The following is an 81,715-nucleotide window of genomic DNA, read 5'->3' as shown; positions in this document are numbered from 1 at the left end:
AAAATCAGTATAACCCTTGATGAATTGGGCATACTGATAATACATAAACAGATGATGATTAGACATGATTCGTCATCTACTATCTAAACCTGTCGATTTTTACTTACACATAATTCTTCACATTCCCAAAGATAATTAGTATTAACCAATTGGATATAACTTCTAAATAAAATAGCAAGACTCAAGGGAGTCTTGCTATTTTAAGTTTATCTTTCTAAATCTTTTTCTTCATTTAAAATCAATTTTTCCTGATGTATATTTGCATAATCATCTATTTCTTCCTGCCACATTTCAATTAATCCAATCGTTATATTTTTTTCTTTACCATTTTTTATTAAAAATGCTTTCCTTTCTTCTACACTTTCAATATAACCTATTTTTTTACTTTTACACTTACTTGTGAAAGTAGAAAAATTTTCTGCTAGTTCTATATATTTTTTAGGTCTATCATGATAGCAAAAATAAATTTTTCCATTATTTTCATTATTGACTCCTATTAAAATGTAATCCCCAAAAGAATTATACCCAATAATTAGATATCCTTCTTCAATAAACTCTTTAAAACTACTTCTAGTTATAATTTTACTATAATCATAATATTCTTCAGTATTGCCTAAACCATAAAAACATACTAAATCAGAAGATACTTTATTTATTTTAAAAGTTGTTTCTGGCGTTCTTCCACCATTATATTTAATGAGAAAGTCCTTATATTGTCTTGGAATTTTTACTATCTCTTTTTCAAATTGATTTATTGCTTGTTTTATTCCATCGTTATTAAATTTTGATATTAACATTTTTTTCCTTCCTCGCTATTTGTTAAAATAATATCCTCCATAGTGAGTAAACTGTCTATGAATACTTTCTTTTACTTTGAAATACACCGTTATCTATATCATGATGCAATATAAATCCCTTAGGAATCTTATCTATTGCTTCGCTCAATGCTCTATGAAAGTCATTTTCCTTATCAGATAATATTCCATGAATAGTACTTGCATAATTCCATACTTTTTCATTCTTTTCCTTATAGCATTCTATTCTTCCTGATATTCTACTATAGTATGATCTGGGCATATACCTAACTTAAAAATCAGTTTATTAAAAAAGAGAACATTATATTGAAAAATATCTCAGCAATATAATGCTAAATATTCATCAATATAATGTTGTATCATTCTATATAAAATTTAATTGTTACCTAATAAAATATTTACCCTTTCTTTATATTCATCATCAATAATTTCAATATTTTTTTTCTTTAACTTATTATCGATATAAGCCTTATCATTTATGAATTCAGGAATTTCTTTATATTTATAAAGTTTAATCATATCATCTGATAAAATAGTAAATCTTTCTAAGATATAATTAGGTATTATATTACTTTCTAGACTAATTTTTGCTAAAATGACTATTACAGAAATATAATTATTAATATCTTCATTCATCATAATTACACTATCTTCTAATAACGCTGCAATAGCTTGCTTAATTGAATATGATTCAATTTCAATAAAATCATTGTAATCTTCAATAAGCATCTCTTTTATAATTTCATATGACATATTATTCATATTCATGTCCTCCTATTTTGTAAATATATTTAATTCTATATTAGGGAATCGTCTTCTAAATTCAAATATAATGTTAGTACAACTTTGGCAGGCAGGCAATTCTGTAAAAAGATTAATTCTTCCCGATATATTAGGATCTTTTATTTTAGAGGCAATATCTTCTAATATTTTTGCTTCTGTATCATTATATCTAGGAAATCCATCATCAACATATGTTTCAAAAAATTTATTCTCACGCGTAAATGAAAAATTATCTACATTAGCACCTTTACTGGCAAGATTATGAATTTTACTATGAGCAACAAATTCATTGGGCAATCCTTCAACTGCAACATCTGCAATTGCCATATTACCTCTAATTTTTAAATTTTGATTTGGCATCCTACTTCTGATTTCATTTAATTTTTGTTGTGCAATGTCTATATCAAATTTAGGTCTACTCTCCTTATCTAATTTCTTCAAAATCTCATCAACATTCAATCCATTTATCTTATCTATGTCTATATTTTGCTTCTTGAGTTCTGTTAGTATATCTACTTCACTCATGTTTGTTTTATTCATGAGATAATCTAGATTTTTCTTATCTATTCCTAGTATACTCTCTATACTGCTATTTTCAAGTCGTTTTGCTAAATCTTTAGATGATAAACCTGTATACTTCATTAAATCTTTTGCCTGATCGATATTATCTAGTCCTGCATTCTTCATGATATCACTAAGATTTTTTTTATAATTCTTATAGCTTGAATATCCTCCTACTGCTAGGCTTGTTACCATATGTGTCATCATAACTTGCTCAGGACTCATTCCTAGATTTCTCATCACTTCACTTGTGTATTTTGTTCCATATCCTGCAATAACAATATCTGCAAATGCCACTTTTCCTACTTCTTTGGCCAAGGCTTTTGCTCCTTGTGTTGTGGCTGATAACGCTCCTAATGTTGCTACATCTACTGCAAGTGACAGTGTCCCAAATACTCCCATAGAGATACGTTCAGAATTGGTTAACTTTTCTCCCGTCATGGTGTAGCCTGTACAACCCTCAATCACATTTTTATCTCCTCCAACAACTGGTATGAAGTCTAATGTGGTGGATAAGCCTTTAAAGAAATCATCAGTATATACTTCATGCTCAAATGATGTGTATTTAGTATTCCTTTATAAAAATTCTCTTTTGCTTCTTTTATTTCTTTATCACTTAGTTTTTCTCCATTTGTATCTAGGTAGGCTTTAAACTGTTCTTCAATACGAACATATCACATTTCATTTGGATATCATATATATTAATATTTCCTTTTAATACACCTCTTGTTTCATAAGGAGTTGCTGTTCCTGATTGATATGCCATACTTCCTGAATAATACGATATTGATATTGTTTTCTTTTCAGTGATATTCAATGTGTTTTTTGTTGTATATTCCTTTATATCTAATAAAGATAATTCTTCGTATGCTTTATTCAATTCTTTAAAGAACTGAAAGTCTTTATCTGCTACTATGCCATGAATAGATTTAGAATAATTATATAATATACTATTCTTTTTATCACATTGTTGTATTTTTGTTCTTCTACTTGAATACGAATTTCTTGTCATAAGCCCATACTTATCATATTCTAATTGGCTAAAAGCTTTATCTAGACATCTATCTATATCATACAATACATCTATTCCTTGTCCCATCTTCACTTTTTTTTGTTAGCCATGAATTTTCATTTCAAATATAATATTTTGCTATATTTTATTCCTAACTAAAAATGAAAAGAAAAGTCTTATTTTATGCGTTTAACATAATCTAAAATAAGACTTTTAATTTTATTGACTATCTTTCAATTTAGCGATTTCTTTCTTGTATTTCGTATTTGGTAGAAACTTTTTTATACAATTTTAATACAGCTTCTAGCTCATCGTTAGTTTCTAAATAAACACATGGACTTGTACGTTCAATAGTTTCAAACACTATCCACTTTTTTTATTTTCATCAAAAAAATCCTAAAGCTGGCCACATAAAACCCTCTTGATTATAATAAATCTTATATTTTTAAGTTTCATGCCCATTTTTTATTTCATTCAATAATTCTTGTTTTGATTTATCTAGCATAACAAACTCCATATACTATGAATTTATCCTCCACATCAAAAATAATTTATACAAGTGCATACAATAATAAGATTATTATCGTTCAGATAGACTATTTCTTTTTCTTAATTTTATAATGACTTGTTGTGCATCATACTCCACTTCCAGGACTTTCAATAATTTATCTATAACCTCATCTTCTGTCTCTGCAATATAAGAATAAGTCAACTCTCCTTTTTCATGGGTATCGAAAATTTTCCACTTTGAGTCATTTTTATCAAAAAAATATCCAATACCAGGCCATGCATATCCTTTTTTATTAAGATAAACTGTATAATTATTCAATTTGTTTTCTAACAATTTTATTTTTTCAATTTTTTGATTATTAATTTTCATGTCTTTTTTCCTCAACCTATCTTTTATTAATTAGTATTCCTAATCTCTCAAACTGCACTCCATTTAGAGGAGTTACAATTTGATCTGCTCCGCCTGACAGCTTATCCCATGCGTTAGCTTTACCAAAAATCCCATAATCAGAGTCTATAAGATTATTACAACTCATTTTATAGTTTCTAAAATTTTCTTGCAACCTCTCAAAATATTCACTATTTACTGGTGGGATATCTTCTATCGATAGTATGGAGTTTAAAGCATTTAAATCGTTATTTTTTATTGCATCAATTTTATCAAAATATGTTTCTGTAACAAATTTTCCACTATGATATGCATCTTGATTAAATACATACGGAAGTGCTCTTTCACTATATGTATAAGGTGGATTACTGTTTGTCGCAAAATTTGTGCCATATAATGAGCCGTATCTATCCCATTTAAGTGGCAAAGAATTCTCTTTGCTTATTCCTTGTATGGTAGATATATCAAATCCTAAATTATCAGGCCAATCATATATTGGTACTCCCTCCTTAGAGAAACCTTTTAAATAGCGGACATGTTCTGGAATGTTAATATCTGTTTTATCTCCCACATGTTTAAATAATTTCTTAATTTTATTTACTTTTTGCTTATCTGTTAAATCTGTTCTCTTTCCTACATCATACATAACTTCTTTAAAATCATCCCAGTTATCGTACAATTTTCTTGTTTGATACTTACTTACACCAACTGTTGATACACCTACAAGTACATGGATTGCAAAGATTTCTTCTGAACTTAATCCCATATCTCTTAACTTCTCGCTTGCAAACTGTGATGTCCATCCCATTACAACTGATCCTGTTGTTTCTAGTATTGCCACCTTTGTTGCTTGCTTTATAGATGCTTTTGCTACTTCTTTTCCTACAAACTTTCCACTTTGTATTAACCCTGAAGCTGTTCCAAACATTACTAAATCAAGTGTGGTTGATAATGTTCCTAATACTGCATAGGTTGCTCTTTCGCTATCTCTCAGTTTTTCTCCTGTCATCGTATAGCCTGTACAACCCTCAATCACATTTTTAACTCCTCCAACAACTGGTATGAAGTCTAATGTGGTGGATAAGCCTTTAAAGAAATCATCAGCATATACTTCATGCTCAAAAGATGTATTTAGTATTTCTTTATAAAAATTCTCTTTTGCTTCTTTTATTTCTTTATCACTTAATTTTTCCCCACTTGTATCTAAGTAGGCTTTTAACTGTTCTTCAATATGAAACATATCACATTTCATTTGGATATCATATATATTAATATTTCCTTTTAATACATCTCTTGTTTCATAAGAAGTCGCTGTTCCTGATTGATATGCCATACTTCCTGAATAATAAGATATTGGTATTGTTTTCTTTTCGGTGATATTCAATGTGTTTTTTGTTGTATATTCCTTTATATCTAATAAAGATAATTCTTCATATGCTTTATTCAATTCTTTAAAGAACTGAAAGTCTTTATCTGCTACTATGCCATGAATAGATTTAGAATAATTATATAATATACTATTCTTTTTATCACATTGTTGTATTTTTGTTCTTCTACTTGAATACGAATTTCTTGTCATAAGCCCATATTTATCATATTCTAGTTGACTAAAAGCTCTATCCAACCATCTATCTATATCATACAATACATCTATTCCTTGTCCCATCTTCTCTTGTTTGTTTTTTTGTGTTTGCCATGAATTTTCATTTGAAATATAATATTTTGCCATATTTTATTCCTCTATCTTCATTCCACTCTTAGTAATAATAGTAGAATAAAATTGTCTTAATTTTTCTTCGTTATCCTTATCAAACTCTAAAAACGCTTCAACAAGAGAAAATAAATTATTTGATAGACAAGTATAATTTTGACTTAAAACAGCTATTTGTTGAAGCATAGATGAACTATATGTAGAGATTTCCTTATTTGCTTCTCCATTATATGCACGCAGTTCATCAGAATAAAGTGAACTTAATTCATTCAAAAAATTATTAATTTTAAGAGCATTAGGGATAAAATCTTCAGCATATGATTGAATCTGCGTATTTATTTTTATTTCATTACCCATTATCCTACCTCCTTATGAAAGATTGACTCTATTCCTTGTTGTACATATTCTTTTGGATAAATAGTCAATTCTTCCAATGTCCCATTATAGTGTTGTAATTTATTGTCAGCATAAAACAACACCGCATCCCTGTTTTCTTTTTTATCTAAATCAATATAATAATAGAAAATTGCAGGTATGTCAGGATTCTCATCCATAAATTCTTTAAATCTTCTTTTTGTCATCAATTTATTTCTTACTTTTCCATCTTCAATATTTTCCATTTTATCAGAAAATTTTGAAAGTAAAGTAACAACGATTTCATCTTGATTTAAAGGAACAATTGTATAAGTCATATCATTTTTACTAATCATAATATATTCATCATCTTGATAATTAGCAAACATACTATCACCAATCTTAAGATAGATTTTCGATTCTGCATATAATTTAATAAATTGAATTAAAGCTAATCCTGTTTTAGACAGTAAATCACCTTCAATAATATTCTTTTCAGTAAATTGTTGTACAACTTCTTCACTATCTTTTTTAGATAACATAGAGAAAGTATCAAAGCCTGCTAATCTACCATAGCCTATTAACCTACATAAAAAATTTATTTCATTTTCACTGTATCTCATCTTAATCTAACTCCTTATAAACAGATGTAGACTTGACCTCATCTAATGATTCTTCATAATTTTCAAAAGCTTTAAAAAAATCAGGTAATTCCTCTATTAAATCTTTATGATATTGTAATAGAATATCAAATAATTCAATAAAGCCTTCACATGCCTTTCCTTGAAATCCTTTATCATTAGACATTTTATCATACAGACTTTTCATTTCTTTATAACTGTCTTTAAAATCATTCTTAAAAGCCTTTTTTACTTCTTTTGCCTTATCAAACATTTCTTCTTGAACATAAATTTTTGTACTCATATCAACTACTCCTTAATAGCTTTTCTATAATATGTTTGATATAAATTATATACATTATTTTTCTGCGTACTTATTATATCCCTGCAATTTTCTAAATCAGTTATGACATTAGATAATTTATTGTATAGATTAGCTTCTGTATCATAATAACGTCGATTAATTACATCATCATTAACGTAAGTAATTCCCGTTCCTATTAATTTATAATTCTGTTTTGCATCGGATAACAAACGATTAATTGTTGTTAACGAACTTGAAAGTGAATTGTATTTTTCTTCATAATAATTAGATTTGCGTCGATATGATTTAATTTTCTTGGTTTTTGGATCATCTGTCCAATAATCCCATGTATCCCAAAACATATTTTCCCTCTCCTCCTTTTTATAAAAAAAGTATCCCATCACAAAAATTTAGTGAGGGATACCTTAACATAACTTGCTAGTTTATCCTAATTTTGAAGCAATATTAGCATCCAACTCTTGTGCTGCAGCTAAAGTTTGATCAATTTGAGTAGCGATTGTTTCAATCAACTCTCTTGTTTGAATTAAACTTGGTTTTAATTGGTTAAACTGTTCTGCATATGCCTCAGCAGCTGCACCTTCCCATGATTCAGGTAAAGAATTAATTAATGCTTGAACTTCATTTATCCATGATTCAAATTCATTTCCTTTTCCTTTAAGTTGTGTAGAAGAATTAGTTAATCCTTCTGCATTTAAGCGAATTACTCCTGCCATATATTAATTTCCTCCTTGTGTAATTTCTATCTTTTCTATTACATTATACATAAAATAATTAGTAATGTCTACCAATATCATTTCCATTAAATGTAAAATACATTATAAATAAAAGCGATATACATGTTAAATCATTTGCTAATAATACTATACTATTTTTTAGTTTTCTTTCTTATGTCGTTTTGAAACAGCATACATAATAATCCAAGATAAAATAAGAATACTGCTGATTCCTATTAAAATGAATTGGTAGTTAAATGAACTAGAAATTAATGAATTATTTGCTTTTAAACCCTCCATATCAGTTGGGGCAGTTACAAAATCATAGACAACAGTATTTTCAACAGTACCATTTCTCGTATAAGGTAACTTATTGACATAGCTATTCATAAGTGATGCATTTGATGAGGAAGTTGCCTCTTTCTTCTGTTTGGCAGTTTCTAATCCAGTTGTTACTTTTTCATCAGATTCTTGTTGATATTTTGTTACATCTTCACGTAAACTTCTTACTTGCTCATCTGCATTTCTATATGAATCATCAACAAAATTCACATACTCACGATTTTTATCTTCAATTTTTCTTTGCGTTTGTGTGTTATTCTTATCAAAGTCATTAACATAATCTTCAATTTCTTCATCATCTATTTTAGATAATGGATCATAAGAAAGAAGGTTTTGTGTTAATTGTTCCATCAGTGATTGATGTGTATGAACCGTATTCAATAAATTTGCTTTTTGTGTAGCTTGCTTATCATTTAACGCTGTTAAATCATTTTTTACTAAATCATTAACAACATCAAAGGACATTGTATTAGATACATTCATTAACCCATTTACACCACTTTTAAGTTCTGTACCATCAAAACCTGTTAGATTGCCTAACTGTGCTTTTATATCGCTAATTTGCTTTGACATATCATCACTTAACGTATCGTCCAAATTTATTTCGCTTACTTGTGTAGAAGCTGTATTCCATTTGTTTGTTAAATCAGTTTGCAATGCATTTTGCATATCGACTTTAAGTGATGGAGAACCATTTAATACGTTTTCAATTGGAACTGCTTCATTTTCATCATAATAGCGATTTAAATAATCCATTAATGAGAATTTATCAGCATTCTCATATTTCATAAATTTTGCTATTGTTTTGATATCTGTCTGCATCTGTTTATCGTTCACATATAGAATAATTAAGTGATCTTTCAAACTTTCATTCACGCCAACAGGAGGATTACTTATATAATTATTGCATCCTTCCAAAATCTTTTTCATCACTCTATCTTGCGATACTATATAATCAGATATTTCTTTATCATAATTTTCTGCTAATTTATTCAACTCAGTATAACTTTTTAAGTTCTCTGATGCTGATATATTTGAGATAAAGTTATTTTGATAAATACTAGTAATTAAACTAGCTTGTTTTTCTAAAACATCATTATGATTTTTAATAATTTCATTATTTAATGTATCTAATTTAGTTGAAACTTTATCTTTTAAAGTAGATGTACTAGTTGCTGAACTAGATTCTGCATTTTTTATTAAGCCATCTATATTATTGATGTTTGTTCCTAATAATGTTTTAAATAAAGTCATTTGAGTTTCTGTACTATCTAAAGAATAATTCGGATTATCATCTTCTTTAAAAACACCTTCAATAGCTGTTGCATTGTTTAATACATTTGCTATATCACCATTAACACTATTACCTTCCTCTTTCAAAGTAGATAATTCAGAAGCAGTTTCATTTAAATATCCTTTATATGCATTGTCAATTGCAGAAATAATGGCTTTATTCGTTTCAAAATCAGGACTTACATCTAAATCCTCAATATTATTTTGTAAGCGTTCAACTTCAGTTATATCTAAAGTAGCAATCAAATCCAAATTTGAAATGGCCATTATGACTTCCTTATCTTCAGAATCATTCGATAATACTTTTAAAGCGTTATTTTGTCCGTCATGGAACTCACTTAATATGGAACTGATATAAACATAACCAACATCATCATTTAATTGTTCCTTAAGCTTCATGACATTTTGCCAAGCCTTATCAGTTGCTTCTTGTGATAAATCACCACTTACTTCGTATTTTAACAAACTCTTTTGAGGAGTTGTATTAATAGAAACAACATTTGATGAGAAATCTGAAGGAAGAATGACATAAGCTGCATATCTTCCATCAGTAAGTCCTGTCTTTGCGTCATCTAAACCTGTCATTGAAAAATCTTCTGAATAATTTTCTAATAATTCTTTTGCAAAATTTCTTTGTTCATTTTGATATTGCACACCTGCATCTAAATTAACAATAGCTATTTTTGTGCTGTTATATAAATTACCATTGATTTGATTATTTTTAGATTCTTCTAATAATCCACCTAAATATATTCCAATAGCAAGAGTTACAACAATAAGAGTCAGTCCACCAAAATATTTTACATATTTTTTCATTGCTATTCACCTAACTTTCGATGAACTTAGGAAGTTTAATCTTTCTAAGTTCTCCGTTGTTACATAAAATAGCATAGCCAAAAGTAGGGATATCTCTCATGTTGATAGGGAACATACTTAATGCACCCATTTGTCCAAGTACTGCACCACTTGTCGAATTCTTAAAGAATTTTGATACTTCATCAAAACCTTTCAATTTTGCAGAATTAACTCCAGCAATAATATGAATACCTGCACTAGCAGATTGTTCTAATATTTTTACTATGTTTGGTATATTTTGAACTTTTTGAATAAATTGATCAACGTCATCAATATAGATACTAATACTTGGCAAAGACTTATAAAACTCTTTTGGATTGCCATATTCGCCTGAGTTTAGAGCATCCTCAAGTTTATCTTTGCGATCTTCAATTTCATCAGTAAGTTCTTCTATAAAGGTTTGAATTTCTTCATCATTATTTATGTAATCAAATTTCTCTCTATACTTATATAATGCCATTGAGTCTGAGTCAAATACATAAGCTTTTTCATTATTTTGACTCATTAGAATTTCAAGGAAGTTTGTCTTACCTGATTTAGATGGACCAACAACTAAGTAAGGAGAGTCTGATAAATCTGCACTTACGCTTTCGACATTATCAAGACTTAATCCAATAAGGTTTTCATTTGTTGATTCATACTTGTAATTTGCAAAGTCCTTAGTAGTAAATATATCTGGAAGTACAGGTATACCTATTAATTTCTCACCAGTATACTTATCTGCTACATTTTGAATTGTTGATTTAAGGTTAGTAATAAATTCAACATCATCTTCAAATTTGACTGGTGCATATACCTGCATTAAACTAATATATTTATGTTTAATTAATGCACGACCTTTTACCTCATCATTTAATTTGTATTTACTTCTTCCCAATAATCCCATAACATCGCCTTCATCAAATAAATACTGAACAACTTTGTTTTTAAAGTTATTGAGGATAGAAAATCTTACAGCATTTGATCTGGTAGCAGTTATGATTGTATAAATCCCTAATCCAAAACCATCTCTTGTTGTTTTAGTGATAAAATCTTCAAAATCCATAGATATTTCTTTAACAACGTCAAAGTTATCTATAACCATAAAAATAGCTTTTAATGGCTTATCTTTATGCATTTGATTATACATATCGAAATTTTGTACCATTTCCTTTCCAAATAATTGTTTACGAGCTTTAATTTCTGCTGTAATAATTTTTTGGAACTTATTTAGTTTTTCTTCACTATCGAATGTCATATAATCAGCAACATGTGGTAGTGTCTTATATGGAATCAATGATGAGTTACCAAAGTCAAGTACATAATAATTTAATAATTGAGGATTATTTTTAACTGCTAATGATAACATGATTGTTCCTGCCGTTGTTGATTTACCAAAACCACTTGAACTGAAAATGGCAAGATTTCCATCTTTTATAAAATTAATAGAGTAATCAATTTGCTTTTGTTCCTCAGGAATATCAATTAGTCCAATATGTGCGGTTAAATCAATTTCATTTGTTGATGATATATCTTTAATATCATCGATATAAGGACTTGCTATATTTTTAGCTAATGATGGTAACCAAGGTTTAGTAACTTCTTGATGTTCTATACCATGGTAGTAATCATCAATAAAATCTACTATAGCATCTAGTTGAGATTTTGTAGTGTCTTTTCCAGTGTTATCAGAACTTAAATCCTTGTTAATAAGCTCACCTTGTCCAAGAAGATTAATCTTATAAATACGATCATCGATTTTTTCACTTTCTGCTTCTGTTAAATAATTAGCACCACTCCACGCTGTTTGGAATAATTCATAAATTTCGTTATTCCCAACTTGAAGATATCCTCTACCTGTTTGAGTAATAAAAGCTGCATCTGGAGTCTTAATGATTTCTTTACTATCACTTTCATCTTGAACTTTTAATGCTAACTTAAATTTAGAGTTGGACCATATTTGGTCATCCACAACTCCTGTTGGCTTTTGTGTAGCTAAAATCAAATGGACACCTAATGTACGACCGATACGTGCTACTGATACTAATTCACTCATAAATTCAGGTTGTTCTTTCTTTAACTCTGCAAATTCATCAGAAATAATGAATAAGTGGGGTAGTGGTTCTTTCGCATTTCCATTCTTAAATAACTTGTTATATTTATTAATGTTATTAACTTCATGATCATTAAAAATACGCTGTCTTCTTGATAATTCTGCTTTTATAGACTCTAATGCTCTCATACTTTCAGCACCATCTAGGTTAGTGATTGTCCCAAGAAGATGAGGTAGCTTTTTAAATAGATTAGCCATTCCTCCACCTTTATAGTCAATTAATAGAAAGCCAACTTCATATGGGCTAAAATTAACAGCTAATGAAAGAATATACGTTTGAATGGTTTCAGATTTTCCTGATCCTGTTGTACCAGCAACAAGGCCATGTGGTCCATGAGCCTTTTCATGAAGATTTAATTCTACAATATCGTCTTCAGCACGTAATCCAAGAGGAACAGCTAAAGATTTATGGGATTCACCTTTTTCCCAACGCTGAGGAATATTTAGTTCTTCAAGAGTTTTCGCTTTATACATATCTAAGAAAGTAATCGACTCTGGAATATGAGAACTCATCCCTTGTATATGATTTAAAGCACTTAAATCTCTAGCCATTAATTCTAAATTAACATTACCAATTCGTTGTTCCGCTAATAGCTTGTTGACTTCTTCGCCTTCATTTATTAATAAAGTTGCAGTATCAATATCTTCCATCATTAAAACTGTTTTTATGTTCTCGGGTAAGTTCGCACGTTTTTGTGCTGTATAAATTAATGAAAATCCTAATTCAGAAGTTTCTTCTTGTAGATACTCCATAATAGAATGATTCATTATCATATGATAATCATCAATAATGATTACAAAGTGAGGTAAGAAACTCATTTCTTTTTTGTTTTCATCTCGTTTGTTCTTTCTATCTTTTAATATCTGATGCAAACTACCTAATACCTGATCTCTTACTCGTTCAGAATATATATTTCCTGTTAAATTGTTTGCTTGAATCTTCACATGTGGATACCACTTAATATAATCGAAGTCCTCTTTAAACTGTTCGTTATATATTGTAATAACTTGTACATCGTGGTAAGAATGAAAAAATGTAATTTGTGACAAAATCCATTTTAATTGTTCATGTACCTCATGTTTTTCACCAACTATTCCTAAGTGTGCTTTCTTTAAATCAATAGTTACAGGCTTATTCTCGATTTTTTGATATTCATTATAGATTTCTTTTGCTTCATCTAATAATTCATCTTTTTCTGTTTCAAGCACATCATAATCTAAACTAACAGAATACTCACTTTTATCAGTTGTTGTTCCAACAGACAAAGTAAGAAAGTCATCATCATTAATATCACGCTCATAAATTCTAGGATTGTACTCATGAATCATATTAGCTATTTCGTTCATTGTAGGATGATTATAATGCAAAGCTTCTATTTCACTTTGCTTATATGTATCTAATTTCTTACGTATTCCAAGTAGATACTGATTGTAAACTTCTTCTCGTTTAATTTTCTTTTCTTTTATTTCTTTCTTCTCAGAAAAGAATGCAGTTATTGAGAATACTAAGCTGACTGTTGTCCCAGCAAGACCAATAAGCATATACATTCCTCTACCCATCATCAAAGACATAGCCACTGTTCCTAATGCCATCACTGTTGGTGGAACAATTACTTTTACTAAACTATTCTTTTTACGCGTGATTTTAGTGGGTGGTTTTTGAATTGTTATCTTATCATTCTTTAATCGCTTTATCACACGAGGGGAACGGTGATATTCAGGAAATCTCTCACTATCATTGATTTTCATATGATAGAAAGGAAGATCAGTGCGATAATCATCTTTATTAGCAATTATTCTAATATATCCATCATAGATAACAATAAGTATTGTATCTATTAAAATTTGATCACCATACTCGAACTCGATTTTTTTATCTTTTTGCAATATACCATTTAAATAAACTTCACAGTTGCAATCACAAATTAATAAATGATTGTCAATAATGAAACGTCCTGTTTTAATTTCAATATCACAATTCTTCTGTCCTAATAGTAAAGCATTAATATCTTTTTCATATGTAATACTATCTTCGCTTAAAAGCATAAATTCTATATTTTCAACACGCTGTTTTTCTTGAGGAAGTAATTTTACATTTGCTTTATTCGCATAGCTGTAATATACTTCATTATTTAAAAGATTAAAAACAATATTCTCTATTTCCAATTTTTCATCAAACGGATATTCAAGGTATTGTTTATCTTTGAAAAGCAAAATTCTTTTCATTTATATGTACCTCCTAATTTGATGATGAAACATCGCTTTCACCATTATTAATATCCAGTTCTTTTAAACTATTTTCTATTTGTTTTAATTTTTCTTCACGATCTGCACCAGAAAGATTTTTATCATTTTCTACTTTTGACTTTTCTTTCATATATGCATAAGCAGTATATTCAGTATTTCCTAACTGTTTTGCAAGATCAATCGCTTTATCCATATTTGATTTACCTAAATAAATCCAAAACTCAAGAATTCTTTCATCCGCATTAAGTGTTACGCTTGCTAAGATGTTATTTTTTTGTTCATCACTCAATGACTCTGTTTTGATGTTTGATACCGCTAATATATATTTAGTGTTTACACTCATGCGATCAACATTAATATTTTCTAGCGTTTCTCTAACAGAAATATAATCTTGTTTAATGTATTCTTCATTTGCTGTTTTAAAAGTTGTTTCTTCATTTAATCTAAAGAAGCCAAAATACCCTAAACCAGTAATCGATAACACTAATAATAGAATAACAATCTTATTCAAAATGTTTAACCTTTTATATTTACGTTTATCTACTTCAATTAGCGAATGCTGTAACTTTTCTTGAATATTAGCATACTCTTTGTTTAATACTTCTAATAGCCCATTTAAAGTTGTAACCTCAGCAAATGCATTGGTTGCCTTGTTTTTGCTTAGCAATTGATTTCCACCTTGGTAGTAATCATTAAAAGTATATTTATTTTGTAAAACATAACCAATTAGTGATTTATATTGTTTTACAAAGTCATTTTCATCATATGTATCAGTTGTATAAACATCTCTCATAATTGCTTTTGGCATCATATTTGTATCAAACACCAAATTGTTTGGGTTTAATGAGATTTTAATACGCTTAGAATCTTTAAGTAAATACTGTATGTTTATTAAAGCCTGATACTTGAAAGTTAATGATAAATTTCTAATTTCTTCAAATGGCTTTTCGTGGTTGTGCTGAAATTCAAAATTAACTTCATCTAACGTTCTAAAAACTTTGCAATCTAATAAATGCTCACTTTTTCTTTCTATTTGATAAAAATCAAAATCACTTGTAGCATTTATCTTTGATTTCTTAAATTCCTGTTTAATTATTTCATTCATGAGTCCTCTCCTCCACTCTTAACTACCTTAATGATATCTCCTGAATAAATATTTGCTTGTTTAAACGAAAGATTTACACTAATATTCTCATTTCTTCTTTCTGAATAAACATAACGTACCTCAGAAGGAATACTAAATTGGTCATTCCTTGCAATAATATCTAATGCCATCTTAATCGTTAATTCTTCATTTAGCACATAATCAATGCTTTTAATACCATTAGTAAATGTAATTGTTATCTTCACTTTGTATACTCTCCCTTCTGCTATAATATTTACGTGTTAAAGCAAACGCTACTATACTAAAAAGCACAGTTCCTATAATCAATAATGGAGTTATTGAAAAACTTGTCTTTTCATTAGTTGCAGTTTTATCAAAAACAACGATTTTATTAAACAAACTATTTTTGGAAGATTTTTTTTCTGATTTTGTTTGAAAATCATTAGTAAATAGAACTTCTTTAGTTTTTATATTTTCTAATGATTTTGATTCTTCTTTTTCTTTCAACAAAGACCCCATATCATTAGTGAAAATGTTTAAACCATTAATATCAGTAAGTGAAGAATAATCTTCTTTCTTATTTTTCACTTCTTCTGTATTTAAATCTAATGTGTCTTCTTCATCAGCGTATACTGCATTAGTTACAAATGAGCATGATAAAAATAATGCTAGCATAGCAAAAACAACTTTTTTCATTTGATAATTCACCCCTTTCCCAAAGATAGTTTATTCTTACATATTTTACCAAATTTTTCCAATTTTTTCATTACAAAAATAATTTAATGTTTTTTCTTACAATTTTATAGGTGTATATGATATTTTGTTACATGAATTAATTAAATAACAACAGAATAAAAAATTTATTGTTTATAATTGAAAAATTTGAGATAATTGTATTAAATTAGATAACTATTATTTATTTAAAGGAGAGGGATAATAATATGAGTAGGGAGTCTTATTATATAAGTCAAATCCATGATATCAATTTAGAAATACGCAATATTGAAAAAAGAATTTTTCAATTAAATAAAGATTTAGATAATCTATATGAGTTTCAGACAAGACATAATCAAATGATTATTAAATATAATAATCAAATAGGCGAACATAGAAATCGTCTTAATGTAGCAGTAATCAAAAGTCAAGAAGTGAAATTCTTTTCTCAATATAAAGATTTTATGCAGTCTATGTTAAATGGATCTCAGAGCCAAAAAATTCTTTCTCAAAAAGAATATGAAAAACATATGATTATGTCAAAAATTAGAGAAGTAGAAAATGATATAGAAGATTTAAGGCATCGTAAATATCATTTAGAGCAAGAACTATCTAATTATAACTATTTATTGAGAAAGGAAAGAATGAATAATGGGTAATTTAAAAATAAGTGATCAAGAATTTATATTTGCAGAGAAAATTATAGATGCATATTTAGAAAAACTGATTGAGATATCTAATTCTTATATAAAAATAGTTTCAACTATTCCAAATGAGTCTTTATTTGATGAATTAATTAACTCAGAGTTAATACTCTTATGTGATGGTATGAAAGATATTTTAATGGAATTACAAAATATACAATCAACATTAGATGGAAAATCAAAAAAATTTATTAATGAAATAGATGAGATAGATAAATTTATTTATTAGAAAAAGGGGAAATGAAAAATGGATAAAATCAATGGAGTGGCTGGTACACTTTTAATAAATTCAGGTTCATTGGATAGTAAAAAACAAAAAATTGATAGTTTAAGTGATGAATTATCATCTTTTATAGATGGATATATTAAGGAGGAAATTTTTTCAACAAGTAGTGGTGAGTCAACTAAAGCGTTTGAAGATCTTTTATCTAGTTTAAATACATCAGCTAATACAATTTCTTCTATACTTAAGCAGACAAGCGCATATATAAATATGATCGATGAAGATTTCAAGGAAATTGATCAAAACCAAGCTACTAATTTTAATTTAACTTAAAATGGAAATAAAGTTTATAGTTTAAAGGTACTTTGTAAGATTTCGATATTTTAAAAATATTATCAAGATTTTCTAAATCCAATATATAACAAAAGAAATGAGGCACTGATATGAAAAAAACAAAAATCAAGATATTATTGATTTTCAGTTTAAGTCTACTATTAGGAGGATGCAAAAATATGGAAGAAGAAAAAGTAATGACAAGAGAAGAAGTAAAACAAGAAATGTTAGATTATATTGAAAATAAATATAATGAAGAATTTGAGATATATGACATTGAATATGGTTCATGGGATAATGGTGGAAAAGAAATTATGCGTGCTTACCCTAAAGGTAAAGAATCATATAATTATTTTTTTGTAGAACGTAAAAGTAAAGGTGATATCACTGATGATTATGTACGCTTTATAATGCAAAAAAAGTATGAAGAAAAAGTTTTTAATGCTGTTAATCACTATTTCCCAGATGCAGTGGTTAATTTGGGAATAATGAATAGTGGACCTATTCCAGAATGTTTTAGACCAAATATGGATATTAATGAGTTTAAAAAGTTTGCAAATAAGCAAATAACAATGTCAGTATCTATATATTTAGTAGCTGAAAAGGAAGAAGATATTGATCTAGAAAAAAGAAATTTATTAAAAAAAGATTTACAAAAGATTAATTCTATTGGAAATCTTCATTTTCTAGGTTATTCGGCAAAAGAATTTGAAACATATGTTATTAATGATCCTTATAATTCAATAGAAACACATTCATCTTATTCTACTAATGGATTAAAAGTTGAAATTGATGATGATTGGGGAGAAATTGATTTCAATTATGAGTATAAGGAGAATGATTAATTATGGCTACACCAACAGAAGAAGAATTACTTATACTAAACTCTATTATTTATGATGCCTCGTTTACTAACTATTATCAAACTAATAAAGGGGATAATATATACAATTGGGCAAAGCAATTTAATAAAAATTCAATAGATGATTCTAATAAACCTGCTGAAATTTCAAGGGAAGAATTTTCCAATATTATTGATACAATAAAAAAGAACCCCTCAGTATATAAAGCTATGAAAGTCAGAAATGTTGAGAACGAACCAGCAAATAAAAAAGGAACTCAGCATGTAACAAATGCAACCATTTCCTATGGAAATAACACAATTATTGTATATAAAGGAACTGGTGGTGATTTAGAATGGCGTGATAATGGAGAAGGTGCTTATTCTGATATTACAGATACTAACCAGCAGAAAAAAGCATTAGATTATTATGAAAAAATGACAAAAGAATTTGCAAGCAATGGGCAAAAAATTTATGTTACTGGTCATTCAAAAGGTGGTAATAAAGCACAATATGTAGGTGTTTTAAAAGGTGATGAAATTGAGCACATCTATGCTTTTGATGGACAAGGATTTGGGCAAGCATTTTTAACAAAATATAAAAATTTGATTGATAAAAATAAAAATAAAATCACCAATATCAGTAATGAATTTGATTTTGTAAATATTTTACTTTTTCCTGTTGCAGGAGATCGAAGATATATTAGATCATCTACGACACTAGGAATATTGGATGGGAGTTCATTTGCTTTTGATAAAGGTAAAATGCCAAAAAATTTCAAAGACCTTGTACTTGGTATTGGTGGAAATGCAATTATGCATAAATTTGGTGGTTGGCATTCTCCATACTCTATGTTTACATTAAAAAATGGAAATCTAAAATTAAATGACTATGTAGAACAAAGTGATTTAATGAAAGAAATACATGATTTATTTGGATATTATGCAACATATATGGAAGAAGAAGACTTTAGGTTTGTAATTTACAGTATTATGAATATAATGATTAATGATGATAATGCATATGGGGATAAATATACAATGCCCAATGGATTTATTGAAAGAATGCTTTCACTTACAAAAGGGTACGCTGAAAAGAATAAAGGTTTTGATTTTATTGAGGTATTCGGTATATTAAGTCTAATTTTTGGCATGAATAATTCATTAAAGATATGGTTTATGTATCATAAGATAGAAAGTGAAAGTTATGCTTTACAAATCAGAGACTTTTCAGATGATGTGAAAAAGAATTTATTATCTATTGTTGAAGAAGTTGATGATGAAGATTGGTATGATATATCTAAATGGGATGTATTTTATCGTGTAGAAGGTTTATTCGGAAGGCTTGATTTTCCATCAAACGCAAATGAATTAAACCAATATTATAGAAAATTGATTGATGTTCAGGGTGTCAGCAAAAACCAAATAAACAAGATTTTTTCAAGTGTTTATGAAAAGGATATCCAATTTGCTAATGAATTAAAGAAAATAAATGAATCTATAAACACTATCAATTCTTCTTTAAATAAAATGAATCAAGCGTTTAAGCTTTAAAATATTGTAATCAAAAAATACTATGACAGGATATTTATTAATCAATGTCATTAAGTTAAGGAAATGATATTGAGGATATCGATATAAAAATATTGGTATCCTCTTTTTTTTATAAAAAAGTGTTGACATTTAAATGAGTTTGTGAGGCTTATTATTCATATTTTTTATGAATAATAAGCCTATTGTTTATAGGTATGAACTTTTGGAGGTATGACTTATGAACAATTTTAACTCTCTTAGAAAAAATTTGAATCACTGCATTAAGATTTTGAATAATTCTCGTTCTCTTTTCGTTGAGAATCCTAATACTGATTTTATCCGTAATCGTAAACTTGATTTCTCTACTGTCATTAATAATATCATTTGTTTGGAAGCTGGTTCTTTGAAAGATGAATTATTGAAGCTTAATGACTATTCTATTGATACTCCTACTGCTTCTGCTTTTGTACAGGCCAGAAATAAAATTAAGATTGATGCTTTTAAATCTCTTTTTGATAATTTTAATAAAAAGACTTCAAAACTGAAAACTTATAAAGGTTATCGTCTTTTAGCTGTTGATGGCAGTGAAGAATCTATTGACAATACTTTTTATGACAAGGAAACAACTCTTCTGAAAAAAGGTATAAAGGATTTGACATATTCAGCTTTTCATATCAATGCAGGCTATGATCTTTTAGAATGCACTTATGATGATATTATTATTCAGGGTGAAGCAGTCTTTAACGAAAATAGTGCTTTCAATGAACTTGTGGATAGATACAAAGGTCATAAAGCCATATTCATAGCTGACAGAGGTTATGAATCCTATAATAATTTTGAACATGTCGTCAATTCTGGAAATAAATATCTTATACGAGTTAGAGATATAACTTCCAGCAAGAGTATAATGAAGAGTTTTGGTCCATATCCCGATACTGATGAATTTGATATAGATGTTTCAAGAATACTAACAATCAAACAAACAAATGAAATCAAGGCAAATCCACAAATATATAGATTTATACCATCTAATCACACTTTTGATTATCTAAGCAAAGAAAAACCATTCTATGATTTTCGATGTAGAACAGTAAGAATAAAAATAACTGAAGATACATATGAATGCATCATAACTAATCTTGACAGAGATGAGTTTTCTATTGAGGATATAAAGGAACTCTATAATAAAAGATGGGGAATAGAAACTTCATTCAGGCAGGTCAAATATGCGATAGGACTGCATGCATTACATTCAAAGAAAAGAAAACTTATCAAACAGGAGATATATGCAAGATTATTACTTTATAACTTTTGTCAAAGAATTGTACAGGATATAAAGATAATAAAAAAGAAGACAAAGTATACATATCAAATTAATTTTACAAGGGCATCGCATATCATAAGAAGGTTTCTAAACAAAAAAACGGGTAAAAAATCACCCGTTGAGAACCTGATAGCCAAAGAAATACTTCCTGTCCGACCAGGAAGAACAAGCACACGTCATGTTTCTGCCAAAAAAGTCGTATGTTTCAACTATAGGTTTGACTAACACACGACTATTATATACCTTTGGAAAAGCAGTTTCAAGACTGTACTTTTTTGTGTACATAAAATAAAGCCATTAGCATAGATTTTTTATATTCTATACTTATGACTTCTTTCTTATCTTCTTAACTTAATGACATTGATTTATTAATATCTTGTTTTTTTTTACTCTTAATCAATAGTTATATAATTATATCCATCTAAAAATATATAAAACAATATTTATATAATATTCATTACAAATATCAAAATATCTACATTATCAAGAAAATTCGTTTATTTTCACATTTATTTGATAAACTCTAACACACATCGACATTCTTCTCTTAATAAATGTGTAAAAATTTATTTAGGGAAAGGGTTTGATTATTATGATTACAATAAGAGCACCTCCTCCTAATATTTTGCATTAAAAAATATTAGGAGGAGAAAAATGATAAATTTTAAATATGATTATGGAAAAAATAGTTTCTTTGTTAAAGAAGATTCTAAGGGATTTAAAAAGTATTATTTAAAAGTTGATAGAGAATATATTGAGGTAAACGAGAAAGTATATAAAGTATGTAAAAGCAGTTATGACAAAATAAGAAATACAGAAAAAAATAAAGTAGCTAGATCTATATTAAATTTTGAAGATATTGATCAAGCTACTTTTTTTGTTGTGAATAAAGAAATTCATTTTGATGTTGTTGAACACATCTATTTAAAAGATATAGCAAAAGCAATTAAGCATGAAATTCTTTTGCTACCTGAAAAAGATAAAAAAATAGCAATCTGTATTTTTATAAAAGAACTATCAGATAAAGAAACTGCAAGGACACTTAGATTACCACAAACTACTGTTACATATCGGAAAAAAGTGATTAGAAAAATAATTCAAGAAAAAATTAAAAATCTTTGCTCACTATCTCAATAACTTTCCCCTATATGGATGAAGAACAAGTGTTCTTCCAAGGAGGAAAAGAAATGAAGAAACAAAGAGTATGGATTCACTGTAGAGTATTAGCTGAATCATCAAGAAATTTATTGAATTATCAGGAAGAAGTATTAACTGAACTTGCTGATGACAACGATCTCTCGATTGTTGGAGTGACCAAGAGTATATCTAACGGTAAAAACTTTAATTCATATGATATGAAGTCATTAATCACACATATCAAGAGAAATGATATTGATCTTATTCTTGTTACAAGCAAGAAAAGAATATCTATTTATGATGACTTGTATGAAGAATTTGAAATGCTTTGCAAAGTACACAATGTTTTAATTATCAGTCTAAAGGATATTGAAAATACAATATCCAACTTGTTTTCTAATTGCTGATAGTTATTGTCTTTATCCAATTAGAGCCCCACCTGTTCTTTTCTTAAAAAACAAGAAAGGAGCAAAATATGGGTTTTAATTATCAAAAAGAATTAATCAAATGGAATAAATGGAAATCGCAAGAAGAAGAGCTGCTTAGATCTTTGAATGTTGATGAAAACATCATCAGGCAGTTGCATGATTACGATTGGGAAATGTTTAAATCAGAACGTAGATTTAGAGGGCGACAAAACACAACTATAAATACTGTTTTAAATAATATTCCTTTTTATGATCAAAAAGAAATTAATACAATTGATGATTTATTAAGCCAATTAGAAAATGAAGCATTATTTAATTATGTATCCACAATAGATAAAGAAACATCGACTATCATTCTCTTAAAAATATTTGGGTATTCAACTCATGAAATATCTAAAATATTAGGCTTAAGTCTTTCATCAATTTATAAGAAAATTCATCGTTTAAGAAAAAAACTAAAATAATTTTAAAAAAGTGTCCAAAATCGGCTGTTCAAACTGCCTATATTGTGTAGGGGCAAATAAAGACTCCCTAAATATAGTTCTTTGACAACTGAATAACAGCCATTATTACGTTCCTGTTAAATGAGCCAGCCAGTCAATACGCCATGACAATAATATCTATTATTTGAGCGATCCCTATTGAGATGGAGAAAATAGTTAGCAACTATTTGCGATGATATTTAACAGGGGGATACTTCTGTCAATTCATAGTCCGAGCGAGATAATAACCGTCGCAGGCATTGATGGCAGTTGCGTGAGTTCCACGCAAGGGTGAAATTCCCATGAGAACATTGCTAATGTTCGTTTAATGGCATCCCTATGTTTTCGGGTACAAGGAAAAATAGAAAACAAATAAATTAACGATTTAAAAAAGCTGGGTAGTTTTATCCAGCTTTTACATACCTATTTAGGATGTGGAAGGAGGTAAACATGTGTATAACCAGATATATAGAGGACAAATCTATTATGCAGATTTAGAACCTAGTTTTGGCTCAGAACAAGGTGGAATACGACCTGTACTAATTATCCAAAACGATATGGGTAATAAGTATAGCCCTACTACGATTATAGTAGCTATTACAGCACGAATTCATAGTAAACAGAATCTTCCTACTCATCATAGAATACCTGCCTCAGTGGGCTTAAAAAACGATTCTATTGTGCTTCTTGAACAAATCAGAACAATAGATAAGGCTCGTTTAAGAGACTATGTTGGCAGTATCAGCCATCATGATTTGAAACAAATTGAAAGTAAACTGATTATTAGTCTTGGTATTAACAAATATAATTTGTAGGAGGTTTAGCGATAGTGAAAAATGACTTATTAACATATTATGAAAAAATGTTTAGCGAATATCCAGATGTTGTTGATGTAAAAACTATGTGCAAGATGCTTGGTGGTATTAGCACAAAGACAGGGTATAAACTTCTTAAAGAGAACAAAATTAAATTCTTTAAGATTGGTAGAGCATTTTATGTTACTAAATTTCATCTTCTTTCCTATTTACAAATTAATAACGAAAATAATTAAATCGTACATTTGTAAATATACTTTACTCTTGTTAAACTACTGTTGACCAGTGGAACACAAGAACAAGGAGGAAACAATGAAAGAGAAAAAAGTATCTGGTCATCTTAAAGAAGTAAAGGGCATTTATCATTTAGTATTAAATTATTATGATGAGAATGGGAAAAGAAAAACTCCCTCAATCACGACTAAATTACCAGTTAGAGGAAACAAGAAACAAGCCAATGCTATGCTTAAATATCTTATCAATGCATTTGAAGTACCGACTGGAAGTAAAAAAGCAAATCTTAAATCTTACTTCACAAAAGATATGCTTCAAAAAAAATTGCAAGTTAAAGATGCTACATCTAAAAAAGTTGTAAAAATTAATAAAAATTCAAATAATAAAAGAATTAAAGTTCATAAGAATATGCTGTTTTCAGATTTCATGATTTACTGGATCAATGCAACTCAATATAATTATGAAAGAAGCACATATGGAACATATTTAATGCAAATCAATTCAAGTATTGCACCATATTTTAAAGAACAAGAGATTTTATTAAGTGATTTAACTTCATTTGATATTCAGGACTTCTATTCATATGCTTTTGAAACAAAAAAAGTTTCGGCAAATACTGTACTAAAATGGCATGCAAATATTCATAAAGCACTTGATTATGCAGTACAAAATAAACTTATCAGTGAAAACCCATCTAAAAAAGTATCTAAACCAAAGAAGGTTCAATTCACTGGCAGTGCCTATTCACAAGATGAATTAGATAAGTTATTTCAAGTTGCAAAGAATGATCCTCTTGAATTAGGAATCTATTTAGCAGCATTCTTTGGTTTACGACGTGAAGAAGTGGTGGGCATAAAATGGAATGCTATTGATTTTGATGCAAAGACAATTAAGATTGGTACGACAGTAACGATAACTAATATCAATGGTAAACTTGAAGAAGTGGAAAAAGATAGAGCAAAAAACAAAGCTAGTTTTAGAGTTTATCCACTTCCACAGTTATTTGAGGAACTACTTCTTAAATTAAAAAACGATCAAGCCACAAATAAGCGATTAGCTGGAAGATCGTATAACTACAAATATCAAGATTATATTTATGTTGACAAGTTAGGAAATCGTATAAAACCAGGATATATAACACAACATTTTGCATTAGTATTAAAAAAGAACAACCTTAGACATATCCGTTTCCATGATTTAAGGCACCCGTATGTCAAGCCCACGACAAAAAAATTTGCATCTTTTTTGAAGTTTTTTCGGGCAGCTGCAATAGCTGCCCGTAGCTGTTCCATACGGTATTCATGGCTCATGCTTCCTTTCCAGATTTCTCCGTTCCTAAAAAGTCCTGCGTAACATATTCTATCTCAATCCGATCCCCAGGAAAAACATATACCCTGTTGATAAGCCGGTCTATCAGCGATTGCGTCAGGACATCGGTGCTGCCTACTTCCTGAACAATTTCCCGCTGTTTCAGCCTCGCCTCATAATCACTCTGTATCTGTTTGGTCTGCGCTGTGATAGCGGCATGGACATTCTTGGCCTGTACCAGTTCCGCGTCATATACTGCTTTCTGTGACCGGTAGGTTTCCAGATCGATCTCGCCAAGCGCATACCGTTCATAAAGCTGCCGTTTGCTGTCCTGTATAGCCCGCAACTTATCTTCATGCTCGGCCTGCTGGACCGTCTGTAAATCCAGCTTATCTTTACTGCCGTCGATTCCCAACGCCGGACACATCTGCGCCCGGATCGTCTCAAAGACTACCTGCTCCAGATCAGCCATCTTTACCCGCACGCCATGACAGGGAAAACTTTCTGACACTTCGGAATGACGGCAATAAAACCATGCTCCATTTCTGAGTGACATAGCATGATCGCAGCATCCACAAAACACCTTTCCCCGAAGCAGATAGTCACGCCTTTTTTTATTGGGGAGGGAAAAACGCTTAATAGAAGTATTGGCCTGCTCAAACAATTCCTTGCTGACAATCGCGGAATGATGGTCGGGGATTTTGAACCACTCGCTTTCATCTTTGAGCTTCATGCAGCGGCTGCCGATTTCCTGCACCTTGCGTTTGCCGATTATGTAGGTGCCGATATACCGCTGATCCTCCAGCATCCGCAGGACTGTTGAACTGCTCCATACGCCGTGTGTCCTTGACACATTATAATGGTCTTTTCCGTTATCCCTCCGATACTCTCCAGGCGTGGGAATATGGAGGGCGTACAACTTGCGGGTGATCTCTGCTGCGGTATTGCCTTCAGCCGCCCATTCAAATATCAGACGGACATTTCCCGCAACATTTTCGTCCGGCTCCATACGCCCGTCTGCGCTTTTGCGGTAGCCGTAAGGACAGATAACGCTCTGGTACTCGCCCCGGCGCATCTTCGCATATTTGGCGCTTTTTGTTTTCATGGACATATCACGGCTGTAGCACTCGCTGATAAGATACTTAAAGGCAACATCAATCCCTCCGGTATCTCCTTTGAAATTGACGGTGTCAAAATCGTCGCTGACAGAGATAAACCGGGTGTGATAGAGCGGAAACACCCGCTCGATGAAATAACCGGTCTCAATGCTGTTGCGTCCAAACCGGGATAGGTCTTTGACAATGATACAGTCGATACTTCCTGCCTGCACCATCGTCAAAAGCTCCTGCACTGCGGGACGTTCAAAATTCGTACCCGTATGGCCATTATCGACAAACTCCAAAACCTCGCCATTATCCCATTCCGGCAGCGACATGGCTTTTTCCCGCAGGATAAGGCGCTGGTTCGGAATACTCAAACTTTCTGTCTTAATATCCTCCACGGATAACCGAATATAAAGGGCAATTACATATTTGCGCATGACTCCACTTCCTTTCCCTGAAATTCACTCTTAAAGCGGAAGGTCACATGAATATCCCGTTTGTGGTCTATCTCGATCCGCTCAATCAGCCGGTCAATCAGTTCTGCCGTAAGCAGGTGATCCTTTGCCAGTGACTTTGCATCCTTTTCCATAGTCCGGTAGCGTACAAACTGTTCGTCGAGAGCATCCATATCCCTTTCAAGCTCGGTGATCTCACCGGACAGTGTATTGATGGATTCCTCATAATCCGCTTTCAGTTCAAAGTATTCCTCGCTTGTCAAAACACCCTGTACAAAGTTCTCATATAGGCCGCGGATCAACCGGCGTTTCTTTTCAATTTCCTGCCGTTTGGATGACATCTGGCCCCTGAGTTTATCCTTTTCCTGTTTTTGCCTTGCCTCCAACTGAAAGAGGGGGAGAGACATTCCCAGGGCAACCGTCAGCTCTTTCTCCAAAACAGATGTGACCGTAGCGATCAGCTCCGTTTCCTGTATCATCACACCCTTGCAGCTATCTTTTTCTACCCGGCTGTTGGTAAGGCAATGAAACCAGTAAATATCCGGCCCTTTTTTGCGCTCCGCCCGCTGCCGGTGGAGACTCCTGCCGCAATCCGCACAGAATACCTTTCCCTTAAAGATATTGGGGGTATATGGTTTTTTTGGCACAGCCTTGCTTTGCTCGCAGACCTGTTTCCGATAGTCCTGTACCGCCTCAAAAACCGCATGGCTGATAATAGGCTCATGGGTATGCCTTGCAACGATCAGATTATCGTCTCCGGCCTGTACCTGCTGGTGGTCTACAATTTTGGTCTTGCCCTGTACCAGATCACCGGTATAAACCTCACTTTCCAGTATCTTCATTACAGTACGGGTCTGCCATTTCCCGCTCCCGATCAGCCCAGGGCTGGTAATTTCACCGGTAGTCTTTTTATAATGGCTTGGGGCAGGAATCCCCATTTCATTCAGATTACGCACAATACGGTTTAACGCTACACGCTCATAAGCCCACTGGAAAATCTGCTGCACAACAGGAGCGGCGGCCTCGTCAATCAGCAGTTTATGACAGTTCTCCGGGTCTTTCCGGTAGCCGTATGGAGCCCGTGCGCCAATATAGTCACCGTCTTTCATGGCCTGCCTTGCCTGGGCCTTGATCTTCCGGCCAATATCCAGCGAATAGGCTTCATTTATCATGTTTTTCAGCGGAAGCATAATGCCTCCGTGAAGATTGCCGGGGTCTGCCGTATCAAACTGATCTGTAACCGCAATAAAACGGACATTGTGCGTGTAGAAATACTGTTCGATATAATAGCCGGTATCAATGGAATTACGCCCCAGGCGGGATAGGTCCTTAACAATCACACAGTTGATATAGCCTGCCTCAATATCCGAAAGCATCTGTTGAAAGCCCGGACGATGGAAATTCGTGCCCGTCATGCCGTTGTCGATATAGGTATCATAGACGACAAAATCCGGTTTATCAGCAAGAAAATCATTCAGGACCAGCTTTTGGTTTTCCACCGAACATCCCCGTTTCTTGTTATCCTCCACGGAAAGCCGGATATACAGTGCTACATGAACATATAAAGATGGTACTGGCTCAGCCGTGATTACTGTTTCTTTTCTGCTCTTTCTTGCCATTTAACCCACCTTCCTTTCCGCGGCCTGTTCTACGATCTGCTCTGCCAGGGCAACCGCTTTTTTGTATTCGTCCTGATAATTAAATTCAATATGCAGCTCGTCCTTGCTAATCACGCGAATACTGCGGATAAGCTGCATGACTGCGCGGCGGTCAATTTCCTCCATCGTGGAAAACTGCATGAAGTGATTGATCCAGCGGTTCCGCTCGCTGCGGTTTTCCAATACATCTGTCAGCCGTTCCTCCCATTCCGCAACTGCCTTTTGCAGCAATTCAATGTCCGCATTGTATTTCCGCTTGTAGGATAGATATTCTTCTTTGGTAAGAATCCCGCTCACCAGATTTTCATAGAGCTTCGTCTTGAAACCCTCAATCTGTGCCAACTGTTTTTCATTGGCTCTGATCTGTCCGGCGTATTCCTGGGCCAGTTCCCGGTTGATCCGTTCCTGACTGATACTGGACAACAGCGAATCCAGAGAAGCCACATTTTCAATATGGCCCTTTAAGCTGTCCTGCACACACTCGATCAAGTCGTCCTCTTTCAGCATCACAGAGGAAGCGCAGCCATTCTTTTTGCCCGTAGGGCAATAGTAGTAGTGGTATTCCTTGTCTTTGTAGCGGTTTGTCTTACGGGTCATGCGGCAGCCGCAGCATCCACAGATCAAAATACCGGAGAACAGATATACCTTATCCGATTTAGGAGAGGTCCGGGTGTCAATCCGGCGAAGTCGCTGAATCAGGTCAAAATCGTGTTTCTGGATAATCGCCTCATGGGTGCCCTCTACACGAATCCACTCGGATGAAGGCTTATCCTCACGCTCCTTCAATTTGAAGTGGGGCGTTGTCTGTTTTCCCTGCACCAGTGTCCCGGTATAGGTTTCGTCCTTCAAAATGCGGATGATGGTAGTGGCAGACCATTTACAATCCTTACGGTCCGTATAGCCGCCTTTGGCATGGGGCATCCCGTGATTCCTCTTATAAGCCAGCGGAGAGAGAATACCCATGCGGTTCAGTTCATCAGCAATATGGGAAGCACTGAATCCTTCCAGACGCTTTCTGAAAATATCCCGTACCACACCCGCTGCATACTCGTCAACTTCCAAACTCTTATGCTTGTCGCCAGTTTTTACATAACCGTAAATAGTAAAAGCTCCAACAAAATCACCGCTGCGTCGTTTCACATCCAGGGCACTCCGGGTCTTTACGGAAATATCCCGGCAGTATGCCTCGTTCATAATGTTTTTTACCGATACGGTGAGATCATCTGCAGCGTCATTTTCCGTGTCTACATTGTCATTGATGGCGATAAAACGGACGCCGTAGGCCGGAAATACCCGACGCATATAACGGCCCGTCTCTATGTACTCACGCCCCAGGCGGGAAAGGTCTTTTACAATGACACAGTTAGCCTCGCCCTGTTCGATCATCCGCATCATTTCCTGAAATGCTGGACGGTCAAAGAGGACACCGCTGTAACCGTCGTCAATCTTTTCTGCCACAACCTCAATCTCCGGGTGCCGGGCAATGAAATCATCAATGAGCCGCCGCTGATTGGCAACGCTGTCACTTTCCACCGACTTGTCATCCGTATAGGAAAGACGGATATACTTAATAGCTTTATAAACCTGCATAAAAAAACACTCCTTTCGTTGCGCAGAAAAATCCCCGCAATTCAAGAAGTGTGGTTATGCCGTATTCAATTCCTTTTCCGACTCTTATTGTACCACGCTCTTACGGGAAAGTCAGCCCTTTTCTGGAAGAAATTTTGCTTCACCGTAAAATACCCTTGATACATTCCTCCAGGGTGGCACCGCCAGGGGCAAAGCTGGCCCGGACGGTAAAACGTCCGCACTTAAAACGGTAAGGGTTTTTGATCTGGCGCACAAATTCAGTGATTCGTTCCTCGCGGGGAAGCTCCTTATCCACGGTGACATCCCGAATGTCTACCAATGAACCGCTTCCGCCAGCAGTAATATTCTCCATAATACCAACTCCTTCCTGAAATTACTGGTCTATCAAAACCACATGAATAAGCCGGACCCGCCCTATAAATAGAAACAGGTCCGGCCCATTGTATCTGATTTCGATTTTGCTTGCCGTATTTGCCACGCCCCCCGGCAGCTCTGTCTACACAAAGCGGGGTTGCCATAGGCTGCGGCCAGCTTTACCGCATCATAGCCCCGCAGATGCCGCCGCTTTGCCAGAGCAAGCGCACACCGCAGGGACTTCCCTTCAAGTCCGTGAGAGATTGTGAAAAAGTACCATTATGATCTGCGCCGTCGTCGCGCCCGGCCTGCCACAGCCGGGTCAATGGATTGCGTGGATCGCTCGGACAGCCGGATTCATCACCTCCCTGGCTGCCTGTCTTTGCGCCGCTCCATTTGCCGCTCGGAACACAGAATGACGTACCCATAGCAACGTATATTCGGTTGTCAAAGTGCAACGAGGGCACGGCCATTATGACATTTTATAGTTGGGGTGGACCAGAGCATGTGCTGTATGGCCGCACCCATTGGACTTGTCTGCCGAATATGTCCCTCTATTATTCATTTCATTTTCGGGGGCAAAGTTGCCGTCTGTCAGGAAAGTTCTTTCAAAAACTTTTCCAAACTTCGCAGGCCGGCATTGATAGAGCGAGTAATTCGGCTCTTATGGGTGCCCTCCGCTTTTGCAATATCCGATTTGCTCATGCCAAGAAAATAGTGCGCATAAATCCGATTCCGCTGTTTCTCCGGCAAAGAGGCAAGTGCCTGATACAGCCTGGCATTTTCTTCTTTCCGTTCCAAAATATCCGCAGGTGTCAGGACAATTACCAGAGCGTCACGCTCGACATTGGCATCATAGTCCAGCGAAAAATATGCTTTGTGCCGGTATGTACGCAAAATATAAGCCGCCTCATTCAGCTTATACTCATGGAGCAAATCAGCCACTTCGTCCGGCACTTCCACAATGGTATCAGTTGTATAAAACGGGTAATAATCCCGCAGATTGATCTTTTTCATTAGATTATCCTCCAATTTCAATTTTTGAGTTGATAGGCAAAATCGAAATCAGAGGGCGGGGAGCGACAGCCAGGAGTTCCGCCTACAAGAAAAAAATCAGATAGGCTTGTCCGCCTTTCAGATATGAAAAAAGCGCGTACCTGTTTTATTTCAGGAACGCGCTCATAGGAATATTTTGTTGAGTATTGGGGAAAAGGATAAAAATATGTCGATACAAAAAGCGCCGCAGCGTTTTGAGCTGCGGCACTAAAAGATTTTCGGCTATATCGTTGTCGGTTTCTGTAGAAATATTGGACCTTCCAAATGTGCATGTCTGCCCCCATACCTGGGGGAGCACAAACAGATTAGAACGGTATTGCTTTTATACTTCCCCCAATCTGTTACTTTGGGGACATTATATAGGGTATAGTAATCAGCCTCCGTTCACCTTTTTCTCAGAAGTTAATCAAGATGTTGTAATTTCACTTCTTTTGCTGCGTTGTGTCAAATTTATATCCAACACCGCGCACACTGATAATATAATCTGGAATGTCCGGGGATATTTTGAGTTTTTGCCGCAGCCGACTCATTATGTTATGAATCGCAGTTAGTTCGTTCTCAACATATTCCTCACTCCATACATGGTAGGCTATGGTTTCAAAGGTCATTACTCGTCTTCGATTCATAAGCAATAAGTAAAGGGCATTAAACTCTCTGACCGACAAATCTACCTTTTTCCCTTGGACAGCGACCTCTCTTTCTTCCAGACAAAAATACAGATCACCTTCCCGAATTTCTGTTAAAGGTTGAGACGTATCTATCCGTGCGCCAAAAGAATCCGGGTTAGTACATGGGATGGCCGAAAAGCCCTGCTGTTGTTCTGTTTCAAGGACAAACTGTATCATTTCGCGTTTCTGCTCAACATCAAGCAAAACAAAAAGTTTCTCACCAATCTGCCGGCCATTCTCCGATAAATCAAGTACCGCTAGTTTCCCATGTCATCACCTTCCTTCCTTAAAGCGTCTTTCAATTTCTGAAAGGATTCCTCGCTGATTGCGTGTTCTATCCGGCAGGCGTCTTGCTCTGCCGTTTCCTGATCGACACCGGCAGCGACAAGCTGCTCCGTAAAGAATCGGTGCCGTTCATAAATTTTCTCGGCAATCTCCCGGCCTATGTCTGTCAGATGGAGAAAACCATCTTTATCCACGGTCAGAAAGCCACCGTCCCGCAGGACACCTACTGCATGGCTGATACTCGGTTTGCTAAAGCCCATGTGTCGGGCAAGATCAACAGAGCGTACCATGCCGGATTTCTTTTGCAGCATTAGTATGGCCTCTAAGTAGTCCTCGCCTGACGCATGAAGTTTCATCCGTTCCTCCCTTATGTAAGGCTCCATCCAGCAGATTTTTTTCGGATATTGACAAATTCCTGATAAATTCCGGCTTTTGCCATAAGCTCATCATGGGTTCCCTGTTCGCTAATCTGTCCATTAGAGATTACCAAAATCTGATCTGCCTGCCGGATGGTATTCAGCCGATGTGCAATTACAAGTAATGTCTTACCCTTGACCAGCTCATTGATTGCCTCCTGAATGTAACTTTCATTATCAGTATCGACACTGGCTGTTGCTTCGTCTAAAATTACAATCGGGGCATCTTTCAGAATACAGCGGGCAATAGAAATACGCTGTTTCTCGCCGCCGGACAAAGTAGCGCCGCCCTCGCCAACAACAGTCTGAAATCCATCCGGCAGAGCCATGATAAAGTCATAACACCGAGCTTTCTTAGCTGCCTCATAGACTTCCTGTTCAGTGGCGTCAGGTTTGCCCATGCTGATATTGTTATAAATTGTGTCTTGGAATAAGTACACGCGCTGGAATACCATGCTGATTTGTTCCATCAACTCAGCCAGCGGCACATCCCGAATATCCGTCCCGCGAACCGTTACCGTTCCAGATTTCACATCCCACAGCCGCGCCAGAAGGTTCGCAATCGTGGATTTGCCACCGCCAGACGGTCCCACAAGTGCGGTCATGGTATTCTTCTGCATAGAGAAGCTGATGTTGTGCAGGACTTCCTTGTCCTGATAGGCGAAGGCCACATCGCTAAATTGTACTTCTGGCTGATCCGGCTGTGCCTGTGACAGAATATGTTGATTTCCGTTATCGGGAAGTTCGGGCTCGTCCAAAACAGCTTCAATGCGGTCTAATGCGGCATTCATCACGGTCAGTCGGGTTGCTTCTCCATAAAGAGCTTTCAGAGGCCCAAAGAGATCAAAGACAAACAGCAGCACGCCCAAAAGATAAGCCAGGGAGAGTACGCCTTCCTGATGTAAAAAAACGGATAAACCGAAGATAGCGGCAATACCCACGCCATAGAGAATGTTTAAGCCAGTGGTCCACGGTGTCATTTTCTGCTCAAACTTCGTATTGACATCCCTTGATTTTTTGAAGTTTTCCGTTAATTCGTCAGATTTTTCTCCGAGCAGATTGTAACTTTTGATAACCCCAATTCCTTCAGCAAAAGACAAGACCGCATCCGTCAAATTCTCGCTTTGGTTTTGACGCCCGACAGCCTCCTTGAAGGAAACCTTATTCATATATTTTGCAACCAGCGATGCCAGCAAGGTAATGATTACCGCAATCAGCCCAAGTCTCCAATCCAGTACGAACATAAAAACAGCTAAAACCAAAGTAGACAGCATATAGCTCATCATGTTGCCAATGGTACTCATAGAAACTTCCTCAATGAAAACCATATCCGTACTGAGAACAGAGCTGATTTTGCCAATATTCCCCGATGTAAAGTAACCCATCGGCATTTTTCTTAAATGATTTCCCAACTCCATCCGTTTATCAGCAAAGATCATAAATCCAGCGGCACTTTGCAGACGGTCGCTCAAATAGTGAACCACTGTCTGAACCACTACAACAGCTAATAATCCAAGTCCGACAAACAGACAGGTCTTTCCAGTCAGCGTATTATCAGCAAACCCGGCAAAGACAATAAACGCCATGAAGATCGGCATTTTGGAGAGAATGGACTCGACAAATGCACATAGAAATGCAGCCTGAATACGGCTTTTATACCTCCCGGAGAGGTTCAGGATTCTTGAAATCAATGCAAACATTTATCTTCCCTCCTTTGCAGTAGATACTTTCCACTCGGCGCTGTCCTGAGCCGCTTTCCACAACTTTTGGTATTCTGGGCAAGCTTGAATCAGCTCCTGATGTTTTCCGGTTGCCACCATCTTTCCGTGATCCATAACGCATATTTGATCTGCGTTCATTATAGCGGGAAGTTTGTGAGCGATAACTACCAAGGTTTTTCCCTTCACCAGCTCCGCAATAGCAGCCTCCATTTTTTCCTCATTTTCTGGATCAGCATAGGCCGTGGCCTCGTCAAGCACTACAATCGGGGCATCCTTCAATATTGCTCGCGCCAGGGAAATTCGCTGGCGCTGCCCCCCGGAAAGCATTTTCCCCGCATCGCCCGCCATGGAGTGAATACCTTGCGGCAGCTTTTCCAGAAACTCCATACACTGGGCTTTCTTCGCCGCCTCCATTACTTCCTCATCGGTAGCATCCAAACGTCCAAGACGGATATTTTCCAGCAGGGAGGTGTTAAACAGGTACTGATCCTGAGCCACATAGGAAATGCGGCTGTTCAATGCCTCCAGGCTCATATCACAAAGTTTCTGCCCGCCAATGGAAATGCTCCCTTTCTGCGGGTCATAGTAGTGGATCAACAGTTTTGCAAGGGTGCTCTTGCCAGAACCGGATTCACCAACCAGGGCAGTTTTTTGTCCTGCTTTTGCCACAAGGGTAATATCGTGGAGGACTTCGTTTTCCGCTATTATCGGTTTCCCATCTGGGCCAGGCTGTGTCGTTTGATACGCAAAGGAAACATGATCGTAAGAAATGTTAAAATCCTGTCCGTGGAAATCATCCTCAGCAGCTTGCAGCGGTGCCGCATTTAACATCTGTTCAAGTGCCGTGATCTTATAATTCAGATTCGGAATCGTCTCCATAAAGCCCAGTGCTTTCAGGAGAGGAATCCCAATGCTGAGGGAAAGGCAGAGGACTAAAATCAAATCAGGTAAAGTGCTTATGCCACAGAGAACAAACCATGCCCCAAGAGGCAAAGTCAGAATAACAGTGCAGGGCAGCAGACTTCCGTATATCGCCATCCAGGGCCAGGCGGCCTTATACCATGCCAAGGTATAATCCCGATAGTCCGTTACATCCTTGCGGAAGTTCTCGTAAGATTCACTCTCCCGGTTGAAAACCTTGACAACCTCCATACCATTGATGTACTCAATGATCGTGTTGTTCATTTTCTGTGCAGACTGATAGTAGGGACCCATGCGCTTCATTCCAACAGAGTACATAATGACCATGGAGAGCAGGCTGATCGGGATAGAGGCCAAAGACATAAGAGCCAGTTTCCAGTCCGCACAAAACATAGCAACATAAATCACCAGCGGGATCAGCAAATTTGCGATACCCTCCGGGACTGAATGAGCAAGGAGCAATTCCAAGCTGTCCACATCATCGACAAACAGCTTTTTGATTGTCCCTGTCCCTTTTTCCTCCACAATGCCAAGGGGAAGTTTCTCAAACTTCTCTTGCAGAGATACCCGCAGCCGGAACAATGTGTTATATGCTGCTTTATGAGAAATTGATAATCCCCATCCATATAAAACCGCCTGCAAAACAAGACAGATCAAAACCCCTATAACACGCAATAAAACAAATTCTGTCTCAACAGAATCGCCCATAACCAATGGCGAAATGACCTGATAGGCCAGCACAAAAGGCAGGACGCCCATAAGAACGCTGACCAGTACGACAACCGTGGCCACATACATATTTTTCTTATATGGCCCTGCGTACTCAAAGATTTTTTTGAACATAAGCCCTCCTTATATTGAGCCGTACTGTCTGTGCTTCAAAAACAAGAGGCCGCCAAAGTAAAGCGGCCTCTTATCATTATCTTTCTGTCCAGTCAAAGCGGCCCTGACATTCATAATTTCTAAAATTCACTGGCGGATTCGGAAAAAATCCAAAACCTTTTTACTGCCGGATTCGTCCAATGGATAGCTTTCTTTTATTTGCCCTTTTTCCATATGGACTACATACGAACATCCCGCCATCACCAACTCCGGATCATGCGTAATAACAAGAAGCGTTTTGCCCTGATCCGCGAGTGACTTCAAACTCCGCGCAACTTCCCACATATGTTTGAGATCAAGCCCGCTGGTTGGTTCGTCAAACACAATGATCTCCCGGTTACTCACAATGGCAGATGCGATCGCTACCCGCTGTTTTTGCCCGCCGGAAAGAGAAAGCGGGTGCCTGTCTTTATATTCCAGCAGATCAAACTGTTTAAGGATTTCATCTGCAACAGTTTCATCCTCGTTGTCCATGCTCAGAAGCACTTCATCCATCACGCTTTCGGTAAATAGCTGATGGCTGGTATCCTGCATTACCATGTAGCAATGTTTGAGCCGGGCTTTCCAATCAAGGGTTTTCCCGTCAACCTGCAAAAGGCCACACTTCTTTTCCAGTCCGCAAATACAGCGGGCCAAAGTAGATTTTCCAGCGCCATTCAGGCCGATAATGGCAATCGTTTCTCCAACAGGCAGTTCAGCACTCGGAATATGGAGGCTTTCCGGTTCCCGCTTTTTATACGCAAAGCAGAAATTTTGAAATTCCATCAGTTTAGCTGTATGCGCCTGATACTGATTCGCGGGTTTCAACTTCGAGAGAGAAAACGGCCGCAGCCCCATTTCTTTTCGAGTGCTATCCGATAAACTGTCAAATTCAGCAGGCGTGTATTCCCGTTCAATCTCCCCATCTTTTACATACAGCACACGATCTGCAAGATCGTGAAGGTAGTAAAGGCGGTGTTCTGCAATCAGAATTGTTTTGCCCTGCTTTTTCCAGAGGCTCAAGACCTGCCGCAGGTCATCAATAGCAGCCATATCCAGATTAGAAGATGGTTCGTCAAGGACCATAATTCCCGGTAGCAATACACTTGATGAAGCACAGGCTATTTTTTGCTTTTCGCCCCCGGACAGAGCAAACACGCTTCGCCCCATCAAATCTTCAATATGATAATCGGAAACTGTACGGTCAATCCTTTTCAGGATATCTTCCTGGGGATAGCCTAAATTTTCACAGGCAAAGGCTAATTCACTATCCGTATCCACGTTGAAAAACTGACTTTTGGGATTCTGGAATACAGATCCCACCATAGCAGCCAAGTCATAAAGCGGCGTATCTGATACGCTTTTTCCGTCCAGAAGGACATCACCCTCTAAATTGCCCTCGTAATAATGAGGCACCAGCCCGTTTACCAAACGGGTAATCGTTGTTTTCCCACAGCCGGATTCTCCCGTGAGTAAAACAAATTCCCCTGTGTTTATGGTGAGATTGACATTTCTAATCCCTCCGCCGCTGGATTCTTCACCATAAGAAAAAGAAACATTTTGAAAATCTATCATGGCAAAATCCCTCCTGCGGAAATTATCGGGGAAGCAATCGCCCAAAATACTACAAAGCAGCAGAACAAAATCAGCACCACATCAGCGAAATTGAATTTAAGCTGACAAATATTTGTCCGTTTAACGGGAGCGCCAAGGCCACGGGTAATCGCAGAAGCGGAAAGTTCCTCCCCAATTTTCACGGAACAGGTAATCATTGGAATCAACTTATACTCCAGTATTTTTGAAGATTTTTTCCCACCGAGTTTAATCCCCCGCATTTTCATGGCATCACTGATTGCTTCCGACTCTTGAAAGACAGTTGGAAAAAAGCGGAACATGACAGTTAAGGGGATTGTCACTTCTTTAGGCATGTGGATTCTTTCCATGCCCGAAATCAATTCACTAACCGTTGTTGTTTTGACTGCATACGCAGCGATTGCAACGCTGGGAAGGATACGGCAGAAAAATCCTGTTGTAAACAGCACGAGAAAATTCAATATTCCTGTAAGGTGTGGTAAAACATAAACTTGAACAGCGTAAAAAACAGAGAACACAGCAATATAGCTTACGGCTTTTACAAATTGTTTTGAAGTAAGCAACAACAGTGCCGGAACCGCACAAAGAACAAGGCGGATCAGCCCCATAGCCTCTCCGCCTGTTCCTCCCATGACAAAAATACTTATGATGAAGATGAGCAACAGCTTTGTACGCGGATCAAGCCGCAACCCTTGTTCTGTTTTTTTGCTGAGCAGAATTTCCCGCGCCATTACGCAATACCTGCACGCTGGAAGTGCTTTTTACAAATTGCTTTGCCAAGCAGACCGCCGACAAGTCCGAACACAAAGCAGGCAACCAGCAGAACAGGAGCAATCCACATCGGCATATAGCTATTAAGCGTAGCAGCATATTCCGCACCATAGCCTTCAGTCAGCATAACCATATAGCTTTCGCGGTTCAGGAAAATGGGAGCAAAGTTGCCAAACACCCAAATGCTGAACACGCCGCAGGATAGAACGCTGCTCTTTGCGCTTTTATATCCGCCGTTTTTCAAAATTACATCAGCAATCAGACCGCCAACCAGCCCTGTTACCATCGTAAGATAGCCGTTACCAAAGAACACCATGACCAGGCCGATCAGGAAACCCATGATTGCGGTCATCCCGAATTTTTTAGCCTTTGTAACATACAGCATATAGGGGATGCCACCAATCAAAGGGCACAGCACCGCCATCAGCGGAATAAAAATGGGGATGAAGCCAAGCATCGCCACCAGCATGACAATAACAACATAGATAACCGTGTAAATGCCAATCGTGATTAAGTCCTTTCCCTCAAGTCGGGAAGCACTTTTTTTCTTTGCATCCATAAACAATATCCTCCTATCCTTGTACGGAAAAATAAAATGTGGCGTAGTTAGCATAATCTAACCACACCACATATTGTAACTGTTACCGACAATGAATCCAACCCAAACCCGATTTCATTCTACCCAAAAACGGTATTTTTTTAGGTTTAGCCAATCGTATTTTCATCTTTATAGTTCTTAGGTATTACTCCATATTTCTTTTTGAACGCAGCCGCAAAATTGCTTGGTTTTGAATATCCAACCAGCGTTGCGATCTGGCTTACATTCAAGTCGCTTTCCAAAAGCAGCCCTGCCGCTTTTTCCAGTCTTTGATCTATGATGTATGCGTGAACCGATGTCCCAAATAAAGAATTAAATCCCTTTGTCAGCTTGGAAACACTGATATTGACCTTTTTCGCCAGTTTCTCACAACTCGGTGCAAAAGCAAGCTGGCTGTCGATAATCCGCTTTGCCTCGGTAATTGAGTCCCTGTCACTTTTAGAAATGCTGATATAACTCGATGAAAGAATACTGAGTTCCAATACTTCACTCAAATACACGGACAGCAATTCAAAGACCTTGCTTTCCAGAAATAAATACCCTAAACCGCCCCGGTATTGCGTAAAATCTTTTAACTCCGCAAAAATATGTTCCATATACGGGGTGATACTCACTTTTGAAATGCCAGTCAATAATTTTTTCTCATAAGCATCTATCTCACTATCTTCAAAGTAGTCACTCAAAATTTTATGAAAATAGGGCATGGGAATTTTTATATTTTTGAAAAGAAAGTTTGTCTTTCCGGAATAACACAGATATTCCATCTTACCATGTCCTCGATAAATACAGGATTCGCCTTTCTGTATGCTGACACATTGACGTGCATCTGCAATATTCCACGATACGCCATCATTAAAGCAAAATAAAAGTTGAATATAATCTTCGCAGCTTACACCCTGCACATTCATATCTGAAAAATAATTCATTTTCCAGTCTGATACAACAGCTCCTTGCTTTGTAACAACCTGTGAAATCTGACCTGTTCCCATATCAGCCGGAATATCTATTGTCACTGTCTGCGGAGAGTTGGAGAGCAGATCATGGTACAGCTTTGTCATGTATTGATTTGTCATTGTGCGCCCTCCTTTTGGTTAGTTTTAGCTAATCACAGTCTACACCACTTGCCTTGAAAAGTCAATTTATCTCTGTGGAATATGCAAAGATTAGAGAACAAAACTGGTTATCAGTAATTCACGATACTACCGGCAAGCAATGCAATCTTCCGTAAGATTGCGTATTTTAGAGGATTTCCCGTTGCCGTGAAACCCTCTAAAATGCTTGTTGGTGACATATCCCCAAACCCCTGAGATCGTCACCTGCGGTGACGGCTGCGCGTTCCTTCGGAACGCTGAAAACTGGGAGCAACATAAAACTATTGTCGGGATTTTTGCTTGTCTTTCTGCTGCTCCTGAGACGCAGGAATGTCCAGCAGATAGTCCACATTGGCCTTGATATTGTGAAGCTCCTTCATATCAGACCGGGCCTGCTTATAGGCGGCATAGGCTTTCCGTTTCTGTTCCAGCAGACCGGCGTATTCCTCTCGGAGCGATTTGACGGAGGGCAGTTTTGTGATTCCTATGCTGTCAAAATATTTCTTCGCCGCCTGGTGTAATAGAATATCCGCCTCATGCTCCGCCCGGAACTTTTTACTATAACCAGCCTTGCGGTATTCCACATAGACCGCCCGCGTCTTGGCATAGTTCACGATCTGTTTCTGCAATTCTCCATTGGCGGTCATCTGCGATTCCAGTTCCTTGATCTTTGCCGACAGTGCATTAAAGCTGATGGTAGCCGCAGCAGCTTTTTCCAGCAAATCTTCATAGCTCATATCTCCATGCTCTTTCAGGTAGATCACCGCCTGGGAGAGCTGTTTTAAGTTAAATACCTTCGCCCAGCGTTCATAGCCCGGTCCCTTGCCGGCCCGGACCGCTGCCTCAATATCCACCAGCAGCCCAGCCTTTGGAACGGGCTTTTGCGAAAAAGTACGGCGGGGTTTTGCCGTGCGGGTGCCCTCGATCCGTTCCTGTATCGCCTGCTCGGTATAGTCGCCTTTCAGCGTATTGCACCGGGTATAGTTTTTCTGCCCCGGCCCCCGGAGCCGGAGGTTCTTGCGTTCCCGGTTGACTTCGATTCCGGCAGCCTCCAGCTTCTTCAGGAAGTCCTCAAAGTCTTTCGGCCTTTCTTCCAGGGCCGCGTCGATTGCCCGGCGTAGCTGCTCCTGGAAGGAGGGCTGTTTCGTATTTCCCAGCCATGTGCCATAGTGGTCCCTGCTGGGTTTTGGATTTTCCACGATAGACAGACCGTGCTCCAGACACAGCTTGTCATTCATGCGCCGGATCGCCCAGGTAGAGCCCCAGAAGTTGCGGAATTTCCGGGTGCAGTCAAGGGCGGTGGAATTGATGATGATGTGATTATGAACATGGTGCTTATCCACATGGGTACACACCACAAAGGCATGATTGCCCTTTGTCAGTTTCAGTGCGAGCTCCCGCCCGATCTGGTTCGCTTCTTCCGGCGTGACTTCGCCGGGCTTGAAGGCTTGCCGGAGGTGGTAGGCGATCACATCATCCGCGCCCCGGTCCCGCCCGGTCAGGTTCAAATACTGCCGCTTGGAAAGAAGGAACTCCGCATCCGCGATTCGGGTATCACACTCATAGCCATAAATGAATTTTCCAAAATCCGTTTTCCGCGGATTCTCCACATAGTCAATGATGTCCGCAATGGCCGTAGACACATCCCGCCCTTTTCCCACATGCAGCGGCATTAGTCTTGTGGTTGCTATCAGGATCACCCCCTTGCCAAAATGAAAGAGCTGCCCGGAAGGACAGCCCTTGGTATGTATTCGTTATAGTGCCGGTGTATCTTTTTACTTTGGCATCCGCCCGCCGCATTTCCATAGTGCCATCGGGTGATGTTCAACACGCGAGAGAATATCAGCATCGTCAAACAAAAGGCCCGGCTGATAGTTTCCCTCTGCAAAAGCCTGCCAGAAGGACAGCTCCGTATCTTCCGGTTTTAGAATCGCGGCTAAATAATCCTTTACCTGTTTCTGCGCACAGGCCAGGTCAAAGCGTTCTCCACGGCGCAGCACCGGTGTAAGGTCCGTCCTGATTTTCCGTGCGGATATGCTGCCGATACCATTGAGGTCAAAGTATTCCGGCACGGTTTCCGAAGCAATCGCCGCGTAGAACATGATACACTTTCTGAAAAGCGGTTCCTGCGTCTCGTCAAACAATCCATACTTTTGCATATTGAACATATCATATAAATCCCGCGGGGCCGCCCGGTTTAAGAGGGCGACCGTCTTTGCGGAGAAGATTTCCAGAGGATCAACGTTTAATACTGTAAGCTCCTGATCGTTCCATGGCAAATAAACCGGTCTGCGGGAAACAGGCAGCACATGGCAGCGGAGCATATAGTTGATCTCAATTTTCAGGTTGTCTTTCATTCCTCCGGCATTCACATACTCGTACACGAAGGAATCCAGCGCGTGGTATTGCTTTGATTTCAAACTCAGCGTATAGCCGGAAGCCGCCATGTATTTTTGTATGTGTTCATTGATCTGCTCCCGCTCCGCTAGCATAGCTTCCCTTGATACATCCTTTGAGAAATCCAGGTCTATATCAACCGACAGGCGGGGCAGATCAAAAATCGTCAGATTGATCGCCGTGCCGCCTTTCAGGGCAAGGCTGTCCGCAAGCAACCCATCGCTTTCCATAAAAGAAAGAACATCCGCGAGGCGGCAGACTTTCTCAAAGGTGTCACGGACAAAGCCGAGTTCTTTGGCCTGCCTGCCAAGCGTAATACGGTCAAAGCGCATCATAATCAGTTACCCCCTTATTTATGATCGTTTTCAAATCTTTTGGAGCAAACAGTTTCCATCTGTTATGAAGGACAAAATCGCCCTGCTTTTCAAAGAGATAGGTTTTACTGGCAGAAGACCGTTTTTCACATTCCACAAAAAACGGTTCCGGTAAAGACAGTTCCTCTTTCCATGCTTCAAGAATAAATCCGGCCTTTTGATATAGCTGCGCCCGGCCATACAGTTCCAGCGCGTCAAGCAGTTTGCTGTAATCAAGCGAAGGAATCAGGAGAAGGCAGCGCAACAATTCTTCCAGGCCTCCGATTTTTTCAAAATCCGCTATACTGTCTATCACGGTCCGCTCTAAAGAAGTCACGCGGATGCCGGTGTCTGTTTTTATGATGTCCGTATTTCCCCGGCAGGCCATCGGACAGTAATTTACGCCGTCATAAGAGAACGGGCGGACGCGCTTTTGGGTGGTGAAGTACACATCATAAAAAACCTGGTTCGCATATCCGTAGTATTCAAAGGCGCTGTGGTGGGACACACAGGCATCGTCTGTCACGCGGGAAGCTATCTGGTAGCGGTTCGGGATCGCCTGTCCGGTTTCCATGCTGATGACCGCATATAGATTGCGGCGCACACGCTCGATATATCCTTTTTGCAGATAACTCTTTATCTGCCATACAGCGGAACTTTCTGATCCGGCGAGCTGCACCATATCATCATGTGTAAAACAGCGCAAAGCGGCAAGCTCTTTGTATCGTTCCATTGCACAGCCTCCTTTTTTGTTTTCATTATAACGCAAAGCAAGAGAAAATACAATGGTTTTGAACGGATTTAGAAATAATCGTTTTTTGAACTGCACGAAGCAATAGGGAAAGTATCTGTTTTGTGCGAATTTGAAAATGTATTAACGTTCCGGCTCTTTCCGTTTTGTTGGTGCATGTACGGCTGCCGTCCGCTCTGTACTCTGTTTTATGCCTTCGCGGATCGAGACTTTCTTCCCATGTTCCTTTGTATAATCGAGCCGGGCCTGCGTAAGAAAGAGATCGACAAGTCCGGGGTGGCTACGATCCACCACAAAGTAAACATTCCGATCTTGGCCGAAGCCGTCCGGGTTCTCGTAGACCGGAATGGTTTTCGCCCAGGCTTTGTTATCGCGGGAAATACGCCCATCCCAATCCTTTTGCCGGACCGTGCCCGCAAGCACATAAAACATCCGGTCATAACCGAATTGTTCCAAAACCTGATGTACTGCCTCCGTTCCGAGGCGGTTATCCCGGTAGTGATCGGCAATGGCCTGTTCGATTGCCTCCTTACAGGCGATATTTGCCTTATAGGAAGCACGGTATTGTTCCAGTTCTCCATGCTCACGCACATAGGAAGCCGGATAGATATATAGCTGTGTTGTGTCTTTCATGTGATCCCTCCAAATAGAAAAAGCTGCCTTGTGAGACAGCCCCGAATAGTGAAAAAGAGGGCGGGACACCGAAAATGCCCCGCCCATAAGTTTATCCAAATACAAAATCTTTGAGTGCGTGGTTTGCGCCGCCGATCATCCCGACCAGCCAGGCCGCCGCCATTGGCAGACCGTAGGGGCTTATCAGAAACGCGATCACCAGCCATGCAAGCCCGGCCCACACTCCGGCAGTAAAGAACAGCACCAGCGACGCCAGAAATACAATGCCTGATAAAATCCCCAGCACCGCGCCGGATGCGATCACCAGGAACTTGCACACCAGATAAAGAAGCCCCGTAACCAGGACAAAGGGAAACGCCAACAGTTTGAATATCAGACGCATAGGTCAAGCCTCCTTCCACGGGAAAATATCATGTCCCTCTGCCAAAATTCTACCGTGCCGGTTCCCGGAAAGCAACGGCTATTTTCTCCGTTTACGAAATGTTTGCAAATCCCCGGAGCAGCTTATCCATACCATTCCACAGGTCATCCAGCCGGGTACGCAGATCTTCCACATCCGCAGCATAAACGCTGCCGGTTTCATTGGCACGCCGGGTGTACTGGTTTAAGTTGTTGGAGCAGATACGAAGGAGGCGTATCATTTCCTGAATGTCGCCCATATCCAGGTGAATGATGTAACCGTCCACCGCCATTTTGCGGAGATAAGCGGAAAGGTTGGTGATCCCCAGCTCTGCCATGCGCTCTTTTATCAAAGCAGCCTCCGCCTCGGTCAGAACAAACTCCACACGGACAGACCGCTTATCCCGTCCGCCCTTCATCGGTCCAGCCCGCCTTTATGGGGTGCGCCTCTACCGGGAGCAGCGACGGCGGCCTGGGCCTCTTTGAGCCTGCCGCGCATGGACGCCTTTTTTAATTTTTCCATGTATTCCTGAACATTGCCCGGCTTTGCATGGTAATCCCGTTTCAGCCGTTCCCGGCGCAGGATCACCGCCAGCTCCCGCTCGCTTTCCGGCGCGTACTGCATGGATTTTGGCGTGCCGTGCTCCGGCATAAGCTCATTGATCTGCCGTCTCCGGGACTGATAGGGCAAGGTAAACTGTACGCCGTCCTCGAATGTCACCGTTACCCGGTCAATGGGACAGGACAGTGATTTCACCCGCTCCACATGGGAAGGGTAATCCAGAGGGTAGATGGTGCCGGTCACTTTTCCATCCTGCAAACCATCCAATGTAAGGGCATAAGCTAAAATCGGGTCATTCGTCTGCTCATGGTAGAACATCCACACTTTATTTTCATTGCTTTCCTGTAGATACACCTCCCGCTCGCTCAAACAATAGGTGCCGCAGGGCCGTGACATCCAGAGAAGGCGCCGCTCCTCCGGTTCTCCTGATAAGGCCACCTTTTGGATCAGTTCTTTATCCACGTCAAAATCTTCTTTATAATGCTGTGTATGCAGTTCTACGACCTGCCCCAGAAAGTCCAGTATGTCTACGCCTTCAAATTTGGTCCCCATACTCAAAGCCCCCTTTCCGGGACAGGCGGTGTGATCTGCCTTGCCTCATGCTCCGGGCGCTCGGATTTCAGGCGGTCCAGGACAGAGGGCTTTTCTTCCGGCAAGGTCTCCGGGGCAAGCTCCCGGATTTCCTCGTGGGTCTGGCCGTCCGTCAGGTCCGGCTTCACCGGGGGCTCGTTGTTCAGCCTGCCGTCCAGCATATTATAATTGCCGGTCTGTCCTTCCTCGTAAAGCTCCGCGTTCCGCAGATAGCTTTCAGGCGGCTGGAAGGGCTGCCCGGCGAACAGGATTTCCCGCTGTGCTTCAAACTGCCGGAGAACGCCGTTTTGTAGCCGGGCAAACTCCGCATACTGATCCGATGTAAGCCCACGCTCCAGCATTTCCGCCTGAGAATGGGCCCAGCCCTCACCGTAGAGGAAATAATACATATCCGCCCGGTCTGTGACAAAGCATAGGGAGCCGTCGCCGTTATCGTAATAGGAGGTAAGCCCGTCCTGATAGTGATAGTGTTCCTCGCGGCCCAGATAGACCCGGTTGTCTGCCGCAAGCATGGCGACCATGCCGGCATAATTGCTGTGTACCGCGGAACGGATTTCCACCAAAGGGTCCGGATCTTTGGAAAGCTGCCTGCCGGGAATCTCATTCAGTTTTTCCATCGCCGCGTTTCGGGGCGTCTGTTCCTCATGGGCGCGGGCAGCTCTGTCCGGCTGTGTTCCGTCCTTTCGGACAGCACCCGGTTCCGGTTCCTTTTCCTTTACAAAATAGTGGACGTTGGCAGTCGTGCGGCTGTTACACTCCTTCGCGTAAGCCTCGGCTGTCTCCTGGGAGGCAAATTCAAGGGGCCTGCCGGCCTCCTTGCACCAGCTTTCCGCCCGCCCAAAGATTGAAGCGGCGCTGCGCACCGCCCATACACCGTAAGTCTTTTCTTTTTCCATCGGCACCTCCTGTTATCGTTCCTGCTGCTTTTCCGGTTTTAGCCGGGCAGACGGTTCCGCTGTTTTCGTTTCTTTAAGCTGCTGCCGGAGGGAGGGCCTTTGTTCCGGCTCCGTATCTGTGATATTCACATACTCGCCGATGATACAAAGCGCCTCGCCATAGCTGCCGGAAGCAAATACCCGGTCCTTCATTTCCTTTGCCTGGTCTGTAAGCCCATGCTCCCGCAAAGTGCGCTCAGCGATCCCCACCAGGTTAAAAATATTGCCGTCCTGCCCGATCAGCGCGCAGTCCGGCTTTTCCGGCTCCGGCGCCGGTTCCCCGATAAACCCGCCCAGACGGTTGGGGACAAAATCAGAGAGCCATGTGCCACCGAAAGTCTCATGGGTCTGCAAACGCCACATGGCAAGTTTCCCAATCTCCAGGTCCACACCCTCAAAGGGATAGAGCAGACAGGGAGAATCATTATACTCAAAAGCAAAAATATCCTGGAACTTCGCGCCGTTTTTCAGAATACCGGCCTCGGTGAACATTTCATTGATCCCGTCAAGCCATTCCTGCAGCTCGCCGCCGCAGCCCTGCAAAATCAGGCCGCCTTTTCCCTCCATACGGCGAAGGTCCTCTGTTTCAATATGGTTGATACTCAAAAAATCGCCTCCTATCGTTGTTGTTGGTTTTCTTTCCTGTGCCGGACAGCTTTGCCCTCCGGCGTTTTCCTTAGCTGCTGCCGGAGGGAGGGCTTTTGTTCCTCTTTCTGTAAATCCGTAAGGATCGCAGATAAGGGCTGTTCCCACCGGCTCCCGAAGCCCCGTACCACCGTTCCGGCCAGAGCACCGTTTTCCCTGAACATTTCCAGCGTGTCAAAAGCCCGGTCAAAAAGAGAAATGTTTCCGGAATCTACACATGGGGCAAAGTGGATCACCCCTTTGGGATAGTTCCTGCCGGTCCCGATCCAGCCCCGCACAAAATCGTCAAAATCTTTTGTGATTCCCGCATCTGCCAGCTCCACGGCATGGCTGGCATTTACAAGACTTGTTTCCTGATACTGGCGGCCCAGGACCAGCACGCCGGTCTTTGGATTGAACAGGAAGCGCCGGTTGCCGATCTGCTGCATGTCAATGGCCTGCGTCCTGGTATCGATCCGCATGATCTCCGGCACAATCGGTATTTTTTCTATAAGCATCCCTCCAAACTGTCATAAAAATAGAGCACTAAAATGCGCCCTTTGTCCGCAACTTAGCCCCATTTCAGAGGCCGGGAGTATTCTAATATAGGCGCCCCGTAAACAGGGCCTTAAAACCCTTGAAAACACTGGCCTGATTGGGCTAAGTTGCGGACACATCACCCTCTGTTTTGCCGCCTGCGCCGTTTCCGTTCCCGCTCGGATTTCCGTCTGGCAAAGCTACGGCAAAAATCCGAACAATACGCCTGGCTTGTGACCGGAAGGTAAGCCTTTCCGCAGACCGGGCATATCTTCTGCCTGAGAGAAGTATCTTCACCGGTCAGGGCAGATTCCAGCTTTGGCTCCGTAGGCAGCACCGCCGCCCGGAAATAACGGCAGAACGCGCCGGTCCACCATTTATTCAGCATGTAGCAGGGACAGTCCAGGGGGAGGCAGAGCTTATCCTGGCAGTCATAGTTGGCGCACAAACTCGTCACCAGCCTTCGGATTGCCGCCCGCTCGGATCGTGTCAGTTCTCTTTCCGGTGGGGCGCTCATTTGCGCCCACCTTTCCTCGCCGGAAATTCCAGCTTGAAATTCACATACTTGCCGCCCGTATCATCCAGCACCACAACCGCGTCATAGGTCCGGCCCGTTTTTTCACTGTAAAGCCCGGACATAGAAACGCGGCCCTCTTTCAGAAGGGCCGCCGCAACGGTTTTTGTCAGGGTTTTCTTCTTACCTGTAAAGAATTTGTTATCTTTCCAGAGGGCAAAGGAGCAGTCTCGCTTTTCACAGAAAAATCCCTTTTTGCCCTCATACACAGTGCCGCCGCAGCGGGGACAGGTGCCGACAGCCTCGCGCCGGGTTCCTTTTGCGTAAGGGAACAGGCCGGCAAACCGTTCCTCCGGTGCGGTATGTTCTTTGACAAGCCCCCTGTTCATATCGGCGATCCCTTCCATGAAAGCCTCCGCACTGATCTCGCCGCGCTCCACCTGTTTTAGTCTGGATTCCCATTCCGCGGTAAGCAGCGGGGATTTAATATTATCCGGCAGGACCGTAATCAGGTTGGTTCCCTTTTCCGTGGGAATGAGCTGTTTTTTCTTTCTCTGCACAAAGCCGGTTGTTACCAGCTTTTCCAGTGTAGCCGCACGGGTAGCCGGGGTGCCTAAACCCTTGCGCTCTGCATCCTCCGGTGCGTCTGCCGCGCCTGCCGTTTCCATAGCTGCCAACAGGGAATCCTCCGTATAGTGCTTTGGCGGGGAGGTCTTGCCTTCCCGGACGCCTGCTGCCACCGGTTCAAAGGTCTGGCCCTGGGTAAGCTCCGGCAAGGCCGCGTCTGCGGGGTCCTCCTTTTCCAGTTCCGCCTGTTTCAGCCCCATGCGGTAGAGCCGTTCAATTTCCTTCCAACCTGCCTGCAAGACGGTCTTTCCTTTCGCTGTGAAGGAATGGCCTGCACAATCCAGTACCACCGTGACCGCCTCAAAGCGGTGCGTCTGGCCGGTGGCGCAAAGGAGCCTCATGGCGATCAGCGCCAAAACATCCCGTTCCCCGGAAGGGAGAGCAGACAGGTCCGTCCGGGCGATCTCCACGGTGGGAATAATGGCATGGTGGTCGGTGACTTTACTGCCATCCGTTACCCGGTCAATATCCGGTTCTTCCAGGCATCCTTTCCCGAAAGGCATGTTGTCCCGCAGCCACAGGATCAGGGAGGCGGCGGTTGCCTGCATATCCTCGGTCAAATACTGGCTGTCGGTACGGGGATAGGTCGCCAGCTTTTTCTCATAGAGGGATTGCAGGTAGTCAAGGGTCTGCTGGGCGGTGTAGCCGTAGATACGGTTACATTCCCGCTGCAAGGTCGTCAGATCATAGAGGCGGGGAGGCTGTACGGTCTTTACCTGCTTTTCCACTGAAAGGACAGAAGCCGTCTGCCCGTCACATTCCCTGCGGATTGTCTCTGCTGCCTGTTTTTCCGCCAGCTTATCACCGGAAGCAGTAAGACCGCCGCAAGTGATCTCTGGGACATAGAAGGGCCTGCTGGTAAATGCCTGAATCTCTGCCTCACGCTGCACCAAAAGCGCCAGCGTTGGGGACATGACGCGCCCGACATTCAGGGTGACGCCGTACAAGACAGAAAACAGCCTGGTCGCATTGATCCCAACCAGCCAGTCCGCACCGGCCCGGCAAACCGCGGCCTCATAGAGACGGTCATAATCCTTACCGGGGCGCAGGTGTTCAAAACCGTCCCGGATCGCCGCGTCCTCCATACTGGAAATCCAGAGGCGTTCCATCGGTTTCCTGCACCCGGCATACTCATAGACCAGACGGAAGATCAGCTCACCCTCGCGTCCGGCGTCAGTGGCGCACACCACGGAATCCACCCGTTTGTCCTTCATCAGCCGGCACAGGAGGTCAAGCTGTTTCTTCTTGTCCTTCGGCACCTCATATTTCCATTCGTCCGGCAGGATCGGCAGATCGCCATAGCGCCATCTGGCATACTGTTCCCCGTAGGCTTCAGGCTGTGCCAGCTCCAGAAGGTGGCCGACGCACCAGCTCACCAGGTAGCCGCCGCCTTCCAGATAGCCGTCCTTTTTCTCATCTGCGCCCAATACCGCCGCCAAAGCCATAGCGACAGAGGGCTTTTCTGCAATCACTAATTTCACTTGTCATCCTCCATTTCTTTGAATATAGAAAAGGCAGCCGCATAGCTGCCCTTATAAACTCGGTTCCTGTTTTGCCGCTGTTTTTTCCTTTGGTGCTTTTTCTGCCTGTTCTTTTACCTGCGCCTTATTTTCTGCCAGCCGTTCCAGGAGCCCCTTTTCCTGTTTCCGGCCAAGAGTTTTTGCCGCCCGGTCATAATACTGTACCTTATCGGAAAGAAGGTCAGCCGGAGCCACCTGGGTCGCATTAACTTCCTTAACCATGCTTTCCAGTTCCTTTGCCTGCATATCGCCATTATCCGGTACGATCAGCACCTCATGTATAGACGAGGGGAGAACATAGAAATTCTTTCCAAGCAGCTCACCGATTTTATCCAGAACCCCGTCCCGCGCAAGAATCCCGGAACCGTTTACTTTGCTGGCATTTGTCAGAACATACATTGGCATAGTAGCTGCATCCAACGGTTCTGTGCACTCAAACAGATTTTCAGGTTTTGACGAGAACATGATTTCGTCCATCATATCTTCCATACTGTAAAAACAGACCGGGCTTCTTTCTGTTTCTGCCGCAACTGCATCCTGATGAAGCTGCTCTTTAGTAACACCCCACAATTCCATCATACGATCTGTAACAACAGCAGAGGCAACACCCTCTTTGCTCTCCATGACCTGAATCCGGTAGACCGCAGCCAACTCTCCGCACGGGGTAAACGGTTTATCTTTCAAATACTCCCGGTTTTGTTCAGGATCGCATAGACGGATAGCAAGCATGGGCTTTACTTGTCTGTAATCCATTAAGTCCGATACTTCAAAGGGAACCCTGGTATCTTGTTCCGTCCTGATCTGTACGATTTCCCGTATGATTTCATCCATTGGCCGCCCCTGCGCAAGCTGCTTGGCATAGGGTTCCAAATAGATTGTCGGGACAGTAATTTCTCCGTCGTTTCGGATCATAAGGCCGGTAAGCCTCCGGTCATTTCCTTTTGTCACTTCTTCCAGAGTGATATGAGCCTCCTGATACTCCGGCGGTAAATACTCCCGGATATGGTTTTTGATATATTCCGCAATTTCAGTATTCATCTATTATTCCTCCGTTCCATATTTTCGTAACCTTCATCCGCCATTTTTCCTGCCTGCATCAGACAGAGCAGCACAACGCCGGCTACCGTACCGGCTGTAAATGCGATAAGGTGTGTTATGATACTCCACATAAAAATGCCTCCTTTCGGGCAAAAGAAAACGCCCACTGTCCAAGTGAGCGCTGTGCCAAGTTGTCTTATTCTGTTTTACTTTTTCGGGAAATAGATTTCTCCCACGGGTATTTCCCGCAGTTCTTTTTTCATTTGATGTGCGAAGCGGATCGTCCTTACGGTTCCGCCTTTTTCCCGCCCGTCATACACCGCGATTACCCGGTCAGAGTGTTCCACCATATAGCGGTTGCGGTGGGAATAGACGCTGGGCTGGTATTCCTCCTGTATCACAACCACATCACGGCAAGCCTCCAGCATTTCATAGGTCCGCCTCTTTGCCCTGAGACTGTCCAGCCGTTTCTGATATGGGATTACGGCAATCAATTCCAATGAAGGATCATCTTTCTGCTTTTCCATAACTATTTCCACAAAATACTGATCCACGCCCTCCGCGACCCCACTCATGAAGCAGGTAAAGCCGTCCGCAACCGATTTTTCAATTTCACGCAGCAGGGCAGCCTTTACATAGTTGATCTGATTCTGCGGTAAATCCCTGTGTCCCGTGACACAGCATGTTTTCTTTTTCATCTGGCACCTCCGATAATAGATTAAAACTACCGCCTTGCTATAGTGTAGTAGGTTTATTTTAGCAAGTCAACGCAAATACCCTTTTTCATCTACCGAATATTTACCTCCTGTAAGGTACAATCTATTATGCAGAAGGAGGTGACTATGATGTATGAAGATTTTGTCCCGGAACGGCTGGCAAAGCTAAGGGCGCTAAAGGGAGTATCTGCCCGTGACATGTCTTTGTCGCTGGGTCAGGCGAACAATTACATCAATAACATTGAGAATAAGAAGTCACTTCCCGCCATGCAGTCCTTTTTCTACATCTGCGAATATCTCGGCGTAACACCCCAGGAATTCTTTGATGAAGGAAATGCCTGCCCGCAGACACTACAGGAATTTATGACTGAGGCCAAAAAACTGGACTCAAAATCAATGGAATATATTCTCGGCATTATGAAAGAACTCAATAGCAAACGGTAGAGCGGCCAGCAGTTGGCCGCTTTTCTTAATATTGTATCCGGTAATGTCCTGATAATGTCCCATCCCTATACCGGCGATAATCCCTGTTTTGTCCTAAAATGAGCCGCCTTTTGTCTGGCGGCTCATTTTCCTGCTGCACTCTTTATCATTTCCCTGTACTGCCAAAGGCGCCGGTGCCCCGCTGCTCCCCAAGCTCTGTCACAAAATCCGCGATCACCACCGGCGTAATGACGAGCTGGCCGATCCTTGAACCTTTGGGAATGTGCCGCGTCTGGCTGCTCACATTGCTAAGAATTGCATGGATTTCCCCACGGTAGCCGGAATCTACAGGCGGCAGCTCGCAGACCAGCCCTTTGACAGCCATGCTGCTGCGGGGGAACACATATCCGGCAAACCCATCCGGCACCTCGATCCCAAATCCCAGGGGAATTTTCGTAATCTCGCCGGGCTGTAGGGTGCAGTCATAGGGCATATACACATCCGCGCCGGCATCGTTCCCATGTGGCCGGTAGGGTCTCTGATCCTCCGGCACGCCAAAATCGATCAGCTTAATCTTCATGGGCGCCGCCTTCCATAAGCAGCGGGTAATCCGCCGCCAAAATCCCGCCGGGCGTCATGCTGCCCGCGATCTTTCTTTTGCAGCTCATTTTCCCCTCCAGACATTGATCTCTCTGGCAGAAAGGGCCGGTAAGATCGGGAGCAAAGAGTACCTGGCTCAATGAAAAAAGCTCCTGCCAGATTTTCAGGAGCACGATCCGGGTCTCGTCCGTATTGCGCCGGCATACCCGCTGGCCGATGATATGTTTCCACTGGTAAGGTGTTGCGCTGATAATCAGCACATTCCTAAGGCCCTGGGGCGTGACATAGCCCGCCGCGTCGTGCCCGATCCCTGCCGCGCACAGTTCTTCGTAACAATCCATATCGGATTTACAGCTTTCCAGATACATTTCCTGAATTGCCTTCGGCGCAGTCAAAATCTCATAGGGTACAGCAAAATCCGCCTGTCCCGCATAGTTGCTGTACTGTAAGGACGCACTCATAAACTTTACCTCGTTCTGGTGCCTGGTGATCTGCGCAAGGAAACGCCTGCTTGCGCCTACAATGGCAACGGTGATAACCGCGAATTTCTGGATCGTGGGGTGCGGGAGCTTGCTGATCGCCGTTACGGTATCATTGCTGAACGACTTTTCATAAAGCGCCGTCAGATCCTCCATTGTATTGATCTTATGCCCGCGCTGGGTAAGCCTGGCCGCAAACACCATGTTTTTCTCGGCCTCCGCCACCGCCTGGCAGTTCAAAACCTTTACTTCAATTCTGTTGATTGGTCTGTCCCTCCTTTACAATCGCTTTCAGTAAAAACAGATAGTTAAGACTGTCTGTGATCTTCTCGTCCCATGTGCCGGCGTCAAAGCTCATGCCGTCGGCAAAGCACATGTCATACAGGGAAACGATATGCTTTGCCAGCATCCCGGCAAGGGCACGCTCCGGTGTCGTGTGCTGTAAAGCAGCGGCAGCCTTGAAAGCCCCCAGCCGGTCCGTATCGCCCCCTGTGTATTCCTTTGTTTTCTTTTGCAGGATTTCCCTGCATAGAGCCACCTGACCGTCAAAAACGGCATTGACCTCTTTCTGCGTGATAAGGCATCCCTCCTTTGAAAATGGTTTTGTCCCGAATCCTGTATAGAATCCGTGACAGTTTACGCGCTTGGCAGATAAATCCAGTCGTGCATCAGGCACACGCTCGGCTCGTCCTCCCTGGGGACCAGCCGGTAGGTACATTCCCCGTACACGGTCCGCTTGTCCTCGATCTCCATTTCATAAGCCTTGTAAAAGCGGTATTCGATATTGGAGATAATACATTTAAGCGTCTGCAATGCCTCCCGCTGGGAAGTCACGATCAGGTCACGGTCCACGCTGCGCTGTAGGAACAGTAGCGACTTGTAAAGCTGTACCTCCGTGCGGTAGGGCCGGCAGTCCATCGTCTCCAACCAGTGGCAGAAAGCTACCGGGCCGCTCAGGGCCAGTTCCCGCTCGGGGTGGTAATACTCGTAGCAGTCCAGGTTGGCCGTGTTCAGCAGGTACAGCATTTCCCTGATCTCATTTTCCGGCATGTCGTAAAACCTAAGAAGGGAGCGGTACAAATGCACATAGCCGGGTATTGAAACAATGGTATTCACCATAGAAAAAATCCTCCTTGTAAATGACTGGTGCGGGAGCACATGCCCCCGCACCGGTTTTCAGTCTGCTTCGTTGTTTACTTCCACCAGCTTTGCCATGACGATGAAGCGGCTCGCGCCTCCGGGCGTGCAGGTGGAAAGGGTCAGCACCTTATCGCTGCTTGTCACCGTGACGTCCGTTTCCACAACAGAACGCTCCGCCATAGCGGTAAGCCAGGTCGTATAAGCGCCGTCATCCTTCCAGCTAAGACGCCAGGGAGAGGTATCGCTGCCGGATTCGGAAGGCTTTGCCACAAACGCCGCGAAAACCTCACAGAGATAACCGCCCTCCGGGGTCACAAGGTACATCTGCTTATGGGTATCAAAGTAGCTCTGTTCGTCATACTCATTCAGGGCGGCGAACATGGAGCCGTCCCGCATGTTATGTCCGTAAATAATGGTGTTCCGGTCAGAAAAATCCGCCTTGTTCTCATAATCCGCGAACAGGCATCCCACCTTATTGTAGGTGCCGTCATACAGGTGGTGCAGGTAATACTCGTTGTCATCCGCCTGCGTTACCGGGTAGTTGATCACCGTATCGGGAAGGGTAAGCCACCCGATGATGTCCGGCCCGCTTTCCCGCAAAGATTCAAAATCCACCATAGGAAGAACCACGGAAGGGGCTGACCCAGCAGGTTCCGTTTCAATGGGTGCGGTCCCGGTCTCCATATCCTCCGGTGTTTCGGTCCGCTCCGGCAGCTCCACCAGTCCTGCGAGGTCATCATAAGCCCCGGCGCTTTCACTGTACTGGCAGAGGTCACGGACCATCAGGAAGCCGCTGCCTAACGCCAGTGCCGCGCAGAGGGAGAGGGCCGCAATGCCCGCAGCCTTTGTCTTAGGGGTCTGTCTGCTGTATTTCCCCTTCTTGAAATAGAGGGCAGCAAACATCCCACCGCCGATCAGAGCCAGCGCCAGAAGGCCGCCGTACAGGAAAATGAAATTGTCATCACCGGTCTGCGGTACTGCCTTATCAGGATTAGACGGTGTGGAAGGCTTGGACGGTGTTTTCGGATTATCAGGAGTTTCCGGTTTTTCTGGTTTCTCATTAAAGAACTGGACCGTTGCGGTCTGGTCCGCCTTGATCTCCACCGTGGCCGCGTCAGGAATGATATAATCCTTGCTTGCACGGTTGGAAAGCTCGGTTACGGTATAAATGCCGACGCGCAGCCCCTTGACCTCGATCACGCCGGATTTCGGTGTGGTGAAGGTCTCACAGTAAGAACCGTCTGCGCTCTTGACCTCAATGGCAAATCCGTCCTTGCGTCCGTCACTGGAATCTTTGGTGATTTTCAGGTTGCCGCGGTATGCCTCATTGGTAAATCCCCGGCCTGCCTCGCCGTTTTCGATCACAACGGTCTGGCCGTCCTCGGTGATCGCAAAGTAATAAGCCTTTTCGTCAGGCTGGTAGCCCTCCGGCGCTTTCTTTTCTTTTACGAAATAGCCCTTAGCCAGAAGATCCTCCGCCATGTGGAATCCGCCGTCTGTCTCTTTCAGGGCGCCGACCAGCGTATCTTCGGCATCCAGCTCCTTGTTGCCGTTGGCGTCCTCATACAGTTCAAACACCGCGCCGGAGAGGAAGCGCAGGAAAGTATTCTCCTTATCGCTCTCCACAGAGGAAGGTTCATCCACCGCCTCGGTCTTATGGAGCTGCACCCGTCCGCGGATCAGGGTATTATCCACGCGGAATTCGATTGTCTGGCCGTCCGCACCGATATAAATGTGGTGTTCCTCCGGGCTCACCGTATAGAGCGCGGGAGCGGAAATTTCCTTTACAATCCAGTGACCGTAAGGGATATTCTCAAAGGCAAAGCTGCCATCCTCACCGGTGGTTACGGTAAGCAGCGCGTTTTCCTCGGTAAATTCTTCGGTGTCAGGCTTAAACAGGCCCATCACCGCGCCGGCCAGCTTCACATCTTCGCCAACCTCCGTGCTCTCGCCATATTTCACACCGTCAATGCGTCCGCGGAGCAGGTCATTGGGAACAGCCTCGCCCTCATTTATCAGGATAGAGACAAGAGCAGCCTCCTGACCCGCATATTCAAAAACTACCGGGTATTTGGTATCGGAAAGCACATAGGCGCTGTTGGTGGTGCGCTCCTGCACATAATAGCTGCCAAACGGAAGGTCGGAATCAAAGCAAGCGTCATAGCCGCCCGCCTCATTTGCGGAAACGGAGACCACTTCCAGAAGCCCGCCTGCCGGGATCACGCTGCCATCCGCCGCCGTCAAGTCAGCGGAAGCATACAGACCAAAGGAAATGTCCTTGTATTCCTCATTCATGCCAAGCCCGAAAAGCTCGTCTGTTTCCAGAGCTTTGAACAGGGCAACATCCACTTTCTGGCGCTCGTCATACAACCCTACTGCGGTCTGCGTGACCTCCACGGTCTCGCCCGCGTAGGTCAGCTCCGCATATTCCGGGACAGCATTTACGACCATGCCAGCCGGCGCCTGCCGTTCTTCCAGACGGTAGCGGCCCAGGTACAGAAGTACGCTTGTGGCGGTTCCATCTTCCCCGGTGGTAAGGGTCTCTACAACTGTGTCCTTTGCTACTCGGAGGGTCCCGTCGCCGGTGTAAATATCCTCGTCAGCGATCACATCATAAACTGCGCCGGGAAGCCCGGCCACTTCATATACCGGCTGATACAGGCCGTCGTTTTCCTGGACGGAAGCGAACACCTCGCCGGTCTTTGTGATGGTGAGCTGGCCCTTCTGGGGCATGTTGTACTGTGTGACGGTCACAACCGCCTCGCTGCCGTCAATGGTGAACGGTACGGGCTCACTGGAAAGGACATAACCGTAAGGAGCCGCCACCTCATAAAGCTCATAATCCCCGGTATGCAGAGGTTCCGGCAGCATGAGCCAGCCTTCGTCCGAAACATAGAAGGTATCAAGGGTCTCCGGGTTTGGGTAGAAGATTTCCTGGGTGACAAATTCCCCGGTGGAAAGGTCCTTGATCTGGAAGCCCGTGCCGGTCATCGGGATAATGCTCCCGGTCTCGGCGTCGCATTTCTCCACCTTGAGCCTTGCGGTAATGGTGCGGTTATTCAGAATATAGCTGTAGGTCTGGCCGTCTGCGGAAATAAAGACGGTAAAATCAGGAATGAACGCCTTGCCTTCCTCACCGGCTGTCTGGTGGACCGTATAATGGCCGTAAGGCAGCATTTTGGAGGAAGTAAAGCCGTCGCTGTCCGTGGTGAGCAGGTCGCGCTCGCTTTCCTTCGCCGCATCATAGCTACCCGCCGCCTTCAAGTAGATTTCAAAGACGGCGCCGGCCTCCGGGTGCTCGATCACACCCTCATTCGGTTCTTCCGTATTTTCATCTTCGGACACATCCGGGTCCGGGTCGTCCGTATGCTTGACAAGCTGGATATTGCCATAGATCACGGTTTCCGTGACCTGGTTCTCCGTAGTGTTCAGCTCCACCTCGTACAGCGCCGGGGAAGCGCCCACCTCATAGACCGTATCATTCAGAAGATAACCGGTGCTGGGCTCGATTTCCCGTACCGTCCAGCTATCGCCGCAGACATAGTAACGGGTCATAAAGCTGCCGTCCGGCCCGGTGGTATAGGTATCTACCAGCTCGCCATTGTTATAAATCCCATAGGTCGCCCCGGCAAGGGTGGCGTCGCCCTGGGCGGTCCCGGTGTCCGCGTCGCTCTTTACCACATGCACGCGGAATTTCTTCAAAATATTGCTGAAATGGACGGAAGCAGTCTGGCCGCTCTCAATAGTGATGTACTGTGCGGAAGGGGTCACATAGCGGTCAACCGGGATTTCCGTCACCAGGTAAGTGCCGGGCAGGAATTTCTTTTCCACCTGGCCGTTATCCCCGGTAGTAACAGTCTCATTGACTTCATTTCCCAAAATATCCGTGCCGGAAATGCGGAAGGAAATGCCGGACACAATGCCGTCCTCACTGGTCTTGACGATCTTCGCGGTGCCGTAGGTCTCCGTTTTGATGTTCATAAAGAAGGAAACCGGGTCGCTGGCGCCGGTCATCATGGTCTGATAACCAGGGCGGCCCCAGATCAGCATGTCGTTGGCAACCGGAATGTCTTTTCTGAACTCAAAGCTCACCGGCTCCATAATCATGTTTTTGCTGGTGAAGGTGTACTGGTTGCCGTTCCTGCTCACGGTCACGCCGCTGCCGGAAAGCATTTGCAGGTCGATATTCAGGTTGTTGGTGTCGGTAACAGTCAGGGTATAGACCTTTCTGCTGGTGTCCCATTTCAGTTCCAGAACAGGGGCATCCCCCTTATTCGCCGCGGTAAAGGAAGGGACGGTGGAGTGGGACGCCACCTGTTCCAGAATCCAGTTGTATGCCTTTTCCGCAGGACGCCCGGCAACCACGCTGTAATACTGGTCCGCCGAAGCGTGGCCGTTGCTGTGCCGGCTGTAGGGGTCGCTGCGAAGCTGCTGCTGGTATTCCCAGAGGATGATCTGCGTCGCCATTTTATAATCGTCCTCATTGATTCCGGAAACAGGAAGGGAGGCGCCGGGTTTCCAGCCATAGATCGCAGTCAGGGTAATGCCGCGCCTGGCAGCGGACGGGAGCATATTCAGGTAATCGCTGTTGGTCCCGTTCTCCGAAGTATAGGTATTTTCGGAAGTGTTGTAGGGAATCCCGCTCTCCACGCAGTAGACCGAATGGGTCACGCCGTCCGAATCTGTCAGCATGTAGTGCCGGTAGGCGCTGCCGCCGGAGCCGGAACGTTTATCCGTGGTTCCGTCTGAATTGTAAGCAAGGAAATTGGTAGGCACCGGGGAATAATAATGCTGCCCGTCAGACCCTACATACTGGTCGCCCAGCCAGGAGCTTGCTTTCTGGCCCACGCCTGCCGCAAACGCCTGGGCGGGAAGCAGGCTAAAGACGCATACCGCGCAGAGTAAAAATGCCACGATCCTGTGCAGACCGCGGCGGTGTGTATTCGTTTTCATATTCACGATAGAAAGACCTCACTTTCATAAAATAGGTAAGGACGGCGCATTACTCGCCGTCCTCATGGGTGCTATCCTCAAAGTCATCCTCGGAGAGATATTCCGGTTCGCCGTAAGCCTCGTCCGGGTCAAAGCCCTCCCCGTAGCCGTCGTCCTCGTCAAATTCGTCCTCGTCCGCCGCCTGCTGTTTCGGGCGCACGATCTTCACATAATAGCCGACGCCTCCGACTGCAAGCAGGGCGACGATGATAAAGATGATCGTGCCGACGCTGCCGGTATCTTTCTTTGGCTGTTCCGATTCAGCCGGTTCCTCCGGCTCTGCCGGCTTTTCCTTTCCGATGCAGCCGTTTAAGTCATTTTTGCAGACCGGGCAGCCGGTATTGACTTTTCCGGCCTCGCATTTCTCCTTACAGGTGCAGACATCCGCAGCGGGGATCACGCTCACGCTGCCATCATTCTTTTCCGCAAGGGCCATCAGGTCCGCCTCGGTGACGCCATTCAGAAAGTAAACGTTGTTGTCGTCACGCTTGCCGTCAATGATAAGGTAGAACACATTCCCGGCCTCGGTGGTAATGGTGTAAAACTGTTTATCCCCATCCTCGCCGGTGGCGCTGTCCAGCACGGTCCCGGTCCCCTCCGGGGTGAAAGCGCCCTCCGGGACGGAGGAAGTGGTGGGCTCCGGTGTGCCGGAATTTCCTGTACTGCCGGAGCTGCCGTCCTGGGAGCTTGTGCCGCCCGAATCCGTTCCCGTATTGGAACTGCTGCTTTGGGTGCCCGTGCTGCCGGAAGAAGCTGCCTGGGTCTGTACCGGTTTTGTTGCCGGGGTGCTGCTCTGGCTCGGCTGCGTGGGGGCAGCCGGCTTTTCCGTGGACACCGGTTCCTTGTAATAGGGGTTGTCAAATTGCACGGCATCAGAACGGTTGCCGGCATAATCCACCGCGTAGACGCTCACTTTTTTATCTGTGCCGGCATAATCCTTCAGCGCGACAGAGGCTTTCCCGTCCACAAGGGAATTTACACGGGTCTTGTCGATATAGACCGCCTCCACGCCGGAATTGTCGTCGCTGCTTACGATCTTTACGGTTTCCCCATCCAGCACCGCCGTAAGCGTGGGCGGCGTGGTGTCCTTGCCCCCGGCGGCAAAAGCCGTCATGGGCAAGGTCATGGCGCCTATGAGAAAGACAAGCGCCACAAGGAGAGAGATTCGTTTAGTCCTCATGCACTTCCTCCTGTTCCTGCGGCGAAGACTCCTGTGCGGACGCCATCTGCCGCGTTTTTAAGAATTCGGCCAGTTCCTGGGGCGTCAGGTGGTAGCTGCGGGCCACCGCCACAAAGTCGGTGTTCTCCAGCTCCGTTTTCTGTTTCTCCAAATCCTGGAGCCTGGCCTGCTGCTCCGCGATCTTCGCCTTGGTCTTTTCAATGTCTTTTGCCAGTTTTTCAATTTTAGGGTTCAAGTTGTTACCTCCATTCTGTTAAGGCAGCCGCGCAAAGGTGTAAAAATGCTGCTGCCAGTAACTTGTATTGATATTTGCGTAAGAGATCGGGTCCCCGCAGTGGATCATCATTCCGTTACCCACATAGATTCCCACATGGCTTGCGCCGCTGGTGTTATAGGTCCCCTGGAAGAAAATCAGGTCGCCGGGTCTTGCGTCCGCACTCGATACAGGCGTACACACGCCTAAAAGCCCGTCCGCGGTAAGCCGCCCGAAGTTCCAGCCGGTATGGTTGACTACCCAGGAAACGAAGCCTGAACAGTCAAAGGAAGTGGAAGGGCTTGCGCCGCCCCACACATACGGATAGCCTAAGTATTTCTCCGCCTCCGCGATCATGGCCGCGAACTGTTCATCCGCAAGGGCCTCCGGCGGAATATCGTAATCAAAGTAGCTGCCGCCTCCGCCTGCGCCAATGGCTGGCAGCCCGGTACTGCCGGTGTCACCGGTATCTGCAAAATACAGCGGATTCAAATACTGCCCGTCCACCAATACCTCCAGGTGCAGGTGCGGCCCGGTGGAATTGCCGGTGCTGCCGACCTTCGCGATTACATCCCCGGCCTTTACTTCCTGGCCCACGGACACAAGAAGCTGTGAACAGTGGCCGTATTTCGTGGTAAGGGTATGCCCCTCGTAAGCCTCGCCTTCAATGGCGACACACAGGCCGTAGCCGCCCGCGTTTCCTGCCAGCGTAACCGTACCGTCATGGCCGGCTAAGATTTCCGTGCCCTGGGCCATGCCGATGTCAACGCCGGTATGGTAGTTCTTTTCCCCGCTGATGGGGTGTACCCGGTAGCCGTAGTAGCTGGTGACATAGGGCAGCCAGTTTATCCCAAAGACATTTTTCACATACTGCCGGTTGCCCTTGGTCTGCAATAGAATCTCACAGATTTCTTTCTGCTCGGTGCTCATGCGCTGCACCACCAGGTTTGCAAGAGGCGTGGCCGTGAGCTTTACATTCAGAATGTGCCACTCATACGGTACTTCTTCCTCGGTTTCCTCGCCGGTCTCCGGGTCAACATGGGTCTCTGTCCGGTAGCGGATTTCCGTTTCCTCCGTAAAGGTAAGGGAATACTGCTCATTAAAAAGCTGCCGCAGGACGCCCTCGATCTGCTCATAGGTGAAATTCTGATAGGCAGAAGTGAGATAGCCCATCAGGATATAGGGGTCATGCTCGATTGCGCCGATGTTATAGCGGTACTCGTCATAACCGGGCCGGTCTGTCTCCACACGGTCTATTTCCATTTGCAGGTCTGTTTCCCACTCGGTATAGATAAGCTCCGCGTTGTTGATGTCCTGGTCCTCCGCCAGATAGGTAGAGGCGGCGATACTTCCCAGGCCCCCGGTCCCGATATTGGAAAACGAGGAAAACAGCGAAGAAATGAGAAATACCACCAAAAGCAGAAGGACGAGAATGCTGCAGATAACCGGGTGACGCTTGACGGTGTTTACCACCGAAGCAGCGATCTTTTCCGTTGTAACGGCTGCGTTCTTTGCCCGCTTTCCGGTTTTCTGTGCCTCCCTTGCGGCTTTGGCATACTGCCGTTTCAGCTTTTGCTTCTGCCACATCCGGGCAAGGAAATTTTTCTTTAGCTCCGGGTGTTCCGAAAGGGTCTGCCGGTAGGCAAGCTTCGCGTTAGCCCTCGCTGATTTCTGCTGTAACTTTGTCACCCGGCGGTATGGCGCTGTTTTATGGCGGTGGTACAGGGTGCGCGCCCAGGCCTCACCCACAAGCTCGGTGCGGTGGGCGGCTTTCACGCCGACATTTTCTTCCTCCGCCTGGTAGATTTTCTTATGGGCGTAGCCGACAGCCGTATTCGCTGCCGCCTTTACCGGGCGCATGGGAAGGGAGCCCTTTACATGCGCCCGCTGGGATTTTACTTCCTGCTCAAATTTCAGCCGTTTTTTTGCTTTGCCGGTCTCCGGGTCGGAAGCCGTCTCCATCCGCAGTTTTTTCCGGGAAGGCAGACGCGCCTCGGCGTCCTCCAGCTTCTTTTCCACACGCTCGGCCCTGCGCCTCGCCTGGGTCAGCTTTTTATCCGCCGCCTCCGGTGGCAGCTCGTCAGCGGTAAATTCCAGCTTGGAAGGCCGTTTCGGTTCTCCCTCGGCTGAACCCGGCTGTTTCTCCTGGGGTTCCTCGGCTTTTGCCGCCTCCTGGAAACGCTGCTGGTACTTGTTGCCATGCTGGTGCATCCGGCGTCTGCCCGATGTTTCCCCGGCATTTGTGCTGCCGGCCTCCGAAGCAGCGGAAGCCTCCGAACTGCCGGAACCGGGCAACTCCTGGCCGCCGCGCCGGGAAAAGTCTGCATCCCGGCGCTGGAGCCTGCCGGAATCACTGTGCCTGGAATCCTGCTGCCTGCTTTCGCGGAAGCTGTCACGCCCGGAAAAATCCGGCCCGTTTTGCTGCGGAACGCTGCGGCTGTCCTGAATGAAGCTGTCAGAATCCCCGGACGACTGCCGGGAAAAAGCCTCCGCATGTGTTCCATAGTCCGCAGATTCATAAGCCGCCATTTCATCCACTGGCTGCCGGGAAGCAGCAGCATACGTATTGGAATCCGTTGCTGGAACTGCGCCGTCCTCCGAAGCCCCTTGATACAGGTTCCACCCTCTATGGCGGTTATCTTCCTGCACAGGAGCGTCACGGGCCCGGCGCAGATCAAAATCCTGCCCGCGCATCTCGCCGGTCCGGACGTCGGTTTCTGTTTTTCCCGCCGGCTGCCGCACCGCGTCTTTGGGCCGTCTGAACTCTTTATCACGGGACATATCCATCACCTCCAGTCTGAATTATCGTTGCTGGTCTGCCGGCGCTCATGCGCCTGCCACTTCATCCGGCCTTGTGGTAAGGACCGAATACAGAAGGGTGTCCTTCGGGAAGTGATCGACGAAAGGAATAATCACATTGCCGAAAAACAAAAGACCCTCGCCGGGGCCGGAATGGGTCACATAGGAAAGCTGGTGGGGCGAAATGCCTAACTGCTTCGCCAAAATCTGCCGGTCTCCCTGGGCCTGGTTGAGCATGTAGATAAAATCCGAGTTCTCAAAGATGTTCTCGATCTCCCTGGAAGCCAGCAGGTCCTTCACATTCTGCGTTAAACCGCTGGGAATCCCGCCCCATTTTCTGAACCGTTTCCATATCTCTACACTGAAACTTCCGGTCTGTCCTTTCAGCAGGAGGTGGAATTCGTCGATATAGAACCAGGTCGTCTTATGCTTGGAGCGGTTGGCCGTAACACGGTTCCAGACCGCGTCCTGCATGATAAGAAGGCCGATCTCTTTCAGGGCCTTTCCCAATGACTTCAACTGGAAGCACAGTACCCGGTGGTGATCCATCTGGATATTGGAACGGTGGTTAAACACATTCAAGGAACCATTGACGTAGATTTCCAGCGCCGTGGCGATATTCTGCGCCTCCGGTTCGCTCTGTTTGCGAAGGAGGTCGTACAAATCCCCCAGGATTGGCATGTTTTCCGGGCGCGGGTCCTGCAAATAGTCCCGGTACACAAGCCTTGTGCAGCGGTCAATGATCGTCTTTTCAATAGGGGAAAGCCCCTCCTTGCCGCCGATGATAAGGTCACACAGAGACAGGATAAAATCACTTTTCAGGGTGATCGGGTTTTCATCATCCGAATAGTCCAGGTTTATATCCATCGGATTGATGTAGTTAGTGGAGTTAGGGGAAATGTCAATGACCTGCCCCTGAGCTCCAAACTGCTTTACCAAAGGCCCGTACTCATTTTCCGGGTCTGCTATGATAATGTCGTCCTCCGTCAGAAGGAACACATTGACGATCTCACGCTTGGCAGAGAAAGATTTGCCACTGCCGGGCGTACCCAGGAACAGGCCGTTGGGGTTTTTCAGGTTCTTGCGGTTCGCCATAATCAGGTTGTTGCTAAGGGCATTGAGACCGTAATACAAAGCCTCGCCCTCCTGAAACAGCTCGCAGGTGGTAAACGGCACGAAAATGGCCGTGCTGCTGGTGGTAAGACCCCGCTCGATCTCGATCTGGTTCTGCCCCAGGCATAGAGAGGACATAAGGCCCTGCTCCTGCTGGAAGTCCAGGCGTTTCAGGGCACAGTTGTATTTCTGCGCCACACCGGAAGCGGAAAAAATATCCGTAAACAGCTTTTTGCGCTTCGGGGCGATATTCTCCACCAGAACCGTCACAAGGAACATCCTTTCATTCCGGCTCTGCAAATCCTGCAGGAGATTTTTCGCTTCTTCCCCATAAGTGGCAAGGTCGGTAGGTATGATGTCCATGTCATAGCCGGAGCGGACCGCTTTCTTCTGTTCCTCAATCGTCATCTTCTGCAAATCAGACATCTTGCGTTTGATGTTCTTGATCGCCTGGGCCTGGTCGATAGACTGGATATGCAGGTTGATTGTCACGGCGTCATCCAGGTCAAGCAGTTCCGCCAGCAGCCGATCCGTCAGCTCCGGGGCCAAAATCTGCAAGAAGGACACCGCGCCGGAATGGTCGCCCACCCGGAAGGTCTTGCCGTCCTGGGAGAAGGAGAGACCGGAAGGGGCGATATAGTCCTTTGTGGAGAGCCCGGTTTTCGGCAAATCCGACCAGTTAAAATGAAGTTTCTCCTGGCCGTCCGGGTGGAGCTGGCTGTGCAGAAGCTCCAGACGTTCCAGCCCGTTTAAGGGCCTTGCCTGCACGCCCAGGGCTTTGAAGTTCCCCAGCACGTCCGTTTCGATCCGTTCCAGACGCATTTTCGCCGTGCGAAGGTCCTCCGCTTCAATCCCGAAGGTGATGTATTTCCGCTTGGTAAGGCCGTTGTTGCCCTTTTGGAGCTGGTTCTTTAACATATCCGCGTACTCCCTGCGGATTCCGTCGTACTCGTCGCCACGGGCAGGAATCTCTATGCTGTGAACAAAGTCCTGCATATTGGCCCGCTGGTTGATGAAGGTGAGCTGCACATGGATCGAGGCGTCAAAGTAATTGAGAAAATCGCAGTAGCCCTCAAAAATCTGCGCCTTGTCGTCCGCCTGCGCGAGCTGGTAGTTAATATCAAAGAACTGCACCGTCTTGGTGTAATAATTGCCGCTCACACGGCAGATACCGTCCCGGTACATTTCCTTATAGGGAATACTCTGCTGGACCGTCTGCGGGGCGTCCGCTTTCAGCCCGGAAAAAAAGCCGGGCTTTTTCTTCGGCCCGGCAGGAGAGGCAGTTTTACTTCCTGCCTTTCTTGCTTCGGTGCGGGTCTTTTTTGCCTGCTTTACGTTTCTTTGCAGACGTTTTTCCTGCGCCTCCTGCTGTCTGGTTTTTGGCAATCTGTGATACCTCCTTTTTGGATATGGATTTGTAGAAGTTTTCTGTCCGGTAAGGGCGGTCCTTCGGCCAGAGCTTATAGCGGAGCCGGTTCCTTAACAGCTTTTCCGCCGGCTGCCCGTCCTTCTCATACATGGCAAAGAAGAAAAAGGGCATCATCAGGCCGATCATAAGGAGCACCGCCGCCGAATTGCCGATGGCGCCGCGGGTAAGGAAATATACCGGCAGCCCCACCAGCGCGGCCAGACTGAAACAAATAAGCTGGCGCTTTGTCAGGCCAGCGGCTACTTTGGTCTTGACTTTGGTTAAGTCTTTGGGTACGGGTACATAAGGCATTTCGTTGTCACCTCCGATCTGCGAGAATCTTTTTTATCCGTTTTGCGGCATTGTAATACTGCAATCCACTTCATTGCCCCATACATCCCAGCCGGGGGTCTGCTGCCTGGCAAAAAGCTCCACCCTGGGCTGATCTCCCATGAGCTTTATGATCTTGTCCCGCACTTCATCGGGTTTCTTGCTGTGCTGCTCGATATGGGAGATCACAAACTGGTGGATTCCCGCACACTGGCGTTTCGGGTGCCCGCGTGTTGCCAGCAGACATACCTCCGCGTTGGAGCGGGTCCAGAAGCCCATCCCATAAAACCAGCTATCGGCTTTCCGGTTCTGCTTCAGCCACAGAAACGCCAGGGTCTTATAGTGGAAGCCCCATGCCTCAATCACCCGGAACGCCTCATTAAGCTGCGGGAAGGTGGCCCATAGAAAAAGCGCACTGTCTTTGGCCGCAAGGTCTGCAACCGGCAGTGCGCATATTTCATCCATGCTCATGGTGGGGTAATGGTTTTCTGCCACGCCTTTGCCGCGCTTCATGTCATAGCGCCAGGGCGGGTCCGCGTACACAATGCCATATTTCTTAGCCTCCGCCATCAGCGGGCCTGCTCACTCTTGGCAGGCGCGGGCTTTGCCGGCTGCGTCTTGACCTTTCCGGCATTTTCTTTCAGGGCGCCGGTCAGGGAAGGCTTTTCTGCGTCCCTGGTCGCTTCAAGGGTGGCCTGCAAATTTTCAATCGCCTGGCCGTACCCTTCGATCAGGGCGTCGTTGAGCTGCCTGCGAAAGTCCGCCGTCACCGGCCAGCACACATCCCTCCATTTTCCCTGCTTATCCTGGGTGGAAGGCATGTTGACATACAGGCCGTTCTCGCCGGAGCAGATACGGAAGCCGTCGATCTTGAAACAGTCGCCAATCGTCACGTTGGCAAAGGCCAAGAGGTTCCCCATCGGGGCAATCGGGCGCACGGTTACATCCAGCTTCAAGCTTTCGGACGCCTGAGTGTCCGGCTGCATGGGTTCGGTATTGGTTTTACTCATAATGAAAGTTCCTCCTTGTTAAAATGTAGTTGTTACCCGCTAATGCGAGTTGAATATACTTTTAGATAACGAGCCTGTCTTAAAGAGGGCGAAGGCCAGCAGTACGGTATATCCCGCCGTGCCCCAGATCGCACCGTGAATATCGCCGGACGAGGGGATCGACTGGACCAGCACCGCGTAGATCGCGACGCATACCAGAATTAAGAACCCCTGGAATCCCAGAGCGAACAGGGAACGAAGGTAATTCGTCCCCATCTGTCCCCATTCACGGTTTGCCATTGTGGAAAACGGTATGGGTGCCAGGCTGACCGTGAGATATATTTCAATCATGCGGCCATAGACAATGACAAAGATCACAATAGACAGTACCCACATACACAGGTTGATGATGTTGGTTTCCAGCCATAAGCCGATCAGCTCCCACATCCCCATTGCTTCAAGCTGCGTTTCCAGGTCAGCCAGCGCCGCCGTGACATCCAGGTTCCCGTTTATCACGCCGGCGCTCCGCGATACCACATTTTGGGCGACATCAAACACCGCCATGACAATCGTAAAACAGTTGGTAAGCAGGTAGGTGGCTACAAAGGTCTTGAAGATCCACTTGAAGATGTTGAACGTATCAAAATCGTGCATGTTGTTCTTTTCCAAAATCATCTGAATCAGCTCATATACCAGCACAAAGGTCAGGATCATGCCCGCAATGGGAATGACGACGGTTTCAGAAAGATTCTGGATCATACTGAACACGCCGCCATTCCAGCCCTGCGGGGTCTGTCCGACCTGCCCGGCCACATCCGCGACCTGGCTGTTTACCGATTCAAAAATACTGGTGTACTGCCCGGTGATCGCTTCGATCAGGCCCTCTTTGATCCAGTCTGTTATCCAATCAAACAGACTGCCCATCGGCTATTAACTGAACAGACCGGACAGGAGCGGAATCAGCGTGGCACCCACCAGGGCGATACCGCCGCCCGCCATAAGCTGCTTGATCCCCTGGGATTTTGCACCGGGGTTGTCGTTGCCGTAACCTTCCAAAAGGTTGATGACACCCCATGCGCCGAGACCCGCGCCCAGGGCGATCACGAGAATTTTCAGCGTGTCAATCGCGCTTGTAAAAAAAGCCATAAAGTTAATCCTCCTTAATGTTCATAGAATTTATTGTTGTGGCCGCATTGGGCCGGAAACGAAAAAAGCCGCCGCCATGTTCAAATAGAAAACCTACAAAAACATGACGGCAGCATAAGGGGCAGGACAAGACCTGCGGGGGATATTCAGTTGTCAGGGAGAATCACGAATCCGCAATAGGCGCCTCCTTTCCAAAGGGTATAGAAAAACCCGCCATACAATAAGGAAATGATACGGCGGGTTTTACGCGCTTGTCTGCGCTGCCAGTTCTTCCGGCGTGATCTCATAGTTGGGGTACAGCTCTCTGGGACGTACAGGCAGTCTTGTAGACAGGTATTTCTCTATGTCAAAGGCGTTCTTTTCGTCAAAATCCGAAAGATATTTGTAATTCGGGTGTTTGGTAATGTCATACTTCCGGGACAGGAAGGGACGCACGCCCCTGATCTGCAGGAGGCATTTTCCGCCGTCCATCACCGCAAGCTCGTCAACGGACATCAAATCTTTTCCCAGCTTTTGAAAGTTCTGCCCGTGGGATTCCTGGGTGCCCTTCGTGACGCTGGTGTTATATAGATCAATGGTTTCTTTCCCCAGCAGGGAGTTCCAGCTTTTCAAGGTGGTTTCCTCCTTACCTCCCAGGAAAAGAGAAGAATCACAGTTGCCGATGATCGTGTCCATGTTGTCCTTATAAAGCGCTTTGAGCTGACTCTGGGCCTGCAATACCAGGCAGGCGGATATTTCCCTGGAACGGATCGTTGCCATCAGCTTTTCCAGGTTCGGGATTTGGCCTATATTGGCCGCCTCGTCGATCAGGCACCGCACATGGACCGGGAGCCTGCCACCAAATTTATCATCCGCCCGCTCACAGAGCAGGTTGAATAGCTGGGTATAAGCCATACTGACAAGGAAATTAAAGGTCGCGTCCGTATCACTGATAATAAAGAACAGCGCCGTTTTCCTGTCGCCCACCAGGTCAAGTTCCAGCTCGTCATACATGGTGATCTCCCGGACTTCCTTAATGTCAAACGGGGCAAGCCTGGCGCCGCAGCTAATTAAGATCGACTTAGCCGTCTTGCCTGCGGCCAGCTTGTATTTTTTATACTGCCGGAGGGCAAAGTGATCCGGGTCTTTCTGCTCCAGTGCGTCAAACAGCAAATCTACCGCGTTCTTGAAAGTCTCGTCATCCTCCCGGACCTCCATAGCGTTTATCATTTCCACCAGCGTGGAAAAGTTCTGCTCATTGGAGGGCGCTTCATAATAGATGTAGCCGATCAGCGCCGTATAGAGCAGTGTTTCGGCCTTGACCCAGAAATCGTCTCCCGATTTCCCTTCGCCTTTCGTGTTGGCGATCAGCACCGTTACCAGTTTGAGAATGTCCTTCTCATTGTGGATATACGCAAAAGGGTTATAGTGCATACTCTTTGAGAAATTGATGGTGTTGAATACCTTGATTTTATACGGCTCATACACGATCTTACCATTCTTGCCACGGACCGGCTTTCCGTCCTTATCCAGCTTCGGTGTGCCCCGGCTTAACAGCTTTCCAACCTCAATCAAGACCGTGCCCTTCGGATCGGTAACGACATAGGAGCTGTGCATCTGCATGAGATTGGGCTTGATAAAAAACCTCGTTTTGCCGGAGCCGGAACCGCCGACCACCAGCACATTTTTATTCCGGGCGTTGGCCGGGTTCTTCGGCCTGCCGGACATCATAAGCCCCTCGCTCTGCGTCAGAATGATGTTGTTTTCCGGTTTTTGGTCCATAAACGGTGCAATATCCGTTTTGCTGCCCCAGCGGGCAGAACCGTATTCCACATTTTTACGGTACTTTTTTGCGTCCTTTCCTTTGAGATACACCGCCAGCCTCATAATGACCGCACCGCAGAGCCCCACCAGCCAATCCAGCGCCGCACCGGGCCACATGCTCTGAAAGGCCAAAGTGAAGCCTTCACTTAGCCCCAGCAGTTTTTGCGAAGCATCCGCTCCGGGAGCCAGCCGTACCGTCTGGCCCAGCTTTGCGAATACCAAAAGGAACAGAAGGTAAGGCAGGTGGAGGATCACCTGCTTTTTCAGGGTGACCGTATCTATCTTCAACGCTCCGGCCCTCCATGCTCCTTATTCTTTACCTTGTCACGGCCAAGCGCCTGTGCCAGCTCTTTGAATTTGGCAAGCTGGGAAAGCAGCGACGGCCTGGTGCTACGGGCAAGGTCTTTTCTTGTATATTCCTTAAATGCCGCGGTCAGGGCGTCCGCCTGGTTTGCCTTGAAATACACCGTCCATTTGGGCGGATCCGTGCCGGGGTCTTTTTCAATGTGATAGCGGACCTCATGCTTTTTGGCGATCCGTTCAAAAGAGCGAATCCGTCCGGTCACTTCAATGGTACTGGCGCCGGGGTCCCTGGCGGTCAGCCGCTTCATGCTGTTGCGGCCAACTTTCGGGGTATTGCGGCTATGCTCCATCTTTTGAAGCGCGGCGGCAATGGCCGCTTTCAGCACCCGCCCGGACAGCTTTGCCGCCTGGACCGTGACCGACATGGTTCTTTGTTCAATATCTTCCTGCACCTACATCCTCCTTCCTGAAAAAATATAGTCTGTTCATTACCGTGCCTCACTTAGTACCTGCTGGCGCGGGGCGTGTTCGTGGGCTTTTTCCGCCTGTTCGATCTGAATCCGGGCGTGCCGAAGGAGCGTCTTAATCATGGAAGCCGGTTCTTTCACTTCCGAAAGGTGCTCCGTCATGCCTTTGCACTCGTCTGGCAGATAATCCGCCATTGCTTTACAGGCATCTTCCAGACTTCCGATGAATCCCCAGCAGCTATCCGACAGCTCGCCGTTTTTATACAGCTCAAAGCCATAACACTCACCCCGGAGATAGGCGTCATACTCAGCAACCTCGCCCCTAAGCAAATCCTCGGCTTTTTTTCGGAGGGCGCCGGTCATTTTCTCCCCGCCGAACTCTTTCAGCACATCCTCTTTGGAAACATACACCCAACCTACCTGCCCGCTGTCCCAGGGATCGTGGAAACTCTCTGTCTGCATGGCAAGGCCGCTGTGGTCCAGAAGGTACAGGGGCATCACAACGTATTTTTCAGAGATCACCCGGAGCATGGCATCATCCACGGCACGGGGGTCGGGGTGGTCGCCAGTCATTTTCCGGCTCCAGACCATATTTACCATGCGCTCATAGCGTTCCGTGCCGCGCTCATTGTTGCCAACGGTGTTTAAGTACATTTCCCGCAGAAAATCGTCCTTGTCAATATAGTTGTGGTGGTCGCCCAGGGCATAGCGGGGGTGGAAGCATACCATTGTCCCGAAGTTGTCATTAACTTCACGAGGGCTGATCAGCATATCGTCCGGCTGCACCATTAAGGCATAGGGTTCCTGTTCTGCCATCAGCATAAGCCATCAGCTCCTTTCCGGTTCTTTCTTTTTCTCCGGCGTCTTAGGTTCTGCCTTTGCCGCCTGTTTCTTAGCGTCGTCAAGCAGCTCCCGCAGCGACACATCCCGCTTTGCCTCCGGCTGCCGGGCGCCGCCCAAAAAATCCGGCACTTCCTTAAACCCAATGCTGTCCACATAGTAGGCGGTGTCGCTGCCTTTTTCGTGGAGCACTACTACATCAGAGACAGAAAGGGAATGCCCCTTAAAATCCTCCGGGTGGTCGATGTTAAAGCGGGTATAAATATCTTCCAGTGTTTCGCCGGGCGAAAGCTCCGCCGCATAGACCATCTGGTAATTGTCCCTGTCTACCGGGAGCCCTTTCTTTTCCAGCCAATCAAGGGACATAAAGCGCAGGTCATCGGTGCTGTCCGATAAGTCAAGCTGGTAAATGGAGTAGGCGCTGATCCCGTATTCTTTTTCATAGGCGGCAATGCGATCCAGCAGCGGCCCGGCCTCGCCGTTCAGGTGTTCCTCCTGAATGACAGTTGCCATCCTCATGCGTATCTTTCCGGTCTGCCCGGAAAGGAGTTCGTCCGCCATGCGTTCTTTTTCCTCATGGAAAACGGGGTGCATATCCGCATAAGCGTCACTGTACTGCCGCAGGAACACATCCAGGTCAAAGGCCAGGTCCGTGGACTCGTCCAGCCGCATTTCTTCCCGCTGTGCCTCCTGTGCGGCCATCTGCGCCCGCTGTGCCTCCTGTTCTTCAGGGGAAGGGACCGGCTGCTTGACTGCCAGGATTTTCCCGGCAATGCGGACAAACTGCTCCGGGTGCTCAAACTGCTGCCGGTATTTCTCCATAAGGTCTGCTGGAAGGTCTGTAAAATCTTCCTCGCCAAGCCCGCAGAGAAAGAAATTCCCTGCAACAATGTCATAGATATTGCCCTCGTCATCATGGAGAGCACGGTTCAGGGGAAGCCCCATGTATTTGCCTTCCTCGTTACAGATCAAGGCAACCGGGTCATCGTAAGGGTAAACAGCCTGAATGTCCCCGCCGACAGCGGCCTGCAATGGCTCCAGACCTTCGCCAATTTCTGCCGCATAGGGGACTTTCCCAGGCTCCACCATTAAAACTTTCATAACTGCATATCCTCCTTCTTTTTATTCGGCTTTGCCTGCCGCCTGCCTTCTTCCCGTTCTTTCCCTGGCTGCGTTTTGGAAGCGGTAAGCCTGCTTACGACAGAACCCTTCGCCGCATTCTCCGCCTCAATCTCTTTTGCGGACAGCCTGCGAAAACTGTCTGTGTCCGGGATAAGGGCAAGCCCGCTGCCATTGTCCCATTTCACATGAATCTGAGACTGGTCATCCACATAGTTAACCGTTCCCCTCATTCCTGCCGGAATCGGTGCAAACGGATCATCCATCCCAATCAGTTCCAGCCTTGTACCGGGAGGGTATGACTGCCGGTAAGATTCTGCCATGCGGCGGTTCTTTTCCCACTCATTCATAAGCTGCTCCTTTCTTCTGACTGATATTTTTCTCCCTGTCGGACCGGCTGCCCGGATTCTTTTGCGTCCAGCTTCGCCGCCGCCAGTTTCCCCAGCACGGAAGGCTTTTCCGCCTTTTCGGGCAAAGAAATATCGCCCTCCGAAACCTCGGCGGCGGTGTGCTCTGCCTTGACCGGTTCCTGGCCCTCCACGGTATAACCGGGAAGGAGGGTACCGTGAACGGTAAAGTGGTGCTCATATTCTTTTGGAATCTGCGGAGAGATTTCTGTAAACAGGTGGGAGTAGGCTTTCTTGCGCCCATCCAGGTATTTCATAGCGGCGGCTTTGTCGGTATAGCGTTTCTGGTTCTGCCCGGCGATCTTTTCCCCATATCCCTCCTTCGGGGAATTCACATACACATCCCATGTCACATACCAGGCAACCGGGACGCTTTGCTTCGTTTCCCGGTCATATTTGGTATCTTCCCAAACGCTGCATGTCATCTTATAGACACGGTTGCTGATTTCCTCGGCGTCCCGCCAGTTGCCGGTTTTGCGCCATTCATTTCCCGTATGTGCAACCTCCGGGGTCCGCAGGTATTCCAGCGAGCGGTTCAATTTCTGTGTGACTGCCGCCTGCTGTTCCCATTGTTTTGCCGCCGCCTGCACGATTGCAAGGGCTTTCTGCTCGCCGTCTATGCTGTCCTGACGCAATGCCTCCAGTGCATCCGCACCCTGCGTAATCAGGGAAGATATATCCACATCCTCACAATATACGTTGTGCTCCAATTTGAGCTGGCTGCCTTCCGTTAGATAGTCAAACCGGTAAACCTGATAATCCTTGTTTTCTTCCAATGTTTCACCTCCTTAAATCTCCGGCGCGTGGGACTTTTTAGGAGCCGCCTGCGCCGGGGTACTTTTTTCTGCCGATCTTGCCGCCGCAAGTTGCCCGATCACCGAAGGGCGTTCCATCGTAAATATGGTAATCTGCTCATTTTCAGCCAACGGTACAGCCTGCACCGCAAGGGGCAGCGTTGTTTCCGCATGGGTAAGGGTGTGCTGCAATTTCAAATCTGCCACGATCTCGTCAAACACCGCGTTGATCGCCCTGCGTTCCTCACCCTGGGGATAGGCTTTCAAAACCTCTGTTTCCCCGGATTTATCCATGACAAGGGCTACCGCGCAATCCGCATGGCCGGCCAGATAATCAGAAGCATAGGGCAGCTTATCCTTGATATAACAGGCAAAAGCCCTGGCCGTCATTTCCGTGTTGCTGTCCCAATAGCCGCCGTCTTTCTCGCATTCTTTTCCCATTTTTACGGAATTGCGGTAGTAGTCGGTCTCTGTCCGCCCGATCTGCGGGGTTTCCTGTTCCTGCATCCTGTGAAGCATCCGCTCGAACATTTCCAAACGTTCACGATCACTTTTGGGAATCACATGGCCGCTGACGGATTTCTTTAAGGCGCTGATCTGATCCACAGAACCGACCTCCCCGGAAAGGAAAGCGTCTTTTAATGCCACATACTGTTCCAGCGTACTTTCATTGCCGTACCGCTTCAAGGAGCCAAGCACCGCCGAATCCAGCCAGCTTGCCGCGTTTTTCTTTGTCCGGCTGTTCTGTGCCTCGGTGCGTTTGGCCGCCTGCTCCGGCGTCTCCGGTTTGTACTTCATGGTATCAATGAGCTTTTGGAACAATGGGTAAAGGCGGGGCTGTTCTGAGAGCATCCCTTTCGCGCCCATCTTTGCCCCCAAATAGTCGTCAAAGCCGTGCCACCATTCATGCGCCAGGGAACCGGCCCCGTGCATCTTCGTAAGGTTGATGACCTTGCGGAGCGGTTCATAATGGGCCGCGGCGTTGCCGCTGCCCCTGGCACCGAAAGCGATAGCAAGCGTGCCGCCAAAGGCAATATCCTGATCGCTGATCTGTAAGGCAGCCGCCAGGTCTTTCAGTGCTTCAAATCCCATGTTCAGGGACGCCTGCCGGTCATTCTGGTTCATCCAGTTTCCAAATTCGCCGCCCCGGAAGCCGAAAGTGTCAAGATAATGCTGTCCGGTGATCTCCTGACCGCTCCGGTAGTCCGGCCCGGTCCGTCTCACATGCGCAAGCTGCGGAGGGGTAAACCGGACCTTTCCGCCTTTGCTCCGCTGCCGGGCAAAATCCTGTACCCATTTCAGGGCTGCCTCACGGGATTCCAAATTTGTCTGCAAAATGGAATAGCCTTTCGTCACATAATAGGTGCCGGGTTTCCAGTCGTTATTTCTGGAATAGGTGTTTTTCCCGTCATTGAAGTGGATCGCATAGCCCTTTGGCATCTTCTGGTCTTTGGAAACGCCAAACTGTTCCTGCTGCGCCTTTTGCGTGAAATCCCGGTCAAAGTGAGAAGCGGAGCGGATATGTAAGGCCTGCACCAGCTTATTGGTAATGACCGGGTTATCCAGGGATTTCTTCGTAGCGCGGTAATGGGTTCCGCTGGCCCAGCCCTGCACCTGCTCCACATATCCATTTTGTATCAGAAAGCGGTCATAGGCTTGCATAGCGTCATCCAGTGTGCGCACATCCTCGATCACGGCCTGTAGCTGCCGGACGGTCTCAATATATTCCTCCTGCCTGGCACGCCTGAGCTCCGGGGTTTTGTCACTGTACCGGTATTGGGGAGAAGCCCCCAGGCTGTCCCGTGCCTTTTTGATGAAATAGACAACGCCGAGGGGAACGCCATCGTCAAGCATGGCCTGATAGTCCGGTTTCTTCCAGACATTATCCTTCTTGACGAATTTCTCCGCCTCCCGCTCATTCATGGCGCCCAGGTCGTCTACATACAGGCCGCGGTCTTTCCAGAGGTCTTTTTTCGCACCTCCGATCTTTTCCCCAAAATCCTCATGCTGTAAATTTTCTGCCAAACATTATCACCTCCAGTCTGTGCGAAAACTTAACGCAATCATTTATAAGCATTTCCATCCTCCGGGTGCTGTCCGCCGGCAATCTTGCTCACGATTTCCGGCCCGGTTTCATAAATTTGCATCAGGCGCTTGGCCGTGCCGCTGGGCTGAACGGCGCCGCTGGTCCAGAGCCGGACAGTGGAGGGCGTAACGTTCATCAGAAGCGCAAAGCCCTTTTCGTTCATATCCAATTTTTCCATCAAAGCCTTAACCATATCGGGGCCATATTCCGGGCACCGGGCGGCTTCGGCGATCATTTGCAAAGCGGTATTTTCTGTCTTCGTCATGTTAAAATCCTCCTGTTAAATTGAAATAGCCGCCTGTTTCTGGCGGCATTGTAGTTGACGGCCTTTAATTTGTTCCCTGATATGTTGCAGCTTTTCGTTATAGTCCTTTCCGACGCGGGGCGGGTTGACGCTCACCCGGATATGCTTAAACCGCTGATCCTCATGGAGCATGGCTTTGATTTTCCGGGCATTGGTAAGGCCGCCAAGATCATTGTCCATGTAAAGCGTGACCCGCTTTATTTCCGGGTGGCGTTCCAGAAACGCGGTCAGCGCCACATGGGAGGTGCCTCCCAGGGATAAGCGGTAGCCATTCCATTTCCAGCCTTCGAGCTCTTGCAGCGTGGCATGGGAAAGTGCGTCAATGGGAGCCTCAAAAACGGCCACATGGCGGCTGCCCGGATTCTGCGGTGGGTAGCAGAAGCTAAATTCCTTGTCACTGCCATAAACATCCTTTTTGAGATTGCCGGTGATACCGCGCATACAGGCAAACTTCGCTTTCCCCGCGTTGTCTTTTCCGACAAACACGCAGACCGGTTCGCCATGATACCGGGCCTCATAGAAAAGCCCGTTCCGAAAGCACCGGCTGATCACATCCGAACTGATCCCGCGCCGCTGCAAATACGAAACAGCGGCGGTAGCACACCGTCTGGCCCAGGGCAGCGTAAACGGTTTCTTTTCCGGCTCTCTCTGTGCCTGCTTTGCCGCCGCGCTTTGGTAAGCCGGCGTCTGCCGTATTTCTCCGCCTGCCAGTGCTTGAACCGCATCCACCAGACCATAGCCCCGAATCTGGATCAGGTAATCCAGGGCGTTAATACTGCGGCCCCGGCTGTTCCAGTACCAGTACCGTTTCCCGGTCACATAGACCAGGCTGTCATGCTCCTTGTGCCGGTAATTGGGGCCGTCCCGTTTGAGCACGCCGGGCTCATGGGATTGCAGCCAGGCGAACAGGTCCGCCTCCCGTGCCGCCTGAATCTGCTCTTTGGTTACACCGGGCATGGTGTCGGCACAGATTTTCGTTTCATCGTGCTTCGCCTCCTTCCTGTGATGATATGAAAAAAGACGCCTGAAAGCGCCTAACAGCCGTACAGGTCATGGTTGACCTCCGCACGGTAATAGCTATCCATTGTTGCCGGCGCGTTATACAGCGCTGCCAGCAGATAAGCCTTGATGTTGTTGACCTTCGTAACGTTCTTGTCGATACAGTCAAAAACATACTCCAGGTGGTCGGAATTGATCTTTAAGAACCGGCTCCTGACAACCTCCCGTGGGAAGTCGTCTCCGGCAATGCGGATATAGGGCCGTCTTGACAGCACCGTTTCCAGCATAAGCTCCACAGTCTCGTCCATGCGTTCCTGCCCATAGCGGGGAACCAGAAAGTCATACTCAATATTCTCTTTGATAATTCCACGGTATGCCTCTGCCATATCCATCCTATCAATCCCATCCTGACAGCCTGCCGTTTCCGGCTCTTCCGGATAGATTGATTGATGTGTCCTTGATATATCCGTTTTTGATTTTTTAGTTTTTTGTGGATTAGTATTTAATTGTGCGGGATTTTCCTGTTCAGGTTCCGCCTGTTCAGGTTTTGCCTGTCTTGGATTTACCTGTCTTGGATTTTCCCGTTTAGGTGAAACACCTTGTTTTACGCCGGTTACAGGCTTTTCGTGGATCGTGTACTCAATATCGCCGAGCTGTCCGTTCTCATTGCGGAGGCGCTGCCTGGTGAGATACCCGTGCCGTTCCAGCTCCTTCAGGGCGGTGGTAATGGAATCCACGCCATCCCTGCAAATGTGGGCCAGCCCCTTTGTGGTATAATCCCAATCTTCCGGCAGCGACAGCATAAGGGAAAGAAGCCCCTTCGCCTTTAAGGACAGTTCCGTATTGCGCAGGTGGTGATTGCTCATAACCGTAAAGTCCTTCGTTTTCTCTACACGGAATACAGCCATTTCACAGCCTCCTTTCTTCGGTTATTCCGTTACAAAGCGCGGTCCCTGCGGTCATAATGGAGATGGCCGCCTGAGACCTTCGCATGATTTTTCAGTTTGACTTCGCCCCGTTCCTGGCTCTCTAAGAATTTCTGATAGCCGGCCTCCGTAAGAAACAGGCGCATTTTATCGCCCTTATCCCCAACAGGGGAATCATAGGACAGCACATCAAAGACGATCATGTGCTTAACCTCCGGGTCAAAGCGTTCCAGCCCCATGATGTCATGCCCCTTTAATTTCTCCGCGCCGGACTGCTGCCTGGCCTCGGCGATCCTTTCCCCGATAGTCCGGGGCGGGTGGGGCAGCCGGTAATTCTTCTGAATGTCCCGCACCAAATCCATGCACTCACGGTCCGACAGAACACGCACCTTTGCCATAAGGCTTTCCGCCGCCTCCCGCAGCTCGGAATTGTTTGAATATCGCACGGTCATGTAAAGCTCATTCAGAACCTTTGCCTGACAGTCTCCTTCGGCCTGAAAGAGCATCTTTTTTTCCATTTCGTTCAGTTCCATGTGTGGCTCCTTTCTTCTAAAAATCTGCATGAAAAAAGGGCGTCCACCTAAAAAGATGAAACGCCCACGGCAATCAGCGGCCAGGCAAAATGCCGGACCGCTGGCACTATTCGGTTTTGTCGTTAATGTAACAGCCTCCTTTTTTCGTCAATTTTCTCGCCATATTTCAACTTGGGAAAAGGAATTGAATAGACGGCGACAAACGCTGAAACCCCTTGAAAATCAAGGCTTTTTCCGTTTGTCGTTATTATACCGTAATGGCATACTTGTGCAACAAGAATGTGTATCAAAGGAGAAAATCTAGTTAAAGTTCAAAAATGGTTGGGACACTCTAGTATTACTACGACTGCAAATACTTATGCACATTTAGATGTTTTATCAAAAGTAGAATCAGCAAATTTGATGCTAGATATTTTACCTGATAGTCTTATTTAGTCATTTCAGAGGTAAAATATTAGTATTAATAAATATATTATTTAGGGTTAAATAATTTTAAATATCATGCGTTGGCAAAATCGTGTGGAGGCAAAAAAATAACAAAAGTTAAAAAGAACCATTTAGGAGGTATTATGAGTTTTTAATGAATTAACAAGCAAGTTGTTATTTTATTTTTAATTGAAAATTTACGGAGGCAATTTTAAAACTCTATTTTCTATCAAAAAAATTAAAATATTAATTTTCTGTCAATTTTGGCTATAAAAAGAAAAAACTCTCAAAACCCTTATAAATAAAGGACTTGAGAGTACTTAACAACTGGTGCGGGCGACAGGAATCGAACCTGCACTCCGATGGAACTAGATCCTAAGTCTAGCGTGTCTGCCAATTTCACCACGCCCGCATAATGTATTCCTTATTAAGTTTTTCTAAAATTCACGAGATGCATATAAAACAGAACTAACAATTCCGAACAAGCTCCTAAGTCTAGCGTGTCTGCCAATTTCACCACGCCCGCAAATGCTTTAATATTATAACACATCCTGTGATAATTGCAATCCTTTCTCTAAAATTTATAAAAAAGCTGAAGTGAAAAGTTAAATTCCACTTTCAAAGTAGCTAAGTAGAAAAGACTCTTACACAACAATCTAGTTGAATTTACACTTACAATTGCATTTAGTCTTTCATATATCCTTTTTTATATCTAT

General features: G+C 44.1%; 85 protein-coding genes, 1 tRNA gene and 1 pseudogene. 15 read left to right on the top strand and 72 right to left on the bottom strand.

Annotated features, from left to right (window positions below):
• Positions 1-206: 206 nt before the first annotated feature.
• The 17 genes and pseudogenes from KSZ58_RS16725 to essA form a co-directional block, all read right to left on the bottom strand.
• Positions 207-797 (bottom strand): SMI1/KNR4 family protein, encoded by a 591-nt coding sequence (locus tag KSZ58_RS16725; protein ID WP_217752828.1) that lies wholly within the window; start codon positions 795-797, stop codon positions 207-209.
• A gap of 393 nt (positions 798-1,190) precedes the next feature.
• Positions 1,191-1,577: a hypothetical protein gene (locus tag KSZ58_RS16720; RefSeq protein ID WP_217752827.1), complete on the bottom strand. Its 387-nt coding sequence runs from the start codon at positions 1,575-1,577 to the stop codon at positions 1,191-1,193.
• A gap of 12 nt (positions 1,578-1,589) precedes the next feature.
• A complete protein-coding gene (locus KSZ58_RS23520) occupies positions 1,590-2,354 on the bottom strand; it encodes a deaminase domain-containing protein (protein WP_374102568.1) in 765 nt (254 codons plus the stop codon).
• Positions 2,355-2,537: 183 nt separating this feature from the next.
• Positions 2,538-2,666 (bottom strand): annotated as a pseudogene (locus KSZ58_RS23260) (pre-toxin TG domain-containing protein); the annotation flags it as partial.
• A 130-nt stretch (positions 2,667-2,796) separates the two neighbouring features.
• A complete protein-coding gene (locus KSZ58_RS16710; protein ID WP_217752825.1) occupies positions 2,797-3,258 on the bottom strand; it encodes a hypothetical protein in 462 nt (153 codons plus the stop codon).
• 493 nt (positions 3,259-3,751) lie between these two features.
• Positions 3,752-4,051, bottom strand: coding sequence for a hypothetical protein (locus KSZ58_RS16705; protein WP_217752824.1), 300 nt, complete (start codon positions 4,049-4,051; stop codon positions 3,752-3,754).
• Between the two features lie 16 nt (positions 4,052-4,067).
• On the bottom strand, positions 4,068-5,798 hold the full coding sequence (locus KSZ58_RS16700; protein WP_217752823.1) for a pre-toxin TG domain-containing protein: 1,731 nt from the start codon (positions 5,796-5,798) through the stop codon (positions 4,068-4,070).
• Between the two features lie 3 nt (positions 5,799-5,801).
• On the bottom strand, positions 5,802-6,137 hold the full coding sequence (locus tag KSZ58_RS16695; RefSeq protein ID WP_217752822.1) for a hypothetical protein: 336 nt from the start codon (positions 6,135-6,137) through the stop codon (positions 5,802-5,804).
• On the bottom strand, positions 6,137-6,757 hold the full coding sequence (locus KSZ58_RS16690; RefSeq protein WP_217752821.1) for a hypothetical protein: 621 nt from the start codon (positions 6,755-6,757) through the stop codon (positions 6,137-6,139). Before KSZ58_RS16690 ends, KSZ58_RS16695 begins: the two co-directional genes overlap by 1 nt.
• A gap of 1 nt (position 6,758) precedes the next feature.
• Positions 6,759-7,058: a hypothetical protein gene (locus tag KSZ58_RS16685; RefSeq protein ID WP_217752820.1), complete on the bottom strand. Its 300-nt coding sequence runs from the start codon at positions 7,056-7,058 to the stop codon at positions 6,759-6,761.
• Positions 7,059-7,063: 5 nt separating this feature from the next.
• A complete protein-coding gene (locus KSZ58_RS16680; RefSeq protein ID WP_217752819.1) occupies positions 7,064-7,420 on the bottom strand; it encodes a hypothetical protein in 357 nt (118 codons plus the stop codon).
• An 81-nt stretch (positions 7,421-7,501) separates the two neighbouring features.
• Positions 7,502-7,792, bottom strand: coding sequence for a WXG100 family type VII secretion target (locus tag KSZ58_RS16675; protein ID WP_217752818.1), 291 nt, complete (start codon positions 7,790-7,792; stop codon positions 7,502-7,504).
• 159 nt (positions 7,793-7,951) lie between these two features.
• Positions 7,952-10,243, bottom strand: a complete 2,292-nt coding sequence (locus KSZ58_RS16670; RefSeq protein WP_217752817.1) for a YhgE/Pip domain-containing protein — start codon at positions 10,241-10,243, stop codon at positions 7,952-7,954.
• Positions 10,244-10,253: 10 nt separating this feature from the next.
• Positions 10,254-14,600: a type VII secretion protein EssC gene (gene essC / locus KSZ58_RS16665; protein WP_217752816.1), complete on the bottom strand. Its 4,347-nt coding sequence runs from the start codon at positions 14,598-14,600 to the stop codon at positions 10,254-10,256.
• Positions 14,601-14,613: 13 nt separating this feature from the next.
• Positions 14,614-15,726 (bottom strand): type VII secretion protein EssB, encoded by a 1,113-nt coding sequence (gene essB / locus KSZ58_RS16660; protein WP_217752815.1) that lies wholly within the window; start codon positions 15,724-15,726, stop codon positions 14,614-14,616.
• Positions 15,723-15,971: a hypothetical protein gene (locus tag KSZ58_RS16655; RefSeq protein ID WP_217752814.1), complete on the bottom strand. Its 249-nt coding sequence runs from the start codon at positions 15,969-15,971 to the stop codon at positions 15,723-15,725. Before KSZ58_RS16655 ends, essB begins: the two co-directional genes overlap by 4 nt.
• Positions 15,946-16,422 carry a type VII secretion protein EssA gene (gene essA, locus KSZ58_RS16650; RefSeq protein ID WP_217752813.1) on the bottom strand — a complete coding sequence of 159 codons (477 nt, stop codon included), beginning with the start codon at positions 16,420-16,422 and terminating at the stop codon, positions 15,946-15,948. Before essA ends, KSZ58_RS16655 begins: the two co-directional genes overlap by 26 nt.
• A 245-nt stretch (positions 16,423-16,667) precedes the next feature.
• Between essA and KSZ58_RS16645 the strand changes: the two genes are divergently transcribed.
• The 12 genes from KSZ58_RS16645 to xerC all read left to right on the top strand — a co-directional run bounded on the left by KSZ58_RS16645 (position 16,668) and on the right by xerC (position 25,847).
• On the top strand, positions 16,668-17,099 hold the full coding sequence (locus KSZ58_RS16645; protein WP_217752812.1) for a hypothetical protein: 432 nt from the start codon (positions 16,668-16,670) through the stop codon (positions 17,097-17,099).
• Positions 17,092-17,373, top strand: coding sequence for a hypothetical protein (locus KSZ58_RS16640; protein WP_217752811.1), 282 nt, complete (start codon positions 17,092-17,094; stop codon positions 17,371-17,373). The genes KSZ58_RS16645 and KSZ58_RS16640 overlap by 8 nt, the downstream gene beginning before the upstream one ends.
• Before the next feature lie 18 nt (positions 17,374-17,391).
• Positions 17,392-17,700: a WXG100 family type VII secretion target gene (locus tag KSZ58_RS16635; protein WP_217752810.1), complete on the top strand. Its 309-nt coding sequence runs from the start codon at positions 17,392-17,394 to the stop codon at positions 17,698-17,700.
• A gap of 110 nt (positions 17,701-17,810) precedes the next feature.
• Complete coding sequence (locus KSZ58_RS16630) at positions 17,811-18,545, top strand: hypothetical protein (RefSeq protein WP_217752809.1); 735 nt, start codon at positions 17,811-17,813, stop codon at positions 18,543-18,545.
• A gap of 2 nt (positions 18,546-18,547) precedes the next feature.
• On the top strand, positions 18,548-20,095 hold the full coding sequence (locus KSZ58_RS16625; RefSeq protein ID WP_217752808.1) for an Mbeg1-like protein: 1,548 nt from the start codon (positions 18,548-18,550) through the stop codon (positions 20,093-20,095).
• Positions 20,096-20,312: 217 nt separating this feature from the next.
• Entirely contained in the window at positions 20,313-21,623 is a 1,311-nt protein-coding gene (locus KSZ58_RS16620; protein WP_217752807.1) for an IS4 family transposase, read from the top strand.
• Between the two features lie 429 nt (positions 21,624-22,052).
• A complete protein-coding gene (locus tag KSZ58_RS16615) occupies positions 22,053-22,535 on the top strand; it encodes a hypothetical protein (RefSeq protein ID WP_217752806.1) in 483 nt (160 codons plus the stop codon).
• Between the two features lie 50 nt (positions 22,536-22,585).
• The gene (locus KSZ58_RS16610; RefSeq protein ID WP_217752805.1) at positions 22,586-22,942 is read left to right on the top strand and encodes a recombinase family protein; all 357 of its coding nucleotides are present in this window, start codon (positions 22,586-22,588) and stop codon (positions 22,940-22,942) included.
• A 68-nt stretch (positions 22,943-23,010) separates the two neighbouring features.
• On the top strand, positions 23,011-23,427 hold the full coding sequence (locus KSZ58_RS16605) for a sigma factor-like helix-turn-helix DNA-binding protein (RefSeq protein ID WP_217752804.1): 417 nt from the start codon (positions 23,011-23,013) through the stop codon (positions 23,425-23,427).
• Positions 23,428-23,897: 470 nt separating this feature from the next.
• Positions 23,898-24,260: a type II toxin-antitoxin system PemK/MazF family toxin gene (locus tag KSZ58_RS16600; RefSeq protein WP_217752803.1), complete on the top strand. Its 363-nt coding sequence runs from the start codon at positions 23,898-23,900 to the stop codon at positions 24,258-24,260.
• A 14-nt stretch (positions 24,261-24,274) separates the two neighbouring features.
• Positions 24,275-24,496 (top strand): helix-turn-helix domain-containing protein, encoded by a 222-nt coding sequence (locus tag KSZ58_RS16595; RefSeq protein ID WP_217752802.1) that lies wholly within the window; start codon positions 24,275-24,277, stop codon positions 24,494-24,496.
• 76 nt (positions 24,497-24,572) lie between these two features.
• On the top strand, positions 24,573-25,847 hold the full coding sequence (gene xerC, locus KSZ58_RS16590; protein ID WP_217752801.1) for a tyrosine recombinase XerC: 1,275 nt from the start codon (positions 24,573-24,575) through the stop codon (positions 25,845-25,847).
• On the opposite strand, the gene KSZ58_RS16585 is transcribed toward xerC, so the two are convergent.
• The 29 genes from KSZ58_RS16585 to KSZ58_RS16445 all read right to left on the bottom strand — a co-directional run bounded on the left by KSZ58_RS16585 (position 25,801) and on the right by KSZ58_RS16445 (position 53,143).
• The gene (locus KSZ58_RS16585; protein WP_009250005.1) at positions 25,801-27,342 is read right to left on the bottom strand and encodes a recombinase family protein; all 1,542 of its coding nucleotides are present in this window, start codon (positions 27,340-27,342) and stop codon (positions 25,801-25,803) included. The genes xerC and KSZ58_RS16585 overlap by 47 nt on opposite strands.
• The gene (locus KSZ58_RS16580) at positions 27,327-28,979 is read right to left on the bottom strand and encodes a recombinase family protein (RefSeq protein WP_009250004.1); all 1,653 of its coding nucleotides are present in this window, start codon (positions 28,977-28,979) and stop codon (positions 27,327-27,329) included. Before KSZ58_RS16580 ends, KSZ58_RS16585 begins: the two co-directional genes overlap by 16 nt.
• Entirely contained in the window at positions 28,980-30,608 is a 1,629-nt protein-coding gene (locus KSZ58_RS16575; RefSeq protein ID WP_009250003.1) for a recombinase family protein, read from the bottom strand. It abuts the gene before it with no gap.
• A gap of 139 nt (positions 30,609-30,747) precedes the next feature.
• Complete coding sequence (locus KSZ58_RS16570; RefSeq protein WP_009250002.1) at positions 30,748-30,960, bottom strand: DUF6870 family protein; 213 nt, start codon at positions 30,958-30,960, stop codon at positions 30,748-30,750.
• 181 nt (positions 30,961-31,141) lie between these two features.
• Positions 31,142-31,390, bottom strand: a complete 249-nt coding sequence (locus KSZ58_RS16565) for a hypothetical protein (protein WP_156887068.1) — start codon at positions 31,388-31,390, stop codon at positions 31,142-31,144.
• Between the two features lie 166 nt (positions 31,391-31,556).
• The gene (locus KSZ58_RS16560) at positions 31,557-31,979 is read right to left on the bottom strand and encodes a sigma factor-like helix-turn-helix DNA-binding protein (RefSeq protein ID WP_009250001.1); all 423 of its coding nucleotides are present in this window, start codon (positions 31,977-31,979) and stop codon (positions 31,557-31,559) included.
• A 461-nt stretch (positions 31,980-32,440) separates the two neighbouring features.
• A complete protein-coding gene (locus KSZ58_RS16555; RefSeq protein ID WP_009250000.1) occupies positions 32,441-32,890 on the bottom strand; it encodes a winged helix-turn-helix domain-containing protein in 450 nt (149 codons plus the stop codon).
• 53 nt (positions 32,891-32,943) lie between these two features.
• A complete protein-coding gene (locus KSZ58_RS16550) occupies positions 32,944-33,327 on the bottom strand; it encodes a metal-dependent transcriptional regulator (protein ID WP_009249999.1) in 384 nt (127 codons plus the stop codon).
• An 11-nt stretch (positions 33,328-33,338) separates the two neighbouring features.
• Positions 33,339-35,087, bottom strand: coding sequence for an ABC transporter ATP-binding protein (locus KSZ58_RS16545; RefSeq protein ID WP_009249998.1), 1,749 nt, complete (start codon positions 35,085-35,087; stop codon positions 33,339-33,341).
• On the bottom strand, positions 35,088-36,872 hold the full coding sequence (locus KSZ58_RS16540; RefSeq protein ID WP_009249997.1) for an ABC transporter ATP-binding protein: 1,785 nt from the start codon (positions 36,870-36,872) through the stop codon (positions 35,088-35,090).
• Positions 36,873-36,998: 126 nt separating this feature from the next.
• Complete coding sequence (locus KSZ58_RS16535) at positions 36,999-38,465, bottom strand: ABC transporter ATP-binding protein (protein WP_009249996.1); 1,467 nt, start codon at positions 38,463-38,465, stop codon at positions 36,999-37,001.
• Complete coding sequence (locus KSZ58_RS16530; protein WP_009249995.1) at positions 38,462-39,214, bottom strand: energy-coupling factor transporter transmembrane component T; 753 nt, start codon at positions 39,212-39,214, stop codon at positions 38,462-38,464. Before KSZ58_RS16530 ends, KSZ58_RS16535 begins: the two co-directional genes overlap by 4 nt.
• Positions 39,214-39,813, bottom strand: a complete 600-nt coding sequence (locus KSZ58_RS16525) for an MptD family putative ECF transporter S component (RefSeq protein ID WP_009249994.1) — start codon at positions 39,811-39,813, stop codon at positions 39,214-39,216. Before KSZ58_RS16525 ends, KSZ58_RS16530 begins: the two co-directional genes overlap by 1 nt.
• A 146-nt stretch (positions 39,814-39,959) precedes the next feature.
• On the bottom strand, positions 39,960-40,925 hold the full coding sequence (locus KSZ58_RS16520) for an AraC family transcriptional regulator (RefSeq protein WP_009249993.1): 966 nt from the start codon (positions 40,923-40,925) through the stop codon (positions 39,960-39,962).
• A 299-nt stretch (positions 40,926-41,224) separates the two neighbouring features.
• Positions 41,225-42,634 carry a relaxase/mobilization nuclease domain-containing protein gene (locus tag KSZ58_RS16515; protein ID WP_044983844.1) on the bottom strand — a complete coding sequence of 470 codons (1,410 nt, stop codon included), beginning with the start codon at positions 42,632-42,634 and terminating at the stop codon, positions 41,225-41,227.
• Between the two features lie 84 nt (positions 42,635-42,718).
• Positions 42,719-43,675 carry a nucleotidyl transferase AbiEii/AbiGii toxin family protein gene (locus KSZ58_RS16510; RefSeq protein WP_009249991.1) on the bottom strand — a complete coding sequence of 319 codons (957 nt, stop codon included), beginning with the start codon at positions 43,673-43,675 and terminating at the stop codon, positions 42,719-42,721.
• On the bottom strand, positions 43,662-44,426 hold the full coding sequence (locus tag KSZ58_RS16505) for a type IV toxin-antitoxin system AbiEi family antitoxin (RefSeq protein ID WP_009249990.1): 765 nt from the start codon (positions 44,424-44,426) through the stop codon (positions 43,662-43,664). The genes KSZ58_RS16510 and KSZ58_RS16505 overlap by 14 nt, the downstream gene beginning before the upstream one ends.
• A gap of 141 nt (positions 44,427-44,567) precedes the next feature.
• On the bottom strand, positions 44,568-45,077 hold the full coding sequence (locus tag KSZ58_RS16500; RefSeq protein WP_009249989.1) for a DUF3849 domain-containing protein: 510 nt from the start codon (positions 45,075-45,077) through the stop codon (positions 44,568-44,570).
• Between the two features lie 91 nt (positions 45,078-45,168).
• Entirely contained in the window at positions 45,169-45,459 is a 291-nt protein-coding gene (locus KSZ58_RS16495; RefSeq protein WP_009249988.1) for a CD1845 family protein, read from the bottom strand.
• 91 nt (positions 45,460-45,550) lie between these two features.
• Positions 45,551-45,895 (bottom strand): plasmid mobilization relaxosome protein MobC, encoded by a 345-nt coding sequence (gene mobC / locus KSZ58_RS16490; protein WP_009249987.1) that lies wholly within the window; start codon positions 45,893-45,895, stop codon positions 45,551-45,553.
• Entirely contained in the window at positions 45,892-46,590 is a 699-nt protein-coding gene (locus KSZ58_RS16485; protein ID WP_009249986.1) for a hypothetical protein, read from the bottom strand. The genes mobC and KSZ58_RS16485 overlap by 4 nt, the downstream gene beginning before the upstream one ends.
• Positions 46,591-46,592: 2 nt before the next feature.
• Complete coding sequence (locus tag KSZ58_RS16480; RefSeq protein WP_009249985.1) at positions 46,593-47,525, bottom strand: DUF4316 domain-containing protein; 933 nt, start codon at positions 47,523-47,525, stop codon at positions 46,593-46,595.
• 12 nt (positions 47,526-47,537) lie between these two features.
• Positions 47,538-48,170 carry a hypothetical protein gene (locus KSZ58_RS16475; RefSeq protein WP_009249984.1) on the bottom strand — a complete coding sequence of 211 codons (633 nt, stop codon included), beginning with the start codon at positions 48,168-48,170 and terminating at the stop codon, positions 47,538-47,540.
• A gap of 11 nt (positions 48,171-48,181) precedes the next feature.
• A complete protein-coding gene (locus tag KSZ58_RS16470; protein ID WP_009249983.1) occupies positions 48,182-48,706 on the bottom strand; it encodes a hypothetical protein in 525 nt (174 codons plus the stop codon).
• Between the two features lie 158 nt (positions 48,707-48,864).
• Positions 48,865-49,242, bottom strand: coding sequence for a cysteine-rich VLP protein (locus KSZ58_RS16465; RefSeq protein WP_009249982.1), 378 nt, complete (start codon positions 49,240-49,242; stop codon positions 48,865-48,867).
• Positions 49,239-51,347 (bottom strand): DNA topoisomerase 3, encoded by a 2,109-nt coding sequence (locus KSZ58_RS16460; RefSeq protein WP_009249981.1) that lies wholly within the window; start codon positions 51,345-51,347, stop codon positions 49,239-49,241. Before KSZ58_RS16460 ends, KSZ58_RS16465 begins: the two co-directional genes overlap by 4 nt.
• A 51-nt stretch (positions 51,348-51,398) precedes the next feature.
• Positions 51,399-52,424, bottom strand: coding sequence for a DUF5688 family protein (locus tag KSZ58_RS16455; RefSeq protein WP_009249980.1), 1,026 nt, complete (start codon positions 52,422-52,424; stop codon positions 51,399-51,401).
• Positions 52,421-52,555 carry a DUF3789 domain-containing protein gene (locus tag KSZ58_RS16450; protein ID WP_009249979.1) on the bottom strand — a complete coding sequence of 45 codons (135 nt, stop codon included), beginning with the start codon at positions 52,553-52,555 and terminating at the stop codon, positions 52,421-52,423. Before KSZ58_RS16450 ends, KSZ58_RS16455 begins: the two co-directional genes overlap by 4 nt.
• Positions 52,556-52,630: 75 nt before the next feature.
• Positions 52,631-53,143: an SLOG family protein gene (locus tag KSZ58_RS16445; protein ID WP_227151157.1), complete on the bottom strand. Its 513-nt coding sequence runs from the start codon at positions 53,141-53,143 to the stop codon at positions 52,631-52,633.
• 126 nt (positions 53,144-53,269) lie between these two features.
• On the opposite strand from KSZ58_RS16445, the gene KSZ58_RS16440 reads away from it, so the two are divergent.
• Positions 53,270-53,584 carry a helix-turn-helix domain-containing protein gene (locus KSZ58_RS16440; RefSeq protein ID WP_009249977.1) on the top strand — a complete coding sequence of 105 codons (315 nt, stop codon included), beginning with the start codon at positions 53,270-53,272 and terminating at the stop codon, positions 53,582-53,584.
• A gap of 145 nt (positions 53,585-53,729) precedes the next feature.
• Here KSZ58_RS16440 and KSZ58_RS16435 read toward each other — a convergent pair whose 3' ends face one another.
• The 25 genes from KSZ58_RS16435 to KSZ58_RS16315 form a co-directional block, all read right to left on the bottom strand.
• Positions 53,730-54,143: a dUTP diphosphatase gene (locus KSZ58_RS16435; RefSeq protein WP_009249976.1), complete on the bottom strand. Its 414-nt coding sequence runs from the start codon at positions 54,141-54,143 to the stop codon at positions 53,730-53,732.
• Positions 54,133-54,882 (bottom strand): FAD-dependent thymidylate synthase, encoded by a 750-nt coding sequence (locus KSZ58_RS16430; protein ID WP_227151154.1) that lies wholly within the window; start codon positions 54,880-54,882, stop codon positions 54,133-54,135. Before KSZ58_RS16430 ends, KSZ58_RS16435 begins: the two co-directional genes overlap by 11 nt.
• A gap of 10 nt (positions 54,883-54,892) precedes the next feature.
• Positions 54,893-55,318 (bottom strand): hypothetical protein, encoded by a 426-nt coding sequence (locus KSZ58_RS16425; protein ID WP_009249974.1) that lies wholly within the window; start codon positions 55,316-55,318, stop codon positions 54,893-54,895.
• Positions 55,279-55,761, bottom strand: a complete 483-nt coding sequence (locus tag KSZ58_RS16420; protein WP_009249973.1) for a hypothetical protein — start codon at positions 55,759-55,761, stop codon at positions 55,279-55,281. The genes KSZ58_RS16425 and KSZ58_RS16420 overlap by 40 nt, the downstream gene beginning before the upstream one ends.
• Before the next feature lie 57 nt (positions 55,762-55,818).
• A complete protein-coding gene (gene srtB, locus KSZ58_RS16415; protein WP_044983842.1) occupies positions 55,819-60,735 on the bottom strand; it encodes a class B sortase in 4,917 nt (1,638 codons plus the stop codon).
• A gap of 49 nt (positions 60,736-60,784) precedes the next feature.
• The gene (locus KSZ58_RS16410; RefSeq protein WP_009249971.1) at positions 60,785-61,954 is read right to left on the bottom strand and encodes a DUF4366 domain-containing protein; all 1,170 of its coding nucleotides are present in this window, start codon (positions 61,952-61,954) and stop codon (positions 60,785-60,787) included.
• On the bottom strand, positions 61,944-62,189 hold the full coding sequence (locus KSZ58_RS16405; RefSeq protein ID WP_009249970.1) for a DUF4315 family protein: 246 nt from the start codon (positions 62,187-62,189) through the stop codon (positions 61,944-61,946). Before KSZ58_RS16405 ends, KSZ58_RS16410 begins: the two co-directional genes overlap by 11 nt.
• A gap of 18 nt (positions 62,190-62,207) precedes the next feature.
• The gene (locus KSZ58_RS23515; RefSeq protein ID WP_009249969.1) at positions 62,208-64,988 is read right to left on the bottom strand and encodes a CD1108 family mobile element protein; all 2,781 of its coding nucleotides are present in this window, start codon (positions 64,986-64,988) and stop codon (positions 62,208-62,210) included.
• A 45-nt stretch (positions 64,989-65,033) separates the two neighbouring features.
• Entirely contained in the window at positions 65,034-67,466 is a 2,433-nt protein-coding gene (locus tag KSZ58_RS16395) for a VirB4-like conjugal transfer ATPase, CD1110 family (protein WP_374102567.1), read from the bottom strand.
• Complete coding sequence (locus tag KSZ58_RS16390; RefSeq protein ID WP_044983744.1) at positions 67,405-67,839, bottom strand: PrgI family protein; 435 nt, start codon at positions 67,837-67,839, stop codon at positions 67,405-67,407. Before KSZ58_RS16390 ends, KSZ58_RS16395 begins: the two co-directional genes overlap by 62 nt.
• 33 nt (positions 67,840-67,872) lie before the next feature.
• Positions 67,873-68,427: an MT-A70 family methyltransferase gene (locus KSZ58_RS16385; RefSeq protein ID WP_009249967.1), complete on the bottom strand. Its 555-nt coding sequence runs from the start codon at positions 68,425-68,427 to the stop codon at positions 67,873-67,875.
• Positions 68,427-68,867: a SpoVG family protein gene (locus KSZ58_RS16380; RefSeq protein WP_009249966.1), complete on the bottom strand. Its 441-nt coding sequence runs from the start codon at positions 68,865-68,867 to the stop codon at positions 68,427-68,429. The genes KSZ58_RS16385 and KSZ58_RS16380 overlap by 1 nt, the downstream gene beginning before the upstream one ends.
• Positions 68,868-68,906: 39 nt before the next feature.
• The gene (locus tag KSZ58_RS16375; RefSeq protein WP_009249965.1) at positions 68,907-69,770 is read right to left on the bottom strand and encodes a VirB6/TrbL-like conjugal transfer protein, CD1112 family; all 864 of its coding nucleotides are present in this window, start codon (positions 69,768-69,770) and stop codon (positions 68,907-68,909) included.
• 6 nt (positions 69,771-69,776) lie between these two features.
• Positions 69,777-69,992, bottom strand: coding sequence for a Maff2 family mobile element protein (locus KSZ58_RS16370; RefSeq protein ID WP_213048843.1), 216 nt, complete (start codon positions 69,990-69,992; stop codon positions 69,777-69,779).
• A 243-nt stretch (positions 69,993-70,235) separates the two neighbouring features.
• Positions 70,236-72,083 (bottom strand): VirD4-like conjugal transfer protein, CD1115 family, encoded by a 1,848-nt coding sequence (locus KSZ58_RS16365; RefSeq protein ID WP_161129555.1) that lies wholly within the window; start codon positions 72,081-72,083, stop codon positions 70,236-70,238.
• Positions 72,080-72,550, bottom strand: coding sequence for a PcfB family protein (locus KSZ58_RS16360; RefSeq protein WP_009252029.1), 471 nt, complete (start codon positions 72,548-72,550; stop codon positions 72,080-72,082). Before KSZ58_RS16360 ends, KSZ58_RS16365 begins: the two co-directional genes overlap by 4 nt.
• A 36-nt stretch (positions 72,551-72,586) precedes the next feature.
• The gene (locus KSZ58_RS16355) at positions 72,587-73,387 is read right to left on the bottom strand and encodes a hypothetical protein (protein ID WP_009252030.1); all 801 of its coding nucleotides are present in this window, start codon (positions 73,385-73,387) and stop codon (positions 72,587-72,589) included.
• A 6-nt stretch (positions 73,388-73,393) separates the two neighbouring features.
• Positions 73,394-74,506: a YodL domain-containing protein gene (locus tag KSZ58_RS23510; protein ID WP_009252031.1), complete on the bottom strand. Its 1,113-nt coding sequence runs from the start codon at positions 74,504-74,506 to the stop codon at positions 73,394-73,396.
• A complete protein-coding gene (locus tag KSZ58_RS16345) occupies positions 74,503-74,874 on the bottom strand; it encodes a DUF4314 domain-containing protein (protein ID WP_009252032.1) in 372 nt (123 codons plus the stop codon). Before KSZ58_RS16345 ends, KSZ58_RS23510 begins: the two co-directional genes overlap by 4 nt.
• Positions 74,871-75,707 carry a hypothetical protein gene (locus KSZ58_RS16340; protein WP_009252033.1) on the bottom strand — a complete coding sequence of 279 codons (837 nt, stop codon included), beginning with the start codon at positions 75,705-75,707 and terminating at the stop codon, positions 74,871-74,873. Before KSZ58_RS16340 ends, KSZ58_RS16345 begins: the two co-directional genes overlap by 4 nt.
• A gap of 12 nt (positions 75,708-75,719) precedes the next feature.
• Complete coding sequence (locus KSZ58_RS16335; RefSeq protein WP_009252034.1) at positions 75,720-77,750, bottom strand: LPD1 domain-containing protein; 2,031 nt, start codon at positions 77,748-77,750, stop codon at positions 75,720-75,722.
• 38 nt (positions 77,751-77,788) lie between these two features.
• Complete coding sequence (locus KSZ58_RS16330; protein ID WP_009252035.1) at positions 77,789-78,076, bottom strand: DNA-binding transcriptional regulator; 288 nt, start codon at positions 78,074-78,076, stop codon at positions 77,789-77,791.
• A 15-nt stretch (positions 78,077-78,091) separates the two neighbouring features.
• Positions 78,092-79,072, bottom strand: a complete 981-nt coding sequence (locus KSZ58_RS16325; protein ID WP_009252036.1) for a DUF3991 domain-containing protein — start codon at positions 79,070-79,072, stop codon at positions 78,092-78,094.
• Between the two features lie 77 nt (positions 79,073-79,149).
• Positions 79,150-80,022: a DUF6017 domain-containing protein gene (locus tag KSZ58_RS16320; protein WP_009252037.1), complete on the bottom strand. Its 873-nt coding sequence runs from the start codon at positions 80,020-80,022 to the stop codon at positions 79,150-79,152.
• A 29-nt stretch (positions 80,023-80,051) separates the two neighbouring features.
• Entirely contained in the window at positions 80,052-80,573 is a 522-nt protein-coding gene (locus KSZ58_RS16315) for a DUF5720 family protein (protein ID WP_009252038.1), read from the bottom strand.
• A gap of 28 nt (positions 80,574-80,601) precedes the next feature.
• On the opposite strand from KSZ58_RS16315, the gene KSZ58_RS16310 reads away from it, so the two are divergent.
• Positions 80,602-80,877, top strand: a complete 276-nt coding sequence (locus KSZ58_RS16310) for a hypothetical protein (protein WP_217752800.1) — start codon at positions 80,602-80,604, stop codon at positions 80,875-80,877.
• Entirely contained in the window at positions 80,853-81,008 is a 156-nt protein-coding gene (locus KSZ58_RS16305) for a hypothetical protein (protein WP_254884728.1), read from the top strand. Before KSZ58_RS16310 ends, KSZ58_RS16305 begins: the two co-directional genes overlap by 25 nt.
• 319 nt (positions 81,009-81,327) lie before the next feature.
• Here KSZ58_RS16305 and KSZ58_RS16300 read toward each other — a convergent pair.
• A tRNA-Leu gene (locus KSZ58_RS16300) sits at positions 81,328-81,411 on the bottom strand.
• Between the last annotated feature and the right edge of the window lie 304 nt (positions 81,412-81,715).

The sequence above is a fragment of the Erysipelatoclostridium sp. DFI.2.3 genome, assembly GCF_019132535.1.
In the GTDB taxonomy this organism is placed as follows: domain Bacteria; phylum Bacillota_I; class Bacilli_A; order Erysipelotrichales; family Erysipelotrichaceae; genus Clostridium_AQ; species Clostridium_AQ innocuum.
Note: the sequence above shows the minus strand (reverse complement) of the source record. Positions and strands in the feature narration are given on the sequence as shown.

Bases quoted from the DNA above. Each gene is read 5' to 3' on its own strand.
- KSZ58_RS16725 (WP_217752828.1), bottom strand. From the start codon at position 797: ATGTTAATATCAAAATTTAATAACGATGGAATAAAACAAGCAATAAAT.
- KSZ58_RS16720 (WP_217752827.1), bottom strand. From the start codon at position 1,577: ATGAATAATATGTCATATGAAATTATAAAAGAGATGCTTATTGAAGAT.
- KSZ58_RS23520 (WP_374102568.1), bottom strand. From the start codon at position 2,354: ATGGTAACAAGCCTAGCAGTAGGAGGATATTCAAGCTATAAGAATTAT.
- KSZ58_RS16710 (WP_217752825.1), bottom strand. From the start codon at position 3,258: ATGGGACAAGGAATAGATGTATTGTATGATATAGATAGATGTCTAGAT.
- KSZ58_RS16705 (WP_217752824.1), bottom strand. From the start codon at position 4,051: ATGAAAATTAATAATCAAAAAATTGAAAAAATAAAATTGTTAGAAAAC.
- KSZ58_RS16700 (WP_217752823.1), bottom strand. From the start codon at position 5,798: ATGGCAAAATATTATATTTCAAATGAAAATTCATGGCAAACACAAAAA.
- KSZ58_RS16695 (WP_217752822.1), bottom strand. From the start codon at position 6,137: ATGGGTAATGAAATAAAAATAAATACGCAGATTCAATCATATGCTGAA.
- KSZ58_RS16690 (WP_217752821.1), bottom strand. From the start codon at position 6,757: ATGAGATACAGTGAAAATGAAATAAATTTTTTATGTAGGTTAATAGGC.
- KSZ58_RS16685 (WP_217752820.1), bottom strand. From the start codon at position 7,058: ATGAGTACAAAAATTTATGTTCAAGAAGAAATGTTTGATAAGGCAAAA.
- KSZ58_RS16680 (WP_217752819.1), bottom strand. From the start codon at position 7,420: ATGTTTTGGGATACATGGGATTATTGGACAGATGATCCAAAAACCAAG.
- KSZ58_RS16675 (WP_217752818.1), bottom strand. From the start codon at position 7,792: ATGGCAGGAGTAATTCGCTTAAATGCAGAAGGATTAACTAATTCTTCT.
- KSZ58_RS16670 (WP_217752817.1), bottom strand. From the start codon at position 10,243: ATGAAAAAATATGTAAAATATTTTGGTGGACTGACTCTTATTGTTGTA.
- essC (WP_217752816.1), bottom strand. From the start codon at position 14,600: ATGAAAAGAATTTTGCTTTTCAAAGATAAACAATACCTTGAATATCCG.
- essB (WP_217752815.1), bottom strand. From the start codon at position 15,726: ATGAATGAAATAATTAAACAGGAATTTAAGAAATCAAAGATAAATGCT.
- essA (WP_217752813.1), bottom strand. From the start codon at position 16,422: ATGAAAAAAGTTGTTTTTGCTATGCTAGCATTATTTTTATCATGCTCA.
- KSZ58_RS16645 (WP_217752812.1), top strand. From the start codon at position 16,668: ATGAGTAGGGAGTCTTATTATATAAGTCAAATCCATGATATCAATTTA.
- KSZ58_RS16640 (WP_217752811.1), top strand. From the start codon at position 17,092: ATGGGTAATTTAAAAATAAGTGATCAAGAATTTATATTTGCAGAGAAA.
- KSZ58_RS16635 (WP_217752810.1), top strand. From the start codon at position 17,392: ATGGATAAAATCAATGGAGTGGCTGGTACACTTTTAATAAATTCAGGT.
- KSZ58_RS16630 (WP_217752809.1), top strand. From the start codon at position 17,811: ATGAAAAAAACAAAAATCAAGATATTATTGATTTTCAGTTTAAGTCTA.
- KSZ58_RS16625 (WP_217752808.1), top strand. From the start codon at position 18,548: ATGGCTACACCAACAGAAGAAGAATTACTTATACTAAACTCTATTATT.
- KSZ58_RS16620 (WP_217752807.1), top strand. From the start codon at position 20,313: ATGAACAATTTTAACTCTCTTAGAAAAAATTTGAATCACTGCATTAAG.
- KSZ58_RS16615 (WP_217752806.1), top strand. From the start codon at position 22,053: ATGATAAATTTTAAATATGATTATGGAAAAAATAGTTTCTTTGTTAAA.
- KSZ58_RS16610 (WP_217752805.1), top strand. From the start codon at position 22,586: ATGAAGAAACAAAGAGTATGGATTCACTGTAGAGTATTAGCTGAATCA.
- KSZ58_RS16605 (WP_217752804.1), top strand. From the start codon at position 23,011: ATGGGTTTTAATTATCAAAAAGAATTAATCAAATGGAATAAATGGAAA.
- xerC (WP_217752801.1), top strand. From the start codon at position 24,573: ATGAAAGAGAAAAAAGTATCTGGTCATCTTAAAGAAGTAAAGGGCATT.
- KSZ58_RS16585 (WP_009250005.1), bottom strand. From the start codon at position 27,342: ATGCGCAAATATGTAATTGCCCTTTATATTCGGTTATCCGTGGAGGAT.
- KSZ58_RS16580 (WP_009250004.1), bottom strand. From the start codon at position 28,979: ATGGCAAGAAAGAGCAGAAAAGAAACAGTAATCACGGCTGAGCCAGTA.
- KSZ58_RS16575 (WP_009250003.1), bottom strand. From the start codon at position 30,608: ATGCAGGTTTATAAAGCTATTAAGTATATCCGTCTTTCCTATACGGAT.
- KSZ58_RS16570 (WP_009250002.1), bottom strand. From the start codon at position 30,960: ATGGAGAATATTACTGCTGGCGGAAGCGGTTCATTGGTAGACATTCGG.
- KSZ58_RS16565 (WP_156887068.1), bottom strand. From the start codon at position 31,390: ATGGGTACGTCATTCTGTGTTCCGAGCGGCAAATGGAGCGGCGCAAAG.
- KSZ58_RS16560 (WP_009250001.1), bottom strand. From the start codon at position 31,979: ATGAAAAAGATCAATCTGCGGGATTATTACCCGTTTTATACAACTGAT.
- KSZ58_RS16550 (WP_009249999.1), bottom strand. From the start codon at position 33,327: ATGAAACTTCATGCGTCAGGCGAGGACTACTTAGAGGCCATACTAATG.
- KSZ58_RS16545 (WP_009249998.1), bottom strand. From the start codon at position 35,087: ATGTTTGCATTGATTTCAAGAATCCTGAACCTCTCCGGGAGGTATAAA.
- KSZ58_RS16540 (WP_009249997.1), bottom strand. From the start codon at position 36,872: ATGTTCAAAAAAATCTTTGAGTACGCAGGGCCATATAAGAAAAATATG.
- KSZ58_RS16535 (WP_009249996.1), bottom strand. From the start codon at position 38,465: ATGATAGATTTTCAAAATGTTTCTTTTTCTTATGGTGAAGAATCCAGC.
- KSZ58_RS16530 (WP_009249995.1), bottom strand. From the start codon at position 39,214: ATGGCGCGGGAAATTCTGCTCAGCAAAAAAACAGAACAAGGGTTGCGG.
- KSZ58_RS16525 (WP_009249994.1), bottom strand. From the start codon at position 39,813: ATGGATGCAAAGAAAAAAAGTGCTTCCCGACTTGAGGGAAAGGACTTA.
- KSZ58_RS16520 (WP_009249993.1), bottom strand. From the start codon at position 40,925: ATGACAAATCAATACATGACAAAGCTGTACCATGATCTGCTCTCCAAC.
- KSZ58_RS16510 (WP_009249991.1), bottom strand. From the start codon at position 43,675: ATGATGCGCTTTGACCGTATTACGCTTGGCAGGCAGGCCAAAGAACTC.
- KSZ58_RS16505 (WP_009249990.1), bottom strand. From the start codon at position 44,426: ATGGAACGATACAAAGAGCTTGCCGCTTTGCGCTGTTTTACACATGAT.
- KSZ58_RS16500 (WP_009249989.1), bottom strand. From the start codon at position 45,077: ATGAAAGACACAACACAGCTATATATCTATCCGGCTTCCTATGTGCGT.
- KSZ58_RS16495 (WP_009249988.1), bottom strand. From the start codon at position 45,459: ATGCGTCTGATATTCAAACTGTTGGCGTTTCCCTTTGTCCTGGTTACG.
- mobC (WP_009249987.1), bottom strand. From the start codon at position 45,895: ATGAAGGGCGGACGGGATAAGCGGTCTGTCCGTGTGGAGTTTGTTCTG.
- KSZ58_RS16485 (WP_009249986.1), bottom strand. From the start codon at position 46,590: ATGGGGACCAAATTTGAAGGCGTAGACATACTGGACTTTCTGGGGCAG.
- KSZ58_RS16480 (WP_009249985.1), bottom strand. From the start codon at position 47,525: ATGGAAAAAGAAAAGACTTACGGTGTATGGGCGGTGCGCAGCGCCGCT.
- KSZ58_RS16470 (WP_009249983.1), bottom strand. From the start codon at position 48,706: ATGCTTATAGAAAAAATACCGATTGTGCCGGAGATCATGCGGATCGAT.
- KSZ58_RS16465 (WP_009249982.1), bottom strand. From the start codon at position 49,242: ATGAGCGCCCCACCGGAAAGAGAACTGACACGATCCGAGCGGGCGGCA.
- KSZ58_RS16455 (WP_009249980.1), bottom strand. From the start codon at position 52,424: ATGAATACTGAAATTGCGGAATATATCAAAAACCATATCCGGGAGTAT.
- KSZ58_RS16450 (WP_009249979.1), bottom strand. From the start codon at position 52,555: ATGTGGAGTATCATAACACACCTTATCGCATTTACAGCCGGTACGGTA.
- KSZ58_RS16440 (WP_009249977.1), top strand. From the start codon at position 53,270: ATGTATGAAGATTTTGTCCCGGAACGGCTGGCAAAGCTAAGGGCGCTA.
- KSZ58_RS16435 (WP_009249976.1), bottom strand. From the start codon at position 54,143: ATGAAGATTAAGCTGATCGATTTTGGCGTGCCGGAGGATCAGAGACCC.
- KSZ58_RS16420 (WP_009249973.1), bottom strand. From the start codon at position 55,761: ATGGTGAATACCATTGTTTCAATACCCGGCTATGTGCATTTGTACCGC.
- srtB (WP_044983842.1), bottom strand. From the start codon at position 60,735: ATGAAAACGAATACACACCGCCGCGGTCTGCACAGGATCGTGGCATTT.
- KSZ58_RS16410 (WP_009249971.1), bottom strand. From the start codon at position 61,954: ATGAGGACTAAACGAATCTCTCTCCTTGTGGCGCTTGTCTTTCTCATA.
- KSZ58_RS23515 (WP_009249969.1), bottom strand. From the start codon at position 64,988: ATGTCCCGTGATAAAGAGTTCAGACGGCCCAAAGACGCGGTGCGGCAG.
- KSZ58_RS16390 (WP_044983744.1), bottom strand. From the start codon at position 67,839: ATGCCTTATGTACCCGTACCCAAAGACTTAACCAAAGTCAAGACCAAA.
- KSZ58_RS16385 (WP_009249967.1), bottom strand. From the start codon at position 68,427: ATGGCGGAGGCTAAGAAATATGGCATTGTGTACGCGGACCCGCCCTGG.
- KSZ58_RS16380 (WP_009249966.1), bottom strand. From the start codon at position 68,867: ATGAGTAAAACCAATACCGAACCCATGCAGCCGGACACTCAGGCGTCC.
- KSZ58_RS16375 (WP_009249965.1), bottom strand. From the start codon at position 69,770: ATGGGCAGTCTGTTTGATTGGATAACAGACTGGATCAAAGAGGGCCTG.
- KSZ58_RS16370 (WP_213048843.1), bottom strand. From the start codon at position 69,992: ATGGCTTTTTTTACAAGCGCGATTGACACGCTGAAAATTCTCGTGATC.
- KSZ58_RS16355 (WP_009252030.1), bottom strand. From the start codon at position 73,387: ATGCTGATGGCAGAACAGGAACCCTATGCCTTAATGGTGCAGCCGGAC.
- KSZ58_RS23510 (WP_009252031.1), bottom strand. From the start codon at position 74,506: ATGAAAGTTTTAATGGTGGAGCCTGGGAAAGTCCCCTATGCGGCAGAA.
- KSZ58_RS16345 (WP_009252032.1), bottom strand. From the start codon at position 74,874: ATGAATGAGTGGGAAAAGAACCGCCGCATGGCAGAATCTTACCGGCAG.
- KSZ58_RS16330 (WP_009252035.1), bottom strand. From the start codon at position 78,076: ATGACGAAGACAGAAAATACCGCTTTGCAAATGATCGCCGAAGCCGCC.
- KSZ58_RS16325 (WP_009252036.1), bottom strand. From the start codon at position 79,072: ATGCCCGGTGTAACCAAAGAGCAGATTCAGGCGGCACGGGAGGCGGAC.
- KSZ58_RS16320 (WP_009252037.1), bottom strand. From the start codon at position 80,022: ATGGCTGTATTCCGTGTAGAGAAAACGAAGGACTTTACGGTTATGAGC.
- KSZ58_RS16315 (WP_009252038.1), bottom strand. From the start codon at position 80,573: ATGGAACTGAACGAAATGGAAAAAAAGATGCTCTTTCAGGCCGAAGGA.
- KSZ58_RS16310 (WP_217752800.1), top strand. From the start codon at position 80,602: ATGAAAAAAGGGCGTCCACCTAAAAAGATGAAACGCCCACGGCAATCA.
- KSZ58_RS16305 (WP_254884728.1), top strand. From the start codon at position 80,853: ATGTGTATCAAAGGAGAAAATCTAGTTAAAGTTCAAAAATGGTTGGGA.